The organism is Pedobacter sp. Bi27 (assembly GCF_918698255.1).
In the GTDB taxonomy this organism is placed as follows: Bacteria; Bacteroidota; Bacteroidia; order Sphingobacteriales; family Sphingobacteriaceae; genus Pedobacter.
In genome coordinates, this window is record NZ_CAKKMW010000002.1 from 288,358 (window position 1) to 403,700 (window position 115,343).

A 115,343-nucleotide genomic window follows, 5' to 3' on the forward strand; every position below is an offset into this window, starting at 1 on the left:
AGCTTATGGCAATCAGTTTAAACCAGGTTATCTAGGTAAAGATTTAAGCGGTACCGGCCACGGCTTAAAGTGGGATTTCATCACCATTCACGAGAGCGGCCACGAATGGTTCGGTAATAATATCACCTCAAAAGATATCGCCGATATGTGGATTCACGAAGGTTTTACCAATTATTCGGAGGTATTGTTTACCGAATGTACCGAGAACAAAGCGGCTGCTGATGAATATGTAATCGGATTACAGAAAATTATCCAAAACGATATTCCGGTTATTGGCCCATACGGTGTAAATAAAGAAGGCTCGGGCGATATGTATCCCAAAGGTGCAAATTTGATTAGTACCATTCGTCAGTTAATTAATAACGATGAAAAGTTCAGACAGATTCTTCGCGGGCTAAGCAAAACATTTTACCATCAAACGGTAACTACTGCTCAGATCGAAAATTACATAGCCAAACAAAGTGGGCTTAAACTGGATAAAGTTTTCGATCAGTATTTACGTTTTACCAAAATCCCTGTTTTAGAATATAAAATCGATAATGGGACTTTATCTTATCGTTGGATAACCGACGTTAAAGGTTTTGATATGCCCGTACGCGTAACATTAAAAACAGGTGCTTATACCTTGATTAAACCTACAAACGATTGGAAAACACTTAAAGTGGATGCCAGCATAAATGCAGATAATTTCAAACACGATCCGTTGTTTTATGTTAACCTCAAAAAAGTATAATGCATCCCCCCAGGACAGACTTGCGAAGTTTCAAAGGCCACCAGCACAGGCAACTTCGCAAGTCGCCTCAGCACGAGCATAGCCTGAAGTGAAGGATCGACCAAATAAATTTCATCTTATGCAACTTTTCGACAAAACCATCGTCTTATAAGAAAAAGCTCATTATTTATCTAAAAAAATAAAATCTATATCCATGAAAAAAGTATTTGCAATATTATTGGCATCCTTAACATTAACCTCTAGTATTAATGTAATTGCTAAAAATCAGATCAGCATCAACACTTCAAAAAATAACGGCGATGACAGAGATGTAAAAAACTTCAACGGAGTTGCTGCAGCAGGCCCAATAAACGTAATTGTAACCTTGGGCAATAGCGAAAGCTGTCGTTTAGAAGGCGATGCTGAGGCATTGGCCTCAATTGTTACCGAAGTAAAAGGCAACGTTTTGGTTATCCGCCCGCAAACCAGTATTACCAGCTGGACTAGAAAATACGAAGGCAAAAAAATCACAGCTTACGTAACGGCAAAAGAGTTGGCCAGCTTAACTGTAAGTGGAGATGGCAACTTAAGCGTTAATGGAAAAATCAGCACAGGTAGTCTAACTACAACTGTAAGCGGTTCGGGAAGCATTAAAGCAACCGCCGATGTAGACAATTACAATGGTGTAATTAGCGGTTCTGGTGCAATAAATATTACAGGTAGTGCAGATCATGCAAAAGTAGTAATCAGCAGCTCAGGTACCTTTGCCGGTAAATCTTTTTCTACAAAAACTTTAACCAGTACCATCAGTGGTTCAGGAACCGTAAATATCGCCGTAAGCGAAAGCATTAGAGCAGTAATCAGCGGATCAGGAAGCGTAAATTACTCTGGCAATCCAAGTGTGGATAAAACTATTGTTGGCTCAGGCGGGGTAAGAAAAGTATAAATTAAGCTTTTAATAGAGAAACACCTGCAAGAAATTGTAGGTGTTTTTTTTTGCCAATATTTGAAACTTGCTTTGAAAAACACATAAACTAATTACGCCTTCAAATATTTATATTCGCCTAACAACATCTCATAATCCCCAAAGAATTTTCATATGCTCATCGACACCTTAAAAACACTTTTCAACTGTGATTTAAACAAGCTAAAATCCGAAATCGAGTCGTATAAAAACGAGGCGAACTTGTGGATTATAGATAAAAGCATTGCAAACTCAGCAGGGAACCTTTGCCTGCATTTAATCGGAAACCTCAATACTTATATCGGCGCAACTCTAGGGGGCAGCAATTACATCCGCAACCGCGAACTGGAGTTTTCATTAAGAGATGTTCCTAAACAGGAGCTTACCAACATGATTGAAGCAACTATAATTGTGGTTAACGAAACACTGGGTAAAATAACAGAAGAGCAGCTCAATAGCGAATACCCAATGTTGGTATTTCAGGAGAAAACATCAACCGAATTCTTCCTGGTTCACCTTGCCACACATTTAGCCTATCACTTGGGGCAGATCAATTACCACCGAAGATTATTGGATGACGAACTGTAGTCAGGCGCTATGCGTCCAGCATAAAGTGATCTACGCTAGATCGTCATTGCGAACAGAAGCATAGGGCCATGCGCAAGAGTGAAGCAATCTTTTTATAAAATACATTAATGAAAATAACCAAAGCCGTCATATACCTAACCATCTTGTTATTGATCATTTCTACTTTAGCAACATTAAAACTGGAGGCCGCATCTGATGGTTTAGATCAATACGGTTTCCCTTTTACTTTCTACGATAGTTTTTCTGGAAAGTGCGATAATTGCTATGAGAATTTTGGTTTTAAACCATTCAATCTGCTTTTGGATTTTTTATTTGCCTTTATTTGTGCCTATGTAATAGTTAGGCTTAAAAGTACATTTAGTGAAAACCAGCATTAAAATAGTAGTTAAATTACCCATGACACAACAACGCTTTGCCCAAAACGCAACCAAAATATTAAAAAGCGATGAATCTGTTATTGGTTTAGCTGTGGGTGGCTCCTGGCTCAGCAACGAAATCGACGAATTTTCAGACCTCGATCTGATTTTGGTTACCAAAGAAAAACTATCAACAGATAAATCGAAAATGCTGCAATATGCCAGCCTTCTTGGCGATTTAATTTCTGCATTTACTGGAGAGCATGTTGGTGAACCGCGTGTATTGATCTGCCTTTACGACAAGCCATTGCTCCATGTTGACATTAAGTTTTTAACCCTTGATGAATTTGCTTCAAGAGTAGAAAACCCTATGCTATTAATCGACCGAGACAACCAATTACTGCAAATCCTCGATCAAACCGAAGCTAAATTCCCTTACCCCGATTACCAATGGATTGAAGACCGCTTTTGGACCTGGATGCATTATGCCCTTTTAAAAATTGGCAGAGGTGAGTATCTGGAAGCCTTAGATTTCTTCGGCTTTTTAAGAATGATAGTGTTTGGCCCTTTACTGCACATCAAAAACAACAACCTACCACGAGGTGTGCGTAAAGTAGAATCGCAGCTTCCTCCCGAAGATTTTAGCTTGCTTAAAGATACCGTTGCCGAATACAACAAAACATCTTTAATTACTGCGTTAGAAAATGCGATAGCGCTTTATAAAAACCTGAGAGGTGATCTTTATACTGGAAACATCAAACAGAACCAAAAGGCAGAAGATGCTGTAATGCAGTATTTAGCCAAAATAAAACACAGCCGTTCAGAATGACAAATTAAATAATATAAAATTCTCTGTGCCTTCCGAGTTTCCGTGGCAATTTTAAATCACCCCCAAAACAAAAAAGAAGGCTTAAGCCTCCTTCAATATCTTTTAAAACTGAACCCCGATCAGCCACATATTTTCGATGTAATTAATCTTCTGACTAGCCTTATCATACTCATCCCAGCCAGTGGTATGCACATTGGTTAAATTGGTAGCGCCGAACTTAGTGGTATTTTGTAGGTAAACGTTTTTCCAAACATAAAACTTAAGTCCAACTTTTGCAGAAACACCGTAACCCGAAATACTGAAGTGGTTATTTCTGCCCTGTCCGAACAAACGTACATCTGAACGCGGAACCATCATGCCACCACCTAAACCGGTTTCTAAGGTTAAGGAAGTATTGCCGCCCGGAGCCACCCAAATATCATCATAACGCTCAATTTCGATATTCGCGTAATTAAACCCGTCAGTATGCTCGTAGGTTAACATGCTCTCTTTAACATTAATGTTTTGTCCGTTATAATCACCGGCCAAATTACCTGTAGGCGTATTGGTTGGAGAAATATTTGGCCCGATGTGACCGGTGATCGCCACCGTTTGCGGGATGTCCATTACGTATTTCATGTGGTCCCAACCGATTGAAATACTGTAGTTATCTTTGATAAAATAACCTGCACGGATATTATATTGCGGTACGGTGATAAGTCCAGGGTTTAAATAAGCCCAGCTCAATTTCGATTGTCTGTCATGTGCAACTACATCTTTTAAAGTAAAATCGTAGTTCGGGCCTTGAAACCTGATATCGCTTTTACCATACCACGAACTGTTGTATCCCCAGTGAAAAAAGAAATCGCCTTTACGCGAAAAATTCCTTTTATGCTCAGGATTAAATAAACTTTTTGAGGTTGGGGTATGATCAGTTGAAGACGTCTGAATCTCTTGAGCCTGCATCCGCTTGCCAAACAAGAGTGCTAAAAATAGAATGGTAAATCTTTTCACGCGGCAAATTGAGCAAAAAGCCTAATCAATTACAACAGCTTTAACATTTTGTAAGAGTTGTTGTACAAAAAATGACTTTAAAACATTAAAACCTCGTGTAAACAGCCAGTTGAATAATATTGTTTACCGTATTATTTGAAACGCCATGGGTAGCCTGGTTCATATAACCAGCTTCCAAATCAAACTGTTTCGAAAAACGATAACCTGCAGCGAGATATAACCTATTCTGATCAAAAATACTATTGTTAATTTTATCCTTATTCTGAATATTTAAAAACACCTCGTTCTGTAAAGCCACAAATGGTCCTTTAGTAAACGTTGGTTGTGTTTTTTGCAGCGGTTGGATCAACCTGAAAAAATAACGGAAGCGTTGTGAAAACACATCTTCGCCGGTACGGCCAATAAAGCGTTGCTCAAGCCTCAACCTGTGACTGGCAAAAACTGATTTTATTTTATGACTATAAATGTACTGCTCAAATATGCGGTGCTCATGTAGGGTAAGATCAGCGCTCCCTGCCGATTCTGTATGTGTAGTTTGCCATAAATATCCTAATGCTACGTTGTGCTTATTGTTAATAAAATATTGTAAAGCCGGGCGCACCAAGGTATTTCTCAAATAACCCCAATCATCAGCCGAACGCAGTTGAACATCGAACTGAAGCCCCCATTTATCACTAAATTTGGTGTTATTTAAAAGCATAAACCAACCCGAATTTTGATGTTGGGTTTGCGCATAAAGCTTTCCAGAAGCCATGATAACAAACATCATGACAGACAATAATATTTTTTTCATAAGAAGAGATAAACCGGTTCTATCTGTGTGCCGCTAAATTAAGAGAAATATAGTAAAGTGAAAAAAGAGTTGTTAATTAATTAGAAAGTCAGGGGTCGGAGATCTAAAGTTCAAGTCCAGCGTTTGTAGTCCATTGTACAATTTATTAAAAACTGTGCTCTCTATTCTCTGTGTAAAACTCAATATCCTCTGTGGTAAAAACATAACCACCTTTGCGTTTCTTTGCGGTTAAATACGTTCATTATTTAAATTTCATTTAATGTTAAGCGATTAAAAATTTATCTTCGTTAAAGATTTGGGCATTACGGCATTTTCAATACACTTAAAATTGCCCTTATTTTAACATTACAAAACGTAAAATAGAACAAAAATGATTATCGAACCTAGAATGAGGGGCTTTATCTGTTTAACCGCACACCCTGATGGTTGCGCACAAAACGTAAAGAATCAAATTGAATATGTAAAATCTAAAGGAGCTATAGATGGTCCTAAAAAAGTATTGGTAATTGGGGCATCAACCGGTTTTGGTTTAGCTTCGCGTATTGCTGCTGCCTATGGGTCTGACGCTTCTACAATTGGCGTATTTTTCGAAAAAGCACCTTCTGAAGGCAAAACTGCATCACCAGGCTGGTACAATAGTGCAGCTTTTGAAAAAGAAGCACATGCTGCTGGTTTATATGCAAAAAGTATTAATGGCGATGCTTTCTCAAAAGAAATTAAAGAAAAAACAATTGAATTGATCAAAGCTGATCTTGGCCAGGTTGATTTAGTCATTTATAGCCTGGCATCGCCAGTTAGGAAACATCCTGATACAGAAGTACTTCACCGCTCTACCTTAAAACCTATCGGTGGAACTTATACCAATAAAACCGTCGATTTCCACACTGGTAATGTGACCGAAATTTCTATCGAGCCCGCTACCGAAGAAGATATTGCCAATACCGTTGCCGTAATGGGTGGCGAAGATTGGGCCATGTGGATTGATGCATTAAAAACAGAAAACCTACTTGCCAATGGTGCAACAACAGTAGCTTATTCGTACATCGGCCCTGCTTTAACTGAGCCAGTATACCGTAAAGGAACCATCGGCAGAGCTAAAGATGATTTAGAAGCTACTGCTTTTAAAATCAGCGATAAACTAAAAGATATTGATGGCAAAGCTTATGTATCGGTTAATAAAGCATTGGTAACACAGGCAAGTTCTGCTATTCCGGTAATCCCGTTATATATTTCATTGTTGTACAAAGTAATGAAAGCCGAAGGTGTGCACGAAGGTACAATTGAGCAGATCCAACGTTTATACGCAGAACGCTTATATACCGGAAGCCCTATCCCTGTTGATGAGAAAGGAAGAATCAGAATAGACGATTGGGAAATGCGTGAAGATATCCAGGCTAAAGTTGCAGAACTTTGGAAAGAAGCAACAACCGAAACTTTACCGGCAATAGGTGATTTACCAGGTTACAGATCTGATTTCTTAAGCTTATTCGGTTTCGAAATTGATAAAGTTGATTATCAAAAAGATGCACAGGAAGTGGTAGAAATTGAAGGCTTAGTAAATTAATAAAGGCGTCATTTCGACTGAAGTGCAACGCAATGGAGAAATCTATTACCTTGCCTAAATAATACTATTACAATAAACGGCTGGCCCTATAGCCAGCCGTTTTTATATCCAAACTATATGAATTTCGATTTACAGCCTACATTGGCAAACGATTTAATTACTATAGTTCCCTTAAAAGAAGAGGATTTTGAAGCCCTTTTTGCGGTAGCTTCTGATCCCTTGATTTGGGAGCAGCATCCAAACAAAGACCGGTATAAAAGAGAGGTTTTCGAAAATTTCTTTAAAGGTGCAATAGAATCGAAGGGTGCTTTTATTGTTTATGAAAAAGAAAGCAACAAAATTGTGGGCAGTTCAAGGTACTACGAATTGGATGAAACAGACCATTCAGTTGCCGTTGGTTACACTTTTATTGCCCGCGAGTTTTGGGGAAAGGGGCATAATAAGGCTTTAAAAACTTTAATGTTTGATTATGCTTTTCAATTTGTGGATAAAGTAATCTTACATATCGGCGCTACTAATTTCCGTTCACAAAAAGCGACTGAAAAATTAGGAGCCGTTAAAATCGCCGAATTAGAGGTAGCCTATTATGGTGAGCCCTTAAAATGGAATTTTGTTTATCAGGTGGATAAAGATAAGTGGGTAAATAAAGTTTCTTAAAGTTTAACCACAGATTTTCACAGAAAGAGTCTGCCACGGAAAAGGTATAAACATTCGATCGTCCTCGTTTGTCACAAAGTGATTCCTTTTGAATAAAGAGGAAGACCAAGGGTTTGCATTTGTAATGCAGTAAGTAGCTAATTAATAGCAGGTTTTAACCACAAATTTTCACATATCAACATAGATACGATGTCCTCCTCATCTGTGTTCATCCACTTCACCTGTGGTAAAAAGAAAAAACTACTGGCAGCAAAGACACTTAATTTAGGAAAAAATTAATTCCGTGTAAACCCGTGCTTCCCTGGCAAATACTAATTTTAACTACTGATTTTTTCAAAAAAAAGCCTGCCACGGAAACACTGAATCCACAGAAAATGTATAAACCTCAACCCAACATCTGTGCTCATCCTCTCCATCTGTGGTGAAAAAAAAGACAATCGCCTCAAAAAACACACAAGGTTAAAGAATAGATCTTAATTCCGTGTAAATCTATGCTTCCGTGGCAAACAGATTTATAATCACCTGTGGTTCGCATCCAAATGACAAGAGCATAACCGAATAAAATCGTGTTTATGCTTTAGTATTGTTATCTTTGTATAATTCTCCATTCCACTCACCCTTCAAAACAAAACAATTAAATAAAATATGGCTAAATCTCAGGCAACATACAGTAAAAAAGAGAACGAAAAAAAACGATTAAAAAAACAAAAAGACAAACAAGAGAAAAAAGAAGAGCGCCAAGCTAATGCAAAAAAAGGTTTAGCGCTTGAAGATATGATGGCTTATGTTGATGAAAACGGAAACATCTCTTCTACTCCACCAGATCCGAAGAAAAAGAAAGTAATTAATACAGAAGATATTCAGATCGGTATTTCAAGACAAGAGGACATCATCGATGAAAATCCTGTTAAAAAAGGAACAGTTACTTTCTTTAACGACAGTAAAGGTTACGGTTTTATTAAAAACACTGAAACACAAGACAGTATTTTTGTTCACGCAAACGGTTTAATCACCCAGATTAAAGAAGGTGATAAAGTTACGTTCGAAGTAGAAATGGGTCAAAAAGGGCCAACTGCTGTTAAAGTATCAAAGGTTTAACAACCACAATTCAATTCTTTTTGCAGTTTCTAATTGCAAAACATGATTAAAATTCTGCAGAAAACTCTGCTGCGCTAGGTTTTATAACCATTTATAATTCCGTCTATTTAAGCATAAAACCTTGCGCATAATTTTACTCTCTCTCTATTTATTTTAGAAAATCAGGTTTCAATGTGCATTGGCCAATTCGGTCACGCCGTCGCTATTTTCCTCGTTTCACTGCACTTTCATTCCGGGCTATCTGCCTTGTCGGGTTTAGGTGGCTAGAACAATAGCTTTTTTTAATGGATGAAATATCTGAATGAATATTTGTACGATAAGAGAATAATATTTTTCAGGTTAAAACTTATTCCTGTAACGATCGCTAAAGTTTGATAGATCTTTTTCGATAGTAGCATAATCCGTTGTTAATAAACCCGATAACAACGGCAGCTCCCGATTTTTCTCCGGGGCTAAAGTGTATAGCGGGACAGGTTTTGCCCTGAAATACTGACGCTCATTTCCAAAAAAATAAAAAAAATGATAATCTCGGTGTGGAATTTGTGCACGGCTTACATCATTACAGTACACACAAAGAAAAATTGAATTATGAAAAAGTTAATAGCACTTGCACTGGTTGCATTTTTAGGATTATCATCAGCGATGGCTCAACAAGTAGATTTACGCAGAAAAATTAATGTTAGCGGAACTGCAGAAACAGAAGTAACACCAGATATTATTTATATCGGCATTTCACTTAAAGAATACTTAAACGGAAAGAAAAAAGTAGACATTACAGAATTGGAAAAACAATTGTATGCCGCTGTACAAAAAGCAGGCATTGCAAAAGAAAATTTAACCATCAGCAATTTAAGCAGCTGGAATTATGCTACAGAAAAAAAGAAAAACCCCGATTTCTTAGCCAGCAAACAATACCGCTTAAAAGTTAGTGATCTAAACAAGTTTAATGCAATATTAGAATCAATAGATGCCAAAGGAATCTCCAACACGAATATTGAAAGCTACGATTACTCTAAAATTGAAACCATAAAAAAAGAGCTTAAAATTAAAGCTTTATTGGCAGCAAAAGAGAAAGCAGCTTATATGGTTGAGGCTTTAGGCGATAAATTAGGTGGCGTAATTGAGATACAAGATGGTGGAGACAATGTAATACAACCTGTTTACAGAAATTATGCGATGAAAGCTGAAATGGCCGATGCTGCTGGCGCTCCTGAAATTGATTTCAAAAAAATTAAACTGAATTTCACCGTAAATGCCATTTTCGAGATCAAATAAGACGTTTTACAGCTAAATCAATGCTTTTTAAAACCTACCAGAACATTTTGGTAGGTTTTTTGTTACGTAGAGGTCGAACACTAAAAAATTAAATATTATGAAAAAATTCATCTACACGTTAGCCTTGGTTTTCTCTTTAGGCATTAGTTTTAATTCAGCTCAGGCAGCTGATAAACCTGCGAAAAATCCAACAGAATTAACTGCCGAACAAGCAGTGAAACTGGAAAGAATTAAAACCCGTGTTGAAGAGATCAGAGACATGGACAAATCGAACTTAACAAGAGCAGAACGTAAAGCTTTACGTAGCGAGTTAAGAGAATTAAAAGGCCAGGCCCGCGCAGTTTCTGGAGGTGTTTACCTTTCAGTTGGTGCAATCATTATCATCATTTTATTGTTGATCTTGATTTTATAATCAATACCGCATTACACCTATCTATATAAAAACAAAAAGCTTTGCATTGCTGCAAAGCTTTTTTTATGCCATCTTGCGAAGTTTACTCAGCCTTGCGCGAAAGAGAACTTCGCAAGTCTCCGCGTGGCCTAAGCAAAACTAACGAGATTCACTGCCACAAGTCCATTGAAACTTCATTAGTTTCCCTGACTAATCTATAATATCAAAACCGGTATACTTTACTAAAGCCTCCGGAATTTTAATTCCGTTTTCGGTTTGGTAGTTCTCTAAAATAGAAGCCACAATACGTGGTAATGCCAATGCGCTTCCGTTTAATGAGTGAGCCAGTTGTGCCTTCCCTTCTTTTCCTTTAAAGCGTAATTTTAAACGGTTACTCTGATAAGTTTCGAAATTTGATACAGAAGAAACTTCTAACCAACGCTCTTGTGCGGCACTCCAAACCTCCATATCATAAGTCATGGCAGAAGTAAAGCCCATATCGCCACCGCATAAACGCAATACGCGGTAATGTAATCCCAGCTCCTTTAATAAAGACTGAACATATTGGCTCATATCTTCTAAGGTTTCGTAAGATTTATCAGGATGCGTAATCTGTACTACTTCAACCTTATCAAACTGGTGTAAACGGTTTAAACCACGTACATGTGCACCGTATGAGCCCGCTTCTCTACGGAAACAAGGCGTATAAGCGGTATTTTTAATTGGAAGATCTTCTTCTTTAACAATTACATCACGGTATAAATTGGTTACCGGAACTTCGGCTGTTGGAATTAAATATAAATCATCAACAGTTGAATGATACATCTGTCCTTCTTTATCCGGCAACTGTCCCGTACCAAAACCCGAGGCCGCATTAACCAAATGAGGTACCTGCATTTCTTTATAACCTGCTTCAGTAGCATGATCTAAAAAGAAATTAATCAAGGCACGCTGTAACTTTGCCCCTTTTCCTTTATAAACCGGAAAACCTGCACCTGTAATTTTCACACCCAACTCGAAATCGATAATATCATATTTCGCAGCCAATTCCCAGTGCGGCAAAGCCTTGTTTGGTAATTTAGCAGGCGCTCCATGTGTTAGAACAACCTCGTTTTCTTCTGCCGTAGATCCTTGTTTTACCAAATGGTATGGTAAATTTGGCAACTGAACAATTAAATTATGCTGGGCAGCTTCCAGCTCATTTAATTTATCGCTCAGGTTTTTGATATTTTCTTTATGAGAAGCCGTTTGTGCTTTAATTGCCTCTGCTTCTTCTTTTTTACCTGTACGCATTAAATCGCCAATTTGTTTGGCAGCTGCATTCGCTTCAGCAGAAATATTATCCAGGGAAGTTTGTGTAGAACGGCGGTCTTCATCAATTTTAATGATTTCATCTACCAGTTCTGGCTGTTTAAAATTACGGATACTTAAACGTTCTAAAACTTTCTCTCTATTTTCGCGGATATAGTTAACTTGCAGCATTATTTAATTTTTTAAGCAAAGATAGCAAGAGTTTGGAGTTTGGGGTAAGGAGTTTGGAAAAAACTGCAAACCGTTAACTGTAAACTGCAAACCGAAATATGGATGGCAAACTATTTCTCGTACCAACGCCCATAGGCAATTTGGAGGATATGACCTTTAGGGCAATCCGTATATTAAAAGAATGCGATTTAATCCTAGCGGAAGATACCCGCACAAGTGCCCCGATGCTTAAACACTTTGGCATCGATAAAAGGGTTTTTTCTCACCACCAGCACAACGAACATAAGGCCACTTCAGAAATCATCAAGTTTTTAAATGAAGGGCAAAAAATTGCCTTAATATCTGATGCCGGAACGCCTGCCATTTCCGATCCGGGTTTTTTCCTGGTTCGCGAGGCCATTAAAAATGATATTGCGGTAGAGTGCCTACCTGGTGCAACAGCTTTTGTACCTGCTTTGGTTAACTCAGGCTTACCTGCAGATGCATTCTGTTTCGAAGGTTTTTTACCCGTTAAAAAAGGCAGACAAACAAAGTTTAAAAAATTGGCAGAAGAAGACCGCACCATTATACTTTATGAAAGCCCACACCGTTTATTAAAAACTTTAGAGGAATTTGCACAGTATTTGGGTGCCGATAGGCAAGCTTCGGTAAGTAGAGAACTCACCAAGATGTTCGAAGAAACTGTTCGTGGAACTTTAGTGGAAATAAAATCACATTTTGAAAACAATACTTTAAAAGGAGAATTTGTAATTTGCATAGCGGGGAAACCCAACATTAAAAGCAAAAACAAATATGAAGATGCTGAAGAGTAGCATCAAAAACGTAACCAGTACAACAATTTAAAAATATTATGATTAGCATAGATAGATTTCTGAGTGACGAACAAGACCCAAAAGCGGTTGAAAAAGTTATTGGAAAATTAAACGACCTTTTAACTACGGGCGAAGAACTTTTATATTTAGCTGTACAGAAAAAACCTGCGGTAAACTTGTTACCAGATAGTATTGCAATTTCGAATAAACGTATTTTTTATTGCGAGCCGGGTAATTTAGGCTTAACCATGAACTTTAAAGATATTTCGTGGAAAAGCATTAAAGAGGTTTCGTTTAAGGAAGAATTTTTTGGTTCTAAATTTATCTGTGTACCACAACATGGCGAAAACATCGTAACCGAATTTATTCCGAAAGTACAGGCGCGTAAATTACACCAGGCTGCGAACCAGCAATTGGATGAGTATAAGGAAATGCTCCGTCAGCAAAAACTGGAAGAAAACCGTGCAACTGCCTCTCCCATTAATTTAAATACGCAGCCTCTTGCCGAAATCCCTGCTTACGAACCAACTCCTGAGCCAGTACAACCCGTTATTCAGATCGCTGAAGTTGTAGAAGAGCCAGAAGATGAAACCACATTAAAATTACGTAAGCTTAAAACTTTGTACGATAAACACCTGATTACTCAGGAAGAATACGAAGCTAAAAAAGCAAACATTTTAGATAGTTTGTAAGTAAACCCCTGTCATGCTGAGGCACGAAGCATCTTTAACACAACTGTACTGCACTTACGTTAACAAAAACAAGGTCAGTTTTCTGTCGCATAGAGATCCTTCCTGCGTCAGAATGACAAGTAATCTTATATGAAATCTAAACAAACTTACCTCCTCGCCCTCTTAAGTGCATTTTTACTTTGGCTAGCCTGGCCACCAATGCCTTTTACCACACCTTTGTTGTTGATCGGCCTGGTGCCTTTATTCATTGCGCTCAATTCCATTTCAGGCAATGCTGAAAAAAAACAGGGAAAAAGAATCTTCTTGACTGCAGGCTTAACTTTTCTAGTTTGGAATACGGCATCAATTTATTGGGTGTACAATGCGATAAGTGCTTATAATGGTCCGGCAGTAGCCTTGCCAGTTTCTTTAATTCCTTATGGATTAGGTGCACTTTTAATGACTTTTGCTTTTTGGTTATACTATCGATTGGGTAAATACGTAAATAAAAAGATCGCGTACCTTGGGTTAATTGCCTTTTATATCGCTTTAGAATATTTGCAACAAACCTGGGATTTAGCTTTCCCTTGGATGACTTTAGGTAATGGTTTAGCAGGAATGCATCAACTGGCGCAATGGTATGATTATACTGGTGTTTACGGAGGTTCACTATGGATTTTAGTGAGCAATATCCTAGCTTTTGAAGCTTACAGTAAATTTAAATCGCAAACAGGTTATTTAAGGTTTAAAACCGCAGGAATCTGGGCTTTGGTGGTAATTATTCCAATCGGCATTTCATTAACAAAATACTTTACCGCCGAACAAAAAGGTACACCTAGCAATGTAGTGGTGGTTCAACCGAATATCGATCCCTATCAAAAACTGGAGAATATTCCCCCTGCTGAACAGATCAAGATACTAACTCATTTATCTGATTCGACCGGACAAACCAACACCGAATATTTTATCTGGCCAGAAACGGCCATCCCAAATTATGCAAATGAGGATAGAATCCGGAGCAATCCTGACTTTATTAACCTACAAAGCTTTTTGGCCAAGTATAAAAATGGAACATTAATTACAGGGATAGAAAGTATTAAAATCTATCCTGACAAAAAAACAATAACAGCTAAATTTGACAATCAGAAAGGCCTTTATTTCGACAATTTCAATACAGCCATGCAGGTAGAAAACTCTGCTAATGTTCAGTTTTATCATAAATCTAAGTTGGTTCCTGGCGTAGAGAAAATGCCTTTCCCCAAAGTATTTTCATTTTTAGATGGTGTTTTTGCGCAATTGGGTGGAACAGTGGGTGGTTGGGGTTGGCAAGAAAAGCCAAGTGTACTTTATGCACAAAGTGGCATTGGCGCCGCACCAGTGGTTTGTTACGAAAGTTTATGGGGAGACTGGATTGGCCAACAGGTTAAAGATGGGGCTCAATTTATTGCTATTATCACTAATGATGGCTGGTGGGGCAATACATCAGGCAAAGATCAGCATGAGATGTATGCAAAACTCAGGGCAATTGAAACCCACCGCGATGTGGCCCGTTCTGCAAATACAGGCATATCTTGCTTCATCAATCAGCGTGGCGATATAACACAAAGCACTAAATGGTGGACAAGAACTGCTATCAAGGCCAACATTAACCTAAACGATGAGATTACCTTTTATGTAAAAAGTGGAGACATTATTGCAAAAATATTGAGTGTTTTAGCGGTTATCTTAGCCTTGATTATTCCTTATAGAAAATGGGTAAAGAAATAAAATCCCATTAGTAAATTCTAATTATAAAAACATGCAACAGTTAAAAAGCCTTAGGTGGTCTGTTTTATTATTACTGCTCACATTAAACTTTGGCTGCGATCAGATTTCCAAAAAAATTGTGCGTACCGAGATTAGCGATTACGAACACATCAGCATTATAAAAGACCGTTTTACCTTAACCAAAGTAGAAAACAGTGGTGCGTTTTTAAGTCTTGGCGATAATATGCCTTATATTTTTAGACTCATAATTTTAACAGGCTTGCCATTACTATTTTTGGGCTATGGCTTATATTTCATCTTTGCCAAACGCAATTTACCAATGAGTATGCAAATTGCTTTGTGTTTTCTGATAGGAGGTGGAATTGGCAACCTATATGATCGGATTGTACATGGATCGGTTACCGATTTTATGCATATGGATTTTTACCTCTTCCAAACAGGCGTTTTCAATTTTGCAGATATTTCGATCATGATTGGTGTAGGTATATTGCTTTTCCAGTCAATTAGAAGTAATAGACTAAAGCACGAGGCAGATTAGGATAGCAGGTAAGATTTCATAGCGCTAATTAAGAATACAAAATAAATATGCATCAAAAATACAAATATGTATTTTTTGTATTATATTTATTCATGTAGTACTCAATTGCAGCATATTACGATCTAAACCAAAAACCTAAACTATGAAACACCTATTAACAAAAACTATGCTGATTGCATTGCTCTCAGTAATGGTAATCTCGTGCTCGAAGAAAAATGAGCTACCAGCAGATCAGGAAAACGAAACCGTTCAAAACCAAAAAGTTCTCGCTTACATCAAAAATCTTGGTTTTACAGATGCACAGATTGTAGAAAGTGGAGATAATTACGTTGTAGACGGCGATATCGTATTTAGCAAAAACATGGAAGTTCCTGTCGATAATGGAAAACCAATAACCGAACAATATTATAATGGATATATTGTAACCAATAGCACTAATATACGCGTTAAAGTAGACCCTTCTATAAATGGGATGATAAGTGAAATCAATTCTGCAATCAACCAATGGAATACGGTACCTAATTCTAAAATCAAATTTGTAATTACAACAGGTACTATTTATGATATTCTAATTAAGGTAGACAATACCATTGGAAGTTCTACATGCGGACAGGCCTATTTATCAACTTCAAACGGTAAAGCCGGCAACACAGTTTGGATTAACCAGAACCTGATCCAGAATAATTCTTTTGCACAACGTACGAGAACCATAACACATGAATTTGGGCACACGATTGCGTTTAAACACACCAACCAATCTACAACTATTAATGTCCCTGGAGTTGGGGGAACCGATGCGCTATCATTAATGAACGGCGGGCAATGTGGAAGTGGTGCAACTGTTTTATCAGCAAAAGATAAACAAGCTACCGCAGTATTGTACCCTTTATAATTAAAAATCAGACAAATAACCTAAAAAGATCGTAATGCAATGGAAGCTGTTTCTCTGAAGCAGCTTCTTTTTTGAAACAATATTTGCAAATGATTTTAATAAAGGAATTTCTTAACAAAGAATTGCCACCTTTAAACAAACATATTTTTATCTTTAGGTGTTAAACAATCTAAAAATAAAATCCAATCATGAAAAGAAATGCAACAGCCGTATGGCAAGGTTCTATTAAAGAAGGTAATGGCAACATCACTACACAAAGTACCACTTTAAATAATACTCAATATTCTTTTAATTCTCGCTTTGCTGAAGGTGTTGGCACAAATCCAGAAGAATTAATTGCTGCTGCACACGCAGGCTGTTTTACCATGAAATTATCTGCTAACTTAACTGAAGCAGGATTTACAGCAGATAAATTGGAAACCAAATGTGAAATTAACCTGGATCCATCAAAAGGTGAAATTGTAGAATCGCATTTAACTTTAACAGCAACTGTACCAAATTTAACTCAGGAGAAGTTTGATGAATTGGTAGCAGATGCAGAAAAAAACTGCCCAATCTCTAAATTATTAAACACAACGATTACTGTAGATGCAACCTTAGCATAGCCTATAATCATGCTGAGGCACGAATCATCGTGAGCTGAAATAGACTCTCTTCGTACTTACCATTGACAAGATGCCAATAAAGTGGTCGTCATTCTCGCGCAGGCGGGAATCTTAAAGCTTATTGCATTAGGATTTCCAATCGAGTTGGGAATGACGATTTCATGCAGACTACACTTCCCTAAAAACCATGTTATTTACATTGATTATGAAACATAATTAAACCTTAGCACGACTACTTATTCGTTGTATTACAAGATAAAATTAATTGTATAACTTAGCTTTACAAGCTAAGTTAACATGAAAAAATCTCTCCTATTCTTAAGCACTGTTTTATTCTTAAGCAGTTGTGTCTCTTTTAGCAGTAAAAAGGAAACAACATTTAGTACAGTTGCTGCTACTGAAGGCGTCAATAATGCATCCTCTGAAGAGGATTTATTTCATTTTGCCAGTTTTGACACTGATGTGGCGGTAAGAAAACTCGCTGTTAGTAGGTTAAATAACGAAGCAAATCTATTTCATGTTGCTAGTTTTGATATTGACACCGCAGTAAGGAAGCTTGCCGTTAGCAAATTAAATAATCAAGCATACTTATTTCATATTGCCAGTTTTGATGCTGATGTAGAGGTAAGGAAACTTGCTGTTGGCAACTTAGACAATCAGGCAAACTTATTTCATATTGCCAGTTTTGATACTGATGTAGATGTAAGGAAGCTCGCTATTGGCAACTTAGACAATCAGGCAAACCTATTTCACATTGCCAGTTTTGATGCTGATGTAGACGTAAGGAAGCTAGCTATTGCAAACCTAAATAATCAGGCAAACCTATTTCACATTGCCAGTTTTGACGCTGATGTAGACGTACGAAAACTCGCTGTAGCACACCTAAATAATCAAGCAAACTTATTTCATATTGCCAGTTTTGATGCTGATATAGACGTACGGAAGCTCGCTGTGGCACACCTAAATAATCAGGCAAACCTATTTCACATTGCTAATTTTGATACGAATGTAGCGGTAAGGAAACTTGCAGTTGGTAACTTAAATAATCAAGCAAATTTATTTCACATTGCTTGTTTTGATCAGGACAAAGAAGTAAGAAAACTTGCCGTTGGTAAAATGAGCAATCAGGCACATCTAAACCACATCATCTCTTTTGAGAAGGAGAGCGACATCAGGCAAATTGCATTAAATCAGCTCAACCATAATTAGACCGTTTTCAGTTGGCAATTTGCAGTTCGCAGTTTAAACAGTTAACCTAACTTTACAGCCTTAAAATAACTAAGCCATATATTTTCCAACGATAGGCATTCTTCTGCCCATACCAAATGCTTTTGGCGATACCCTTAAAATAGGTGGAGTTTGATAACGTTTAAATTCTGCAATGTTTACCATTTTGAGAATCCGCAGCACTAATGCCTCATCAAAACCTTGAGCGATAATGGCTTTAGAGCCCTGTTTCTTTTCGATATGCTGATATAATATTTTATCGAGAATTTCATATTCAGGTAACGAATCAGAATCTTTTTGATCGGGCCTCAGCTCTGCAGATGGTGGTTTAACAATGGTATTGACCGGGATAATTTCCCTTTCTTTATTAATGTGCTTTGCCAGCTCAAAGACCTGCATTTTATACACATCGCCAATTACCCCAATAGCACCGCACATATCACCGTATAAAGTACCATAACCAACAGCACACTCGCTTTTGTTTGATGTATTCAATAAAATATAGCCAAACTTATTACTCATGGCCATATTAATAATGCCGCGGATACGGGCCTGCACATTTTCTTCGGCAAGGTTGAAAGGCAGGCCTTTAAAAGCTGGTGCAAGTATATGATCGAAAGCTTCTGCAACTTCTTTAATTGGCACAATTTCGTGCATACAACCAATATTATTAGCCAAATCTAAAGCATCTTGAACAGAATGGTCGGAAGAGAATTTAGAAGGCATTAAAACGGCCATTACATTCTCTGGGCCTAACGCACGACAAGCCAAAGCGCAAACCACAGCGGAGTCGATCCCACCTGATAAGCCCAAAACGGCTTTACTGAAACCAGATTTACTGAAATAATCTTTTATACCTAAAATCAACGCGTCGTGAATCTGCTCAATATCGGTCAATCTTTCCGATTGGGGATATTTATTACGCACATTTTCAACCTCTTCCAGATCAAAAACCTGAATATCCTCTTCAAAATACTTCATCTCTGCTTTCACGGCTCCATCAGCATCAAAAACCAAAGAACCGCCATCAAAAATAATTTCAGTCTGCGCACCAACCTGGTTTACATAAAACACAGGCAGGTTATACTTTTTTGCATTATCGCCTAATACTTTAATGCGTTCATCGTCATGGGTGTAAGAGAAAGGAGATGCCGCAATATTAATCATCACATCTGGCTGCTCCTTAATCAGCTCATCCATTGGATTAGAAACATATAGTGGATTATCGTTGATATTCCACAGATCTTCACAAATGGTTAAGGCAATTTTTTTTCCCTTAAAATCGATACAGTTAAATTGTGTGGCAGGTTCGAAATAACGATATTCATCAAATACATCGTAAGTTGGTAAAAGTGCTTTTTTAACCACGGCTTTAACTTTCCCTTCTTCGATAAAATAGGCAGCATTAAACAGATCTTTTCCCTGTAATACTTCGTTTTTAATAGGTAGGCCCACAATACAGGCAATATCTGTACAATGTTTGGCTATTTCCTGAGCAGCAGTTTCACACAATACGATAAACTCATCAAACTCCAAAAAATCTCTTGGCGGATAGCCACAGATAGCAAGCTCGGCAAAAACAACCAAATCTGCGCCTTTATCTTTCGCCAATTGAATATTTTCAGTTATTTTTTTCGTGTTTGCCTCAAAGTTCCCGATATGGTAATTGAGTTGTGCTAGTGCTATTTTCATATTAATGTATCAAGTAGTGAGTATCAGATATCAAGACAACTATCCAGATTAAAAGAATACACCGAAATTAAGTGCCAAATAATGATTTCTAACATCTCTGGCTTTATCTGTTACAATATTAGTGAAACCGTTATTAAAAGTTAAACCAGCTACGATGCTGGTATTGCCCGAAATGTCGAATTCGCCGCCGCCACCGATGATTAATCCAGCACGGTAAAGTTTAATGTTATCGGATACATTTAAATTATCGCCAACAACCGTTCCGCCTGTTACAGCATCTTGTTTAGCACTGATGTTGATTGAATTAGATAATCCAAACTGACCATACCAACGTTTTCCATCAGCCTTAACTGTTTTTAGTTTAATGGTTAAAGGCAAGTCTACATATTGTAATTTGTATTTTAAATCGTAAGCTTTCGGTGCAGTGCTGCTACTGGCGCTATAATAAGGGAGAACATTCGCCTCTGTACTTTTACCATTTATCGAAGTTATGGTTAGCGCAGTAGAAAAACTATAATTCGGCGCAAAATTAAAATCACCAATTAATCCATAAGAAAAGCCCAAAGCTATTCCGTCTGTTTTTCCTTGTTCAGGCTTAATCCAACCAAAAGTTGGCGTAGCGGTTAAACCTAACCTAAAACCGTAATTGGTTAAAGGAGAATTTTGCGCCCATGCGCCAATACTTAAAAGAGACAAAATTAAAATGGTCGATATTCTTTTCATGCTATAGGTGTTTATATATATTTGTTGTACATGATGTATAACGTAAAACACTGGCAAATTTATCTAATTTTTCTTTTTGCCGTCACATTTATTTCCTGTAGGCAAAGCAACAGGCCCGATGTAAGCAATATACAGGTAAACATTAGAATCGAAAGATTTGATAACGAGCTATTTGACGGGAAAAACAAAAATGTTATTGAGGTAGATAAACAGCTTAGTTCAAAATATGGTGTGTTTTATGACGATTTTATCCACCGGATTCTGGACAGTAAATATTCCAACACCGAATCGTTGACCAACCTGTACCGCGACCAGGCTTATACCGATTTAAGCAAAGAAGTTGATAGTGTTTTTCCAAACTTAAAAGCGCACGAAGAAGGATTGACCGAAACTTTTAAATACATTAAATACTATTACCCGAAAGCGAAGATTCCAAAATTTATTTCTTTTGCTTCAGGTTTCGCTTACCAAATGCCGGTAGGTGATAACTATTTGGGCATTGGCTTGGATATGTTTCTGGGCAAAGACAGCAAATTTTATAAGGCGATTGTGCAAAGTGTGCCCTTATACCTATCAAGAAGGTTTGCACCTGAATATATTGTGCCCCGTGTAGCCGAAACATACGCCCACGAAGAACTTTTTACAGAGCCTGATGACAATAGAACCCTCTTGTCTAAAATGATCTTCCAGGGAAAGATTTTATACTTCTTAGATCAGGTTTTACCTGAAAGCTTAAGCGATTCTACCAAAATCGGATATACTCAACAGCAGTTAGACTGGACACAAAATTTCGAAGGCGATATTTGGGCATATTTTTTGGAGAACAATTACCTGTATGAAACCGACTATCAAAAAATTCAGGTGTTTTTATCTGAAGGACCTTTTACACCAGGTTTAGGTGAAAATAGAGATTCGGCACCAAAATTGGGTGTATGGATGGGTTGGCAAATTGTAAGAAAATATATGAAAGAACACCCTGATGTTACTTTACAACAATTAATGGCAGATAACGATGCACAGAAAATTTTAAATCAATCGAAGTACAAACCGAAACAACAGCGATAGTTTATCAGTTTGCAGTTTTTAGTTATCGGTTTACAGGCCGGAACAATACCACAATTAAGCAATAAAATCGATCAGTTGAACTTTAAAGTAATCATCTAAATTAAACCTATGAAAGTTGGCATTGTATTATCAGGTGGAGGCATTAGGGGAATAGCGCATTTAGGCGTTTTAAAAGCCTTTAGCAATTTGGGCATTACCTTTAGTCACATTAGCGGAACAAGTGCAGGAGCGATAGCCGGGGCCTTTTTTGCTGCTGGCATAGATCCGGAGGAAGGTTTGAATATTTTCCTTAAAACAAAACTCTGGCGCTTCGTTCGTCCGGCGGTGGGTTCTCTGGGTTTAATCAATATCGAAAACACTTCTCTGATTTTAAAGGAATATTTTCCGGAAGATTCAATTGAAAAGCTAAAAATACCCTTAACCATTGCTGCCGTAAATTTTAGCGAAGGCCGATTGGTTTATTTTACAAAAGGACCGCTTATTAGGGCTATTCATGCCTCTAGCTGTATACCTGGTATTTTTAAACCCATTATGATTGATGGCCAGATGTATGTGGATGGCGGCATTTTAAATAATTTCCCGGTCGAACCTTTAATGGATGACTGCGACTTCATTATAGGCTCGTCCTGTAACCACCTTAAACCAGTTGATAAAATTACCGGCATTACCAATTTGATGGGGCGTGCGGGTATCATGTCTATTAACCACGATATGGAAAGAAAGGCAAAATTCTGTAACGTATTAATCGAACCAAAAGGTTTAGGGGCCATTAGCACATTCGATATGAAACGTGCAGAAGATATTTATTGGCTGGCACACGAAGAAGCCTTGATTACGATTAAAAATAGCCCAACAATCTCTGAATTGATAACAAAATAGCAAGTGGCTTCACTTGTGTATTTCTTGATATATGTAATATTTAAACTACAATAAAATAGTTTATATTAAACAAATAAACTAGTGTAAAAAATACACATATGCAATAAAAATATTACAATTCTCTTGGTGTTGATATAATATTCCTTTACTTTAGGATTGTACTTTGCAAATGCAGAGGCAATTAACCTAAATGTCTATCTATGTTTTTCAACCTGATTATTCTTTTTCAAAGAAGAAGAATTCCTGTTTTTACGATCTTCTAACTTGATTTCTAAGTCAAATACAGATCATTAATTTTTACCTAAAAAACCTAAACATGAAATTCTTAAAATTAAATAAAACCCTATTAACTGCCCTGGCGCTAACCACAGTATTATTCGCATGTAAAAAAGAAAAACCTACAGAGACGGCAGATTTACAAAAACCTGAATTATCAGCTGTTAATCCCCTTGGCGACATCCAGATCTGTACAGAAAGATCATTGGATGGAACTACCCCAAGAGGCGCCGTTCTAAAGTCAACAAAATGGATTCCGGGAACTACGATTAAAGTAAGTTTAAACGGAAGCACATCGGCCATCAGAGCTAAAGTAATCCAATATGCGAAAGCGTGGGAACAATATGCCAACATCAAATTCAACTTTGTAACAAACGATAATACAGCCAAAATCAGGGTAAGTTTTGTAAGCGGGGATGGATCTTGGTCGTACATTGGAAAATCAACGCCTAGCACCGGTGCAACCATGAACTATGGTTGGTTAACTGCAACTACCGCAGATTCTGAATATAGCCGCGTGGTCATCCACGAATTCGGCCATGCCTTAGGATTGATCCATGAACACCAACACCCATTAGTGGCTATTCCTTGGGATAAACCTGCTGTTTATGCCTATTATGCTGCTGCACCAAATTACTGGAGCCAGGCAGATGTAGACAATAACTTATTTGCAAAATACAGTACAACACAAACCAATTATAGCGCTTACGATAAATATTCGATCATGCACTATTCGGTTCCAAACGAATTAACCATTGGTGATTTCGAGGTGGGATGGAATACCGTATTATCACCTACTGATAAGTCATTTATCGCTTCAGTATATCCATTTTAGAAAATAAATTTTACACATAGTGGTTTTAAGTAACCACTATGTGTATTTTGCTGTACAAAATAAAAACAGATATGCTGATCGCTTTGCGGATTTCCTTTATCAAACCATTTTTAGCCTGCTTAACGTTCCTTTTAATCTGCCAAACCGCATCTGCACAAAAAAATCCCTATAAATGGGAGGTAAAGCCTTATGCAGGCATTCAACAATCAAGATTTGACTGGTCTATTGCAGGTAATGCGGCCGGAACCAGTCCGAATGTATTATCAGAATTAATCTGGAAAAATCTTAAAGGGCCTGGTTTTGGCTTAGATATTAAATACAATATTACCGAGCAGCTTAGCATTAAAGCCACTAACCAATACAGCAGCATAACCAAAGGCGAGGCAGAAGATACCGATTATGCAGACGATAACCGGCAAAGTGCTTTTTATTTCGATCTGCTCAACGCCAATAAGGGTTATTTATACGATGCCGATTTACAGCTTATTTACCAACTGTTCAAATTTGGCGATTTTAACATCAATCCAATTGTTGGACTTTCATATCATCAGCAAAAATTTCATTTGTTAGAAAGTGCAACTAATCCTGACAGCAAAGGCCTAAACTCTACCTATGTAGCAAGATATAAAGGATTCGATTTTGGAGCAGAACTTGTTCTTAAAAGGCAGAAATTCAGTATAGGTGCCACTGTTTTAGGCGGTTTTTATACTTATTCGGCAAAAGCCAACTGGAATCTAATTCCTGATTTTGCAAAACCTGTAAGCTTTACCCATAAGGCAAATTCTTTTTCGTTAAGTGCCGATATCAATCTGGCTGTACCATTGAACAAAAGTTTACGGATAGAAGTCGACTATAAGATCAATAACATCAACACTTACTCTGGTGTAGATAAAGCTTATTTTAATAGTAGACCAACAGAGGAAACTCAATTTAATGGTGCCAGTTTCAGAAAAAATGCAGTATTGCTGGGGCTAAATTTTAGCTTTTAATTTTTTAAGGCAACCAAACGCTCGCCTTCCAGTACCGGAATTGCTTTGCAAAGATTTAACTGCAAACAGAAAATAACATCTTCCTCTATATTCAACTGAGCCAAACGATGGCTATGTGATGATTTGTGAAGGTATTTCCTCAGATCTGCTTTAGCTAAGGCATACAAATCTTCTGCAGCCACGCTAGAATCATCAAAATGTTCGAAATTTTGACGGAGATTATTTACCACAGCACCCGCAAAAAGAGTATCCTCTAAATTGAACTGATCTTTCCAACCGGCGCAAAGCAAAAGCACATTCTTAGCCTGACTTTTCAAATAACCGCAAAGGGAATCTAAGTTCAAGAAAGACCCAATTACAACCTGATAGGCCCTTTTCTGAGCCAAATGCAGGGCCTTAGTTCCATTGGTAGTAGTTAAGACAACCGTTTTTCCATTCACTTTTTCATGGGTATAAGAGAATGGCGAATTACCGAAATCGTAGCCTGCTACCACCTCTCCATTTCGTTCTGCCGCCAATAAAAATCCGCTATCGCGATAGTTTAAACAATCTTCTACCTGAGCTACAGGAATAATCGCTTCAGCACCATTATCTATCCCGTAGGTAATAGATGAGGTGGCTCTTAAAATATCGATGACCACCACAATGCTTTGTTCGATATCATATAAATCAATCAAGGCTGGTGTTAAACAAACTTCTATTTTTTTTGACATATTCGATATTTTATTCATTTATAATTTCTTTTACCTTTTCTTCTAAGAGTTTTTGATCAGGTAAATAAAGTTGATACTTAGATACGAAGATTTTATTGGATAGCCCACCGGTTGCATATTTAACCAAAAACTCATTTTTATCTGCAGCGATGATGATTCCTATGGGATCATTATCGCCTTCGGCATTTTCTTCCTCTTTGAAATAGTTTAGATAAAAATTCATTTGGCCAATATCCTGATGTTTTACCTTTTTTGTTTTTAAATCAATCAATACAAAACACCTAAGTATACGATGATAAAATACGATATCGACAAACATATGCTCATTATCGACAGTTATTTTAAACTGCCTCGCGACAAATGAAAAGCCCTTACCAAGCTCCAATAGAAATTTCTGGAGATTGTCAATAAGTTTTTTCTCTAGTCCCGATTCTTTAATGATACTGCTTGTAGGGATGTTTAAAAATTCAAAAACATATGGATCTTTGATTAAATCATCAGAGCTATTGACTACCTGACCTTTTTCAGCTAAAGTTAGTACGCCTTCTTTATCTTTGCTTAGCGCTAGTCTCTGAAATAGGGCTGAATCAATTTGGCGTTTCATTTCTCTAAAACTCCAATTTTCTTTTATAGCCTGTGCTTCATAAAAACTTCTAGCAAGGTGGTCAGAAATGGTTAAGAGTTCTGCATAATGGCTCCAGCTAAGAAAAACGCCAGACAGTGTTTGGCTTTTTGAGAATTCGCCAGACACTGTCTGGCGAATTAAATCTTCGTCTGCTAAGGGCTGAAATTTGGGATAATTTATATAAAACGAGCGCATAAGCTGCAAACTTGACCGGCTAAATCCTTTGCCAAATTTTAACTTCAAATCTGCAGAAAGTGTTACCAGCAATTCCTTACCATATCCGGCTCTCTTTTTGCCGTGTTGCTCAAAATCAACAATGTATCTTCCAATTTTCCAATTGGCAATAATCAGCTCAACATTAATTGCTTTTATCGCATTCTGTTTTGCCGTTTGTAAAGTTGACCCAATGTGGTAAAGCAGCTCGCTATATTTATGTTCTTCCAGTTCCATCACTTCAAAAATATGGCTGCCTTAGCTATAAATCTATTTATAAAAAGGAAACTTAACCACTTTGGCTTTAATTGGCGTATTGCGGATTAAAATAAAAACTTCAGTTCCTTCTTTAGTAAAATCTTTTGCAATGTACCCCATACCTATTGCTTTTTGCAAAGAAGGTGCCTGGGTACCAGAAGTTACTTTACCGATAATATTTCCTTCGGCATCAGCAATTTCATAATCATGGCGCGGAATACCACGATCGATCATTTCGAAACCAACCAATTTCTTTTGAATACCAGCTTCTTTTTGTGCCAATAATGCCTCCGAATTGGTGAAAGATTTAGAAAATTTGGTAATCCAACCTAAACCAGCTTCAATAGGCGAGGTAGTATCATCGATATCATTTCCATATAAACAGAAACCCATTTCTAAACGTAAAGTATCGCGGGCACCTAAGCCTATTGGCTGAATGTTGTATGGTGCACCTGCTTTAAAAATAGCATCCCAAATTTGATCGGCATATTGGTTTTCGAAATAAATTTCGAAACCACCAGCGCCGGTATAACCTGTTGCTGAAATGACTACGTTATCAACACCAGCAAAGGTACCTTTAACGAAAGTGTAATACTCCATTGATGCCAAATCAACATCAGTTAATGTTTGTAAAGCGTCTGCTGCTTTTGGTCCTTGAATGGCTAAAAGAGAGGTTTGATCCGAAATATTGTGCATTTCTACACCTTCCGAATTGAATTGTTGAATCCAGTCCCAATCTTTTTCGATGTTAGAAGCGTTTACCACCAACATATAGGTTTTATCATCTATTTTGTAAACCAAAAGATCATCAACAATACCACCATCTTTATTTGGCAAACAAGAGTACTGAACTTTTCCATCGTATAATTTAGACGCATCGTTACTGGTTACACGTTGAATAAGATCCAATGCGTTTTCACCTTTCAGAATAAATTCGCCCATATGGCTTACATCAAAAACACCCACGCCGTTACGAACAGTTGCATGTTCAGCATTAATACCTTCGTAAGTAACAGGCATATTGTAACCTGCAAATGGAACCATTTTAGCGCCTAAAGCGATGTGTTTTTCTGTTAATGCGGTGTTTTTCATCCGTAAATTTTATTTTTTTATGATAATGAAGCCAGTATAGCTGATATTCTGTGAATGATGACGGCTTTATTCGCTATTCTTCTTGGGGTGCAAAAGTACTAAGAAAAAGACAAAATTTTGAGGTTAATTTTAAGGAGATTTTGGATAATTTTGCTATTCTTCCGTCATGCTGAACTTGTTTCAGCATCTATTAAAAAGATAGGCGCTCAGGTAACACAACACCAACTAACTTTCATTAAAACTTAACACTAATATCAAATAAATAGTCATAATTTACGCACCAAATCATTTGGATATCAATAAAACGATATGAAAAAAAGTAATAACTATTTCACCTGGAAAAACTTTGCAGACAACTTCCAAAACGAAGTAACAGGAGCAAGGGATGTACACACAAATATGTTAAAAAGTGGAGTTAAGGAAAACAGCTACACTAAAATGGATTTTACCTTTATTTCTGACAAAAAGGAAAACCTTATCAATCTAGGTGATTTCATAAAATCGCATTACCCATACACCCTATCAGAAATAAACAGTTATGAAGGTTTATGGGAAATTAGCGGAGAAACTAATGAAATCCCAATTACCTCAGAGAATCTTCTTTACTGGGTGATTGATATGTTTAAGAGAGGTTACGAATTCGATGCTAAACTTGATGCTTATGGTGGCTTGTACGACCCTAACGAACAAAGTTTTCCTGATCTATCGGACGAAAAGGAAGGTTTTTATTTTGATAAAGGGTTAGCTTGTTATGAAAGCGGTGATTTAAGCGGCTCGATTATTAATTGGTCGCTAACTTTAGAAATAAACCCAGAAGACGTAAATTCGTACTATTCAAGAGCGATTGTAAAAAACGAATTGTATAGATGGAAAGCGGCATTAAATGATTACAACAGGGCACTTGCAATAACTCCAAAATTTACAGCCGCACTGCTTAACAGAGGTGGTTTAAAGGATGAGAACGGAGATTACCAGGGTGCTATTGCTGATTATGAAAAAATCCTTTCTTTTGATCATATAGATTCAGAAGATAAACAAAGTGCTTACTATAATCTCGGTAACACCATGCTTAACTTAAAAAATAAAGAGCTTGCTTGTCATAACTGGAATAAAGCTTTGGAGTTTGGCGCAGATTATGCTAAGGATAGAATAAACAAACATTGTATTTAAGCCGAAGGTTCTTAGAGATGAAAAGCAAAATCATATTTTTTATTTCCTTGGTCGGAATCTTTATTATTTTCAGACTTTTCTGTGGTGTTTATGTTCACGATGAGTTTGGGGATAAAGAGTTGTTCATCAAACATCGCCCTATATGGAAATGGAAATTTTATTCTCCGATCGGTATGTCTGATATGAAATTTGAAGATTTATCCGCTGAAGAGAAAATTGAACAAAAATATTTTAATGACTTTGTAAGAGAAAGGGGTCTGAGCCGATAAGTTCATGACCTATTATACACTCACCAATTCTTCGTAAATCTTCAGCATTTTGCTAGAGATTAAATGAACACCATGGTCGTTTTCTACTGTTTTGCGGGCGTTCTCTCCTATTTCTACCCAACGTTTAGGGTTAATGATACATTGTAAAATTGACCGATAAAATTCATCTGCAGAATCGGCAATTAAAATATCATGTCCATGCCTGCAATTAATTCCCTCTGCAGCTGTAGTTGTAGCAATAATGCATTTTTTCATGGCCATACCTTCAATAATCTTTACCCGCATGCCGGTGCCAGAGATTAAAGGGACAATCATAATTGCTTTAGAATTCATAAACTCTACCGCATCGAAAACTTCTCCCTCTACAATCAGATTTTCTGAATCGTATTCGAAGAAATGTTTCTGCATGTTTTTCCCTGCGATATAAAAACGAAGGTCTTTATTTAGTTTTTCAATATCGGGCCAGATATCATCCAAAAACCATTCTAGTCCTTCCTGATTTGGCCGCCAATCCATTGCACCTAAATGAAACAGTGTAGGGAAGCTGGTTTTGGTTTTATCTACCTTATACTTTTCTAAATCGATGGCAACTGGAAAAACCGACATCGGAATTTCGCAACCAAACATTAATATGCTTTGGCGGTCGGGCTCGGAAATGGCAAAAATATGGTGGAAACGGTTAATCTGATCGGTTTCATATGCTTTAAGCCGTTGGGCTAAAAAAGCTAAATATTTACGCCTAATGAGAAACTTTTCTGAATGAGAAAGACGTTCCCAAAGGGTAAATTCGATATTGTGTGCCCTATAAATGAGCTTGGCATTACTGTTTGCCTTAACCACATCCAGATAAGGAACAACAAAAAGCCCCTCAAATTGAATAATATCAAACACATTTTCTCGTAAAAGATTTTCCAACTGGCGGGCGGCATCTTCGCTGTAATAACGGGAAACATTATAAGATTCGTTAGTGAAAATGTTAAAAAATGCCGACCATACATTTACTTCAGTATCTAAATCGTAGGTATGGTATTTAATCTGTTCAAAAATAGGATCGTAAATATCTTCGATATCGATTCTTCCTTTTGTGGGGTTGAGGCTAAACAAAGTAATATCAGCGCCAAGTTGCAGCAAACCTTTTATGGTATTATAAACCACGATAGGATAACCACTATTTGGCGGAAAGGGAACCCGCTTAGTAATCAACAGAATTTTCACAATGTTGTGAAAATACGAAATTTTAGGCGTTTTTTGAAAACAGTTCTAACTGAGGGTCGCTCACATTAAAAGTTTTGCGGTGAAAAGGCGATAACCCGATTTCGATTACAGCCTTACGGTGTGCAATAGTTGGGTAGCCTTTATTCTGCTGCCAATTGTAATGCGGAAAATCGACGTGTAGATTAGTCATGTATTCATCGCGGTGGGTTTTCGCCAATATTGAAGCAGCGGCGATATTTAGATATTTACCATCGCCCTTTACAATGCAACTGTGTGGAATTTGCGGATAGGTTTTGAAACGGTTACCATCTATCACCAGGTATTGTGGTTGGGTATGTAATTGTTCAATCGCCCTGTGCATGGCCAAAAACGAAGCATTTAAAATATTGATCCGGTCTATCTCTTCATGATCACAAGAGGCCACCGCCCAAGCCAAAGCTTCCTGTTCTATTATGGGTCTCAGAGCGGCCCTTTGCTCATGTGATAACTGTTTAGAATCATTTAATCCTTCTAACACAAAACCTTTTGGCAATATTACCGCCGCGGCAAAAACAGGACCAGCGAGGCAACCTCTTCCAGCTTCATCACACCCGGCCTCTAATAATTCTTCCTGATAGCAGTTTAACAACATATTGCAAATTTACTGAAATAGAGATAGTAAGGAAATTATTTTGTTCAACATCTTATAAACATTAATTTTAAGGATAATATAACGTGACTGATCTAAGCCCATGAAATATAACGAAACCTTAGCGCTTCGCGTTGCCGAACGTTTAATGCATATACAAGATGTAGAGGAAAAAGAAATGTTCAGTGGGCTTATTTTTATGGTGAATGGCAAAATGTGTATTGGTGTTTCTAAGAACAGCATGATGGTGAGGCTCGACCCTAATACTTTAGAAAATTTATCCGATAAAGATGGCTGGCAGCAGATGGTGATGGGCAGTAGGCCAATGAAGGGTTACGTTTCGGTATCAGAAGATGTTTTAGGCCGGAATGATGAACTGGATTTCTGGGTTAACCTAGCGCTGGCCTTCAATCCTTTTGCCAAAGCATCCAAAAAGAAATAGTCAAATAACCAGCCACTAGCTTAAAAACTAGCAAGAGCCGTATTTTTTGATTAATTTTGTAGTTCTAATCAAATTTTATGAAAAAAGGGGCTGCTATAGCGGTATTTCTGCTATCGATTTCATTTACTGTTCTGGCTCAAGTTAAAAGAACTGCAACATCAACAGAAACCAAAGAAACAAACACGCAACAGTTACGAACACAGGCCCCCGAAGGGCATTACTGCGATTATTGTAAACTAAATTATCCCGAATCACATTTCCCTTGCATTATGAAATCCATCAAAGGCAAATTAGATGTAGCCACTGGCGAAGTAAGTTTCGTGGCCGGGCAGCCTATCAGTGGCATTGTGGTAAAAGGAGGTAAAAATCCGGGAGGCGATGCAATTACCCTCATAACCAACTCAAATGGGGAGATAGAGTTTAATAATGCCAGTGCAGGAAATTATAAATTTACCATTTTGGCACCTTCCACTAATCCCAAATCGCGGGTAGCGGGCACGCCAATCGGGGGAATAATTGTTAAAGGTGGTAAAAATCCCGGGGGCAGTTTAATTACTTTAATTACGAACGAAAACGGAGAAATCGAACTCAACAATCTTCCTGTAGGCACCTATAAATTCACAGCAATGGGCGCTTCTGCAACAGAGAAAAGTAATCCGTTATACAAATCGAGTTATTCGGAAAAGGTAAATCCGCTATATAAAAACTAAAATCGTTAAATTTACGCCACCGTCCATTTTTTGGCACTATTATGGAATCTTTCAAATCTGTGCATCTTTAAATTGTTACACATTTAAAACACACATTATGAAACGTTTAAATTTGATATTGAGCCTTGCCTTTCTTTTGATTGGGGTTCAATTATTTGCCCAAACCAATAAGGAAACTACACTGAAAATTGTAGCAGATAAAAATTATACTTTTGTTGCCAATACCGCCATGCCGATGTCGAACAACGACATTAATAAAGTATTAGCGATGATGCCAGGTAGTCAGGGTGGTGGTTCTATAAACCTAACGGGTTCGCAGTACGATGTTAAGGTTACCAAAGACAGTATTGTTGCTTATCTGCCTTATTTCGGAAGATCTTTTTCTGCTCCGATGGATCCTACTCAAGGTGGTATTAAATTTACCTCTAAAGATTTTACCTACACAGAATCGAAGAATAAAAAAGGATCTTACACCATCCAGATTAATACAAAGGATGTAAAAAGAGAAAACTATCGGTTTACCATTAATATTTCGACCAATGGTTATGCCTCATTAACGGCAAGCAGCATGAATAAACAACCCATTATTTTTAACGGTTATTTAGACGAGCCGAAGAAACAGGATTAAGGGTTTGTCATCCTGAGGGGTAATTAATTGTTTAAAATCAATATGAGTGACGTACAATTGTTTCTTTTCCATACACCATAGGCTTGCCTCGGCTCGCCGCCGCCGAAGGGCTCTTTCTTTTTGGCATCAAAAAGAAACAAAAAATGCCGGCTGAAAATTTTTCTTTTGATGGCAGTTGTGCGGCTAGAACAGTGCAGCCCGAAAAATTTGTTAGGCCGGGTTTAAATAGAACGGAGATACCGTGCTATGGCCTAGCTGAACGGAAATACAAAAGCGATTAAAATACTGATTAATAGTGGTTTGCGAAATAACATCAATGGTAGCCTGTCGAAGGACCTACTTAAATTCATATTAAGGCATTTCGACAGGCTCAATGTGACATATCGATATTAAATTATTTCTTAACCAACTCGATCTGAAAAATATGTGGCCACTTTTTACCGGCTACAAAAAGTCTTTTGGTTGCTTTATCGTAAGCGATACCGTTTAGCACATTATTGGCCTTTGCATCTTCGGTTTTAAAATAATCAGCTGGCAATAGTCCGGACAAATCGATCTTGCTTTCTACAGCACCCGTTTCTGGATTAATAATTAGAATTTCATTAGTGGTATATACGTTCGCATAAATTTTACCGTCGATAATTTCAAGTTCATTCAGGTTTTGAATTGGACCTTTGTTATCAAAAACATCAATCGAACCTATTTTTTGATAGGAATCTTTATTCAGGAAAAAGATAGTATTCGAACCATCCGTATTCAATACTTTCTCGCCATCAAAAGCCAAACCCCATCCTTCTCTACCGGTAGTATACGAAAATTCAGATAGTTTTTTAAAGGTAGCTTTATCATATACAAAGCCAACTTTTTCGCGGTAAGTTAACTGGATAATTTTGCTTCCGATTACAGTTATGCCTTCTCCAAAATACTGTTTATCCAAATCTGCTTTCTGAAGGATTTTACCTGTCGATGGTTCCACTTTACGCAAACTGGAATGACCATAATCGCCAGCACTTTCGTAAAAAAAGCCATCATGATATTCTAAACCTTCTACATAAGAAGAGGTATCGTGAGGCAAGGTTTTAATTACTTTATAGGTGTATTCCATTGGAGCCTGAGCTGCTAAAACATTAATATTTGAGGTTAAATCTTCAGATTTTCCAGCGCCAAATATTTTGGCTGTTACCAAATGGTTACCCAATTTTAACCCTTCAGTTTTAAGTTTGATGGCCGAAGTATCGGCTTTTGAAATCATTTTAACGGTATCGATCAAGTAAACTACGGAGTCTACTTTTTGTTCAGCGCCAAATTGTACTTTAACATCAAATTCGTTTCCCGACGGCACATTAAGACCAGTCATCGGCGAAATAAAACTACGGTAGGTTGTGGTAGAATCGTCTTTACAAGAACTTACAAATGCAAGCACGATTCCGGTAAATATGAAACTTTTAATGGGGTTAATCTTCAGGCCAAAACGCATCTTCAATATGGTTTAAATTATAATTTTTATTTTTTGTAAATGTAATTGCAATAATATCAAAACGGATATCATTTTGATGGTTCATTAATTCAATATAGGCATTAGCAGCCAATTCCATCTGTATTTGCTTGGCTTTGTGTACAAATTCTTCCGGTTCGCCAAAAGCAACCGAACTCCGGGATTTAACTTCTACAAAAACCATAATGCCATTTTTATAAACAATTAAATCAACCTCGGCTTTACCATGGGTCCAGTTTTCATCTAAGATCTCGTATCCCTGATCTTCCAGATATTGCCTTGCAATATTTTCGCCTGCTTTACCTAAATCGTTATGAAAGGCCATAAGACATAATTATTGAATGAGTGAGTTGTTGAATGATTAAATGTTCATTTTCAAATGTATTATAATATGATAATATTGAATGTTTCGAATATATCTATTCTATCTTTCAATCATTTTCTCATTCAGTCACTTTTCATCCTCCCCATTCAATCACTCCATCCTTCAGTCATTCAATCCTTACTTAACAATAACAGAACCCAGGAACTTAGAAATCTCTCGTTCAACTCCTTTAATTACACCGTAACGTTGCATTAAAATCATTTGGTTATCCTCGTTCTTTTCCTCTTTAATTTCTTTCAACAGGTTCATCAATATTTTTTCGACTTTACGCTTTTTGAGGTGAAAAATGCCACCTAAAATAGTCGCTTTTAAATTCATCGTTTCATCTTTAACATAGATAAGGTGTTTATTTAACCAGTTCTCGCTCAAAGCATATTCTGAGGTTGAAAGTGTAATGGCCAGATCGGCAATATCTCTATCCTCATGTTTAACAAAGTGGTTCGACGTGGGTAATCTGCCATTGTCGATTTCTGATTTATAATAATCGATAATTCTTTTGCAAAGTGGATCATCAAATTCTACATCGCTCAGGTTCTGCATGATGAATGAACCGATGTACATATCATCAATTTTATCCCAGTTTACAAATTCGTGCCCGAAAGCCAGTAATAAGCGCACAATTTCTTTTTCCTGATGCTCATTTTCTTCTACAGGTGCTTCATGACCCATTGGGCCTGCACTGTCATCCCATAAATCATCGGGGGGGCCAAGTGGCTCTGGTGCACCTGAAGAATATGGCTTTGGACTTGATGACGGATTTGCCCGCTGGTTGTTATCAAAGCTTTTTTTGAGCTTTGCCGAGCGCATTTTATTTAACTCACTCAGTAAAATATGCTCATCAATTTCGAGTAAACTACTACACTCCCTGATAAAAACGGAGGCCTTAATCGGGTCAGGGATTTTGGCAATACTTTCTACAATATCGCGGATAATGCCTGCTCTTTTAATCGGATCATTGCCCGCATCCTTAAGCAATACATTCGCCTTGTATAAAATAAAGTCTTTTCTGTTCTGCTCGAGATAGGTTTTAAACGCCCCTGCCCCAACATGGTGCATATAAGAATCGGGATCATGTCCATCGGGGAAGGAAACGATTTTTACGTTTAGTCCTTCTTCCAAAATCATATCCAAACCACGGAGGGAGGCTTTAATACCCGCAGCATCGCCATCAAATAAAATGGTAATGTTCTGGGTAAAACGCCCGATCAGTTTAATCTGCTCTACGGTTAACGAAGTACCCGATGAGGCCACTACGTTTTCTATTCCGGCCTGATGTACCGAAAGCACATCGGCATAACCTTCCGCCAGGTAACAGTTATCTAAATCGCGGACAGCTTTTTTGGCATGGAATAAACCGTAAAGTACATTCGATTTGTGGTAAATTTCGCTTTCTGGTGAATTTACATACTTAGGGACATTTTTGTCGGTTTTTAAAGTCCTACCTCCAAAACCGATGATCCGGCCTGTAAAGTTGTGGATCGGAAACATTACCCGCCCGCGAAAGCGATCGTAAATTTTGCCGTTATCGTTTTTGATCGATAATCCGGTGGCTTCTAAAAACTCTAATTTATGTCCGGCGTTGATTGCGCTTTGCGTCATCGCATCCCATACATCCGGAGAATAACCCACCTCAAATTTTTTAAGGATGTCTTCCCTAAACCCACGTTCTTTAAAATAACTTAAGCCAATGCCCTTTCCTTCATCTGTTTCCCAAAGCTGTTTTACAAAAAATGCAGCAGCGTACTGCGAAACTACATAAAGGCTTTCCTTGGCACTTTGTGCTTCGGCATCTTGAGGGCTCAGTTCGGCTTCCTCAACTTCTATATTGTATTTATTGGCTAAAAATTTAAGTGCTTCGGGATATGAATATTTTTCATGATCCATAATAAAGCGCACCGAATCGCCTCCTTTACCACAACCAAAACATTTGTAAATGCCTTTAGTTACGGATACGTGAAAGGAAGGTGTTTTTTCGCCGTGGAATGGGCAATTACCAATTAAACTGGTTCCGCGTTTCTTTAAGTGCACAAAATCCCCAACTACCTCCTCAATACGGGCGGTATCCATTATCTTATCTATCGTTTCGCGGTTTATCATATACGCACAGCTCTTTCCTCTTCTTATTTAACCACAAAGATAACAGAGAAAAAACACAAAGAACACAGAGAAAAATTTCTTTGTGTTCTTTGCGAAATACTTTGCCCACTCTGCGGCTAAAACCTGCTATTTTACCAAAGGCAATAACTGATCGGCAACCAATTTATTACCTGTTTCATTTAAGTGTACTCTATCAACAGTTAAAATGCCTTTTTCTTTATCCTCTGGATTATTTTTTGCCTCGTACTCTGCAAAAATTTTCCTTAAATCGCATACAGGAAGATTATTTTTTGCAGCCAATGTTCTAATCCCTTCAGCATATTTATTCAAATCGGCATCTAGCTCATTCGTACCATCTTTTTTCTCACCAACAACTGATGGAGTAACCAATACCACTTTGCTACCTACACCCTGAATTTTATTGATCAGCGCCTGATAAAACTTTAAATATTTGTCATAATCGGTTCCGGTATGAGAAGATTGTTTATGCCAAACATCGTTAATGCCGACATAAATCACCACTAAATCGGGTTTCTTGTTCAGCACATCATCTTCTAAACGCAGGTATAAATCGTAAACCTTGTTGCCGCCAATTCCGGCCCCAATTATATCATATTTAGTAGAATCGAGCGATTTTTTGATCAGGGTTACATATCCGTTTTTAGAAACACCCTGTTGGGTAATCGAATCGCCAAAGAAGATAATCCGTTTTGGTTTAAATGTCATTGATGTTAATGCAATTAAGCAAAAGCTTAGTAAAATACTTGTTTTTAACAGTGTTTTCATTTTGTATATTTGGTTAGGTTATTTTTTATCGGTCTTTTTAAAATCCAGGTCCTGAAAATCGAAACTAAAATCGGTTAGCGGCGAAATCGCTTCTATTTTAAAACCATCGGCCAAAGCATTGTTATCTAAACTAAAATTAACAAAAGCATCGGCATCTAAACTTCTATCATACCATTTTACAATAAAGGTATTTCCTTTGTAGTAAGTCATGTCGCCTTTCAATTTTGGTGCGTTTTTAGCCTGAAAATGCATTTTACCGTTTACTTCACTAATGGTAACGTCGCCAAACCATGAATCGTGGAAAGTGCCATAATAGTTTTTAACATCAGGTTTTGTGACCGAGAGTTTTTGCTGAGCCGCAATATCGTTCCAAACTTTGCTTACTATCTCGTCAGCCTGCTTTTCGTTTCTGAGCCTGTTATCGTTATAGGTTTTAATCCTGTCCTGTCCTTTAATATCAAGATAACCGTCTTTAATCGAATTGGTGATCGAATTAAAAGCAGCACCAGATTGCTGATTGGTTAATACAATAATACCCAATTTCATCTCTGGAATAATCGTTACCTGTGTTACAATCCCTGACAAACCGCCTGTGTGTGTTGCCTGAAAATTACCATTTACATTACTCAAAAACCAGCCTAGGCCATAACTACTAAAAGCAGCTGGATTACCACCTGCAATAATGGTCTGTGGGGTCCAAAGTTCTCTTGCCACAGCAGGACTGAATAATTTCTTGTCAAGAGTTTCGCCATATTTACCGCCATTGATCATGGCCATTACCCATTTGCTCATATCGGTAACGTTCGAATAAATTCCACCGGCGGCATTTGCGATCTCTCCGAAGCTTAGTCCTACCGGAAGTAGTTTACCTTCATAAGGGGCATGACCATCAATTACATTCGATTTGTCTTTTAAGCGGTACCAGGAAGCTGCCGTTTTGGTCATGCCCAATGGTTTAATGATCCTGCTTTCAATAAAATCTTCGTAAGTAATTCCTGAAACCCTTGCTACCACATCACCAGCAACGATATACATCAGGTTATCGTAATCATATTTGGTACGGAAAGAGGAAACTGGCTTTAAATAACGCAGGTTATGGATCAACTGCTTTTTATCAACCGTTGAAGAATCTGGCCAGATCATTAAATCGCCCGCACCTAAACCCAAACCACTGCGGTGCGTGAGCAGATCGCGGATGGTAAATTCGCTGGTTACGTAGGCATCGTACATTTTAAACTCGGGAATTACATCGGTAACTTTAGTATCCCAGGTAATTTTCTTTTCATCAACCAGCATGCCTAATGCAGCAGCCGTGAATGCTTTTGTATTTGATGCCACACCAAAAAGGGTATGCTCATCAACCTTTTTATTGGTTTTGATGGAACTTACCCCATAACCTTTTAAATGGATTACTTTACCGTCTTTAATTACAGAAACTGCAATTCCGGGAACATTAAAGGTGGTGAGTGTTTTTTCTACAACACTATCGATCTGTTTTGAAGTGAGCACCTGTGCATGCACATGAAGGCCCAAAAACAGTGATAAAGCTAATGATATTTTAAATTTTAACGGGGAAAGGAATTGCATATTTATCAGTTTAAATAATCGTTTAAAGATAATAAATCTTTTAGGCGATAGTCAAATCCTTATTTGCCCTTTTCGAGTTTATAATCTTTGTGTACGATTAAAAAACTTGCTCTTTCTTCCTTTTTGAAAGGATAATCCCAGTTACCCTGGTAGGTAATTTTGGTTGGTAATTTATCATCTCCGAAATAGCCCATTTCTATATTCATCTGCACATCAAAATCGAACAGCATGTTGCTGTATTTCATATCTACATAACGCCCCAGAATATTGAAATTTCTTTTATCGAAAATGGTAACCAGTTCCTTGATCATGATGCCATCTTTTGTCCAGCTGCTTAAATCGGGTTTAACCGAAACCTTAAAACGATAAACAGGAATAGAATCAAGGTAGGTACCGCTGGTGAAACCATAATCGTAATACTGGCGCATATTGGCCGAAAATATTTCGGTTTTACTGCCAATAAAAGGAACTTTTACCGGACGGCCAGGATTAAAGATCAGTATTTTGAGCTTGTCTTTATAACTTTCATTTGTTCCGCCCTTTCCGTCAGGCTTGGGTGCATTGGGTACAAAATCGGTGTTATAAGCATTCATAAAAATGTAATCGAACATCTCTACCGTATAAAGTTGGTATTTGCCATTTTTCTTATAAATTTTCCCGGTATCCTGTTTTACCAGATACTCCATTTTATAAGGACCGCTATTGTTATGTCTTATTTTACGGTAAATTTTTCCATCAACCTTGTTCTTTTTATCGTAACTGTAAATCCTGTTTTCGGCAATGAAAGAATAACGTTTCATATCCCTAAACGATTGATAAAAGGAAGTATCGTACATCACCTTTCTGATAAATGTCTCTACATTCAATTTTTCGGCCTTGATATTTACTGCAGAATCGAGCGTAATGGTTTTAATTGTATCAGGATTAAAGCGGTTGATTTCCTGAGCGAAACCTGTGTAAAAGAGCGACGTTAACAATAATAACAAAAATACTTTTTTCATGGAAGGTAGATGTAAAAGGTAAAATGGATAATGTATCATGAAAGATGTAAAACGGGAGAAAGATTATTTCCGTCCATCTTACATCCTCCACCTTATCATTAATTCCCTAATTGTTTTAAAGCAATATAGGCCATTAATCCTGTTGATATTTTCAAGGCATCTTCATCAACATCAAATCTTGGGGTATGTACCGAATATTGTGTGTCTTTTGCAGCATTCCCAGTACCTAAACGATAAAAACAGGCATCTGTTACCTGCGAGTAGAAAGAAAAATCTTCGGCAGCCATCCAGATATCTAAATCAACCACATTGTCTTTCCCCAAAAATTCTTCGGCAAAAGCCCTTGCATTTGCTGTTAATTTTTCTTCGTTAATTAAAAATGGATAACCTCTATGGATATCAAAATCGCAGCTTCCCCCCATACTTTCGGCAATTCCTTCAGCCATTTTTTTCATGCGTTTATGTGCTTCATCTCTCCAGCCCTCATCTAAGGTTCTAAATGTACCCTCGATTTTTACCTCATTTGGAATAATGTTAGTTGCGCCATTGGCATTTACCTTACCAAAAGACAAAACCGATGGTGTACGTGGATCGGCATTGCGACTAACAATCTGTTGCAAAGCAATAATGATATGCGATGCAATTAAAACCGGATCGATATTCTGGTGAGGCTGAGCGCCATGACCGCCTTTCCCGGTTACAGTAACATATAGTTCATCTGTTGAGGCCATGTAAATACCTGAACGGAAGCCTACTTTACCAGCATCAATTAACGGCATTACATGCTGACCAACAATATAATCAGGTTTTGGATTCTCCAATACACCTTCTTTAATCATTATACTTGCTCCGCCTGGCAACAACTCCTCTGCGGGTTGGAAAATCAGTTTAATTGTTCCACCAAAATCATCTTTCATTTGGTTTAGGATATGAGCTGTTCCTAAAAGTGAAGAAGTATGCACATCGTGTCCGCAGGCATGCATTACGCCATGATTTTTAGAACGATAAGGTTTGTCGTTTGCTTCGTGAATAGGCAAGGCGTCCATATCAGCACGTAAAGCAATTACTTTATCAGATGGCTGATTACCCTTAATTAAACCTACCACACCCGTATTGGCACAATCGGTATATTCAATCCCCCATTTTTTTAATTTATCCTTGATGAACAATGAAGTTTCGAATTCTTTGAAAGATAATTCAGGATTGGCATGGATATGTTGACGATAGCCCACTACATCGTTAAAAATGTTCGCGGCTAGTTCTTGGATTTTATTTTTGATCATTACTTGTTGTGGTATCTAAACTTGGTGCATTAATTTTTTCCCTAAAAATAAACAGTGTCGGGAAGTTTGGTCTGAGTTCGTTTATTAGGCGCTGCGCTTCTAAGCGTGTTCTAAAATCGCCCACCCGAACATAATAGTTAGGTTCTTTATAAACGAGGTAGGTATTATATTTAGGATAAAGTCCTTTAAACCTTGCCTGTTCGTTAAAAACCTCGCGCCGGTCTGACCCATAGAAAATCTGTACGCGGTAACCGTAAGCCGAAACAATGGGTTTACCCGGTTTTACCTCTCCAGAAGTTTTATAAACTGCCAACCGTTTAGCAATTAAACTATCAATTAAGGGATCTTTTATAACCGTAACCTCTCCTTTTTGTGCAAAAGCAGTGGTAAAAAGGAACAAACAGCCTACAAAAGTTAATATTGTTTTCATGTGTAAAAGACCTTGGCATTTAGTGAGCAGATGAATAAAATATCATCTCATTTCTTCTTAACAACAAGAATGCCGAAATCGTTGCAAAAATCGGCATTCTTTATGGGTTAAGCAAATAGTTATTACTTGGGTAGTTTTTTCAGTTCCTCATTTCGAGCGAAACGTAGTGAAGTCGAGAGATCTTTTAAAATAGGTAATCAGCTAATGTTAATTCAAAGATTTCTAAAGTACGATTGAAAATCAGTTTCTCGGAAAAGATTTCTCCATTCCGCTGCCGATGAAAAATCGGCATGCTTCAGTCGAAATGACGATCAATCTATATGATGACATTACAAAAAAAGCCCCAACAAATGTTAGGGCTTAGTAAAGTATTATAGATCTTGATTATAAATTAGCGCCGTGGCAATTTTTGAATTTTTTACCGCTACCGCATGGGCAAGGTTCGTTTCTGCCAACGGTTGCTTCCTTACGGATTGGCTGTTGTGGAACGGGCTCACGCGTATCGCCAAATTCGATACCTGGTTCTTCTCTGCCAAATTCTTGTTTAGTAGTTTGCAACTTCGGTTGTTTTACCGGAGCAGGTGCTTCTCTAACCTGATCTGGCTCTTGCTGAACCGGGATACCGCCTTTATATAAGAAACTTACTACTTCTTTATTTACCGCATTAAGCATGTTTTTAAATAGGTTGAAAGCTTCCATTTTATAAATTACCAATGGATCTTTTTGTTCGTACACTGCGTTTTGTACCGACTGTTTTAAATCGTCCATTTCGCGTAAATGCTCTTTCCAGCTATCATCGATCAAGGCAAGGACAATAGTTTTTTCGAATGAACGAACCACTTCTTTTCCCTTGTTGTCGATTGCTTTCTTCAAATCAACCGCTACCTGAATACCACGGATACCATCAGTAAACGGAACCACAATCTGTTCGATGTGCTCGCCACGTTCCTGATATACCTGGGTTAAAACTGGTAATGATTGTTGAATAATGGCTTCCGATTTACGTGCGTAAAATGCTTCAGCTTCATCGAACAACCTTTCAGTTAATTGAGGGATGTTGGTTGAAGTAAATTCTTTTTCGGTAATGGCCGTATCTAAAGAGAAGTTTTTGATTACTTCCAGTTTAAAACCATCGTAATTTCCTTCTTGTTTATATTCGCTTACGATATCTTCAGCAACATCGAAAACCATATTGTTCATATCTACATCTAAACGCTCGCCAAATAACGCGTTTTTACGTTTAGCGTAAATTACAGTACGTTGCGAGTTCATCACATCATCGTACTCCAATAAACGTTTACGGATACCAAAGTTATTTTCTTCAACTTTTTTCTGTGCACGTTCGATAGATTTGGTAATCATAGAGTGTTGAATCACTTCACCATCTTCGATACCCATACGTACCATAATACCAGAGATACGCTCTGAACCAAATAAACGCATTAAGTTATCTTCTAACGAAACGAAGAACTGAGATGAACCCGGATCGCCCTGACGACCTGCACGACCACGTAACTGTCTATCTACACGACGAGACTCGTGACGCTCGGTACCTACAATGGCTAAACCACCAGCTTCTTTAACACCTGCGCCCAATTTAATATCGGTACCACGACCAGCCATGTTGGTTGCAATGGTTACAGTTCCTGCCTGACCAGCTTCGGCAACAATATCGGCCTCTTTCTGGTGCATTTTCGCATTTAATACATTGTGTTTAATTCCACGAAGTTTAAGCATACGGCTTAATAACTCAGAAATCTCTACCGATGTTGTACCCACTAGTACCGGGCGACCAGCTTTTGGCTCTAGTTGCCCTGTTTCAGGATTAACCGCAGGAATTAATGCACCTTTAGCATCCAATTTAGGTACAGCTCTGCCTGTTTGATCGTATTTAACTACTGGTTTGCCGTCTTTTTGCTTTATGTTACCTTCTTTATCCGTTTCATATTCTGTTTCATAATGAGAATATGGAAAAACAAGGAACTGAATTTCTGAAGCAACAGCGTTATATTTTTCACGAACGGTACGGTAAACGTAATCCTGTTCATCTTTTCTGGAAATATTTCTGTTGGTTGGAATTTCTACCACATCTAGTTTATAGATTGACCAAAACTCGCCAGCTTCTGTTGTCGCAGTACCCGTCATACCACAAAGTTTGTGGTACATACGGAAATAATTTTGTAAGGTTACAGTTGCATATGTTTGGGTAGCATCCTCAACTTTTACATTCTCTTTAGCCTCAATTGCCTGATGTAAACCATCAGAGTAACGACGGCCATCCATAATACGACCTGTTTGCTCATCAACAATTTTAATCTTTCCTTCATCGATGATGTATTCTACATCAATTTCAAATAAAGTATAAGCTTTTAACAATTGGTTAACCGAGTGGATGCGTTCTGCTTTAACAGAATAATCGCGCATTAGGGCATCTTTTTGAACTACTTTTTCTTCTAAAGGCAGATCAGATTTCTCTAAATCTGCTACTGCAGTACCTACATCAGGCAATACAAAGAAATTCGGATCTTCACCTGATTGGGTAATCAGTTCGATACCTTTTTCCGTTAATTCAACCTGGTTATTTTTCTCATCTATATAAAAATACAATTCAGAATCTACCTTAGGCATATTCTTAGATTGATCTGCCATATAGTGGTTTTCGGTTTTCAACAACAAACCACGAACACCGCTTTCACTTAAAAACTTAATTAAAGCTTTGTTTTTTGGCAAACCACGGTATGCACGTAATAAGGCTAAACCACCTTCACCTTCTTCGGTTCCGCTGTTGCCTGCGTTGATTAGTTTCTTCGCTTCGTTTAATGCCTGGGTTACATAAGCTTTTTGTGCATTAACCAAACGTTCGATACGTGGTTTTAATTCATAAAACTCATGCTCATCGCCACGTGGAATCGGACCTGAGATAATTAAAGGGGTACGGGCATCATCAATTAAAACTGAATCGACCTCATCTACCATTGCAAAATGCTGTTTGCGCTGTACTAACTGGTCAGGTGTCTGCGACATATTGTCACGCAGATAATCAAACCCGAACTCGTTATTGGTTCCATAGGTAATATCTGCAGCATAAGCTTTTCTTCTTTCCTCAGAGTTTGGCTCATGTTTATCAATACAATCTACACTTAAACCATGAAATTCGAATAACGGGCCATTCCACTCACTATCACGACGGGCCAAGTAATCATTCACAGTAACAATATGAACACCTTGTCCGGCCAATGCATTTAAATAAGCCGGCAATGTACTTACCAGGGTTTTACCCTCACCGGTAGCCATCTCGGCAATTTTACCGCTGTGCAATACAATACCACCAATTAGCTGTACATCGTAGTGCACCATATTCCAAACTACTTCGGTTCCTGCAGCATCCCACCTATTCGCCCATTGTGCTTTATCGCCAACAATTTTAACATTGTTTTTTCTTGCTGCATAATCTCTATCGAACTGTGTTGCGGTAACCTCTAAATAATCGTTTTCACTTAAACGACGAGAAGTTTCTTTAATTACAGCAAAAGCTTCCGGAAGGATTTCCAAAAGTACTTTCTCCAATTCTGTGTCGCGCTCTTTACCTAAGGCATCAACCTGATCATAAATCGCTGTTTTTTGGTGAAGATCTAAATCTTCGCTCTCTGCATCAGCTTTTAGTGCTGAAATTTTCTCATCAATTCCGGTTAAAAAGGCCGAAATCTTTTCTTTAAATTCTATGGTTTTACCACGTAACTCATCGTTGCTAAGCGCAGACAGTTTACTGTAGTGTTCGTTAATTTTAACAACCAATGGCTGAATAGCCTTTATATCTCTTTCTGATTTACTTCCGAAAACCTTCGCTAAAAATCCTAACATTATAATATTTTAAATCGTATTTATTATTAAAAAATGGTGTGTTACAACAACCAAGCCATTGTCTTTCTTAAGTCAGTTTGGCAGTTGCTGGTATGAATGAGGCTAAAAACCTCTCAAAAAATATTGTGGAGAAGAAAACTAGGGGCTATTGTTCTTCGGTTTTTTTCTGATTGTTAAATCGGCAATTACCTGATTTACGCTCACATATTTTGCAACTTTTAATTGGGCTTGGGTCCCGATTAAAGCCAGCTTGGTGTACGATAACAGATAAGGGTTACGGTCTTCATTAAGTTGAACCGACTCTTTACCCGTTGAATTAACGCTGATGTTATGCTCATTACAATATTCGTTTAATATCCTTAGCCCTTCAACGCGTTCGGCTTTTGCCAAATGTGTTAAGCTAAAAAATACAAGCGATATGGTAACCAGGTGTTTCATTAATAGCGGCAAAGCTAGTTTTAATCTTTTATAAAAAGAAATTACATCATCGCAAAAAGCGTACCTCAATTCTCTGAGCTTTTTTTGCTTTTGTTTTCAACAGGTTTTCGAACTTACATTTAGATTGAACGTAAAAGCATAGCATAATTCTTATAATTGTTTTATTTTCATAAAGACGTTAGGATTTCTTAGCGTCTTTTTTAATTTTATGCCATGTCGAGGAAAGTAATTACGCTATGTTATCGAAAAATAATTGATGCAACCAATACCAGCACATGGGACAAGTTTGTACATGAAGATAGTTTTGCCGAGTTCAAAATGCAGGCCCAATATTATAATCAGGAACAGCAGTATACTACTTTTGCCGAAATGGCACTAAATGTTCCGGAGGCAGAGAAGTTACATTTTCTGGTTAGCGCAGCAATTACCGGCTATTTGCGCCAGTTAAATGGAATTATTCCTGATGTACTTGATAATTTAGGCAGGCGTTTCCTGACTTTTGAAAACTTTAAGTTCGAATTGATCAATTCGGACATTAACAGTCTTGAAAAGCATAAAGTGGCCATCAATTTTTTCTCAAAACCGCTGGTTTGGCACGATACAATAGGTAATTTGCTCTTGGTATCGCAATTTAAAGAAAGTAATGAAGATGAAGTTTTTACTAATCTTTTTCAGATCCAGCCTTTTGTAAGTATTCACGCCATAAAAAATATTGATTAACGATGGAACGCACACCTGGAAAAATATTTTTAGCCGATGAGCGGGGCTTAACAGAAACTTCGGCACTAAGAAGATACAGCACCTTTAATTTTGAGAAATATTACAGTGAACACAGAACACCTTTCGGCAGCTTATTTTTATGTAATGATGAATCGATTGCTGGTGGAAAGGTTACGTTTTTTCTATGCAAGGAAGATTCGCTCCAGATATTTATGCCAATTACTGGCGGAATCGATATTGTTGCCAATGGAAAAGAATTTGTTTTAGAAACCGGGCAAGTACAGGTATTAAATATGGGTAAAGGCGAAGTATTGGAAATCAGCAATCCCTACCAAAACGACGTAATTAACTACATACAGTTTGGGATTAAAACCGATATGTTTTTAATGCGGGCAAGTGAAATGCTTTTCAGTTTCGATTTTGAGAAAAACCGGAACCAGCTGATCGAAATTATTTCCAGCCCGAAATTACCTTTTAAGCTAAGTGCAGGCATTTTTGCTGACCGTGAAGAAGCAGTTTATAAAATGCAAAGTCCAAACCATCAGCTCTATGCTTTTATTATTGATGGAGCTTTCGAAATTGAAGGCCGCTTGATGCATGCAAGAGATGGTTTAGCGCTCTGGGATATTGAACAGGTAGAATTGGAAGCATTGAGTGATAATGCAATTGTAGTGGTTTTGGAGTTTGGATTTTAGTTTTTTTGTCATTCTGAATGCGGTGAAGAATCTTTAATTTACTAAAAGATTCTGAAACAAGTTCAGAATGACGAATCGTATGGGAAAGACTGCAGTGCAATCAGATGTTACCATCTTACACCACAAACAAAAGCCTACTACTTAAAAACTACTTCTGTAGCCCCGTAACCAAACTTTTCTTTTCTGGCATCCATGTATGTTTTTACGTGTGGGTTTTTACTGATCATTTTATGGATTTTATCTCGTAAAGTACCATTTCCTGAACCGTGGATAAAAACGATTTTATCGAAATGATGCACAACCGCAGCATCCATCGCAGTTTGAAAATGATTGATCTGTATCTGCAACATTTCATCAGCTTCCAGAAAATGATGGTCATCTCTCAGTTTTTCGATGTGCAGATCGATTTCTTTTTGAGGGGCTGCAACTGTTTTTTTCTCTTCAGTTGATTTAAAAAAACTTTCTTTTAATTTTTGCGGATCGATGGTTACCGAAACAAGATCATCCAAGCGGATTAGCCAGCCCTTATTTCTCAATTGAGGCAATTCCTTTTGTTCGGTGCTAAAATCTTTTGCCCTAAACTTCTTACGGATTACCAAAGGATCGATAGGTTTCACATCAGCTTTGCTAAATACTAAAACCTGAAAGTTAAATTCTGGCCAAAGATCAAGATCAGCCAAGGAAGCAGAATAAACTAAAGTAGAGCCGTAAGATTCGATTATCCCATGAAAAGCACCTGCATACTTCTCTTTACGCTCGGTAGTTAAGCTTACCAATAAAATATTCGGAGAATGGTTTTGCAAGTTAAAATGCACTACATTACCGGCTTTATCATCGGTTGCAACAGCTATATAAATGCCGTTTTCGATTTTGTTAATGCTGGGGATATTTACCTGAATGGGTTTTGGTGCATCTAACGCTTCGGCTACCACACCATGACCATGTACAGAAGTTAAATTACTCACTGCAACAGGTATCTCGAAACCATCTTCATCGGTAACACCCAAAGTCTGGCTATCGATAATTTTAGTTACATAACCTTCACGTTTTTCATCAACAAAACGCACAAAATCTCCCAGTTTAAATTTCATTTCTATATTTTTTTAACCACCAAGGCACAAAGTACACAAAGATTTTTAAGCAATTTGAATTAAAATGCCCTAGATGAAGCTATTTACCTCCTTTACCTTTAGTCCTTGGTCTTTCAGCTCTTTTAGTGCCTTGTATCGTTTCCGTGGTAAATGCTCAGGTAACTTTCATACCTCGAAACGGCAATTTCGCCCTCGTTTACCGCGGCTAAAACAGCACAGCCGGGCTCGTTAATGTGCCTGCAGTTGTTAAAACGGCAATTGTGCGAGGTTTTAAAGATTTCTCTAAAAAAATGCCCCAATTCTTCTTTTTCAATATCAATCACACCCAGTTCTCTAATTCCGGGAGAATCGACAATGAAACCGCCCTGTGGCAGTTCGAACATTTCGGCAAAAGTAGTGGTATGTTGTCCTTTATCGCTCCAGTCTGAAACCTCCCCTGTTCTTAAATCACGATCGGGCAATAATGCATTAATCAAACTCGATTTCCCAACGCCCGAGTGACCGGATATCAGTGTAATTTTATTGGTAATCAATTCCTGAATAACCGGAATATTAATGCCTTTTAAAGCCGAAACTTCGTAACAGGCATAGCCGATATTCTCGTATATATCTTTAAACTCCTGAAGAATTTCTAAACCTTCTTTACTAAACAGATCGAGTTTATTAAACACCAAAACCGCAGGTACATCGTAAGCCTCGGCTGTAACCAGAAAACGATCGATAAAACCTAGGGATGTACGGGGCGAAGCCAGCGTAACCACCAACATGGCCATATCCAAATTTGCAGCTAATATCTGCGCCTGCTTACTTAGGTTGATCGATTTGCGGATGATGTAGTTTTTACGCGGTAGCATTTCGTGTATCAAACCCTGGTTGCTATCCCGTTCCAGATCAAATTTCACCCTGTCGCCAACCGCAATCGGGTTGGTGGTTTTAAGTCCTTTAATCCTGAATTTACCTACAATCCGGCAATCATAGCGTTCGCCATTATCGGCCAAAACACTATACCAGCTCCCTGTAGATTTAATAACTAATCCCTGCATATTTGCGGTAAAGGTATGAATATGATTTCATTGGTAGAAGCGACTAGCAAGGATAAAAGTTTGTACATTAATGTTGAAGAACAAAAATAAATACAGACATTTCGGCGATATATTTTGTTATCCATTAAATATCTTACATAAATCCAACGCTTTAAAAGGCAAAAAACCTAAATTTGCGACAACAAAAATCAAAAATATAATGAGTTTCAGAATAGAACACGATACCATGGGCGAGGTGCAGGTACCAGCCGACAAATACTGGGGTGCACAAACCGAACGCTCACGCAATAACTTCAAAATCGGACCAGAAGGTTCGATGCCAAAAGAAATTATCCATGCTTTTGGATACCTGAAAAAAGCAGCTGCGCTTGCCAATACCGAACTTGGTGTATTATCAGCAGAAAAAGCCGATTTAATTGCTAAAGCTTGTGATGAAATTATTGCTGGACAGTTAGATGATCAATTTCCTTTGGTAATCTGGCAAACCGGTTCGGGTACACAAAGCAACATGAATGGTAACGAGGTGATTGCAAACCGTGCTCATGTAATTAATGGTGGTTCATTAGCTGATGATAAAAAAGTACTTCACCCTAACGATGATGTAAATAAATCACAGTCATCAAACGATACTTATCCAACTGCAATGCACATTGCAGCCTATAAACTTACGGTTGAAAATACCATTCCGGGTTTAGAAAAATTAAGAAATACTTTAGCCAAAAAAGTAGAAGAATTCAGTTCGATCGTTAAAACCGGGCGTACACACTTTATGGATGCTACACCACTTACGTTAGGACAGGAATTTTCGGGTTATGTACAACAGATCGATAACAGCATCAGGGCCATTAAAAATGCTTTGGTTATGGTTGCCGAACTGGCTTTAGGTGGTACCGCCGTTGGTACTGGCTTAAATACACCAAAAGGATACGATGTTTTAGTGGCTAAAAAAATTGCCGATTTAACAGGTTTACCATTTGTTACGGCTCCAAATAAATTTGAGGCTTTAGCAGCGCATGATGCAATGGTAGAACTTTCTGGCGCTTTAAAACGTACTGCGGTTGCTTTAATGAAAGTAGCAAACGATGTAAGAATGTTAAGTTCCGGTCCACGTTGTGGTATTGGCGAAATTGTAATTCCTGATAACGAGCCGGGATCTTCAATTATGCCAGGCAAAGTTAACCCTACGCAACCAGAAGCTTTAACTATGGTTTGTGCACAGGTAATCGGTAACGATGTTGCCGTTTCGGTGGGCGGGATGAGCGGCCATTTCGAACTTAATGTGTTTAAACCGCTTATTGCGGCTAATGTATTACAGTCGGCCCGCTTAATTGGCGATGCCTGCGTTTCTTTCACCGATAAATGTGCGGAAGGAATTACCGCTAACTTGCCAGAAATTGAGAAACATTTACAAAATTCTTTAATGTTGGTTACGGCTTTAAATCCGCATGTGGGTTACGAAAACGCCGCTAAAATTGCGAAAAAAGCACATAAAGAAAATAAAACTTTAAAAGCTGCAGCGGTAGAGTTGGGCTTGTTGACCAACGAACAGTTTGATGAATGGGTTCGCCCGGAAGACATGGTTGGCAGTTTGAAATAAGCTAATCACATAAACGGTCGTCATCCTGATCCCGATTTATATCGGGATCAGGATCTTTTCAGTACTTAAAGATGTTGAAACGAGTTCAGCATGACGCTCCGACTTTAAAATATTGGTTAATTAAAACATAGGCAAAATGAATTCAGTACTCTCTACATTGCTCAGCTCAGTATCCATCATTTCACCGGTTATCATATTTGGAACCTGCTGTTATTTTTTAGCAAAAAAACCTGCTGTTGAGGCTATTTTAATGACCATTGGTTCAGGAATCGGTTTACTTGCAACCTTGTTTTATAGTATACTAGTGCCCTTTTTAGTAAATGACCGTCATTTAGCATACACTGAAATTTCGCAATATTACACTGTAATAGGCATCATTAGCTTTATAGCCAGTTTATGTTTCGCCGCAGGTTTTTTAATTCTGGTCATCAATACTGTTAAAAAGAATAAGGTCATTTACGATCAGTTTCCTAAAAGCATCGATTAATAATACAATGAACAAGCTGCACCCGGATTTAAAGAATTTCTGCATCATCCTTTTTACATTATCTATCTTACATGTAGCTTGTAGTCCGCGGCCCAATATACAGGGCAAAGGTGAAGATTTTATGCAAGGCGTTTGGAACGAAGATTCCGTCGCTTTTAGCAATAAGCTGAGCAACTACACACAGCACCATTTCAAATTTACCTGCGATTCTGTTTATATTGATATGGTTACCCACAGCAAAGTAAATTTTTATGAAGATTCTTGCTACAACAATGGCATTTGGAAAGAATATGCAAGAGGTGTTTATGTAGTTAAAGGCGATACCCTATTTGTTGGTGCCACCTTTACACACGCTAACCATAAACAAAAAATATCGGGATGTTACCGCATTGGCCGATACGACAAGAACTTCCTGATCAAAAAGAAATCTGCAGATACATTATTGTTAGAAAGTTTAAGCGACCAACGCGAAATCATATTAAACCTCAAAGAAAAAATTACCTGCATACAAAAAGAATTATAAAATGATTTTAACATCAATTAAAAAGAAATTAACCATTGCGATAGTTTTTGGGTTTTTAGCCTATTTACCAATTCAGGCAAATGCCTGGGGAACTATTGGTCACAGGGTAGTTGGCGAAATTGCCGATAGTTACTTAAAAGCTAAAACACGCAAGGCTATTCAGGGCATTTTAGGTTATGAGACTTTGGCCATGAGTGCAAACTGGGGCGATTTTATCAAATCAGACTCTACCTACAATTACATGTATAACTGGCATTTTGTTAATCTTCCGGCGGGGCTGAACAAAGAAGGTGTTTACAACTTTTTAGAAACTGAAAAATCGCCTAATCTTTACAATAAAATACCTGATCTAATTGCTGTATTAAAGAAAGCAAGTAGCACTGCCGCAGAAAAGAAATTGGCTTTACGCATGTTGGTGCACCTGGCGGGCGATTTATGTCAGCCTATGCATGTTGCCCGTAAAGATGATTTGGGTGGTAACCGCATTTCGGTATTGTGGTTCAATGAAAAATCGAACATCCACAGGGTTTGGGATGAACAGCTTATCGAGTATCAGCAGTTGAGCTATACAGAATATGCGAAAGCAATCAATCACCCTTCATCAATTCAGCTGTATAACTGGCAAAACACAGGCCTTAAAGATTGCATTTACGAATCGTACGGCATTTGCAACAAAATTTACGAAAACACCAAACCAGATGCTAAATTAAGTTACCGCTATAATTTTGACTGGGTTGATACCCTTAACGAACAGCTATTAAAAGGTGGTGTTCGATTGGCGAAAATATTGAACGACATCTACGGATAACATTTAAATATTCTCGATGCCCCAACGCTAAAAAGCTTGGGGCATTTTTTTTATCCGTTGTAGCACATCAAGCGCCAGTTTCGTTTATCCGGTATAAACCAAACCAATTATAAACTGATGAAAAAACTACTGCTTATTTTAACCCTATGCCTTGCATTTGCCTGTAAAAAGAAAGAAACTCTTGCAATTGACGATATTACGAGTTACAAATGGCCCTTGCAATCAGCAACTGTTAGTCCTGTGTTAACGGTAGATGGAAAATCGAGCAGCAATTTCATGACGCTTTCAGGACCTAGTTCTTGTTTAAACAACAATTACGCATTAAGTTTTTCATCAAACGGATCTTATGCTTTCACCTCTACAGGTCCATTATGCGACATGTTTTCCTTTCAAAATGCCAAATGGACAAAAAGTGGGAATGAAATTACGCTAAATACTGGTTTCGGCAATACAGAAACTGTAAATTTAAAGGGGACAAATATCATTCAAAAATATACTTTCGAGAAGGAAGGAAAAACCTACACCGTTACTTATATATTTACAGCAAAATCTAAATAATATTGAAAATTTTAATGGTTTGCCTTGGTAACATCTGCCGTTCACCTTTGGCCGAAGGCATTATGCGCCATCTGGCAGATAAACAGAACTTAAATTGGGAAATTGCTTCGGCAGGAACGGGCAATTGGCATATCGGCAAAGCACCCGATCACAGAAGCATTTCGGCAGCGAAAGCGCTAGGTTACGACATCAGCAAACAGCGGGCACAACATTTAACCACTCCATGTTTGCTCAATACGATCTGGTTTTGGTTATGGACAGGAATAATTTAGCGGATGTTAAAAACCTTGCTAAAAGCGAAGAAGAGCAAAAAAAGGTTAAACTTTTTCTTGATAACGACGAAGTTACAGACCCATATTGGGATAATGCCCTGTTTAACCCTGTTTGCAGGCAGGTTGAAGAAAGATGTATAGAAATTATCAAACAACTTTCTTAAATTTAAAGCTCAATATCCATCACTAACCAAGTCAGCAAAAATGAAAAAGTACCTGTCCCTATGTTTATTAATTGCATCCATTTTTTTATTCCAAAGCTATACCACCGCTAAGAAATCGGCAAAAGTTTTAGTTTTTTCCAAAACCAAAGGCTTTAGGCACAATTCCATTGAAACCGGAAAAGAAGTTATCCAAAAATTGGGTGCCGAGCATCACTTTGATGTAGATACCACGGAAAATGCCGATCTGTTTACAGAAGATAACCTTAAAAAATATGCTGCTGTTATTTTTCTAAATACAACAGGTGATGTTTTAGATAATAAACAACAGGTAGCCTTCGAAAGATATATCCAGGCAGGTGGAGGTTATGTGGGCATCCATGCAGCAACCGATACTGAATACGATTGGCCTTGGTACGGCAAATTGGCCGGTGCTTATTTCATCAGTCACCCAGCCGTACAGGAAGCTAAATTTATCATTAAAGACAAAAAACATCCTTCAACCAAATTCTTTACCGATTCAGTTTGGATGAGAAAAGACGAGCTATATAACTTTAAAAATATCAATCCAGATATTAAAGTGCTGATTACCTTAGATGAGAAATCGTATACCGGCGGTAAAAACGGCAATTTTCACCCTTTTAGCTGGTACCATAATTTTGATGGCGGAAGGGCTTTCTATACCTGTATGGGCCATACTAAAGAAGGCTGGACAGAAGATAAATTCCAGAACCATTTATGGGGCGGCATTGAATATGCCATAGGCAGACAAAAGAAACTAGACTACGGTAAAGCGCATTCTAAATTTTAAATCACAAACTGAGCTTGTAGATTCGTCAGCAAGCTCAGTTGTTATCTTGTAAAGATCTTGCCATTGATATTAATAAATTATTGATTTTCTCATATCGACTACTTCTTTATCCTATTAGTGTTAACCAAATAAATATAATTCAGCATACAGAAAGAAGCCACAGCCCCGAAAGTATGCCATAAAAAGTGTGTGCCGATTGTAAACACATCCCATTTATCGGCAATCCGGAATGTTAACGCAAATATGAAAGCAATTAGGGCAAAGCCAACCCATTTTCCGTTTTTCCACTCTGTTTTGATCAAATAGCCAAATACTGGAAATAAAACCAGTGCAGCCATAAAAGCATAATTGATATTGATGAAGATCTGGAAATCGCCATTGCTAAAGAGCCGTCGCACGTAAAACTGAAAGAAAGCATAAACAGCTACAATTAAAACGGCAAAATACCACTTGGTTAATTTGGAAAGAAAGTAAACCCCGGCTGAAAGGCATAAGAGCATAATCGGCATCCAATCCATCATAATAAAAATTGACCAACGCCTCAATCCATGATAAGTGGTGCCTCCAATTCCACCTATATAAAGTAAAACCAGGGCAATGGTCAGAAAAGTATGCTGTTTAAAATTCCCCCAAATTTTTATTGTCCAATACACTGCAATAGCTAAAAAAAAGCAACTTGTTATAGTATTAAATGGCTCAGGAAAAAGCTGGCTAAGATTCGTTTCAGTATACATTGTACCTCCATCGGGAGGATTCTGGATAAAAGCGCTCATAATTAATTAACGTAAACTGAAATTAAATGTTTGGTGAATCCGTGTAACGATCAAGATGTAAAAATAATTTCGTGTTTACATTTTCAAGAGGTTAAATATTGGTTAACTCTTTTCCTTCAGCTGGTATTTTTTTGTACTTTAGGTGGATCTAAGCTATAATGATGATGAAATACATATTAATTCTTTTTCTATTCTTAACAACGGCAATTTACGCCCAAACACCTCCTAAACCTTACGGTGCACTACCATCAAAAAGGCAACTGGCCTGGCATGATATTGAAGTTTACGGCCTAATCCATTTTACGCCAACTACATTCGAAAACAAAGAATGGGGCTTTGGTGATGCTGACCCGAAAACATTTAACCCAACAGATTTCAACGCCGATCAAATTATTAAAGCAGCCAAGGCCGGTGGATTAAAAGGCATCATCTTAGTTGCAAAACATCATGATGGTTTTGCTTTGTGGCCAACCAAAACGACCGATTATAACATAAGTAAAAGTCCTTTCAGAGCAGGCAAAGGAAATTTAGTTAAAGAAGTGGAGCAGGCTGTGCGCAAAAATGGTTTAAAGTTTGGGGTATACTGCTCACCATGGGACAGGAACAACGCGCTTTATGGTACCGATAAATATTTAGCCATTTATCAGGCCCAGTTAAAAGAACTTTACAGCAATTTTGGCGAACTTTTTATGAGCTGGCACGATGGTGCTAATGGTGGTGATGGCTATTATGGTGGTGCAAAAGAAAAACGCTCGATAGATAACACTACCTATTACGATTGGAAAAATACTTGGGCCATTACCCGTAAAATGCAGCCCATGGCAAATATTTTTAGCGATATAGGTTTAGATATCCGCTGGGTAGGCAATGAAGATGGTCACGCAGCGCCAACCTCTTGGGCTACTTTTACTCCGATGGCACCTGATGGAAAAAATGAAGCCGTTCCCGGCCAGGCAAATTATCCACAAAGTCCCGAAGGAATACGAAACGGTAAATTCTGGATGCCAGCAGAATGCGATGTTCCTTTAAGAAAAGGATGGTTTTACCATGCCAACGAAAAACCTAAAACCCCAGAAAAACTGTTCGATCTATACTTAAAAAGTGTTGGCCGTGGTGCAGGTTTAGATCTTGGTTTAGCACCCGATACCCGTGGACAACTTCACAAGGATGATGTTGCTGCACTGAAAACTTTTGGCGACATGGTTAAACATACTTTCGAGAATAACCTGGCCAAAAATGCCCAAATTAAAGCGAGCAATAGCAGAGGCAAAAAGTATGATGGTACTTCCCTGCTTGATGGTAAAAGGGAAAGTTACTGGGCCACACAGGATGATATTCATCAGGCAAGTTTAGAAGTAGATTTAAAAACAGTTAAAACCTTTGATATCATTAGCCTGCAAGAGTATATTCCCCTGGGTCAGCGAATAGAAGCTTACACTATCGAGGTATTTGAAAACAATGCCTGGAAAAAAGTTTACGATGGCACAAGCATTGGTGCAAAACGATTGATTAAACTGAACAGTCCGGTTACAACTAATAAAGTAAAAATAACCATTACTAAATCTCCGGTTTGTATTACGCTAAGTGAGATTGGGATATATAAATTCAGAAACTAATTTTGATTTGCCCTACTTAAGCTATCACTAAGTTTGAAAGTGAGTTCTGCAACATTGGATATTTCTTTGGATGTTTGTTTACTGTACTTCAATACGCTATCAGCTTGAATATCCCTTAACATCAAAGCAGCAGCAAGAGACATTTTTTTGGCAATTTCTGCTTTCTTCGAACGATCGTAAGCCTCTAAATCTTTAAGCTTAAGAGGCTTCATCTGTTTGATAATTTGCAGGTTATTCTGGCTGGGAATAATGCCATAATCGTTCACCTCTTTAAGTTTTTCCTCTTTTGACAAGGATGCTTTCAAATATAAAAGCTGATTAAAGGAAATCAGGTTATCGCTAAAGCTATCCCTTAGCTTCTTGTATTGTTGCGTTTGATAATTCGGCGTAAGAAAGGCTACTCCAAACGAAAAAGCAATAAATAAAATAAACACGCCTGCATAACGCAATTGAGTATTCTGCCGGGGCTGCTTTTGTAATTTAAAGCTAAAAATATAGCAGATTATAAAACCAGCTATCATGCCTGCAATATGTGTTGCATTATCAGTTGATTTAGATAATGATCCATTTAAAATAATTATCGCAGCTACAAAAACTGTACTGATCAACAATGCCCGGCTTGCATTTTTCTCAAAATATTTATTGAGCAAAAGTGCTATAAGTGCACCCATTACTCCCATAACCGCACCAGAAGCGCCAAAAATATAACCCACTTCGTGAAAAAGCAAGCTGATAAATCCGCCACAAATGCCACTTAACAAATAAATAGTTAAGAATTTTTTCCAACCTAATTTATTTTCTGCCATTAACCCTAAATAGATTAATGCGTACATATTAAAAAACAGATGAGAAAACGACCCATGGATAAACAAGCTCGAAATTAGTCTCCAATATTGCCCATCAAGCACCAGGAATTTATTGCTCACACCAAAATAAACCAATAAAGCTTGTATTTTTTCAACAAAACTTTCTTTAGAACCTGTTTGGTAGGCTTGTGTTAGTAAGTATTGTCTGTAAACAAATGTTACAAACGTTATTAAAACCCAATACAGAACATTCAATGCAACCAGGATTGGGGTAACGATATAACCCTTTTGAGGAAAAAACAGGAAGAAAACATTTTTGATCTTATTCTTAATGGCTAATGGGGCCTTTTCAAAATAAGTCGCATCGGAAGTGGCAACTAATTCATGGAATTTGGCTCTAATTTCATCCCACGAATCCTTTAGGTGATACTCCACGTATTCAAATTCATGAAAGAACTTTTCGAGGTTTGAATCATTCTTCCCATAGTCATTTAAAAGCAGTTGAATACCTACACATTCGCTTTTTACTACGGCGAAATTGCGGATAATACGGATAGAGATCTCCTCACTATAGGATTGAAATGATAATGGTGTATAGGCAATAATCCCGTTTTCTGATAAGTGACTTAACTTCCAGCCCAGATTTTCGATTGCCTGTCTGGCAATGATTAGGTATTTATCTGCCGGAAAATCGGCCAAAGGAATATATTTTTCAATTTTAGGCGAGTAACCCCAACTGATTGACATAGCGCGTTATATTTTTTTCGCTACTAAGATAATATAAGGTGATAGATTTTTGCTTTCGAACGGAATAATCTTTGTAAATACTTTTCCGGTCAGCCAAACTACTTTCTTAAATAGACGAACGCCTGCAGATTTCTGGCTTTCATTTTCAAGCCATACACTAAAACGGCCAAAATAACCAGATTTTACTTCTTTAAGTCCGGCATGCTCGCAGATAGATTTCAATAACGCGGGATCCATGCTATCGATATTGTGCTTATCATAATTTTCTTTATCGAAATTCTTTTGAAACCAGCCGTTAACTGCTTTAAAATTTGGTAAGGTGATAAACAAAGTGCCTCCTGGTTTTACAAAAGTGATATGACGGTTAATAATATCGGCAGTATCGTTAAAGTGTTCGATTAAACCGCAGCTTAGTACAAGATCATACTGCTTTTCGGGCGTGTAATTAAAAAGATCGGTTTCAATGATATGGATATCCTTTTCGGTTAATCCGTTCTTTTCTAAAAGCTCATTTACAACCGGTGGATGAACAAAATAATCGAGAAGGGTAACATCAAGTTGAAAATATTTTTTCAGGAATACGGCATAATAACCGGGAAAACCGCCCAATTCGATGGCCGTTTTAACATTATCTTTCTGAATAACATCAGCTAGTTGTTGATGAAATAAATAATTTGAAGGTAACTGAACCGCTAGTCCTTTTTTACTTTCCCAATAATTTACCCAAAAAGCCCTGTCGGTTAATAAATTTGCCATGTTTTAAATAATTCCAACCCCAAAGAAACGGAAAAAATCGAGAAGTTATTTATAAATGTTAGGTTGAGCCTCTCAGTTTTATAATAATGATCGTCATTGCGAGGCACGAAGCAATCCTACAACTATGGTTGACATTTCTATAGCATTAAGATTGCTTCGTGCCTCGCAATGACGACTATACGGCTCGATTAGCCGTTTCAAACTTTAACCGATTAACCCTATTTAAGGTCCTTCAAAATCTCAGCCACTGCTTTTTCGAGCTGAGGATCTTTATCTGCCAGGCGGTCTTCGAAAGTATTTTTCACAAAAATATCGGGTTTAACGCCATCCTTTTCGATGTTTTTGCCATCCATGGTATAACAGCCCCACGATGGTAAACGGTAAGAAGAACCATCAACCAAACCTTTAGCAGAAGTAAAAATGATCCAACGGTAGGTTTCTGTACCGATAATCTTACCCAATTTTAATTGTTTAAACCCTGCCGCTGTCATTTCAGCATCACTTAAAGATTGTTCGTTAATTAGCAACACGATTGGCTTCGCTGCCGGGCCAAAATTACTTTGTGGCGCCATTTTACCGCCGCGGTATTTCCATTGTAAATAAGGGCGCTGAGAAAGGAATTTTAACACATCATCATGTACGTTGCCTCCGGTATTGTAGCGCAGATCGAGGATAATGGCATCCTTATTTTCTTCTTGTGCAACCATATCCAATAAGAAAGTTTCCAATTCGCCACCACCCATGTTTTTCATATAAGAATAAGCAATCCTGTTATTGCTCCATTTATCAACATTTTTATGGTTTTGAGCGATCCACTCATCATAAAGATTTCCCCGCAGGGTACCCGAGCTTTCTGGATGTACGTTTACAAAAACATCTTTTCCGTTACGCTTAAAGGTCAAAGTAATTTCTCTATCCAATGATGGTTTACTAAAATAATAATCGCGGTCTATTTTTTCATCTACCTTAACGCCGTTTACTTCTGTAAGAATATCTCCTGCCAAAATATTGGTTCCGGTGCGGGCTGCATTACTTTTAGCGGCAATGCGTTCAACTTTTAAAGGATTTTCATTATCGAAGATGATTCCTGTTTCGTTAGTGATGTAAGTAAGGTTTTTGCGTTCCTCTGCCCCCGAGCTGTTAAAGCCCATGTGCGAAGAATTCAGCTCGCCTAACATGTCGTTCAATAAAATTCTCAGGTCGCTACGGTTGTTCACATACGGCAAATAAGCTGCATAACGCGTCCTCATCTTATCCCAGTCTACGCCATGAAATTTTTCGTCATAAAAATTCTCATCTAAACCTACCCAGGTTTCATAAAACATCTGGTTAAACTCGGCATTCAGGTTTCTGGTAAATTTATAACCGTGGTCTACGCGGTCAAGCTTGTTCCCTTCCAAGGTATATTTATTGATCGCTCCTCTTGATAAAACGAAAAATTTATCACCAGTTGATACAATCGAGTAATCGCCTCCATCGGCAACTTTTTCTGTTTTATTGGCTTCAAAAGGTTCAATAGTAGTACGGTAAAGGCCTGGTGCGCCTCCCTCATGGTTTGACGAGTAAAACACGTATGTTTTGTCGCCTTTGGCAAAAGCATCCGTTCCAAATTGGCCACCAAATGCAGGGCCAACCAGTTCTATGCGATCTAAAATATCCTGCGTATTAATGGTAATTACATTTGCTGGTTTTGGCGTAGGTTTTAACTCAGTCTTCTTTTTAGCTGTATCTGTTTTTGCTTTTTTATCATTTTTATTAGCAGTTATTGCAGGCTTAACTTCAGTTGGTGCAGGCTTGGTTTCTTTAAACAGGTCATCAAACTTATCAGAACGGTAAGGTTCGTCATAGTTATTCAATGCCATACGGTAAATGTGTGCATTCTGCATTCCCGTTGGGTAAGACGGCTTGGTACGGGCACTGGTAAAGAATATATATTTGCCATCGGGCGACCACGCAGGCCCTGTTTCGGTAACACCTGTATTGGTTAAATTAATGGTTTTATTACCCTTGATGTGATGCACCATAATATCCTGCTCGAAATTCCGGTACACCGTAAAAAGCACATACTCATCATTTGGCGAAAAGCTTGGCGCTGCACTTTGTAAGGCCCAAAACTCGTCGGTTACTAAAGTCTTGGCTTCAAAAGTTTTAAGATCCATCAGCTTGAGCTCGTTTCTGCCACTCAGGTATACGGCCATGGTTTTGGTTTTGTTTAAAGTGATATCGCGTACATTTGCTTTATCCTTTGTAAGCTGTTTTACCGATCCTTTTCCGTCGCCGGTAATGGTAAACCAGTTCTGATAGCCGTTTGCCGTTTGGCTGAACAGGATTGTTTTGTTATCAGCCAGCCATTTGCATTCTAAAGCACGTTCACCACTGTTGGTAATCTTACGGATAAATTTTCCGTCTGCATCGCTTACAAATACATCACCACGTGAAATAAAAGCCATCTTTTTGCCATCGGTAGAAACATCGAATGCTGAGATATTTCCACGCACATCGTACTCTTGCTCTTTACTCAACACCTGGTTACGTGAAGTACTGATATTGATTTTCTCGGTTTTCTTCGAAGTTACATCGTAGGTGTACAATTGATAATCTTTCTCAAACACAACCGTAGTTCCATTGGCCGAAACAAAAGGACGTTTAATGGAAGTATCAAAATTGGTCAAACTTGTTTTCTTGTCACCGATAAAAGTGTAAAGATTATATTCCTCATTGCCTTCATCTGATACAAAAAAGACATTCCCTTTTTGATCAACACTGGTCCAGAAATCTTTCCCCATATAATCGGTATAACGTTTATAACTTTTTGATTTTGGGTTATACGATTGGATATCTGGATTGTAGGCTCCTTTGTAGTGTTTGCGGTTTGCAAATCGGTAACTCTCCCATGTATCGTTAAAAAACAGTTCACCACTTGGCGATTCGGCAATGTGGTGCGTGGTATTGAAATAATTATCGAATAAACGGACAGCCGTGCCACCGTTTACACTTACTTTATAGCTTGAAAAAGAATTATAGCGACCAGATGTGAAATAAATTGTTTTCGAATCCCAGCTCCAGTTGTCTACTTCATCCGCAGCATCGTTAAAAGTTAATTGTTTAATATCACCACCTGTTAAAGCCATAAGATACACGTCGTAATTACCAAACTGGTTTGATGAAAAAGCCATCCATTTCCCATCAGGAGATATTTTCGGATTAATTTCTTCGCCCTGCATGGCGGTAACCCTCGAAGCCACACCTCCTTTTACGGGTACTTTCCAAATATCACCATCATAACTGAATACTATTGTCTGCGCATCGGGCGTTAAAGCAGGGTATGCAGCAAAATAGGTTTGACCTTGAGCAAATGAATGGATAGACAACAAAAATGCTAGTGTCGCTAGCGATTTTAACAGGGATTTAATCATAATTATTTTGTTTGGCTTTGATGCATAAACCCGGCTTGTTTAAAATAATCATTAAATTCAGACATGATTATTTTAAACATCAAAAGGCTCCATCCTACAATTAAAAAGCAATAAAAAATATTAGGATGAAATTACACAACAGATTTTATATTCGTAAACAATAAAATGTATTTTTGATTGATTTGAAAGTAGTACACCTAAATACCTACGATGGAAATGGCGGAGCAGGGCGTGCCTGTTTGCGTTTAAGTGATGCCTTAATGGCCAGTGGAATCGATTCAAAAGTATTGGTTTACTATAAATTTGGTCAAAACCCGAAGATCGATACCTTTAGCAAGTCGCCTTTTCAAAAAGCCAAAGCCATTTACAATATCCTATCTGAAAGATATTTTGCCAAATGGTTGAGTAAATCGGTAAAAACCCCTTTCAGTTTGCAATGGTTTGGCCGTTCAGTAATTAATCACCCCGATGTTAAAAATGCCGATATTATCCATTTACATTGGGTAAACCATGGCTTCCTCAACCCTAAGTTTTTAGCGCAGCTTGATGAGCTTGAAAAACCGATTGTATGGACTTTTCATGATAGCAATGCTTTTACAGGTGGATGCCATGTGCGTTATGGATGCGAAAATTTTCACCAGCAGTGCGGTAATTGCCCCATTTTAAAAATCAGTGGTAAAAATGATATTTCGCACAAAACCTGGGTGCGGAAACAAAAAGCTTATACCGAATTGAACTTCCATATCGTAGCACCAAGCAAATGGATGGCTGCATCGGTAAAGTTTAGCAGTTTGTTGGGCACGAGGAAGGCTACGGTTATCCCAAATACGATTGAAACAAAAATTTTCAAACCTTATGTTAAATCGGAGGCGAAAAAAATCTTAAAGATCAATCCTGATAAGTTTGTACTGATGAGCGGGTTTATGCCCTCAAAAAACGACAAACATAAAGGAACTCCCTATTTAATCGAAGCATTAGAAATTTTATCGCGTAGGCCTGGAATACAAAAAGAAAACATTGAATTGGTTATTTTCGGAAACAAGGAAAATGCCGAAATGCCCGAATTTCCTTTCAAAACAACTTTTTTAGGCACAATTAATAAAGATGATCATTTAGCGAAATGTTATTCTGCTGCAGATGCCTTTATTACGCCTTCTCTCGAAGATAACCTCCCCAATACCGTGATGGAAAGTTTATCGTGCGCTACACCCGTTGTTGCTTTTACTACTGGTGGCATACCTGATATGGTGAAACACATGCAGAATGGCTATCTCGCAGCGTATCAAAATGCGGAAGACTTAGCAAACGGCATTGAGTGGCTGTACCACCGTCCAAATAAAGAAGAAATCCAAAAAGCGGCAAGATTGAGTATTTTAACAGATTTTTCGGAAGAAGTAATCGCTGCCGAGCATATCCACCTTTACGAAACACTAATTGATCTGCAACCGAAATAAAATCTGAACAAAAAAGAGTGTTACTTTAATTAGTCAATCAACAACAACACGCCTACGACAAGTTGATTTACAGTGCATTGCATTTATCCTGAAAATAGTTGACTAATTAAAAATATTTGGCAGATTCATTTTCAATTCGGGTAGAAAAAATCAAGCAATCTTTATTAAATTTACTCCAATCCAAAAAAGCCATTCCTTGCCAAAGCTAACTGTCATCACCATTGTATACAATAACGTTCGCGATATCGAACGTACCATTCAATCTATCCTTAAACAGACCTATAAAAAAATCGAATATATTGTAATAGATGGCGCATCAACTGATGGCACTTTACAGGTTGTTGAGCGTTATAAAGATCAGATTACAAAAATTGTATCAGAACCCGACAAAGGCATTTATGATGCCATGAACAAAGGTTTAGCACTAGCAACAGGCGATTACGTTTTATTTATGAACTCGGGTGATGAGATTTATGATGAACAAACAGTAGAAGATGTTTTTGCCTCTGCCCCCGGTGCAGATATTTATTACGGGGAAACAGAAATGTACAACGATAACTGGGAAAATTTAGGCCGCAGAAGGCACGAAGCACCCGAAGAATTTGATTGGACCAGCTTTAAATACGGCATGAACATTAGCCATCAGGCTATTTACATCCGCCGCAGCATTATTACACCGTACGATTTAACCTATAAGTATAGCTCAGATATTGATTGGATTATCAAAGCGGCAAAAAAGGCCTCTAATATTGTTAATGTTCACCGTTATGTAGCCAAATACCTGGTTGGTGGCATGAGCAAGAAAAAACACCGCGAAAGCTTAAAAGAGCGGTTTAAAATATTCACCAAATATTATGGTTTAGTACCGAATATCTTTAATCATATTATCATTGCAGGTAATTTGGCCTTGTATTTTGTTAAGCACCGTAGAACAAACGATTAGCTTATGAATGAAGAAATTAACGAGCTACTCTCCATCTACGAACAAGAAAAGGAATTAATCGAGTCTATAATTGAAGAAGATCGGATTGATAGTGATTATAAAGCAATCTATATAAATTCTAAAAATCTCAACAGGATACAGCGCCAGATTGCACTGATTAAATCATTAATAGATCCATATGCACAAGAAAAAGAACGATTAAAAAGAAAAATCGATTTTTTCGTTAAAAAAAGTGAGCTTGAAGAATCTGATGAGTACAGAACCCAGATGCTTGCTCAGATTGATCGTAAGTTAGACCAACTAAACAGTTATAAACCAGGTTATTTTAACGATGGGCAAGAGTTTGATGATGCTATATTTGATTTGGTAGAACAGAAGATTAAAGGATTTATTTTCAACTTGAAAAAAGAAAATAAATTGGCCATACTGTTTAAACGCACGGATAAAGAAATTTTATTAGCAGTTACCAATATCAAAAAGCTTAAAAAACAGCACATCCTAGACAAAAACGCTAAGGCTGTACTTAAATCAATCGGTTTTAAAGAGGAAAAACACGTTGATTCACTAGTTTTCACTTACGGTTTGGATAATTTTAAAGATGCTATTTTTATCAAAACTATTGTAAGCAGAGTGATTTTTGATGCGTTCTATTTTCAAGGACTCGATACGAAAGCGACAATTGAGATTTTTTAATAATCTCAAATTTCTAAAAACAATAATTTTCCCGAACTGTCTTTAATACATTACCTATTAAAAATTTAAAGATTATGGGACAATTAAGTAACCGCACTATTGCTGTACTTACAGAAAGCGGATTTGAAGAAGTAGAATTAACCGAGCCAGTTAAAAGGTTAAAAGAAGAGGGCGCAACCGTTCACATTATCTCCTCAAAAAGCGGAAAAATAAAAGCTTGGAACCATGATCATTGGTCGATAGAAGTTGATGTAGACAAAACCATTTCTGAAGCAAATGCCGAAGATTATAATGGTTTGCTGCTACCAGGCGGTGTTATTAATCCTGATCAGCTTCGTGTTAACGAAGATGCGATAGCCTTTGTAAAATCGTTCTTTGCCGATGGAAAACCAGTTGCGGCAATCTGTCATGGGCCTCAAACCTTAATTAATGCAGATGTGGTTCAAGGCAGAAAAATGACCTCGGTAAAAAATATTTCACAGGATTTGATCAATGCAGGCGCACTTTGGTCAGACGAGGAAGTGGTTGTAGACCAAGGTTTGGTTACGAGCCGTACACCAGAAGATTTACCTGCTTTTAACGATAAAATTGTAGAGGAATTTGCCGAAGGTGTTCACGAAGGGCAGCATGCCTAAAAACTTTGGACGCTCTTTCTAGATTCACTCAAAAACGGTTGGCAAATTTGTCAGCCGTTTTTATTTTGTCTTTTCCGAGTGCCGTCAGATGTTACCATCTGACAGCACTTATAAATTTATAACTTAACCTGCCTGATGATATTTTTAATGTTCAATTCGATAATATCAGTCATGGTTTTACAGCGCAAATAATTTGTATCCTTAAAATAATCGCTCATACTCTGTTTTAGCAGCGCGATGTTCTCAGGTGTGGTTAATTCTTCCTTATTAGAAACATCACGGAGATCGGTTAATCGGTGGCGTTCGCTCCTAACCCTGTGCACAATAGACGAGCGTTCTTCCTGTTGGTATTGTAGTACGGTTTTCTCCGTCAGCTGCTCCATACTCATTTTCACATAAGGCAAATTCTCTTTAAAAAACTGGGGCAAATAAACCTTTAAATTCCCTTCGTAAAACTGTTGGTCGAAATCTATTGCACGAATACGAAACTGAATATCATCAAAATCGGGTGTAATCTGTACCACAAAATTATAGGCTCGCATATCACCTAAAAGCATAATCAAACAACGTTCGTTAAACTTTACGAACTCTTTTGCAATCCTGGTCGGATTAAACTCAGGGGTATATAATTGTCCTTTTGTAAAAACATCCCCTGGAATTCCCGCAATATGTTCTTCCACTAAGGTATTACCATCAACAAGATAATTTACCTGATTGGGCGAAAGGATTTCTTCCATTTCCAGGCCATAAATCCGCGAAGCATCAGCTTTTTTGATGTAAAAATAATCGTAAACATCATTTAAGCGATTAACAATACGGATGCGGAAGGGATGTGTATTTCCGAAGGTACAATATTCAATTTTATCGATGTACTTGTGTTCAACGATTCGCAAATTTCCAGATGCCTTTAAGTTGGCATAAATTTCCTTTAAGCCATCATGCAAAGTTTCAATTAAATCCTGTGCATAAATCGGTCCTTCCCAGAGTGAGTCTTTACCAAACTTATCCATTAAAGGAAAAGCTTCGTTAAACTGCATTAAATCGTTATAACCGATAGGCAATTTCGCTTCGCGCTGGTAAGTACGTAAATATTTCTGCAAAGCAGGTGTTACCGGAAAAATCGGCTTCTTTTTCGAAATTCTTACATCGTTATTTTCCATGTAGAGGCAATGTACTATTTTATGGAAATATGTATAAATTTTTTACCACAAAGTTCACGAAGAAATATCACAGAGGAACAGAGCATAGTTGAAATGCGAAATAATATATTGCGAAGGAAACACGGAACACATGGGAATATTATCTATTCCTGAGTCCGTAGCAGACGAAACAGTCAGCTTAACTCGCTTTTCTCTGTGAAAACCCGGTGTTCTCAGTGGTTGTTAACCCTTCGGATAACTGAATGGCAATCCACTCAGATACCTGCTGATTTTTCGATAGGGATAATTCCCTGTGCCGTGATCGGCAAACTGAACAATAATGGTATTCGTTTTCGGATCGATATACAGCCTTTGGCCGAGCATGCCTTCTGCAGCATAATCGCCATTATCACCTTCCTGTGGAACCCACCAAAGATAGTGATGGGCTGATTTTTGCCAGCCTTTTGCCGATGCAGGTTTTTCGGTACCGATATTTATAGATTGATTTACCCAGCTTTCCGGAACGATCTGTTTCCCCTTGTATTTGCCTTTATTTAAATATAATCGACCAATTTTGGCGAAATCGATAGCCGTAACCTGAAAGCGACTTGCAGTGTTTGTTAAACCGTTAACCTGATCTAATCCCCAGGTGGCATTATATTGCGTACCGATCTGTTTCCACACATTCGCTTCAAAATATTGCGCTACCGATTTACCGGTTGCCCTTTGCAAAACCCAACCCAACACAATCGGATCGATGCTTTTGTACTTCCAAACCGTGCCGGGTTTATTCACCAGTTTAACTTTCAACAATTGGGCTTCCATATCATCCGTATAATAATATTTGGCTTCATCAGAAAAAAATGCCTTAACAATGCCCCCTAGTGCATCCTGAAATTCGAGCCCCGACTTCATATCCAAGAGGTTTTTCAATGTAATATCCTTAAATGCAGGATTTGATTTTAACTCGGGAATATACTCGGTTACTTTATCGTTTAAACTTTTAATGCTATGATCATTTAATGCTTGCCCGATCATAATAGAAATCATGCTTTTGGCACCAGAAAAAATGGTAGTTAAGGTGCTATCACGATAACCTTTATCATATTTTTCGTATAAAACACTATCATTTCTTATTACGATAAAAACATTGATCTGCCCATTTTTTAAATATTCTTTCAATGGAACAGATTGATTATTTCCATCCAGGACATGAAGGGTATCTAAATCGTTGCGTTGCCTGGCCGACCTGATAAAATGAAAGGAAGAATCACTTTTATGTGAAATTTCCTGAGGGAAAATTTTATACGTTTCAGCACCAGGCGTTCTATATTTTAATACATTTAACAGATAAGGCTTCCAGAGAAACAGTGCGAACAGCGATAAAAAAAATGCATAGATCAGGAACAGTAATAGTTTTTTGAAAGTTTTCATGGGTAGGCGTTATACCAACAAATATAAAATATTTAGGAAATTATGCCTGCTTTAGCAATTCATTTGTGGTAAAAAGAAGTTGATGTTTAGGTTTGTATTTCCACCTTTTATGGCTCCACAACCAATACTCGGGCTTTGCTCTGATAATTTCTTCCAAAAAGCGGGTGTGCATTTCAGTAATTTCGAACTCAGCGGTCCCAGCCGGATTTAAACAAAGGGGCACACAATCTACTGTATAAAAACCACGTTTAAGCACATTAATTCTGAAATAAAAGATAGGTTGATTAGTACGTTTTGCAATTTTTTCTATCCCTAACTGAACAGAGCTGGGCTGATGCATAAAACTTGTCCAATAATGCGACTCGTCTTTTGAGGGTGCCTGGTCATTTCCGAAACTAAATATACTCGGTTTACCCTTACTCGCCTGCAAAGCCCTCATGGTTTGTCGCATGGCAATTAATTTATTGCCAAATTTACTACGTACTTTTTTAAACCAATGATCAAATGTGGAATTTGTTAAGGGTTTGTAAATTGGATAATGATCTGCAGAAAAGTTAAGCCCTATACCCAAAGTTCCCCACTCCCAGTTACCATAGTGTGCTGCACAGATCAACACACTTTCTCCCCGGTCTAAATATTCCTGAACCTGCGCTTTGTTTTTAAATATGAAACGCCTTTCGATTTCTTTTTTTGAGATACTGCTCATTTTAATGATCTCGAAGACCAGCGAAGCGAGGTACCGGTAAAAGCGTTTTTCGATAACCAAAATCTCTTGTAACGTTTTATCAGGAAGCGCATTTAATAAATTTTCCCGAACAACTTTACGTCGGTAGCCAAAAACAAAATACAGTAGTAAATAAGCTCCATCGGCCAAAATGTATAAAACAGATAATGGGAGCAGAGATAATACGCCTAAAAAAAATACTCCCAAATGGGAAATCCCCTTTTTAATCATACCAGAAATTTTAAAGTGCTAATTTAAAAAGCACCTTAAAAAATTATGCCACGAAAATGTTAGATTTCATATTTAGACAATTGGACTAGCTAAGCCATTGCATCCATTATATTCTGATCTTTTTTGATGATTTCTGAAATCTTTTGCTCAGGTTTATATTTCCATCTGCGGTGGCTCCATAACCAGTAAGCTGGTGCTTCTGTGATCATATCCTCTAAAAAGTGCGTATGCATTTCGGTGATTTCGAATTCAGCAGTTTCTGCTGGGTTTAAACAGATCGGCACACAATCTACTTCGTAATACCCTCTTTTTAAGTAATTTATTTTGAGGTAAAACACCGGGCGGTTTGTTTTTCTGGCTATTTTCTCAACCCCTAACTGGATGGAAGATTCCTGATTTAAAAAAGTTGTCCAGTAATTCGATTCATCTTTTGAAGGCGCCTGATCGCTGCCAAAAGTAAACATGGTTGGTTCATTTTTACTCGATTGAATAGCCCTTAAAGTTTGACGCATAGACACCATATGGTTGCCAAATTTGCTTCTCATGGTCAAAAACCAATTATCAAAAGCTTCGCTGCTCAACGGTTTATAAATTGGGTAATGTTTGCCAGAAAAGTTTAAGCCAATAGCCATGCACACCCATTCATAATTGCCATAATGTGATGAACAGAAAAGCACACTTTCGTTATTTTTAAGATAGGCTTCTACCAGATCGGTATTTTTAAATTTTACCCTTTTATTTAATTCCTTTTCAGAAATGCTTTTCATTTTAATCACTTCAATAAAAAGTGAGGAGAAAAATTTATAAAAACGTTTTTCTATGGCATTGATTTCAGCAATATTTTTCTCGGGGAATGCATTAACCAGATTTTCTTTAACCACTTTACGGCGGTAACCAAAAACATAAAATATTAACACATAAAAAGCATCCGCCAATCTGTATAAAATAAATAGCGGTAACAGCGAGAGCATATTTAATAAAAATATACCCATTTTGGATAACCCTTTATTAATCATGATATGGGATGATTAGTTTGCTTGCAAAACACAAAATTAAAGCTGAACGCAAAATTAATTGCCATGCAATTGTTAGTTTTTTATTCCAAAAGGTTTTATGAAAAAATGCTGACAAAAAACAGCGCATCTGATTAACAATTTAACTGACCAGCAACGGCTTACCTAATTTACTCTGCATTTGTCACTAAAATCACAACTCTGGCAAATTAGACGCATTACTAATCCAACCTATGAGCACAGCCCCAACGGTTCTAAACCTTATTATAGCGGTATCCCCCCGATTCTTCATCGGGGATTTAGCGAAAAGAAGGACTAACAATAAAAAAAACCTCGCAATTGCTTTCCATATCATTTTCGACCACCTAAGCCACTTTAGTTCAACTTAGAATAATAAAACATAAATTATGCGCTCAGCTCAGATGTTCTTAGATGACTCAGGTGGTAAAACAGACGGCAATTTGTTATGCGCTATTATTAATACAAATTGGTAAAACGCAAAAAAGCCCCGATTTACATCGAGGCTTTAGTAATCTATATTTTAAGTCCCCTTTAGGGGATTTATGCCAAAGGCATCCCTTTGGGAGGGGTTTAAGCGAATTGCTTTCCTTTAACTTTACGTTCTTGTTCTGTTAAGAAGATTTTACGTAAACGCATGCTTTGCGGTGTAACCTCGATATACTCATCAGCCTGGATATATTCCATAGCTTCTTCCAAAGAGAATTTAATTGCAGGTGCAATACGGGTATTATCATCAGTACCAGAAGCACGCATGTTGGTTAATGCTTTACCTTTTACTACGTTTACTACTAAATCGTTATCACGGATGTGCTCACCCATAATCTGACCTTCGTAAACATCAGTTCCCGGATCGATGAAGAAACGACCTCTATCTTGTAACTTATCGATTGAATAAGCAGTAGTTTGCCCTTTTTCCATTGAAACCAACACACCGTTCAAACGGCCAGGAATTGTACCTTTCCAAGGTTCGTAAGCTTTGAAACGGTGAGCCATAATCGCCTCTCCTGCTGTAGCAGTTAAAACGTTGTTACGTAAACCAATGATACCACGTGCCGGGATTTCGAATTCTAAGTGTTGTAAATCGCCTTTTGGCTCCATAATTAATAACTCGCCTTTACGTTGAGTTACCAATTCGATTACTTTACCAGAAACTTCACCGGGAACATCAACGATTAAAGTTTCAATCGGTTCATGTTTTTTACCATCAATTTCTTTAACGATAACCTGAGGCTGACCTACCTGAATCTCATAACCTTCGCGACGCATCGTTTCGATTAATACAGATAAATGGAGAATACCACGACCATAAACCAACCATGCATCAGGGGAAGCTGTTTCAACAACTTTTAAAGCTAAGTTTTTCTCAGTCTCTTTGATTAAACGTTCTTTAATACGTTGAGAAGTTACTAATTTACCTTCTTTACCAAAAAATGGAGAGTTGTTAATGGTAAACAACATGTTCATTGTTGGCTCATCAATGCTGATAACAGGTAATTGTTCTGGTGCTTCAAAATCAGCGATTGTATCACCAATATCAAAACCATCAATACCTACAACTGCACAAATATCACCTGAACTTACCTCTGTAGTACGGATTTTACCTAAACCCTCGAAAGTATAAAGTTCTTTTACTCTTGATTTTACGATTTTACCATCGCGTTTGATTAAAGTAACCGGTTGGTTTTCTTTAATTGTACCACGGTGTACACGACCAATTGCGATACGACCAACGAAAGATGAATAATCTAACGAAGTGATCTGCATCTGTAAAGTACCCTCGTTAATTGGTGCAGGTGGAATGTTTGCCACAACTGCATCTAACAAAGCGAAAATATCGGTAGTTGGTACTTTCCAGTCTGTACTCATCCATCCTTGTTTAGATGAACCGTAAATTACTGGGAAATCCAATTGATCTTCAGTTGCTTCAAGGTTAAAGAACAATTCGAAAATCTGCTCATAAACCTCTTCCGGGCGACAGTTTTCTTTATCCACTTTGTTTACTACCACAATCGGTTTTAAACCAAGGGCTAGAGCTTTTTGCGTTACGAAACGCGTTTGAGGCATTGCACCTTCAAAAGCATCGCAAAGTAAAAGTACACCATCTGCCATTTTCAGAACACGCTCTACCTCACCGCCGAAATCCGCGTGACCAGGAGTGTCAATAATGTTAATTTTTACGTCTTTGTACTGAACCGATACGTTTTTAGATACAATCGTGATACCACGCTCGCGCTCTAAATCGTTGTTATCCAATATCAAATCTCCTGTTTGTTCGTTGTCACGAAAAATAGAACAAGAATGTAAAATCTTATCAACCAAAGTAGTTTTGCCGTGGTCAACGTGTGCTATAATAGCTATATTTCTAATCTTTTGCATAAAATGCGCCTCAAATTTGGCGCAAAGATAGTGTTTTGAAATGGATTTTCTACTATATCTCTCACTATTTAATATGATGATAATGTTGTAATTATCTCATTTTAAACAGAACAGCGAGTGCCATATTTTTCACCTTTATTATCTTCCGTTGTATTGTTAGAAAATCCTGAACAAGTTTAAAACTAAATTTAGTTTTCGATTCAGTTATAGAACAGGCTTAAACCAGATCCTCCTATTAAAAGCATAATTTTTATATTAGCAGCAAGGAAATGAATATCATTACCTTTACCTGCCTATTAAAATCAACAGATGAAAATTGAATCGCACACCATAAACAATACCAATATTGCCGAAATTCTTTCGAAAGAAATAATTATTAATAACGCAGAAGACGGGCTAGACTTATTGGGAAACTTATACTACCAGGGTTTTGATAAAATTATTATACACGAACAGAACATTACACCTGCTTTCTTCGACCTGAAAAACGGAATAGCAGGAGAAATTCTCCAAAAGTTTTCAAATTACCGGGTAAACCTGGCCATTATTGGCGATTTTAGCCCATATCAAAGCAAAAGCATTAAAGATTTTATTTATGAAAGCAATAAAGGCAAACACATTAACTTTTTAGGTTCGGCAGCTGAAGCCCTAACAAAACTAGCAGGATAAAATTTATATGCTTAACCAATCTTCATAAGAAATCACACCCAGTTCTGGTTTAGCCTCTCCTTCCAAAATGGCAATAAACTCCAGTGCATGCCCGTCAGGATCATTAAAGTAAATAGCCAAAGCGGGCATCCAGGCGAAAACCATTGGTTCGTGATTTCCATTGTTTAGAAAATTATAGGGCTTTAGGTTTTTAGATTTGAGAAAGTTAACCGATTTATTCAGTACATCTTCAACATCGCAACGAAAGGCAAAATGTCTGATATCAATCTCATTTTTTGGCTTTTCCCAGATGCCAAGCATGGCTTCTTTTGGCTTGCCGATCCAGAAAAAGGCAATTTTGCGTTCTTCTTCGTAGTGGCACTGTGTTAAGCCCAAAGTATTACTGTAAAAATTGATAGATCTTGCTAGATCTTCAACATAAATATGTGTTTCAAACAGTCCCTTTATCATATAGTGAAGGTAGAGATAAGTTATAGCCACAAAAAATCGTGTTTTTCGATAGCACCATCAATAAAATCGATATCTGGAGCTTAACGGGTTACCAAAAACTAAAATGCTGTATTAAGAATAAATAACCCCGTCGAAATGAACAAAAGACTTTTAAGATATGCAGGCAGGTGCAGCATTGCTTTTATCGCATTGATTGGGCTTTATTTTATAACCGCATTTTGTTGCTCACGCATTACCATAAACGCCAATCCTTCAAACGCTAAAGAAATTGCCATCTACATCATGACGAACGGCGTGCATACTGACATTGTGGTTCCTGCTGTTAATGCAGAAATGAACTGGGCAAAAGAAATCCGTTACCAAAATACGCTTGAAGCCGATAGCACTTATCAATACCTGGCTATGGGCTGGGGCGATAAAAAATTCTACCTCGAAACGCCAGAATTTTCTGACCTTAAACTAAGTAACGGCTTACGGGCAATCTCCGGACTGAGTACATCTGCTATGCACACCACCTATTACAAAAACATACGGAAAGATGCGAGCTGCAAGAAAATTATCATCAGCAAAGCGCAATATCGACAACTGATCGAGTATATTTTAAATAGTTTCAAAAAAGACGAAACGGGACATTTGATCAACGTTAAATCGAACATCCATTATGATATTGGTGATGCCTTTTATGAAGCAAAGGGAAGTTACAGCATTTTTAAAACCTGCAATACCTGGGCAAATGCAGCACTAAAAGCTTGCGGACAAAAAAGCTGTTTGTGGACCATTTTCGACACCGGTATTTTTTTAAAATACCAGTGATAAAAATACCGTGAAATAACTATACAGGTATTTTACACCTTTAAGCAATTCTGCGTACAAATTTATCCGTCGCATTAATCGGACAGCACAAAGCGTTAATTTTATTCTTAAACGAAGTATTAAACTTAACGCTATGCTGTTCAACTCTTTTAGCTTTGCTGCTTTTCTGCCCATAATTTTTATCCTGTATTGGGTTCTGGGGAAAGAACGTTTAAGAGCTCAAAATATATTATTGCTGGTTGCCAGCTATTTCTTTTATGCCTGTTGGGATTGGCGGTTTATGTTCCTACTCATTTTTTCCACATTATTGGATTATTTCACTGGGTTAAAAATGATGGGAAGCAAAAATAACAGGACTAAAAAATTTTGGTTCTGGCTGAGTATTTCCATTAATCTCGGTTTTTTAGGCGTATTTAAATACTATAATTTCTTCGCCGATTCTTTCGCTGATGCTATTGCAAATTTTGGGCTTCAGGTAAACCCATGGACATTAAAAGTCATTTTACCTGTTGGTATATCATTTTACACCTTTCACGGCCTGTCGTACGTAATCGATATTTATAAGAACCGTATACCGGCAGAAAAGAACTTTATCGATTATTCTTTATTTGTGAGTTTTTTTCCACTACTGGTTGCCGGGCCAATAGAACGGGCAACACACTTGCTTCCTCAGATCAAAAAAGAAAGATCTTTTGATTACAGCAGGGCGATTGATGGCTTACGACAAATTTTATGGGGCTTGTTTAAAAAAATCGTCATTGCCGATCAATGTGCCAATTATGCCAATATGATTTTTAACCATTCTGGTGAATACTCAGGAAGTACATTATTGCTCGGCGCTATCCTTTTTGCTTTTCAGATTTATGGCGATTTTTCTGGCTATTCAGATATCGCTTTAGGTACAGCACGTTTATTTGGGATAGAGTTGTTAAGAAACTTTTCCTACCCCTATTTCTCCAGGGATATTGCCGAATTCTGGCGTAGATGGCATATCTCGCTATCCACCTGGTTCAGAGATTATCTTTACATCCCCTTAGGCGGAAGCAAAGGCGGAACCTGGGCAAAAGTGAGGAACACGTTTATCATCTTCCTTGTGAGCGGTTTTTGGCATGGCGCCAACTGGACCTTCATCATCTGGGGCTTATTAAATGCGCTGTACATCATGCCCTCCATTGTTTTCAATACCAACCGTTCGAATTTAGATACCGTTGCGCAAGGAAGAACTTTTCCAAGCCTAAAAGAATTCGCCGCGATTATATTAACTTTTGGTTTAACCGTTTTCGCCTGGATATTCTTTAGGGCAAATTCTGTTCAGCATGCTTTTAATATGATATCAACCATTGGTTCCGAATCATTTTTCAGTATTCCTCAAATAGTGCCGGTTAAACTATTTCTATTGCTCGCCTTGTTTATTTTAATCGAATGGAATGGCAGGATGGAGCAATATGCCATTGCCAAATTTGCCTTATCGTGGCCAAAACCAATAAGATGGGGTATTTATTATGGCCTTGTTCTGGTGATATTCTTTTTTGCAGGGGCGGAACAGCAATTCATTTACTTTCAATTTTAACTATGAAAAAATTCACTAAATATATCGCCGTTTTTATATTGCCAATTATGCTTTTGGCTGTTCTTTTTGAAGTTCTGATCAGAAGGATCCCAAACGATTATGGGTATAAAAAAAGCTATCTCGATCATCACGCTAAAGAAGTAAACATTTTATTTCTGGGCAGCTCACATGTATATTATGGTATTAACCCAAAGTATATTAAATCGAGTTTTAATGCGAGTTACATTTCACAATCTTTCGACTATGATCTGGAGATTTTAAAAAAATATAATAACCAATGGACCCATTTAAAATATATCGTTATTCCTGTTGATTACTTTTCGTTTTATGGCCGCCTTGAGAACAGCCCTGAAGCATGGCGGGCAAAAAATTATCGCATTTATTACGATATCAATACCGATCATAAAATTTTCAATAGTACTGAAATGTTAAGCAATAAACTCGACATCAATTTAAGCCGGCTTTTAAACCATTATGTTAGAGGCGAAAATGATATTAGTTGTAGCAACCTGGGCTGGGGATCAAACTACAAGGCTATTAACCACAAAGATTTAGTGAAAAGTGGTACAACTGCCGCCGCACGGCATACTGCGAAAGATAATCTGCAATACCCAACTAACCTGCATTTATTGGATAAAATTATTGCCTTTGCAGAGCACAAACATATTAAGGTTATATTGTTTACCAGTCCGGCCTATAAATCTTATGTATCACATTTAAGCAAAAAACAGTTGAATACTACACTTTCGACCATCAAGAAATTGAATACTTCGCATAGCACAATCAAGTATTTTAACCTTTTACAGGATAGCTCATTCCATGCGCAGGATTTTTACGATGCCGATCATCTTAACGAAATTGGTGCAAAGAAATTAAGCTTAAAAATGAATGTGCTTTTGAGTAAGATATAAGCGATTAAACCTCAAATGCCCAATCCAAAAAGGCAGGCATTACACTTTCCCAGGTTGGAACATCGTGTTTGCCACCAACTTTTTCGTAGTAAAAAACATTTTCAGGTCGTTTATAACCTTTATTCAAGAGTATTTTAACAACATCAATCGTATCATCTATAGAATCGATGATCATATTTTTATTCCGATCAGCCTTTTCATCTTCCGTTCCTGTCATTAACCAGAATTTCATATCAGGCCTGGTAGAGGTACTTTCCAGCTTTGCATGCATAATGCGATCTGCATCAGTATATCCTTCTGCCAGATCTTTTTTTCTCCACCAAAATGCTCCTGAAAAAACACCAATGGCATCAAAAGCAGCAGGATTATTCCAGGCAATATCAAAAGCAGACAAACCGCCCAAAGAAAATCCCGCAAAACCTACTTTACCAGTTATCGGCATCGCAATTTTCTTTTTAACAAAAGGCAAAAGCTCTTTGATCACGAAATCAGTATATAAATCGGCTTTCGCTCCACGCCCTTTAAAATCGGGCACACCCGCAACACCATATTCCATTAACCGGTCTTCTGATGCTTTAATGGCCACAACAATTAACCTGTGGTTTCTTTTGCCATGATGGGCTTCTTCCAAAATCCGGCTAAAATCCATTTTGGCCACATCCTGCCCATCATTTAACAAAAGAAGTTCTATTTTTTCATTTCCTAAAATACCTTCGGGTGTATAAATATCTATTTCTACCTCATGCTTTAAATAAGCTGAGGGTATTTTAAAGTTGCTGGTATTAACTTTTACCGATAAAATTGTGGTGTACATCATAATCAAAATCCCCTATCACATGGCTATCGCCTCAGAATTAGGGTGCAAAGGTACAAATCTCCGTAAACTATTAATTATCATGGGTTAATTTTTACAATACGTCTTTAATTTGCTTCATTTTACTGCCTAAACAATTCTTTTTGTAGATTTTAATTTATACCTTAAATCATTCAATTTTTATTATGGTTAAAGAAGAACATAAGAAATGGTACAGCCCGAATTTAAGTGGCGAAATCGACATGCTCATCTTTGGTCACGGTGGTATCCCTATCCTACTGTTCCCGACAAGCATGGGTCGATATTTTGAAACCAAGGATTTCAAACTGATAGATTCTGTTGAGGGATTTATCAATGAAGGAAAAATTAAGATCTATTGCCCCGATGGCGTCGACAAATTAAGCTGGTACAACAAAAGTATTCACCCTGCCGACAGGGTTAAAAACCACATCTGGTACGACAAATATTTATTGGAAGAAGTGGCCCCTCTGGCAAGGCACGAAACCGGGCACAGCAAAATTATTACCGCCGGCTGTAGTTTCGGAGGCTATCATGCTGCTAATTTCGCTTTTCGGCATCCCTGGTTGGTTAGCCATATGTTTAGTATGAGCGGGGCTTTCGATATTTCCGGCCAGTTGGATGGTTTTTATAATGATGATGTTTATTTTAACAATCCGGTTGATTATCTGCTGAATAATAGTAACCCCGAACTGCATTATATGAAAATTGTTTTGGGCACAACAGACCGCGATATGTGCAGGCCTGACAATGAGCGTTTATCTGATATTTTAAACAAAAAGGGCATCGACCACTGGCTTGATATCAGGCAGAATGCGGATCACGATTGGCCTATCTGGAGAGAAATGTTTCCAGATTATATTGCACAGCTTTAGTTTAGTCCAAAGTCGGCAGTCTTAAGTCCCGAGTCGATTTAGGATATAATTATCAAACAATTAACCGATTAACCAGTTAAACATTTAAACTAAAATTTACCAATGAAGAAAATAGGGATTTTATTTGGACAGGAACGCTCTTTTCCTGAAGCCGTAATCGAAAGAATTAACCAAAAAGCTGAAAAAGGTATTACCGCCGAAGCTGTTAAAATCGACAAAATATTTCAGAATGTACCATTAGGTTATTCGGTAATTATCGATCGCATTTCGCAAGATGTACCATTCTACCGCGCATCGTTAAAAAATGCTGCCATTACCGGAACTGCTGTAATTAACAACCCATTTTGGTGGAGTGCCGACGAGAAATTTTTTAATAACGCGCTGGCCGAACAGATTGGCGTACCCGTACCCAAAACGGCCTTAATCCCTTCAAGGGAGCACCCTACAGGAACCACCGGAGAATCTTTCTCTAATTTAACCATGCCCTTAGATTGGGATGCCATTTTTGAATACACTGGTTTTCCGGCCTACATGAAACCTTATGATGGTGGTGGTTGGAGAGATGTTTATAAACTTCATGACAAAGAAGATTTTTTTGATAAACACAGCGGTACACAACAGCTGGTAATGCTTTTGCAGGAAGAAATCATTTTTGAAGAGTATTTCAGGTGTTATTGCATTGGCGGCAAATATGTCCGTATTATGCAGTACGACCCACGGAATCCGCATCACTTACGTTATGCCACTGAAGGTAAAGCGCCAGATGCAAAGCTGCTTAAAACCGTAGAAGAGTACACCCTAAAACTATGCAAGTATTTAGGATACGATTTCAATACAGTAGAATTCGCGGTGCGCGATGGAGTGCCTATTGCGATCGATTTCTGTAACCCTGCTCCTGATGCTGACATTAAAAGCGTTGGTCAGGAAAATTTTGACTGGGTAGTAGAAACCACAGCAAATTATGCCATTGAAAGGGCTAAAGCGCAAAAAGACGGGCAAGATAATTTAACCTGGGGCGAATACATTAAATCGTCGGTTGGTGGTAAACCATTAATTGCCAAAGGTACCCCGAATGTGGCTAAAGCGGCCGCTCCAAAGAAAGTTACCGCTGCAGAAAAGGCTAAGGCTACACCAAAGAAATCGGCAACAACAGAAAAAACACCTGCAAAACCTAAAAAAGCTGCAGCAAAAAAATAATTGGGATTTAATTTTTAATCAATACAAGGATGAACGAGTTTACGCTGGGCATAGAAGAAGAATACATGGTAATTGATCCCGTTACCAGAGAGCTTACTTCTCACGACCAAAAAATTGTGGAAGCCGCACAAAAAATCCACAAAGACCAGGTTAAGGCAGAAATGCACCAGGCCGTGGTAGAAGTTGGAACGGGCATTTGTAAAACGACCACAGAAGCACGTAAAGAAATTTCCCAACTGCGTTATACCGTTTCACAACTCGCCGGAGAGCAAGGCTTAAGGATTGGAGCTGCTGGTACCCACCCCTTTTCGCATTGGGAAAAACAGTTAATTACAGAACATCCCCGCTATAATGAAATTGTGAACGAACTACAGGAAGCCGCACGTTCTAACCTCATTTTTGGCCTGCACGTACACGTAGGTTTCCAATCGCGTGAGCTGGCCATTCATATTGCCAACCAGGTGAGGTATTTCCTGCCACATGTTTTTGCTTTATCTACCAATTCTCCATTCTGGGAATCGCGGAACACGGGTTACAAATCTTTCCGCACAAAAATTTTCGACAAATTTCCGCGTACGGGCATTCCCGATATTTTTAATAGCATTGAGGATTACGATAATTATGTAAAACTGCTCATCAAAACCAATTGCATGGATAATGCGAAGAAAATTTGGTGGGATATCCGTGTGCATCCGTTTTTCGACACCGTTGAGTTCCGCATTTGCGATTGCCCGATGCTGATTGATGAAACGATGGCTTTTACCGCATTATTTCAGGCTTTGTGCGCCAAGCTGTACAAACTGCGTTTGCAGAACATGGAGTTTATCAGCTATTCGAGAGCACTAATTAACGAAAATAAATGGCGTGCTGCCCGTTATGGAATTGATGGAAATTTAATCGATTTCGGGAAAGAAATGGAAGTAAACTGCCGCAACCTTATTTTAGAATTATTGGATTTTGTAGATGATGTGGTGGATGATTTAGGTTGCCGTGATGACATTAATTATGTGCATAAAATATTGGAGCATGGTACAGGCGCAGACCGGCAGTTGGCAGTTTACCAACAAACTGGTAACTTTGAGGCGGTGGTAGATTACATTACTACTCAAACACTTATAGGCGCAAAGTAATTTTATAATGGATAAAAGTAGCTTAAAGGTGGCCGTTATTGACATGAATAACGGTGCACCTAATCAGGGTATGCGGGGAATTCAGGAAATTTTATCCCGTTTTAAAAACGATAACAATATCGATTTAACCTTTGATAGATTTGATTTAAGGCAAAAAGGAGAAATACCGGGCATCGGTTATGATGCTTATATTTCTAGTGGTGGTCCAGGGAGTCCGATTGAAAGTAAGGGCGAACAATGGGAAAATGATTTCTTTAATCTCTTAGATCAGATAGAAGCTTTTAACCTTAAAAACGACGAACGAAAAAAGTACGCTTTTTTGATCTGCCATTCCTTCCAATTGGCTTGTAGAAAATATGAATTGGGCAATGTAACCGAAAGACGATCGAATGCTTTTGGTATTTTCCCGATAACCTTAACGGAAGATGGAGAAAAAGACGAAATTTTTAATGGCATTACCAACCCTTTCTTTTCAGTCGACAGCAGAGATTGGCAAGTGATCGAGCCGGATTTTGCTGCTTTCGAGAAAAAAGGTGCTAAATTATTGGCCATCGAAAAAGAACGGAAACATGTCGATTTAGAACGCTGTATGATGTCGATCCGCTTTTCCGATGAAATCATCGGCACACAGTTTCACCCCGAGGCAGATCCGGTAGGCATGAAAATGTACTTACTTCAGGAAGAAAGGAAAAAAGCAATTGTAGATATGCACGGGGAACAAAAATACCTGGATATGTTAAACAGTTTAGACGATCCTGCAAGGATTGTGCTTACGCAAAGTATTATTTTACCTAATTTCTTACAAAAAGCAATTGGGAATTTGCAGGAAGTGTAGCACAATGGCCGTTATTGCGATCGTGCATCATTTCGACCGCAGTGTTCCAAAGGAACTTCTTCGGAGGAGAAATCTTTCACAAAACAATTCAGAGATTTCTCCATTCTGCGATGCTCCAGTCGAAATGGCGATTCCTCTTTAGTAGTGACGAAAACTATATAAACTTATGATACCTGCTCAACGCCAAAAATACAATCAGCAATTTACAGAAGAAAAATACAAAACCTTCATTGCTAAACTGCAAAATGGCTATCCGGAAATCCCTTTCAGGGTTGCAGAAACGCCAGTATTTATTCCGAAAGCATTGAAAGAAAAATTGATCGCAGCAGGAGAAGAAATTATAAACCTGATTAAGCAACCTAATTTTAAAGCGCTTACTCAAAAGGCAATCCCCGCCGACTGGAATGTACCTAATGAAAATGAACAGCCCCACTTTTTAACCTTCGACTTTGGTATTTGTAAAAATCAAGCCGGAGAACTTACACCCATGCTAATCGAAATGCAGGGTTTTCCTTCCTTATATGGCTTTCAGCATCACTTGGCTAAAACTTTCCAGACAAGTTTTGAGATTGACGGTGCTGTGAATCATTTCTTAAACGGCTTTAACGAAGAAGCGTATATCAAGCTACTTAAAGAAGTCATTATTGGCTCCCACCAACCAGACGAAGTGGCCCTGATGGATGTAGATGCGCCTAACCAAAAAACGGCTATCGATTTTTTTGTGACCCAAAAAATGTTGGGCATTAAAATTTTAGCACTGGAAGACATTAAAAAAGTAGGTAAACAGCTTTTTTATGAAGAAGATGGCGAAAAGATCCAGTTAAAAAGAATTTATAACCGCCTGATATTTGATGAGGTAGCCAATAACACCGAAATTTTCAAAAACAGTTTCGACCCACGCGAAGAACTGGATGTAGAATGGGTAACTCACCCAAACTGGTTTTACCGCATCAGCAAGTACACCATGCCTTTCTTGAAAAGCGAATTTGTGCCCGAAACACGTTTCTTAAATGAATTAAATACAATCCCTAAAGACTTAGAAAACTATGTACTTAAGCCTTTATTCTCTTTCGCAGGAATGGGCGTAATTATAGATGTAAGCGAAACGGACATCACCAATATAAAAGATCCCGAAAACTGGATTTTACAAAGAAAAGTAAATTACGAGCCAGCTGTACAGGCACCAGATGGTGGCGTAAAGGCTGAAATCAGGATGATGTATTTATGGCCCGATGGTGGTAAGCCTCAGCTTTGCATTAATCTGGCCAGGTTAAGCAAAGGAAAAATGATTGGCGTACGCTACAACGCCGATTTCGACTGGGTTGGCGGTACCGTAGGTTTTATGGAAGAATAACTTTTTTAACCGCAAAGCTCGCGAAGAAAAGGGGCAGAGAACACAAATAGGTATCCTTGTCAGCCTGAGCGAAGTCGAAGACTAACCACCGAGCTCACGAAGAAAAAGGCACAGAGGTACACAGAGAAATAATTTTTCCGTATTTCTGTGAATCCGTGGCAAAAAATGCATTAAAAACCCTCTCGGTGTCCTCTGTGTAAAATGCTATTCTCTCTGTGGTAAAACAAGATTTGTGCTCAATATATTTACATTCAACTGAACACCTTCCTCCTAAAACCCTTTATATTTGTATTATGGATATTCAAACGATTTTAGTCTTTTTACTTTTTGCGGTAGCATTGGTATATGTTGGCCGTTTGGTTTTTAAATCTTTACAGGTAAAAAAAGATGGATGTGGTGGTAATTGTAAATGTGGCGTAGATTTTTCCGATATTAAGCCCGTAAAAAAATAACATTCCGCCTTTATGATTCATCAGTTCCAGAAATACTTACAGGAAAAAATAGAAATAACTGATGAACAGTTCGAAAGCATATCATCTGTTTTAAAGGTTAAAAAATTCGAGAAAAACGAAATAGTTCAATATACCGGCGATAATTTTAAACATGGATATTTTGTAGGCAAAGGTTTATTACGCGCGTACTCCATTGATGCGAAAGGCAAAGAACACATCCTTCAGTTCGCCCCCGAAAACTGGCTGGTGTCTGATCGTAACAACATGAATAATGAGCCATCAATCTTTTTTATCGATGCCATCGAAGCAACCGAAGCCGTGTTAATGCCCAACAATTTCATGGAAGAAGCTGCCAGGCAAGTACCATGTTTGCAACCCATGCAAATTAAACTACTCAACAACTCGATCCGTTTTATGCAAAAAAGGATCAATATGTTATTAAGTGCAACTGCTGAAGAAAGATACCTCGATTTTATAAAACTCTATCCTAATCTTACCCTCCGCGTACCACAATGGATGATTGCCTCTTACCTGGGCATTACTCCTGAATCGTTAAGCCGGGTAAGAAAGGAACTGGCCAATAAACATTTCAGGCCTTAGACTGAATTTTGAATGAGTGAGTTTTGAATGAGTAAATGATTTCTTTAAATCCTAACATTCAGTCCTTCTTTCAATCTCTCATTCAATAACTCTGTCATTCAATCATTACTTACCATACATCAATCTGTAGTAAAAACCTGCGCTGTACTTTTGTGTTGTAAATATTAAACATCTCAAAAAACAAAAGATATGGCAACTACAAAATGGACATTAGATCCAACCCACAGCGAATTACAATTTAAAGTAAAACACTTAATGATTACTACTGTAACTGGTAGTTTAAAATCTTTCTCAGCAGAATTATCATCTGAAGGTGATCAATTTGAAAATGCAGAAATTTCTTTCAAAGGTGATATCGGTTCAATCGATACAGGAAATACAGATCGCGACAATCACTTAAAGAGCGGAGATTTCTTCGATGCAGAAAAATTTGCACACATCGAATTTAAATCTAATTCAGTAGAAAAAGATGGCAGCGATTATATCGTTAAAGGTGATTTAACCATTAAAGGTGAAACCAAACCTGTAAAATTAACTGCAGAATTTGGTGGTATTGCTACCGATCCATGGGGAAATACCAAAGCAGGATTTACTTTAAGTGGAAAAATTAACCGCTCAGAATTCGGTTTAACCTGGAACGCTGCATTAGAAACCGGTGGTGTAATGGTAAGTGAAGAAGTTCGCATATTAGGCGAATTACAGTTTGTGAAACAAGCATAGTGCGTAGAGCTAAGCGTATGGCGGCACTATGCGCTTAGCCCCATGCCTTATCTAACTATAAAAGGTAATGGAAACAAAACAAATAGAAAAAGTACTAAAAGCGCCAGCACCACATATGGTTGGCGATGGCTTTAGAGTACACAATTTTTTCCCAAGTGGATATAAAATCAATATGAGTCCGTTTTTCTTAATGGATTATGGTTCAAAGATCGAATTTTCTGCCAGGAAAGAACCTAGGGGCGTTGGTGTTCACCCACATCGAGGCTTCGAAACGGTAACTATTGCCTATCATGGTGCGGTTGCCCATCACGATAGCTCTGGAAACAGCGGTGTGATTTACCCTGGCGATGTACAATGGATGACCGCTGCAAGTGGTATATTACATAAAGAATATCACGAAGCGAACTACAGCTTAGCTGGTGGTCCTTTTCAAATGGTTCAGCTTTGGATTAACCTGCCTGCTAAAGATAAAATGGGTAAACCAAGATATCAGGCAGTTAAGCAGGCTGATATGGCTCATTTTGATCTTCCCGAAAATGGAGGAAAAATCGAAATCATTGCTGGTAATTATCGGGGTATAAAAGGCAATGCGAATACCTTTACCCCCATAGAACTCTATAATGCCAGGCTAAATAAAGGTGGTGGAGCTACTTTTAACTTTCCTGAGCATTTTAACACCGGATTTATAGTGATTGAAGGTTCGATCAAAATTAATGGGTCCGAAACCGCATCCGTAGATGATTTTATCCACTTCAAAAACAAAGGTGAAGAGATTAAGATCGAAGCGCTGGAAAATAGCGTGGTTTTGATTTTAAGTGGAGAACCTATAGATGAGCCAATTGTTCAGTATGGTCCGTTTTTAATGAATACTGAAGCCGAAATCCATCAGGCAATTGAAGATTACAACCAAGGTAGGTTCGGTTATTTAGAGGAGTAAAGAAGTTTAAATAAATTATATTTTGAGCCGGCATTTTTTATAAAATTTGTCGGCTTTTTTTGTACCCGCATATACAGGACAACCCAGCCGAAAACATCCTCTTGCTAAATAAACAAAACTAAAAGATCCAGAAACAAGTTCAGGAGGACGAAGCGCATCTTAATTTACGCAAGAAAACCTTAACTTCTTAATGATGAAAAGATCCGGGAACACCACTTATGCACCTGATAAACAGTAAGTAAATCAGCATCTTAAAACTGGAATAGCGATCCATCAGCTCAACCACTCTCCCATTAATCATTCATCCAATCTTCATATTCGTTAGTGACATTTGATTAATAAATCAGAACAGAAAAATGTCCGGAAAACAAATATTTCAAACTGAGACCAAAAGACGCTGGCATACATTTACATGGGTAAGCCGCACGTTTTTTTTAGTCTTCATTATCGCAATCATCTGCGTGGTGTACACACTGTCTTCAGTACAGGCACCTAATTTGCCTTTTATCAATACAAATACACCGTTAACACAAAAACAGTTAGAGAAGTTAAAAAAATCGCAACAGTATAAGGATTTCACCATCGAAAAATCTAAGTTGCAAAAGATCAAAAAAGATCGTGAATACCGCATTTTAAGCCATCGAGGTAACAGCAAGCGCATCAACATGGCATTTTACGTAAGCTGGGCAGCCAGTAAAGAATCATCAATATCAGATTTAAAACGCAACATTAGCCATTTGGATATGGTGGCTACAGAGTCGTTCTTTTTAAATGGTGATTCTATTGTAGATAAAGCAGATACTGCGGCCTTAAAAGTAATACATGCCGGCAAAAAATCGGCTATTGCGGTGGTTTCAAATTACAATAAAGATCATTGGGATGGTGCAGCAGTAAGAAGATTATTAAACGATCAATCTGCCCAGCAAAAATTGATCTACGATCTTATAGCAATTACCAAAAAATACGGCTATAGTGGAATTAATATAGATTTCGAAGAGCTCAACCTCCAAAATAGCGATAGTTTTAACGCTTTTATGAAAAATCTATATACTCAGTTTCACACCGAGAAACTGATTGTTTCTCAGGATATTTCACCCGAAAATGACGATTATAAGCCAGAAATTCTTCAAAAATATAATGATTACCTCGTATTAATGGCTTATGATCAGCATACTGAACAAAGTAACGCAGGCGATATTTCCCATCAGGAATGGGTGGAGGAAAAGCTTGATGATATCTGCAGTAAAGTGGATGCCAGCAAAGTAATCCTTGCCTTGGCTTGCTACGGTTACGATTGGCCAAAAAATAGCATTGGGCAACCGGTTACTTACGAGCAGGCGATGACAATGGCCGTTAATTATAAAAGCAAAATAAACTATAATCCTGCTTCTGCCAATTTAAACTACACTTACAACGATGGCAGTGGGATTAAACATGAAGTTTACTTTACTGATGCGGCAACCTATTTTAATTTAATCCGCAAGGCTGATGATTGGGATATTGCTGGTGTAGCCTTATGGCGCTTAGGTTCAGAAGACAAACGCTTATGGTCGTTTATTTCCAATGACCTTAGTTTGGATACATTAAAGAAAAAACCCTTCGATTTACGCAAAATTGCTTCATTAAATATGGGTGGAATCTCCTACTTAGGCGATGGCGAAATTCTGGACCTGATTTCTACCCCTACACCTGGTAGTGTAAAGTTCACTTTAAACAAAGACAACTTTTCCATTGCCGATCAAAAGTATATCAGACTTCCAGAGCAATATGTAATTAAAAGGTTTGGAGAGGCCGATAAGAAAATCGCCTTAACCTTTGATGATGGGCCAGACCCGGTTTATACACCACAGGTATTAAATATTTTGAAACGAGAAAAAGTACCAGGCTGTTTCTTTGTGGTTGGCATTATGGCTGAACAGAACATGGAATTGTTAAGACAGGAATATAATGATGGTTATGAAATTGGAAACCATACTTTCTTCCATCCTGATATGTCGGCCATTGGACCACGAAGGGTAAAGTTCGAACTAAATGCCACCCGTAGATTAATTGAAGCGGTTACCGGTCACAGCACAATCCTGTTCCGTGCACCATTTAATGCTGATGCCGAACCCCAAAATATTTCAGAAATTCTGCCTGTTGCACAGAGCCGTAAAGAAAATTACATCAATATCGGGGAATATATAGATCCTGAAGATTGGCAACCAGGCAAAACTGCCGATCAGATTTTTAACGAAGTAGTGAAACAACAGGACAACGGTAATATCCTTTTATTACACGATGCTGGTGGAAACCGCGAAGCTACTGTTGCAGCCCTACCCCGGATTATAAAATTCTTTAAGGCCAAGGGGTATACCTTTACTACGGTTGGCGATTTAATGGGCAAAAAAAGATCGGAATTAATGCCTGCGGTAAAATCTATGGCAAATAGTGGTTTTTCTGGTTCTGGTGATTACTTTTTCATCAATTTCTTTTACTATGGAAACATGATTTTAAACATCGTATTTTCTGTAGCGATTGTACTTGCTATCTTAAGGACGATATTTATCGCCTATTTAGCCATCAGACAGCGAAAAAGAGCGAAACAGAATGTCAGCAAATTGGTAGTAAATCCTTCAGAAAAAGTGAGTATTATCATTCCGGCTTACAATGAAGAAGTTACTGCTGTGCAAACCATTAATAGTCTTTTAAAAACCACCTACCCCGATTTTGAACTGATTTTTGTGGATGATGGTTCGAAAGATAAAACCTTCGAAATTATTAATGAACACTTTGGCAACCACCCTCAGGTAAAGGTTTTCCGCAAAGCAAATGGAGGTAAAGCATCTGCATTAAATTATGGTATATCAAAAGCAACTTCCGAATTTGTGGTCTGTATAGATGCCGATACACAGCTAAAAGATGATGCCGTTACCGAACTGATGCGTTATTTTTATAGTGACCAAATTGCGGCAGTAGCTGGTACTGTGAAAGTTGGGAATGCCAACAATATCATTACCAAATGGCAGTCTATTGAATATATCACCGCACAGAATATGGATAGGCGTGCTTTCGACTTATTAAATACAATTACTGTTGTTCCTGGAGCAATAGGTGCTTTCAGAAAAAATGTAATTTTAGAAATCGGCGGATTTACCATTGATACACTTGCCGAAGACTGCGATTTAACCATGCGTATTTTGAAAGCAGGTTACCGCGTAAAAAATTGTGATACTGCAATTGCTTATACCGAAGCACCAGAAACGGTGAATATGTTGCTTAAGCAACGTTTCCGCTGGAGTTTTGGCGTAATGCAAAGTTTCTGGAAAAACAGAAAAACACTGCTAAACAAGAAATATGGTTACTTTGGGATGGTAGGAATGCCAAATATTTTGATCTATCAGATCATTTTGCCGCTATTTTCTCCACTTGCCGATCTTTTTATGTTCATCTCGTTAATTAGTGGTCTATTTTCGTTAAGTGCTATAAATAATTTAACCCTAACCGGATTTTCAGGAATTTTAAGCCTGCATAACGGTTTTGGCCAGGTACTTTTCTATTATATCATCTTTATTGTTGTAGATATGATTTTTGCTGCAATCGCCTTCCGCATGGAAAAAGAAAAATACACGAATTTACTTTACATATTCCCACAGCGGTTTTTCTGGCGACAATTAATGTATATTGTACTATTCCGTTCGTTCAGAAAAGCCATAAAAGGGGAACTGGAAACCTGGGGAACGTTAAAGCGGACAGGAAACGTTAAGGAGCAATTGGCGTAATGCTTCTCATCAAGATATCGTCATTGCGAGAAGGCTTTTTCAGCCGACGAAGCAATCTTACAACTATCGCTAGTAGCGAGCGCATTAAGATTGCTTCGTGCCTCGCAATGACGACCATTCTATTAGGATCTGTCAATGGTAGCCTGTCGAAGGGCTGGCTAAAATGCAATGTAAAGCATTTCGACAAACTCTATATGAACGCTCCGAATCAAAATTTAATATTATTGCACACAACCCAAAGAAAAACATAAACAATTCATAACAAGCTATTTAAAAAAACATTATTATTGTTTATGGAAAAATCTAACCAAACTATATTTTCCTTTAAACAGGTTTTATTGATTGCGCTTGTTGCTGGAACATTAGATGGATTGGCAGCAGTTATATTTTTAGGAAAGATGAATTTTATGGGGGTATTTCAGTATATCTCCAGCGCTATTATGGGGCCAAATGCTTTTGCTGGAGGGACTAAAACAGCCCTAATAGGTTTAGCATTCCACTACTTTATTGCTTTTTGCTTCACCCTGATTTTTACTATTGCATCAATAAAAACACCTGTTTTACGAAAGAATATCATCCTATCAGGAGTAATTTACGGGATTATCGTTTGGACGATCATGACCCTCTTGATTGTTCCATTAACCAAAATACCTGCAGCACCGTTTCATTATGAACGGGCGATTTTAAATGCGGTAATACTGATTTTTTGCATAGGCTTACCGATTTCTTACTTAACCGCCCGAAAATTCTAGTACGAATTAAGGTTTTTCTATCAGGCAAACGGCATAAGAAACAACACCTTCTTCCCTGCCGATAAATCCCATTTGCTCATTGGTAGTGGCTTTTATCGAAATATCTTCGGTAGAAATTCCAATCGCTTCAGCAATATTTTGCTGCATAGCAGGAATATGAGGGTTAATTTTTGGCGCTTCTAAACAAAGCATCGCATCTATATTCCCAATTTGCCATCCTTTTTCGGTCAACAATTTAACCGTTTCCTTCAATAAAACGAGGCTACTGATGCCTTTCCACCTATCATCTGTATTCTTAAAATGGAAACCAATATCGCGAAGGTTGGCTGCCCCTAAAAGCGCATCGCAGATGGCGTGAAGCAAAACATCGGCATCCGAATGCCCAAAAGCACCTTTATGATGATCTAATGTAACTCCACCAACAACAAAAGGATGCTGATCTTTTAACTGATGTACATCGAATCCGAAACCTACTCTAATTTTCATGGGTATTTAGGTTAATTGTTTAAATACGTTAATCTGTTAATTATAAACTGATCGCTTAAAATTACTTTTTAACAATTTTTTTGTCGCCAAAGTTAAACAATAGACCAAAACGTAAGGTATTTGCAAGTGGACTTGTTTGTGCATTTGCAATCAAATAAGAGAAATCTATATTAAAAACGTTGTATTTTAATCCAAGGCCCAAAGTAAAGTAGCGGCTATCGCCTTTCATTGGGCTCTGATAGTTGTAACCTGCTCTCACTGCAAACTGTTGGTTATACCAGTACTCTAAGCCCGTTGAAATTCCTACTTCCTTTAATTCTTCACTAAAACCACCTGGGGCATCACTAAACGAACCAAAAATTCCGGCAGGTACTGAACGGTTAGGGTTTTTTCCGCTCACAATGTTATTGTTCGAATCGTATATCGGCTGCGTTGGCACCAGCAACTTATTAAAATCAAGGGCAAAAGTTAAGGTGCTGAAATCGTCTACAGTAATTGTAGACGCGCCTCCTATTTTAAAATTCGTAGGTAAAAAGAAATTTTCTCCACCATCAGAATAGCTCATTTTTGTTCCAATGTTGGAAATATTAGCACCTGCAGAAAGAACAGTCTGCCTGCCAAACATTGTAGTGGTTGTTTTGTATAGACCCGACACATCTACAGCTACCGCATTTCCGCTATGAACCTGCCCCGATGATGAAAATTGACCTGAAGCTAAATTTGAATAAATATACCTTAATGATGTTCCCAATGAAAATTCCTCACCAAAATTACGGGCAAAAGAAACATCAAAAGCCAATTCATTCGGATTGGAAATTCCCAGGTCTTGTTGGTTGATGTCGGTAAGCTGAATAGAGCCCAAAGAAAAATACCTTAATGAGGCACCAATGGTATTACGATCATCCAATTTATAAAAGCCACTTAAATAGGCAAGATTAATATCAGGCACTAAACTTTTTAACCACGGGCTATAAGAAACAGAAAATCCGTAAGGTTTATCTAAAAATGCAAGTTTAGAAGCATTGATGCTCGCTGAATTAACATCACCAGCAACGGCCACGCCAGCATCACCCATTGCACCAGCACGGGCATCGGGCGTAATGAGCAGAAATGGAACTGCTGTTACAATATTGTTTGCCTCGCTACCATTTGTTTGTGTATTGCCTATGGTTACCTGAGCATTTGTTTTACCAAACACCAAGGCCATTGAGAGTGCAGAAAAAGCAAGTTTACTGATGTACTTGAAATTCATCCTTTAAAGGTACGTAATTTTAGATTTTGGTATTTAGCAACAACTGGAGAATATATTCTGTAACGTAAAACCAAAACTTATATTTCACCAAATTACGAATTCTATGATTATTTACTAATTAAACATACGATTTTTACATACAGGTGTGACTGCAAAAAACCTAAACCCATAACTAATAACCATTTAACATCATAATTGAGCTATTTTCTTTTTTCTATAAAAATTATTAATTCGATTTGTCAACTTAATAATCTTTAAATCAAATATGGTTAATTTATTGCAGTCTCAATAAACTTATAACAATACTCTTTTTTATATATGCACGTTTAAGCTGTCACTAAAAACATAAAAAAAATTAATATTGAGATGACCTGAGCTGTAATATAAGTAATTCCACCTATTGCGCTAATGGCTTGCCAACAGCACTTCTCAATCACCTCCCTCTCTTTTTATCTTGCTTATTTATAATTATTTAACCTAAATTTAACTGAAAAATTAAGTAGACACAATACGACAGAAAATAATACGTTATCACTCAAAAATATAATCGATATTTTATTACCACATTATTTATATATTCATTTAAAATTGTTTAATTTTATCGGTTGAATCCCTATAGGGACGATTTTCCCAACGAACTATATGAAAAAACTGTTACTATATTCTTTTACTTGTTTGTCATTAGCTGCCCTACTTACGAGCTGTAGCTCAAAAGGAGGGAACAGTTCTAGCAAAACAGGTATTCCCTATGCTGATAGGAAAAGCAAAAACAACCAATCTGGTGCTTTTGCTGTAGCTACTCAATACAAGAGAGCTCCAGGACCAGGCTTGATTCCAATTGAAGGTGGAGTTTTAGTTGTTGGTGGTAGTGCCATCGAAGTACCGGGTGTTGAGCCAAATATTTACAATTACAAAAGACAGGTTACTGTTCCATCTTTTTACATGGATGAAACTGAAGTATCGAATACCGATTGGTTAGAATACTTACATTGGATCAGATACAACTACCCTGAAGATCGTGAGTTTTATTATAATGAGCTTCCTGATACTTTAGTGTGGCGCCGCGCATTATCATACAACGAACCTTATGTAGATAACTACTTAAGACACCCAGCTTACCGTGACTACCCTGTTGTAGGTGTTTCATGGGAGCAGGCATCACGTTATTGCGAATGGAGAACTTCGAGAGCTAACGAATTTATTCTACGCGAAAAAGGAATTTTAACTGATTATAAAACTTTAGCCGGTAATGGGAAAAGCAATACTGCTACTACAGCAGCGGCGACTCCAAAACCAGACAAACCTTTTAATACTGATGCCTATTTAAATGGCCAGTATGATGATAAGGGGAAAAATGCGCCAATCGATTACAATACAAAATCAGGTGCAGCTACATCAACCGCTGGAGGAACAGCAGCCCCAGCATCTGGAGGCAAAAACAATCAGCCTAGAAGAACTGCGACACTAGAGGATGGTGTAATTATGCAGCCTTATCGTTTACCAACAGAAGCTGAATGGGAATACGCTGCTTTAGGTTTAATTGGCAATACAGAATACGAAAACATCAATCAGAATAAAATCTACCCGTGGAATGGCTTAGGTGTGAGCTCTGCCAAAAAGAAAACCAGAGGTATGATTCAGGCCAACTTTAAAAGGGCACCTGGCGATTATATGGGTGTTGGTGGTTCATTAAATGATAAAGGAGATTTAACCGTTCCCGTTATTCAATATGCACCAAACGACTTCGGCTTATATAATATGGCTGGAAACGTGAATGAATGGGTTAATGATGTTTACAGAACAGGTACATTTACCGATGCAGATGCATTTAACCCATATCGTGGTAACTATTTCACCAATAAAAAATTAGAGGATTCGCAAAGCGGGAAAATCGCATTGGATAAATATGGCAATCCGATCAAGGAAAATGCTTACGCCGGAAGAAAACAAACATGGGCAGAAAAACAGGCACAGGCGAAACGTTCCGATTCAATTTCAAAATCGACTGATCCACAATCTCCAGTAGCATCAACCAGTTATCAGGCCGATCAAAGAGGTTACCGTGATAGACAAAATATTTTATTAAATGAAGAAGGTGTAACGCTTGTAAACGATAAATCCAGAGTTTATAAAGGTGGTTCTTGGAATGACATGGCTTACTGGTTAAACCCCGCAACACGCCGTTTTATGCAACAAGATGAATCATCTGCAGAAGTTGGTTTCCGTTGCGCCATGACTATGCTTGGCGCTCCAGAAATTAGTACTGCAGGTAAAAGAAATTTTAAAAACCCTCCTCAAAAACCTTATAGGGTAAGTAGAGGTAAATAAAAAAGAAAAGTCCCGACATTAAATCGGGACTTTTTTATGTGTTATACTTTTTTAAATTTTTATTTGGTGGCTTTCTTAGTGAATAGTACCATTAAGAAGTTAAGATCCTGTGTAAACTTAGACGACCTCAGGTGACCTAGGTGGTCAAAGGCTCACATATTTTACTCAACATTAAGGAGTTAAGAGCATTAAGAAATGATCTCATTAAAAATTGGCAGCTTAACCTTAATGCCCTTAATACCTTAATAGCAAAAGCTATCTACTTAAACTGAATCAAGATCTGGTTCTTCTCTACCTTATCGCCCTGCTTAATCAAAACTTTCTTTATCACACCATCGGCTGATGATTTTAGGATATTTTCCATTTTCATCGCTTCCAGCACCAATAGGTTATCACCTTTCTTTACCTCAGCATTCTCTTCAACCAAAACCTTTAGTACTAAACCAGGCATCGGTGCTTTAATTTCTGAAACTTTATTAGCAGTTAAATTATCCAACCCCAGCTGTTTTAACAAAACGTCAAACTGATCTTCGATGCTAATCTGATAAATATTACCGTTAACCTTTATTTTACAGGTTTTATCTGCTTTGTTCAGCTCAACCAGCTCTGTATTAAAAGATTTATTCTGGTATAAAACGTGCGTAATATTATTCCCAATTGAACTCAAATCGAATTGAATAGGTTCTCCGTTTACCAAAAAAGATGACTCCTTATTTTCAACCTCGAATAAAAACTGATCGTTTACTTTTACTTTATACATTTGTTATTGGGTTAAAGCATACTGAACCAAATTTGCGCCCATTTTAAGCGCTTTAGTCCTCGTTTCTTGTCTATCTTCAGGATAGGTACCAAAATCTTCCCAGCCATTCCCTAAATCGCACTCAAAGGTGTAATAGCATACAATTCTACCTTTATAAATCAATGCAAATCCCTGAGGTCTTTTATTATCGTGCTCATGGATTTTTGGCAAGCCTCCCGGAAACTTAAATTTCTGGTTATATAATGCATGGTTGGCCGGCAATTCGACAAAACTAAGTTCCGGGAATACTTTTTTCATCTGCGGGCGGATAAATTTATCCAATCCATAATTATCATCAATATGAAGAAAACCACCACCTGTAAGGTATTGCCTTAAATTTTTAATTTCCTGCTCGTTAAAAACTACGTTTCCGTGGCCAGTCATGTAAACAAATGGATAATTGAATATTTCTTTCGAGCCTACTTCTACAATACTTTCTTCAGCATAAAAATTAGTCTTCAAATTGGCATTGCAGTAGGCGATTAAATTGGGTAAAGCTGTCCTATCCGCATACCAATCGCCACCACCATTGTATTTAAGTTTGGCCATACGGTAGGTTGGCGGAATAAAAGCAAAAAACATTAAGCTAAAAGCTAAAAGACCAAAGCTGAAAGACCAAAGCTGAAAACTGAAAACTGAAAACTTCAAATTGATTATCGGTTAAGGTAATTGATTTCAAAACAAACAGATAATGCAGCCGTTTCTGTGCGCAATCTGTTATCACCTAAAGTTAATGCTTTAAAGCCTTTGTTCAAAGCTAAATTAACTTCATCAGGTGTGAAATCTCCTTCAGGACCAATAAGAACTAAGTATTTTTGATGTGGAGCTACAAGTTTGGATATATATTGTTTCTCCCCGTTATCGATACAATGTGCGATTAGTTTATCACCATCAAATGATTTTTTTAAAAAAGCATCCAACGAAATGGCATCATTCAATTTTGGATGATAGGCTTTTATCGATTGCTTAACAGCAGAAGTAATCACTTTGTTGAGCCGATCCTCTTTAACTATCCTACGCTCCGATCGATCGGTAATAACTGGTGTAATTTCATCAATACCCAACTCTGTAGCTTTTTCTAAAAACCATTCGATCCGGTCGATATTTTTAGTTGGCGCAACAGCAATATGCAGGTAATGATTCCTTTTATGAAACTCCGTTTCTACTTTTAAAATGGATAAGGAGACTTTTTTAGGATTATCAGAAGTGATTTCAGCAGTGTAAAAGCCACCTTTCCCATCAACCAGGTTAACGATTGAGCCTATGGCAAGGCGAAGCACCCTAACGCAATGTTTGCTCTCTTCTTCGTTAAGCGTATAAGTATTTTGGGTTATATCTGGTGTGTAAAAAATATGCATAGTTGAAATTAATGATTATCAACCATATCTGCTTTATTGATCACCAATTCTAACTTGATTGTTTCGATATTCTGCTCTGTTTTTTTAAGGATGGTAAACAGATATCCGTATGATTCGTTGCTTTCGCCTACCTCAGGGATACGTTCAAAAACATGAGAAACCAAACCACCAATGGTATCGAAATCTTCATCCTCGGGTAAATCGTGAGGCAGATGTTCATTTACATCATATACAGTAGCGAATGCATTTACGATAAACTCATTGTCAGAAACTTTTTCTACCAGTGGCTTTTCTTCATCGTATTCATCCTGGATTTCTCCAACAAGCTCTTCAACAATATCTTCTAACGTAACCATGCCCGCTGTACCGCCAAACTCATCTAATACAATAGCAATCTGTATGCGGTTACTTTGCAGTTCACTCATCAGATCGTTGATTTTCTTGGTTTCTGTAACGAAATATGGTTTTCTGATGATATCGTTTAATGTCCAGTGCTGATTACCCGCTGCAACCAATGGTAAAATATCTTTTGCATGGATAATCCCTACAATTTTATCCATGATCTCATCATAAACTGGTAAACGCGAATACCCTTCCTTAATAATCGTATCAATCACTTCTTCTTTTGGAGAAGTTAGTTCAATACCCGAAATCTTGGTGCGGGGTACCATGATATTCTTCACCACTCGCTCATTAAAATCGAATACATTTTTAATCAGCTCATGTTCGTTATTATCTAAGGCTCCGCTTTCTTTACCCTGGTCTAATAAATACTGAAGTTCTTCGGTACTATGAAGCGATTCATGTCCGCTTGAAGTGTCGATTCCGAATGGCTTAAGGATTATGGCAGCGAGACTGTTTAATGTCCAGATGAATGGTTTAAATACCACATAAAATATCTGCAATGGTACAGAAACAAATAAAGTTGTTGCTACCGGCCGTTGGATAGCAAAAGATTTAGGTGCTAATTCACCAAATACAATGTGCATAATCGTAATCAACGAGAAGGCAACAATTGTAGATGCGGTATGGATAGAAGCATCGCTCAATCCCCACTTCAAACTATCGAACAGATTTTTGAAAATGGTATGCATAACGCCTTCACCTACCCAACCTAAGCCAAGTGATGCAAGCGTTATACCTAGCTGTGTGGCGGCCAGATATCCATCAAGGTTATGAATAATCCCTTTGGCCATTTTGCCAACACGACTGCCTGTTTTTGCTTTAATTTCAATCTGTGATGCCCGGACTTTTACAATTGCAAACTCTGCTGCAACAAAAAATCCGTTTAATAACACCAAAAATAACGCAAAGAATAATCGCCAGCCTACAGAAGTGGTATCGGGTTCTTGTAAAGCAACCAAAACTACGTTTGTGGGCAGGATTGCACTTAGCTCAAAATTTAAAAACAAACATACCGTGGGTAAATCCATTAAGCCAATTCTCTAAATGTTGTGTTATAAAGTTCTATGCTTTCTTTAATTACTTTATGCGCATAACGAACACCAAGTAAATGTTCGATGGTTACATTTTTATCTTCTAATGCTTTATAATCCTGAAAGAAACGAACAATCTCTTTCATTTGATGTGGAGGCAATTCATCTAAATCGTTGATGTAGTTCACCGACATATCGTGAGCAGCAACCGCGATAATTTTATCATCTTGCTCTCCATTATCTACCATGTGCATTACACCTACAACTTTCGCTTCAATCAATGTCATTGGATAAACATCTACCGAGCAAAGCACCAGAATATCTAATGGATCTTTATCATCGCAATAAGTTTGCGGAATAAAGCCATAATTTGCTGGGTACATTACTGATGAAAAAAGAACCCTATCTAACTTGATCAGACCTGATTCTTTATCTATTTCGTATTTTGCTTTTGATCCTTTTGGAATTTCAATAATTGCGTTAACAATTTCTGGAACATTGTGTCCAGGAGATACGCTATGCCATGCGTGATGATCGTCTTTTGCCATTTTTAATTTAAATCTGTTTTATCCTCTTCAGGGCCACTCACTACTTTACTTTTTACAAAGGTAATTAATAATGGTATAGTTGTAATAAGGATAAAGCCAATAATAATATATAATAAATAATCGTTAATTTCTTTTTCAAACCTTCTGCCCAAAAAATAACCGAGCAAAGTTAAGGAGCAGATCCAAAGTACGCCACCAACAACATTGTATAACGCAAACTTTTTAAACTCTAATTTTACAACCCCCGCAAAAATCGGTGCAAAAGTTCTAACTATTGGCACAAACCTGCCCATAATTAATGCAAAGGCACCTTGTTTGTGATAATAATCCTCTGCAGCTTTTAAATATCTCTTCTTAAAAAAGAAACTGTCTTTTCTGGTGTACAATACGGGGCCAGTTTTACGCCCGAACCAATAACCGGTAAAATTTCCAGAAATGGCTGCGAAACACAAGCCCGCCAAGAGCACCGCGATGTTCACATCAAGCTTGCCTGTTGCTACAAACATTCCCGCTAAAAACAATAAATAATCACCGGGAAGAAAAAAACCAAAAAACAGGCCCGTTTCTGCATAGATAACGAATACGACGAGATAGAAACCACCCTCCCTCAATAATTTCTCGGGATCAAGTAGCTGATGCAGGTTATTCCAAAAATCGTGCATATTCAATTATTCGTAAAACTACAAATAATTATCAAACAACAGCATACCTATATCAGGTTTAAAATAATTGCAGGATAAATACCTAAAATTATTGTAATTGCTACAGAAACCAGTAACACAACCTTGTACTGTGCCGGAGCTGAAAGCTCTGTTTCTGCGCCATCTTTAAACCACATGGCTGCAATTACCCTAAAATAATAGTAAAAGCCAACCAGCGCATTTAAAATCGCAAATGCAACAAGTAAGGTTTTATATTCGGTCATTACATTCAGGAACATTAAATATTTCCCGATAAAGCCAGCTGTTAGCGGAATACCTGCTAACGAAAGCATAGCTACTGTTAAACATAATGCTATTAGTGGATTTCGTTTAGCTAAACCATTGAAACTTTCGAAGCTATCGCTACCCGTCTTTTGTTTTACTAAAATTAATACCGCAAAAGCGATAATTGATGCGAAGGTGTAAGCCGCGGCATAAACCAATACGTTGTTTTCAGAGTTTTTGGTTAACACAATAAGCGAAAACAATAGGTAACCCGCGTGCGAAATACTCGAATATGCCAACATGCGTTTGAAGTTCTTTTGGAACAGTGCAGTTACGTTTCCAATGAATAACGTTAAACAAACAATTACCATAAGTGGTGCAACCCAAAAATCGTGAAGTGGAGCAAGTGCACCAGCAAATAATCTTAAAAAAGCAGCAAAGCCTGCAGTTTTAACTACAGTACTCATGAAAGTGGTAATTAATGAAGGAGCGCCTTCGTATACATCTGGAGTCCAGAAGTGAAAAGGAGCCGCACCAACCTTAAAACTCAAACCAATCATCATTAGGATAACACCCGGATAAAATATTGGAGAAATTGCCTGACTATTTACCAGATAAGCTTGTATCTTATCTAAATCAAATGAGCCCGTAGCGCCATAAATTAAGGTGATACCAAATAAGAGGAAGCCTGTTGAAAAAGCACCCATTAGGAAATACTTTAATGAAGCTTCATTAGAGGCAAAATCCTTTTTACGGATACCCGCTAAAATGTATAAACTCACCGACATGATTTCTAAGCCTACAAATAACATGGCCATATTTTTATACGATACCATCATGATCATTCCCGCCAGTGCGAAAAGAATTAAGGTATAATATTCGGCTATGTTATCGCTTTTAGCGTGGAAATAGTTCTGTGTTAATAAAAAGATTAAAAGTGTACCGATAATACATATCCCTGAAAATGCCAGAGCGAAGTTATCTGTCTGCATCATCCCGAAATGAACAGCATTGCCGTTCCATGCACAAAAAGTAAATCCCAGTGCAGTAAGTAAGCCAACAACGGTAAGTGGTAGTAATGCTTTATTTGCCTTAAACAAACCTGCATAAAGCACTATAAAAGCTGTTATACTAATGGTTATAATAATATTCATTGCTTAATTTACTGTGTTTAATTTTTGATTTACCTGTTCTAATAAATGTTGTACAGATGCCTCTGTTAAGTGCAAAATTGGTTTTGGATAAACACCCAAAACAATAATCAGTGCACAAATTGTATAAAGAACCAATTTTTCGGTCCCTTTAATATCGGTAAAAGTGATGGTTAAGCTGTTGGTTTCGCCCAACATTACATTTTGGTACATGCGTAACATGTAAACAGCACCAAAGATAATGGTTAATCCTGCAATAGCTGCAGCCCAAATGCCGTAGTTGTAAACGCCCATTAGCAGTAAAAACTCACCAATAAATCCGTTAGTTCCCGGCAAAGCTACAGTGCCTAAAACAATGATCAGAAAAGTAAGCGCCAACTGTGGTGCTACTTTCGCAATTCCACCTAATTCTTCAATTTTATTGGTTTTAACACGAGAGAAGATGATATCTAAAACAAAGAATAAACCTACTACATTAATACCATGACTCAACATCTGTACCATTGCACCTTGCATACCTTGCTGGTTAAAAGCAAAGATACCTGCTGATATTAATCCAACGTGAGCAATAGATGAATAAGCTACTAAACGTTTAGCATCCTTTTGTGTAAAAGCAATCAGCGAAGCATAAACAATACCGATGATTGATAAAACAATAGCCACTTGGCCCCAATCGTGAACGCCTGCCGGAACAATTGGCAATAACCACCTAATTACGCCATAAATACCCATTTTTAACATGATACCCGATAACAGCATTGTTCCTTGTGTAGGTGCTGCGGTATAAGTATCAGGCTGCCAGGTGTGGAAAGGGAAAATCGGCATCTTAATGGCAAAAGCGATAAAGAAAGCCCAGAAAATCCATCCTTGTTGTGCACTATCTAAGTTTAAAGCGTAAAAGGCTTGAATGTCAAAATTGTGTGCTGGGTTTTGAAGATATAAGTAAATAATACCCATCAACATAAATAATGAACCTGCAATGGTATACACGAAAAATTTCATGTTGATACGGATGCGGTCTTTTCCTCCCCAGATGGCGCAGATAAAGTAGATTGGAATTAATGCTGCTTCCCATCCAATATAGAACAAGAACGCATCTAATGCCGTAAATACCAATAACAGGCCACATTGCATAAATAAAATCAACGCATAAAATGCAGCAGGATTTTTATACTGGTGGTTGTAGCTCGATAAAATAATGATCGGCACCAATAAATTGGTTAGCAATACCACAAGCATGCTAATGCCATCGATACCAGCGTGGAAATTGATGCCTAAATCTGCAATCCATGGCAAATTAACCTCAAACTGGGTACTTGCATTTGGAATGAAATTACCGGCGATAACCAAAGTCAAAACCAAAGAAACAACCGAAAATACGGTCGAAACTATTTTAGCCGACTTACCAGCAAATGCAGTAATAATTGCACCTACAAGCGGAAGAAATATAAGTAGTAAAAGTTGTTCCATTATTTAATTTTGAACCCTTTTTATATGTAATAAAATGTATATGCAAGTAATGCGATGATACCAAATACCATCATAAAAATATAGAAACCTACGTTTCCACTTTGTAGCAAACGAATACCTTTACTGGCTTCGTTTGTACTCCATCCCAGTCCGTTCACAATTCCATCGATAAATTTGTTATCGATAATCCTATAAAAGAATTTCGAAAGTGCATCTAATGGTTTAGTGATCAGGAAATCATAAATTTCATCGAGGTAGAATTTATTATAGGATAACTTTGCCAGAGCAGAACGCGGTGCTTCATCAGCAACAGGAACGCGTGCTCCCCTTACATACCTGCTATGCGCATAAAATAAAGCTGCTATAGCGGCGGTTACTGATATTGCCATTAAACCTATTTCAGTTGAATGGCTTAAATCCAATTCGTGTTGCGCAACGCCTGCTCCAGTTAACCAATGTGCCAACCATTCGTTTCCACCAAAAATATGCGGGAAGTTGATTGCTCCACCAATCGCAGCAAGGATAGCTAAAATGATTAAAGGCAAGGTCATTGCTGTTGGCGATTCGTGCACATGGCTTTCTTCGTGATGTGTTCCACGGTATTTACCAAAGAAAGTCAAGAACATCATTCGGAACATATAGAATGCCGTTAAGAATGCGGTTAAAACCCCAATTCCCCAAAGTACTGGACTAGCCTGGAAAGCATGTGCTAAAATTTCATCCTTTGAGAAAAAACCAGAGAACGGTGGTAAACCCGCAATGGCAATGGTACCGATCAGCATAGTTAAGAAAGTAACCGGAAGTTTCTTTCTCAATCCACCCATATGGCGCATATCTTGTTCATGGTGCATGGCATGGATAACCGAACCTGCGCCCAAGAATAATAGTGCTTTAAAGAATGCGTGGGTTAAAACATGGAAGAATGAACCTGTATAAGCGCCAACACCCAGGCCTAAAAACATATATCCCAATTGCGACACGGTTGAATAAGCCAACACTTTTTTAATATCAGTCTGTGTTAAAGCAATAATTGCTGCAACTAAAGCTGTAGCCGCTCCAACAATGGCAATGATGTGCTGTGTAAGCGGAGCAAGATCGAACAATACGCTCGAACGTGCAATCATGTAAATACCAGCTGTAACCATTGTAGCTGCGTGGATCAAAGCCGAAACTGGTGTTGGCCCGGCCATTGCATCTGGTAACCAGGTAAACAAAGGCAATTGAGCCGATTTACCGCAGGCACCGATAAACAACAAGATGGTAATTAAAACCAGCGTATCATTACCGGGCAACATATTAGCTGCTTGAGGGAAAACTTTAGCAAATTCTACACTACCAAAAGTGGTGAAGATTAAGAATACGCCTAACAAAAAGCCTAAATCGCCAATACGGTTCATTACGAAAGCTTTTTTAGCTGCTGAAGCATAAGCACTGTTCGTATACCAGAAACCGATTAACAGGTAAGAGCATAAACCTACGCCTTCCCAACCGATAAACATAACGATGTAGTTTGATCCCAATACCAATAAAAGCATGAAGAATACAAACAGGTTCAGATAAGCAAAAAACTTACCGAATCCTGCATCATCGTGCATATAGCTGGTAGAATATAAATGGATCAGGAAACCAATTCCAGTGATGATCAAAAGCATGATCGAGCTTAAAGGATCAACCAGGAAAGATAATGGAATGTGTAATGTACCTGCGCTGATCCAATCGAATAAAAATACTTCGTGAGATTTTTGTGTGTCGCCTTGTAAACTAAAGAAAATAACTACGCTGATAATAAAGGAGGCTAAGATTACCCCGCTTCCGATGATACCAACAAGTCCTTTAGATAAAGAGTTTCTGCCTAGTCCATTAATTACAAACCCTAAAAAAGGAAGTAACGGAACCAACCAAATCAATTGTTCTATTGTCATTCTTATTATATATTTACCACTTAAGGCGATTTAAAACATTAATATCTACTGATTTCGTATTTCTGTAAACCATTACGATAATTGCCAGGCCTACTGCAACCTCTGCAGCTGCCAAAGCCATAATGAAGAATACGAAAACCTGCCCTGATGGGTCATTGTTATGAACCGAGAATGCTGTTAAAAGTAAATTAACCGCATTTAGCATCAGCTCAACCGACATAAAAATTACAATGGCATTTCTGCGGGTAAGTACGCCTATTACGCCAATAGAAAAAATAATGGCACTTAAATAGATGTAGTGGTTTAGCGGAACGCCTGCTGCTTGTGTGAATAAATTTTCCATTATGCTTCTACCTCATCTCTTTTAGATAATAAAACGGCTCCAACCATTGCTGCCAATAGTAACAGAGATGACAATTCGAAAGGCAATAAGAATGGGCCAAAAAGCTCCTTACCTAGATTTTCTACCAACCCTAATCCTGGATTTTTCAAAATCAATGGACTGGTAATACTTGCTGATTTTAAAGAACCGATTAAGGTTACAACCAAACAACCGCCAGCAATTACACCTACGATTTTGATCAGTGGCGATTTACTCGGTTCAGTTTCTTTGTTCAGGTTAAGTAGCATCAGTACAAAAAGAAACAATACCATTATGGCCCCCATGTAAACGATAAAGTTTACCACCGCTAAAAACTGTGCGTTTAATAGCACATAGTGTACAGTGAAGGTAAAAAAGGTAAGGATTAAGTACAATACACTGTGGATCGGATTTTTTGCAAAAATCACCATCAGCGAAAAGATGATACTTAATGTGGCTACGAAATAGAATACTTGTGTACTCATTAATTAATTGTTTATTTATGTTCCATGGTTTGTGTCTCCACAAACCATTATTTATATTTCGTTTCGTGAAGACACGAACCAGGGCTTAAGATTATTTACCATAGTTCGTGTCTTCACGAACCATAATTTTATTTTTTCATTTCCAATGGAGCCTCTACCAACTTATCTTTTCCGTAAATGAAATCCTTACGTAAATAATCAGCAGGTACAATCGGTCCATCTAAGTAAATTGCCTCTTTTGGACAAGCTTCTTCACATAATCCACAGAAAATGCAACGCAACATATTGATTTCGTAAGTTGCTGCATATTTTTCTTCGCGGTATAAATCTTTCTCCTCAGGTTTGCGTTCAGCGGCAATCATGGTAATGGCTTCAGCAGGACAAGATAAAGCGCATAAACCACATGCGGTACAACGTTCTTTACCATTCTCATCGCGTTTTAGCGAGTGCATCCCTCTAAAGTTGGTGGAGAATTCGCGCTCTACTTCAGGATATCTTATAGTAGCCTCTTTTTTAAATAAGTGACTGATGGTAATGCCCATACCTTTAGCAATTGCCGGCAGGTACATCCGCTCCATAAAGCTCAATGGCTTTTGTTCCAGTACTTTTTTCTTATTACTTAATGATTCCATAATTAAAACTTCTCAATAATCGCAATCACAACACCTGTTATTATAATATTGGCAATAGCCAAAGGTATTAAACCTTTCCAACCTAAATTCATCAATTGATCGTAACGGAAACGAGGGATTGTCCAACGTACCCACATGAAGAAAAAGATGAAAGCACATATTTTGCCGAAGAAAACTGCTGTACCAAAAAGTGGTGCCCAGGTTGGGCCTAACCACACCGCCATCGAATCCATGCCAGGGTAATTATAACCACCCCAATATAAAGCCGCCATTACTGCTGATGATACGAACATATTGATATATTCAGCAAATAGGTAAAAACCTAATTTCATTGAAGAATATTCGGTATGGTAACCACCGATTAATTCCGTTTCGCATTCAGGTAAATCGAATGGCGCACGGTTGGTTTCGGCAAATGAACAGACCATAAAGATTAGGAATCCAAGTGGCTGATATAAAACATTCCATCTCCAGCCATGTTGCTGATCAACAATTTCTTTTAAGCTTAAGGTATTCGTCATTAAAAGCAAAGCGATGATCGATAATCCCATTGCAATTTCATAACTGATGTTCTGCGAAGCTGCACGGATCGCACTTAACAAAGAGTATTTGTTGTTTGAGGCCCATCCCCCAATCATTACGCCATAAACACCCAGAGAAACGACTCCAAAAATATATAGAACTCCAACATTGATATCCGAAACCTGTAAAGGAATAGTTTTGCCTGCAATTAAAACAGGACTGCCCCACGGGATAACCGCCGTACCTATACAGGCACAAAGCAATGCCAAACCCGGGCCAGCGATAAATAAAAATCTGTTTGATGAGGTAGGAATAATTTCCTCTTTCATAAACATTTTTAATCCATCGGCCAATGGTTGTAAAATACCAAAGGGGCCAGCTCTATCAGGGCCTAAACGATCTTGTAAATATGCGGCAACTTTACGTTCTGCATAAGTAGAATACATGGCAATAACTAAACTGATGCCGAAAATTACAGCTACCAGGATAAATTTTTCTATAACAAAAGCGCTATCCATTAGTATTTAACTGTTTTATGTAATTCAATTTCATTTGCAGCTTGTAATGCCTCATTTGGCTGAATAACATGCAAAGGTTTTAATGTTTCGTAGTGATTAGATGCAATTACCGAAGTATCATCAATGTGTGTTGGATGTTCAATTACCCAATCAGCAGTTGCTTTTTTATCAAAGCGGCAAGTATTGCAAATAAATTCTTCTACTTCTCCAAACTGATCTTTACGTGCAGTAACACGTAAAACATCTGCTCCTTTATACCAAAGTGTTACTTTACCGTTGCATTTTTCGTGATCGCAATCGCGGTGTGCATCAACTGGTTTGGTAAACCAAACACGGTTTTTGAAACGGAAAGTTTTATCTGTTAAAGCACCTACTGGGCAAACATCGATTACGTTTCCAGAGAAATCGTTATCAACAGCCTGGGTGATGTAAGTAGAAATTTCGGAGTGGTCGCCACGGTTCAAGATACCATGAACACGTTTGTTTGTAATCTGATCAGCCGTGAAAACACAACGGTAGCACAAAATACAACGATTCATGTGCAACTGGATTTTATCACCTATATCAATACGCTCAAAAGTACGGCGTTCAAACTCATAACGTGTTTTTTGCAAACCGTGTTCATAACCTAAGTTCTGAAGATCACATTCCCCTGCCTGATCGCAAACAGGGCAATCTAAGGGGTGATTAATCAATAAGATCTCTACAACACCTGCACGTGCTTCCAAAACTTCTGGTGAAGTAATGTTAAGCACTTCCATCCCATCCATTACGGTTGTGCGGCAAGAAGCCACCAATTTAGGCATTGGGCGAGGATCTTTCTCCGAACCTTTAGTCACTTTTACAATACAGGTACGGCATTTACCGCCACTGCCTTGTAATTTAGAATAATAGCACATTGCTGGCGGAACAATATCCCCTCCTATCTGCCTTGCAGCATTCAGAATGGTTGTTCCGTTATCCACCTCTACTGTTATCCCATCTATCGTAACCTTAACTTTTTCACTCATGGTTAATGATATTCTTTTTATTTTTTATACTTCTACCGTCATTGCGAGGTACGAAGCAATCTTTTTTACAATTTATTATTTCTCTTTCGAGATTTTATAACCAATTTCTTTTCTTGGCTTTTCTTTCTGTTCCAGTAGCTCATCAAAATACCTGAATATGACTTCAATATTTTTATCCTGATTATCTACTTTCTTTTTAATCTTTTCTACTTCTAGTCTTATTTCTGTATTACTTAAAACCATCGTTCTAAGCTGTACAAACACATCAATAATTTTAATACTTACTTCTACCGCCTGTTTACTTTTTAAAACGTTTGATAGTTGTAAAATACCATGTTCGCTAAATGCAAACGGAAGATACTTTGAATATTTTCCTTGTTCTAAGGTCACAAATTGCGACCTTAGAACTTCATTTTCTTCTTTCGTCAGTTCAAACATAAAGTGCTCTGGAAAACGCTCTATATTTCTTCTAACTTGTTCTTTTAATCTTTTAGTATCAACGCCAAAGAGCGCTGCCAAATCAGAATCTAACATCACCTTCACTCCTCTAAAAAGATATATTTTATTAACTATTACTTCGTTGGGGATGATTACGGGTGATATTTCTTCTTTCATTTACATATTCATTGTGTTAAGTTCTTTTCCTAAGGTCGCAAAATGCGACCTTAGGATTTTAGTATCACAAACCGTAATACTAAATATTTATTTCTCTTCCGTTACCGGAGCTTTTTCAATCGGTGTTGCATAATTTGCAATACCATAATTTTGGCTCTGACTCTTAACAGGTTCTTTAATGTGCCATTCAAATTCATCTCTAAAGTGACGGATTGCGCTGGCTACAGGCCAAGCCGCTGCATCACCCAGCGGACAGATTGTATTCCCTTCAATTTTACGTTGAATGTCCCACAATAAATCAACATCTTCCATTTTACCATGGCCGTGCTCGATTTTGTGTAACACTTTTTCCATCCATCCCGTACCTTCGCGGCAAGGTGAACACTGTCCACAGCTTTCGTGGTGATAAAAACGGGCAAAATTCCAGGTATTTCTAACAATGCACTGATCTTCATCAAAAGCGATAAAACCACCTGAACCCATCATGGTTCCTGTAGCAAACCCACCTTCTGATAACGATTCGTAACTCATTAAACGAGGTTCGCCGTTAGCGTATTTCAGGGTTAAATTAGCAGGTAAAATAGGCACCGATGATCCGCCTGCAACCGTTGCCTTTAAACGTTTACCATTGGCAATACCGCCACAATACTCGTCAGAATAAATAAATTCTTCTACTGGCAAACCCAATTCGATTTCGTAAACACCTGGTTTTACTAAATTACCTGACGCAGATATCAATTTTGTACCTGTACTTCTACCGATACCAATCTTCGCATATTCATCACCCCCATCGTTGATAATCGGTACCACTGCAGCAATAGATTCAACATTGTTAACCACTGTAGGGCAACCATATAACCCTGCAATTGCCGGGAATGGTGGTTTAATCCGTGGATTACCCCTTTTACCTTCAAGCGATTCTAACAAAGCAGTTTCTTCACCACAAATGTAAGCGCCACCGCCCGGCTGAACATATAATTCTAAATCGTAACCTGTTCCTAAAATGTTTTTACCCAACCATCCTGCAGCTTTAGCTTCCGCAATTGCTTTTTCTAAAATGCGGATCTGAGGCATCATCTCGCCACGTACATAGATATAAGAAACCTTGGCACCCAATGCGAAACTCGATACAATCATTCCCTCAATTAATGCATGGGGAATATAAGTCATCAAATAACGGTCTTTAAAAGTTCCCGGCTCTGATTCATCAGCATTACACACCAAATAACGTGCAACACCCTCTGGTTTAGCCAAAAAGCTCCATTTCATCCCTGTAGGGAAACCCGCGCCTCCGCGACCGCGTAAGCCCGATTTCTTAACTTCTTCAACAATCTCTTCAGGTGTTAAAGTTTTAAGGGCTTTTTCCACAGCACGGTACCCGCCTTTTTGGCGATAGACTTCAAGTGTATTGATGCCCGGTACGTTTATATGCTCAAGTAACAGTTTTCGAGACATTTTAATTAGTCTAGCGTCTGTAGTCCATAGTCCATAGTCATGAGTCAAAACGACTCTCGACTTAAGACTTTCGACTTAGGACTTATTTTTCAAATCTTCAATCAATTTATCTACACTTGCTTCGGTAAGGTTTTCGTAGAAAGTATATTCCGGGCTAATTTGCAATACCGGACCGAAACCACAGGCGGCTAAACATTCAACTCCTCTAAAGCTGAATAAACCATCGGCAGTAACTTCACCTTCTTTAACACCTAACTTGTTTTCCAAGTGGCTTAATATTTTTTCGGCACCAACCAGGCAACAAGGGCCGGTACGGCAAACCTCTAAAGCATACTTACCTTGTGGTTTTAAAAAGTACATGGTATAAAATGTTGCCACCTCATATACTTCAATTGGCTGAATATTTAAATATTCAGCTACTTTATCCATCGCTGGTGTACTTACCCAAAGGTATTCGGCCTGTACCAAGTGCAATAATGGCAACAAAGCTGATTTGTGCTTACCTTCAGGATAACGGCTTTTTACATCATCAAATTTGGCCAGCAATTCTGATGAAAACACTACAGGTGTTTGTTCTTCTACTTTAAGCATCTAATTCTCCTGCAATAATATTCATACTACTCATGTTGATAATGGCATCAGACAATAACATGCCCTCGCTCATTGGTGCAAACATCTGGTAGTTTACAAAACTTGGTCTGCGGAAGTGTAAACGGTACGGTGTACGGCCTCCATCATTAATCAGATAGAATCCTAACTCGCCATTTCCGCCTTCCACAGCGTGATAAACTTCTGCTTTTGGCGCATCAATTTCACCCATCACAATTTTGAAGTGATAAATCAATGCTTCCATATTGTTGTAAACTTCTTGTTTTGGAGGGAGGTAAAATTCAGGAACATCGGCATGAAAAATACCTTTTGGCTCTGTTTTTAACTTCACAAGCGCCTGTTCGATAATGCGGACACTTTGCCACATCTCTTCATTACGCACTAAATACCTGTCGTAAATATCGCCACTTGTACCTACCGGAACTTCAAAGTCGAAATCCTGATATGAAGAATATGGATCGCTTACACGCACATCGTAATCTACACCGGTAGCACGCAAAAGCGGTCCAGTCCAGCTATATTCTAAAGCAGCTTCTTTAGTTACTTCTGCAACACCAGCCGTTCTATCAATAAAAATACGGTTACGTGTTAACAGATTTTCGAACTCTTTTAACGCTTTAGGGAATTCTTTTAAAAACTTATCGATTTTAGCAAAGGCGATATCATTGAAATCCCTTTCAAACCCACCAATACGGCCAATATTTGTGGTTAAACGTGCACCACAAACTTCTTCGAAGATCTCGTAAATATGCTCACGGAACTGAAATAGGTATAAGAAAGTGGTGGTCGCTCCTGTATCCTGGCCAATAATCGTGTTACAGATAATGTGATCGGAAATACGCGAAAGTTCCATAATGATTACTCGAAGATAATCTACACGTTTCGGCATCTGAATATTTAACAACTTCTCAACCGTCATGTGCCATCCCATATTGTTAATAGGCGACGAGCAATAGTTTAAACGGTCGGTAAGTGGTGTAATTTGATAAAATGGGCGATGCTCGGCAATCTTTTCGAAAGCACGGTGGATATACCCAATGGTAGAAACGCCGCTTACAATACGTTCGCCATCTAATTGCAAAACGTTTTGAAAAACGCCGTGGGTTGCAGGGTGCGTTGGGCCTAAGTTTAAGGTTACCAGCTCACTTTGCGGGTCGTTATCTGTAAATACCGGATGGTTATGATTCATAGTTTACCTTCCAAAAAATTCGTCTTTTTTATCTACTCTGTTCGGATCTTCCAATGGATATTGTTTCAACATTGGGTGAACACCTAAATCATCCATATTTAAAATACGGCGTAAATCAGGGTGGCCTTCAAATTTAACCCCGAATAGATCGTAAGTTTCGCGTTCCATCCAGTTGGCACCTTTCCAAACAGTTGTTGCTGTAAGGATAGTTGGATTTTGTTCTGAAATGAAAACCTTAATCCTTATCCTAACTTTCTCGACCATGTTGTGCAAATGGTAAACCACTGCAATACCATGATCTTTACCAGGATAATGAACTGCAGTAATGTCAGTAAGGAAATTGAATTTTAATTCTTCTTTAAGATGTGAAAGCACATTGATGATCACATCTTTATAAGTTACAAAGGTTAGTAAACCATAAGGCTCAGAAACGGCGGTAACTTTTTCGCCAAACTTTTCAGTCAGCTTAACGGTGATATCGTTATTTATTGTCGTTTCTTCCATTATTTAATGCCGTATTGACCTAAAAGTTCTTTGTAATAATCAGAATTTCTTCTTCTGCCCGACTCGTTTTTCACTAAATCCTGAATACGTTGAAAACCATCTAAAATGGCTTCAGGTCTTGGCGGACAACCCGGAACGTAAACATCCACCGGAATAACCTCATCAATACCTTGCAATACGGAATAAGTATCGAAAATACCACCACTACTTGCACAGGCACCAACAGCCATTACCCAACGTGGCTCTGCCATTTGGATATAAACCTGTTTTAATACCGGGGCCATCTTTTTAGCGATAGTTCCCATAACCATTAAAACATCAGCCTGACGGGGAGAAAAACTTAAACGTTCGGCACCGAAACGACCAAGATCGTAGTGAGAACCCATGGTTGCCATAAACTCGATTCCACAACAAGAAGTTGCGAAAGGTAAAGGCCATAATGAATTTGAGCGGGCCAAACCAATCACTTTATCAAAAGAAGTGGCGAAAAAGCCAGATCCTTCTATTCCTGGAGGCGCATCAACTATATTAATTTCACTCATGTTTATAAACAAAAAATGCTCATCCCTTTGCAGAATGAGCAACAAATTTACAATATTTTAAAGGCAAACAAACTAGCTTTACTCGATTTAGAACCTTTCTAAATAACTAAAACAGCTATAAGTTAGTGTAAGTGATACACATTCGGTTTGCAGTTGGCAATTTTCTGCTTACAGTTCTTAAACCGAGAACTATTAACTGCCGATTGTGAGCTGAGAACTGTCAATACACTAGTTCCAGTCTAAAACTTTTTTCTTGATTACGTAGATGAAACCTAACAATAATGTACCCATGAAAATGAACATTTCAATCATTCCATCCATCCGTAATGTACGGAAATTAACTGCCCAGGGATACATAAAGATAACCTCTACATCGAACAGTACAAATAAGATGGCTACTACGAAATATTTGATAGAGAAAGGCTGACGTGCATTACCTACTGATTTAATACCGGCCTCAAAAGTTTCTAATTTATCACTTGTTTTGCGTTTTGGCCCTAAAAAGTGGGTAGCAACCAATGTGGTTACCACAAAACCTAAAGCAACAATTACTTGAAATATAATTGGTAAAAAATCTATAGCCGAACTCTGCGCTTGCATATTATTTATTTTATGTTGCAAAAGTAAAAGAAAAAGGCAGAGTAACCAAACTCTGCCTTTTCTAAATTATTTAACTTTCGAATTATTTGCCTTTACCTTTTGGAGCTGGAGCCGCTAATTCTTTTAGTTTAGCTGCAGCAAAAGTTCCGGTAGGATAAACAGCTACACTTTTGTTAAAATATTCTTTAGCTTTTTCTTTGTCTTTGTAGTAATAATAACCACCAATAGTATCATAAGCTTCAGAAAGTTTTTTAGCATTTGCTGTAGCCAATTCTGGTTTTTCAGTTATCTTTTTGATATACTCCTCATAAAAAGGAAGCATCAAACCTTTAGGTTCTTTTTCATCATCCAGTAAACTGTTAATACGAGCTCTTGTTAAATATGCATCATAAGTTTCAGGAGCAAGTTGTGTCACTTTAGCAATTGATGAGTCAGCCCTTACTAAGATATCTTTTGAAGGATTTTGTTTTGCAGTTAATTTGCCTGCGTAATCAAAATAATTCGCCATTGCATTATAGTAATAGTTATATAATGCTCCTTTTCCGTTAGGGTTAGCTTTTATAGCTTTCTCATAAATCTCAGCCGATTTAGCATATTTTTTTGCATCGTAGAAACTTTTAGCCACTTCAGCCAATGCATCAGCATTTGTCGAATCCTTTTCTACAGCTTTAGTAATATTAATTAATGCTAAACTATCTTGACCAGCTTTTAATTGAGCTTTACCTAAATATAAATAATCGAAAGCAAGAATTTTATTTGGATCTTTCTCTTTAGAGAAAAAATCATTCATGCTCGTAAGCGCAGCAGGATAGTTTTTATTCTCATAAGCTGCCCAACCTTTCATCCTGGATACAATTGCACTTTTAGGATCATTAGCAGGGGCCTGTATAGTTGTTGCTACCTGCTCCAAGGTAGGAAAATCTTTTGCATAGAATAAGAATTGAGCATAACGCAATTGAGATTCTAAAGATTTATCCGTTAAATCCATGTATTTTTTGTAGTTCTCAATCGCTTTTTTTGCTTTTTCTTTATCTGTACCAAAGCTACTCCACTGTAAATATAACTCACCTAACTCGCGGTAAGCGGGGCCATAGTTTGCATCAGCAGCAATTACATCTTGTAATTCTTTTTCACCTTCTGGAAAAGCCCTAGACTCTTTGTACATTTTACCAATCTGTGTTTTGGCTCTTCTGTTGTTTGGATCTACATCACCAACACGCATATA

At 37.9% G+C, this 115,343-nt stretch carries 112 protein-coding genes and 1 pseudogene (2 of these 113 only partly in view); 56 read left to right on the forward strand and 57 right to left on the reverse strand.

What is annotated here, in order from left to right:
• The 5 genes from LQ227_RS06535 to LQ227_RS06555 form a co-directional block, all read left to right on the forward strand.
• Nucleotides 1-733, forward strand: partial view of a M1 family metallopeptidase gene (locus LQ227_RS06535; protein ID WP_230148777.1) — the 3' portion only. Its footprint begins 920 nt before the window's first position; only the last 733 of its 1,653 coding nucleotides appear in the window; its start codon lies off the left edge, out of view; it ends in the stop codon at nt 731-733.
• Between the two features lie 193 nt (nt 734-926).
• A complete protein-coding gene (locus LQ227_RS06540) occupies nt 927-1,658 on the forward strand; it encodes a head GIN domain-containing protein (protein ID WP_230148779.1) in 732 nt (243 codons plus the stop codon).
• Nucleotides 1,659-1,811: 153 nt separating this feature from the next.
• Nucleotides 1,812-2,264: a DUF1572 family protein gene (locus LQ227_RS06545; RefSeq protein WP_230148781.1), complete on the forward strand. Its 453-nt coding sequence runs from the start codon at nt 1,812-1,814 to the stop codon at nt 2,262-2,264.
• A gap of 107 nt (nt 2,265-2,371) precedes the next feature.
• Nucleotides 2,372-2,641 carry a hypothetical protein gene (locus LQ227_RS06550; RefSeq protein ID WP_230148783.1) on the forward strand — a complete coding sequence of 90 codons (270 nt, stop codon included), beginning with the start codon at nt 2,372-2,374 and terminating at the stop codon, nt 2,639-2,641.
• A complete protein-coding gene (locus LQ227_RS06555) occupies nt 2,625-3,449 on the forward strand; it encodes an aminoglycoside 6-adenylyltransferase (protein ID WP_230148785.1) in 825 nt (274 codons plus the stop codon). Before LQ227_RS06550 ends, LQ227_RS06555 begins: the two co-directional genes overlap by 17 nt.
• 102 nt (nt 3,450-3,551) lie before the next feature.
• Here LQ227_RS06555 and LQ227_RS06560 read toward each other — a convergent pair whose 3' ends face one another.
• Nucleotides 3,552-4,442 (reverse strand): hypothetical protein, encoded by an 891-nt coding sequence (locus LQ227_RS06560; protein WP_230142081.1) that lies wholly within the window; start codon nt 4,440-4,442, stop codon nt 3,552-3,554.
• 85 nt (nt 4,443-4,527) lie between these two features.
• The gene (locus LQ227_RS06565) at nt 4,528-5,235 is read right to left on the reverse strand and encodes a DUF2490 domain-containing protein (protein WP_230148787.1); all 708 of its coding nucleotides are present in this window, start codon (nt 5,233-5,235) and stop codon (nt 4,528-4,530) included.
• 370 nt (nt 5,236-5,605) lie between these two features.
• On the opposite strand from LQ227_RS06565, the gene fabV reads away from it, so the two are divergent.
• From fabV to LQ227_RS06590, 5 genes are all read left to right on the forward strand, one after another.
• Nucleotides 5,606-6,799 (forward strand): enoyl-ACP reductase FabV, encoded by a 1,194-nt coding sequence (fabV, locus tag LQ227_RS06570; RefSeq protein ID WP_230148789.1) that lies wholly within the window; start codon nt 5,606-5,608, stop codon nt 6,797-6,799.
• A 117-nt stretch (nt 6,800-6,916) separates the two neighbouring features.
• Nucleotides 6,917-7,456, forward strand: a complete 540-nt coding sequence (locus LQ227_RS06575) for a GNAT family N-acetyltransferase (RefSeq protein ID WP_230148791.1) — start codon at nt 6,917-6,919, stop codon at nt 7,454-7,456.
• Between the two features lie 645 nt (nt 7,457-8,101).
• Nucleotides 8,102-8,554 carry a cold-shock protein gene (locus tag LQ227_RS06580; protein WP_029277369.1) on the forward strand — a complete coding sequence of 151 codons (453 nt, stop codon included), beginning with the start codon at nt 8,102-8,104 and terminating at the stop codon, nt 8,552-8,554.
• Between the two features lie 588 nt (nt 8,555-9,142).
• The gene (locus LQ227_RS06585) at nt 9,143-9,829 is read left to right on the forward strand and encodes an SIMPL domain-containing protein (protein WP_230142090.1); all 687 of its coding nucleotides are present in this window, start codon (nt 9,143-9,145) and stop codon (nt 9,827-9,829) included.
• A 97-nt stretch (nt 9,830-9,926) separates the two neighbouring features.
• On the forward strand, nt 9,927-10,241 hold the full coding sequence (locus LQ227_RS06590) for a seryl-tRNA synthetase (RefSeq protein WP_029277363.1): 315 nt from the start codon (nt 9,927-9,929) through the stop codon (nt 10,239-10,241).
• Between the two features lie 189 nt (nt 10,242-10,430).
• On the opposite strand, the gene serS is transcribed toward LQ227_RS06590, so the two are convergent.
• On the reverse strand, nt 10,431-11,702 hold the full coding sequence (gene serS / locus LQ227_RS06595) for a serine--tRNA ligase (RefSeq protein ID WP_230148793.1): 1,272 nt from the start codon (nt 11,700-11,702) through the stop codon (nt 10,431-10,433).
• A 98-nt stretch (nt 11,703-11,800) separates the two neighbouring features.
• On the opposite strand from serS, the gene rsmI reads away from it, so the two are divergent.
• From rsmI to LQ227_RS06630, 7 genes are all read left to right on the forward strand, one after another.
• Nucleotides 11,801-12,514, forward strand: a complete 714-nt coding sequence (gene rsmI / locus LQ227_RS06600; RefSeq protein ID WP_029277358.1) for a 16S rRNA (cytidine(1402)-2'-O)-methyltransferase — start codon at nt 11,801-11,803, stop codon at nt 12,512-12,514.
• Between the two features lie 38 nt (nt 12,515-12,552).
• On the forward strand, nt 12,553-13,206 hold the full coding sequence (locus LQ227_RS06605) for a PH domain-containing protein (protein WP_230148795.1): 654 nt from the start codon (nt 12,553-12,555) through the stop codon (nt 13,204-13,206).
• 129 nt (nt 13,207-13,335) lie between these two features.
• Complete coding sequence (lnt, locus tag LQ227_RS06610; RefSeq protein WP_230148797.1) at nt 13,336-14,952, forward strand: apolipoprotein N-acyltransferase; 1,617 nt, start codon at nt 13,336-13,338, stop codon at nt 14,950-14,952.
• 31 nt (nt 14,953-14,983) lie between these two features.
• Nucleotides 14,984-15,490, forward strand: a complete 507-nt coding sequence (lspA, locus tag LQ227_RS06615; protein ID WP_230148799.1) for a signal peptidase II — start codon at nt 14,984-14,986, stop codon at nt 15,488-15,490.
• Between the two features lie 142 nt (nt 15,491-15,632).
• Nucleotides 15,633-16,382, forward strand: coding sequence for a M57 family metalloprotease (locus LQ227_RS06620; RefSeq protein WP_230148801.1), 750 nt, complete (start codon nt 15,633-15,635; stop codon nt 16,380-16,382).
• A 188-nt stretch (nt 16,383-16,570) separates the two neighbouring features.
• Nucleotides 16,571-16,987, forward strand: a complete 417-nt coding sequence (locus LQ227_RS06625) for an OsmC family protein (protein ID WP_230142108.1) — start codon at nt 16,571-16,573, stop codon at nt 16,985-16,987.
• A 297-nt stretch (nt 16,988-17,284) separates the two neighbouring features.
• The gene (locus LQ227_RS06630) at nt 17,285-18,196 is read left to right on the forward strand and encodes a hypothetical protein (protein ID WP_230142111.1); all 912 of its coding nucleotides are present in this window, start codon (nt 17,285-17,287) and stop codon (nt 18,194-18,196) included.
• 69 nt (nt 18,197-18,265) lie between these two features.
• On the opposite strand, the gene LQ227_RS06635 is transcribed toward LQ227_RS06630, so the two are convergent.
• Together LQ227_RS06635 and LQ227_RS06640 are read right to left on the reverse strand one after the other, a co-directional pair.
• Nucleotides 18,266-19,906: an NAD+ synthase gene (locus LQ227_RS06635; protein ID WP_230142113.1), complete on the reverse strand. Its 1,641-nt coding sequence runs from the start codon at nt 19,904-19,906 to the stop codon at nt 18,266-18,268.
• A 48-nt stretch (nt 19,907-19,954) separates the two neighbouring features.
• The gene (locus tag LQ227_RS06640; RefSeq protein WP_057931342.1) at nt 19,955-20,629 is read right to left on the reverse strand and encodes a porin family protein; all 675 of its coding nucleotides are present in this window, start codon (nt 20,627-20,629) and stop codon (nt 19,955-19,957) included.
• A 30-nt stretch (nt 20,630-20,659) separates the two neighbouring features.
• On the opposite strand from LQ227_RS06640, the gene gldB reads away from it, so the two are divergent.
• The 4 genes from gldB to LQ227_RS06660 all read left to right on the forward strand — a co-directional run bounded on the left by gldB (nt 20,660) and on the right by LQ227_RS06660 (nt 24,673).
• Complete coding sequence (gldB, locus tag LQ227_RS06645) at nt 20,660-21,694, forward strand: gliding motility lipoprotein GldB (RefSeq protein ID WP_230148803.1); 1,035 nt, start codon at nt 20,660-20,662, stop codon at nt 21,692-21,694.
• 108 nt (nt 21,695-21,802) lie between these two features.
• Nucleotides 21,803-22,573 carry a patatin-like phospholipase family protein gene (locus tag LQ227_RS06650; protein WP_057931344.1) on the forward strand — a complete coding sequence of 257 codons (771 nt, stop codon included), beginning with the start codon at nt 21,803-21,805 and terminating at the stop codon, nt 22,571-22,573.
• Between the two features lie 316 nt (nt 22,574-22,889).
• The gene (locus LQ227_RS06655) at nt 22,890-23,684 is read left to right on the forward strand and encodes a M12 family metallopeptidase (protein ID WP_230142118.1); all 795 of its coding nucleotides are present in this window, start codon (nt 22,890-22,892) and stop codon (nt 23,682-23,684) included.
• Between the two features lie 71 nt (nt 23,685-23,755).
• The gene (locus LQ227_RS06660) at nt 23,756-24,673 is read left to right on the forward strand and encodes an omptin family outer membrane protease (protein ID WP_230148805.1); all 918 of its coding nucleotides are present in this window, start codon (nt 23,756-23,758) and stop codon (nt 24,671-24,673) included.
• Here the strand turns inward: LQ227_RS06660 and LQ227_RS06665 are convergent.
• The 3 genes from LQ227_RS06665 to gcvT are packed head-to-tail and all read right to left on the reverse strand — an operon-like array spanning nt 24,670 to nt 27,574.
• Nucleotides 24,670-25,386, reverse strand: a complete 717-nt coding sequence (locus LQ227_RS06665; protein ID WP_230148808.1) for a 2-phosphosulfolactate phosphatase — start codon at nt 25,384-25,386, stop codon at nt 24,670-24,672. The genes LQ227_RS06660 and LQ227_RS06665 overlap by 4 nt on opposite strands.
• Before the next feature lie 10 nt (nt 25,387-25,396).
• Nucleotides 25,397-26,461, reverse strand: a complete 1,065-nt coding sequence (locus LQ227_RS06670) for a YhcG family protein (protein WP_230148810.1) — start codon at nt 26,459-26,461, stop codon at nt 25,397-25,399.
• Between the two features lie 33 nt (nt 26,462-26,494).
• The gene (gene gcvT, locus LQ227_RS06675) at nt 26,495-27,574 is read right to left on the reverse strand and encodes a glycine cleavage system aminomethyltransferase GcvT (protein WP_230142125.1); all 1,080 of its coding nucleotides are present in this window, start codon (nt 27,572-27,574) and stop codon (nt 26,495-26,497) included.
• A 309-nt stretch (nt 27,575-27,883) separates the two neighbouring features.
• Between gcvT and LQ227_RS06680 the strand changes: the two genes are divergently transcribed.
• On the forward strand, nt 27,884-28,744 hold the full coding sequence (locus LQ227_RS06680) for a tetratricopeptide repeat protein (RefSeq protein ID WP_230142126.1): 861 nt from the start codon (nt 27,884-27,886) through the stop codon (nt 28,742-28,744).
• Nucleotides 28,745-28,761: 17 nt separating this feature from the next.
• Nucleotides 28,762-29,013 (forward strand): hypothetical protein, encoded by a 252-nt coding sequence (locus tag LQ227_RS06685; protein ID WP_230142127.1) that lies wholly within the window; start codon nt 28,762-28,764, stop codon nt 29,011-29,013.
• Between the two features lie 12 nt (nt 29,014-29,025).
• Here LQ227_RS06685 and LQ227_RS06690 read toward each other — a convergent pair whose 3' ends face one another.
• Both LQ227_RS06690 and LQ227_RS06695 read right to left on the reverse strand, forming a co-directional pair.
• Nucleotides 29,026-30,228, reverse strand: coding sequence for a glycosyltransferase family 4 protein (locus LQ227_RS06690; RefSeq protein WP_230142128.1), 1,203 nt, complete (start codon nt 30,226-30,228; stop codon nt 29,026-29,028).
• 22 nt (nt 30,229-30,250) lie between these two features.
• A complete protein-coding gene (locus LQ227_RS06695) occupies nt 30,251-30,859 on the reverse strand; it encodes a ribonuclease HII (RefSeq protein WP_230142129.1) in 609 nt (202 codons plus the stop codon).
• A 100-nt stretch (nt 30,860-30,959) separates the two neighbouring features.
• Between LQ227_RS06695 and LQ227_RS06700 the strand changes: the two genes are divergently transcribed.
• The 3 genes from LQ227_RS06700 (at nt 30,960) to LQ227_RS06710 (ending at nt 32,636) form a co-directional block, all read left to right on the forward strand.
• Nucleotides 30,960-31,298 (forward strand): TfoX/Sxy family protein, encoded by a 339-nt coding sequence (locus LQ227_RS06700; RefSeq protein WP_230142132.1) that lies wholly within the window; start codon nt 30,960-30,962, stop codon nt 31,296-31,298.
• A gap of 77 nt (nt 31,299-31,375) precedes the next feature.
• Entirely contained in the window at nt 31,376-32,008 is a 633-nt protein-coding gene (locus LQ227_RS06705; RefSeq protein ID WP_230142134.1) for a hypothetical protein, read from the forward strand.
• A 97-nt stretch (nt 32,009-32,105) separates the two neighbouring features.
• Nucleotides 32,106-32,636, forward strand: a complete 531-nt coding sequence (locus tag LQ227_RS06710) for a DUF4251 domain-containing protein (RefSeq protein ID WP_215130124.1) — start codon at nt 32,106-32,108, stop codon at nt 32,634-32,636.
• A 394-nt stretch (nt 32,637-33,030) separates the two neighbouring features.
• On the opposite strand, the gene LQ227_RS06715 is transcribed toward LQ227_RS06710, so the two are convergent.
• From LQ227_RS06715 to LQ227_RS06760, 10 genes are all read right to left on the reverse strand, one after another.
• Nucleotides 33,031-34,113, reverse strand: a complete 1,083-nt coding sequence (locus LQ227_RS06715) for a glutaminyl-peptide cyclotransferase (protein WP_230142135.1) — start codon at nt 34,111-34,113, stop codon at nt 33,031-33,033.
• Entirely contained in the window at nt 34,091-34,456 is a 366-nt protein-coding gene (locus tag LQ227_RS06720) for a YraN family protein (protein ID WP_230142137.1), read from the reverse strand. Before LQ227_RS06720 ends, LQ227_RS06715 begins: the two co-directional genes overlap by 23 nt.
• 177 nt (nt 34,457-34,633) lie before the next feature.
• Entirely contained in the window at nt 34,634-36,613 is a 1,980-nt protein-coding gene (gene dnaG / locus LQ227_RS06725; protein ID WP_230142139.1) for a DNA primase, read from the reverse strand.
• 126 nt (nt 36,614-36,739) lie between these two features.
• A complete protein-coding gene (locus LQ227_RS06730) occupies nt 36,740-37,399 on the reverse strand; it encodes an SGNH/GDSL hydrolase family protein (protein WP_230148812.1) in 660 nt (219 codons plus the stop codon).
• Nucleotides 37,400-37,417: 18 nt separating this feature from the next.
• A complete protein-coding gene (locus LQ227_RS06735; protein WP_230148814.1) occupies nt 37,418-38,986 on the reverse strand; it encodes a serine hydrolase in 1,569 nt (522 codons plus the stop codon).
• Nucleotides 38,987-39,045: 59 nt separating this feature from the next.
• Entirely contained in the window at nt 39,046-39,987 is a 942-nt protein-coding gene (locus LQ227_RS06740; RefSeq protein WP_230142143.1) for a hypothetical protein, read from the reverse strand.
• Nucleotides 39,988-40,085: 98 nt separating this feature from the next.
• Complete coding sequence (locus LQ227_RS06745; protein WP_230142144.1) at nt 40,086-41,270, reverse strand: M20 family metallopeptidase; 1,185 nt, start codon at nt 41,268-41,270, stop codon at nt 40,086-40,088.
• A complete protein-coding gene (locus LQ227_RS06750) occupies nt 41,257-41,700 on the reverse strand; it encodes an SPOR domain-containing protein (protein ID WP_230142146.1) in 444 nt (147 codons plus the stop codon). Before LQ227_RS06750 ends, LQ227_RS06745 begins: the two co-directional genes overlap by 14 nt.
• A 384-nt stretch (nt 41,701-42,084) precedes the next feature.
• A complete protein-coding gene (locus LQ227_RS06755) occupies nt 42,085-45,561 on the reverse strand; it encodes a preprotein translocase subunit SecA (RefSeq protein ID WP_230142147.1) in 3,477 nt (1,158 codons plus the stop codon).
• Between the two features lie 138 nt (nt 45,562-45,699).
• Nucleotides 45,700-46,068 (reverse strand): hypothetical protein, encoded by a 369-nt coding sequence (locus tag LQ227_RS06760; protein ID WP_230148816.1) that lies wholly within the window; start codon nt 46,066-46,068, stop codon nt 45,700-45,702.
• Nucleotides 46,069-46,212: 144 nt separating this feature from the next.
• Between LQ227_RS06760 and LQ227_RS06765 the strand changes: the two genes are divergently transcribed.
• Nucleotides 46,213-46,719: a hypothetical protein gene (locus LQ227_RS06765; RefSeq protein ID WP_230148818.1), complete on the forward strand. Its 507-nt coding sequence runs from the start codon at nt 46,213-46,215 to the stop codon at nt 46,717-46,719.
• Nucleotides 46,720-46,721: 2 nt separating this feature from the next.
• Entirely contained in the window at nt 46,722-47,414 is a 693-nt protein-coding gene (locus tag LQ227_RS06770) for a hypothetical protein (RefSeq protein WP_230148821.1), read from the forward strand.
• Nucleotides 47,415-47,551: 137 nt separating this feature from the next.
• On the opposite strand, the gene LQ227_RS06775 is transcribed toward LQ227_RS06770, so the two are convergent.
• On the reverse strand, nt 47,552-48,505 hold the full coding sequence (locus tag LQ227_RS06775) for a Smr/MutS family protein (RefSeq protein ID WP_230142158.1): 954 nt from the start codon (nt 48,503-48,505) through the stop codon (nt 47,552-47,554).
• A 122-nt stretch (nt 48,506-48,627) separates the two neighbouring features.
• Nucleotides 48,628-49,548, reverse strand: a complete 921-nt coding sequence (gene rsgA / locus LQ227_RS06780) for a ribosome small subunit-dependent GTPase A (RefSeq protein ID WP_230142160.1) — start codon at nt 49,546-49,548, stop codon at nt 48,628-48,630.
• 199 nt (nt 49,549-49,747) lie between these two features.
• Here rsgA and fumC point away from each other — a divergent pair, with 199 nt between their 5' ends.
• The 7 genes and pseudogenes from fumC (at nt 49,748) to LQ227_RS06815 (ending at nt 54,765) form a co-directional block, all read left to right on the forward strand.
• Nucleotides 49,748-51,145: a class II fumarate hydratase gene (fumC, locus tag LQ227_RS06785; RefSeq protein ID WP_215130068.1), complete on the forward strand. Its 1,398-nt coding sequence runs from the start codon at nt 49,748-49,750 to the stop codon at nt 51,143-51,145.
• Between the two features lie 136 nt (nt 51,146-51,281).
• Complete coding sequence (locus tag LQ227_RS06790; RefSeq protein WP_230148823.1) at nt 51,282-51,632, forward strand: hypothetical protein; 351 nt, start codon at nt 51,282-51,284, stop codon at nt 51,630-51,632.
• Nucleotides 51,633-51,639: 7 nt separating this feature from the next.
• Nucleotides 51,640-52,155: a fumarate hydratase gene (locus tag LQ227_RS06795; protein WP_230142164.1), complete on the forward strand. Its 516-nt coding sequence runs from the start codon at nt 51,640-51,642 to the stop codon at nt 52,153-52,155.
• 1 nt (nt 52,156) lies between these two features.
• Nucleotides 52,157-52,963 (forward strand): S1/P1 nuclease, encoded by an 807-nt coding sequence (locus LQ227_RS06800; RefSeq protein ID WP_230142166.1) that lies wholly within the window; start codon nt 52,157-52,159, stop codon nt 52,961-52,963.
• A 117-nt stretch (nt 52,964-53,080) separates the two neighbouring features.
• Entirely contained in the window at nt 53,081-53,521 is a 441-nt protein-coding gene (locus tag LQ227_RS06805) for a hypothetical protein (protein ID WP_230142167.1), read from the forward strand.
• A gap of 62 nt (nt 53,522-53,583) precedes the next feature.
• A pseudogene (locus tag LQ227_RS06810) lies at nt 53,584-53,957 on the forward strand (low molecular weight phosphotyrosine protein phosphatase).
• 40 nt (nt 53,958-53,997) lie between these two features.
• Nucleotides 53,998-54,765, forward strand: a complete 768-nt coding sequence (locus LQ227_RS06815) for a ThuA domain-containing protein (RefSeq protein ID WP_230142169.1) — start codon at nt 53,998-54,000, stop codon at nt 54,763-54,765.
• 98 nt (nt 54,766-54,863) lie between these two features.
• Here the strand turns inward: LQ227_RS06815 and LQ227_RS06820 are convergent, their stop codons facing one another.
• A complete protein-coding gene (locus LQ227_RS06820) occupies nt 54,864-55,538 on the reverse strand; it encodes a hypothetical protein (protein ID WP_230142171.1) in 675 nt (224 codons plus the stop codon).
• A gap of 164 nt (nt 55,539-55,702) precedes the next feature.
• On the opposite strand from LQ227_RS06820, the gene LQ227_RS06825 reads away from it, so the two are divergent.
• Nucleotides 55,703-57,154, forward strand: coding sequence for an alpha-L-fucosidase (locus LQ227_RS06825; protein WP_230148825.1), 1,452 nt, complete (start codon nt 55,703-55,705; stop codon nt 57,152-57,154).
• On the opposite strand, the gene LQ227_RS06830 is transcribed toward LQ227_RS06825, so the two are convergent.
• From LQ227_RS06830 to LQ227_RS06840, 3 genes are all read right to left on the reverse strand, one after another.
• On the reverse strand, nt 57,151-58,707 hold the full coding sequence (locus tag LQ227_RS06830; protein WP_230142173.1) for a rhomboid family intramembrane serine protease: 1,557 nt from the start codon (nt 58,705-58,707) through the stop codon (nt 57,151-57,153). The two genes, LQ227_RS06825 and LQ227_RS06830, sit on opposite strands and share 4 nt — an antisense overlap.
• A 6-nt stretch (nt 58,708-58,713) precedes the next feature.
• The gene (locus LQ227_RS06835; protein WP_230142174.1) at nt 58,714-59,463 is read right to left on the reverse strand and encodes a bifunctional 2-polyprenyl-6-hydroxyphenol methylase/3-demethylubiquinol 3-O-methyltransferase UbiG; all 750 of its coding nucleotides are present in this window, start codon (nt 59,461-59,463) and stop codon (nt 58,714-58,716) included.
• A 218-nt stretch (nt 59,464-59,681) separates the two neighbouring features.
• Nucleotides 59,682-62,879: a S41 family peptidase gene (locus tag LQ227_RS06840; protein ID WP_230148827.1), complete on the reverse strand. Its 3,198-nt coding sequence runs from the start codon at nt 62,877-62,879 to the stop codon at nt 59,682-59,684.
• Nucleotides 62,880-63,052: 173 nt separating this feature from the next.
• On the opposite strand from LQ227_RS06840, the gene LQ227_RS06845 reads away from it, so the two are divergent.
• The 4 genes from LQ227_RS06845 (at nt 63,053) to LQ227_RS06860 (ending at nt 66,604) form a co-directional block, all read left to right on the forward strand.
• Nucleotides 63,053-64,333, forward strand: a complete 1,281-nt coding sequence (locus tag LQ227_RS06845; RefSeq protein ID WP_230148829.1) for a glycosyltransferase family 4 protein — start codon at nt 63,053-63,055, stop codon at nt 64,331-64,333.
• A gap of 196 nt (nt 64,334-64,529) precedes the next feature.
• Nucleotides 64,530-65,276: a glycosyltransferase family 2 protein gene (locus tag LQ227_RS06850; RefSeq protein ID WP_230142181.1), complete on the forward strand. Its 747-nt coding sequence runs from the start codon at nt 64,530-64,532 to the stop codon at nt 65,274-65,276.
• A 3-nt stretch (nt 65,277-65,279) separates the two neighbouring features.
• Nucleotides 65,280-65,969: a hypothetical protein gene (locus tag LQ227_RS06855; protein WP_230142183.1), complete on the forward strand. Its 690-nt coding sequence runs from the start codon at nt 65,280-65,282 to the stop codon at nt 65,967-65,969.
• A 74-nt stretch (nt 65,970-66,043) separates the two neighbouring features.
• A complete protein-coding gene (locus tag LQ227_RS06860; protein ID WP_230142185.1) occupies nt 66,044-66,604 on the forward strand; it encodes a type 1 glutamine amidotransferase domain-containing protein in 561 nt (186 codons plus the stop codon).
• A 116-nt stretch (nt 66,605-66,720) separates the two neighbouring features.
• Here LQ227_RS06860 and LQ227_RS06865 read toward each other — a convergent pair whose 3' ends face one another.
• The 5 genes from LQ227_RS06865 to typA form a co-directional block, all read right to left on the reverse strand.
• On the reverse strand, nt 66,721-67,764 hold the full coding sequence (locus LQ227_RS06865; protein ID WP_215130037.1) for a hypothetical protein: 1,044 nt from the start codon (nt 67,762-67,764) through the stop codon (nt 66,721-66,723).
• A 222-nt stretch (nt 67,765-67,986) separates the two neighbouring features.
• Nucleotides 67,987-69,177 (reverse strand): serine hydrolase, encoded by a 1,191-nt coding sequence (locus LQ227_RS06870; RefSeq protein ID WP_230142186.1) that lies wholly within the window; start codon nt 69,175-69,177, stop codon nt 67,987-67,989.
• Nucleotides 69,178-69,217: 40 nt separating this feature from the next.
• Nucleotides 69,218-70,132, reverse strand: coding sequence for a lysophospholipid acyltransferase family protein (locus LQ227_RS06875; RefSeq protein WP_230142190.1), 915 nt, complete (start codon nt 70,130-70,132; stop codon nt 69,218-69,220).
• Between the two features lie 89 nt (nt 70,133-70,221).
• Nucleotides 70,222-71,148: a lysophospholipid acyltransferase family protein gene (locus LQ227_RS06880; protein ID WP_230142192.1), complete on the reverse strand. Its 927-nt coding sequence runs from the start codon at nt 71,146-71,148 to the stop codon at nt 70,222-70,224.
• A gap of 588 nt (nt 71,149-71,736) precedes the next feature.
• The gene (gene typA, locus LQ227_RS06885; protein WP_230142195.1) at nt 71,737-73,542 is read right to left on the reverse strand and encodes a translational GTPase TypA; all 1,806 of its coding nucleotides are present in this window, start codon (nt 73,540-73,542) and stop codon (nt 71,737-71,739) included.
• Between the two features lie 309 nt (nt 73,543-73,851).
• Here typA and LQ227_RS06890 point away from each other — a divergent pair, with 309 nt between their 5' ends.
• The gene (locus tag LQ227_RS06890) at nt 73,852-74,211 is read left to right on the forward strand and encodes a DUF4180 domain-containing protein (RefSeq protein WP_230142198.1); all 360 of its coding nucleotides are present in this window, start codon (nt 73,852-73,854) and stop codon (nt 74,209-74,211) included.
• 3 nt (nt 74,212-74,214) lie between these two features.
• Here LQ227_RS06890 and LQ227_RS06895 read toward each other — a convergent pair whose 3' ends face one another.
• Entirely contained in the window at nt 74,215-74,661 is a 447-nt protein-coding gene (locus LQ227_RS06895; protein ID WP_230142199.1) for a VOC family protein, read from the reverse strand.
• A gap of 135 nt (nt 74,662-74,796) precedes the next feature.
• Between LQ227_RS06895 and LQ227_RS06900 the strand changes: the two genes are divergently transcribed.
• The 3 genes from LQ227_RS06900 to LQ227_RS06910 all read left to right on the forward strand — a co-directional run bounded on the left by LQ227_RS06900 (nt 74,797) and on the right by LQ227_RS06910 (nt 77,955).
• Entirely contained in the window at nt 74,797-75,474 is a 678-nt protein-coding gene (locus tag LQ227_RS06900; protein ID WP_230142201.1) for a TIGR02117 family protein, read from the forward strand.
• Nucleotides 75,475-75,607: 133 nt separating this feature from the next.
• Nucleotides 75,608-77,044 (forward strand): MBOAT family protein, encoded by a 1,437-nt coding sequence (locus tag LQ227_RS06905; RefSeq protein WP_230142204.1) that lies wholly within the window; start codon nt 75,608-75,610, stop codon nt 77,042-77,044.
• 2 nt (nt 77,045-77,046) lie between these two features.
• Complete coding sequence (locus tag LQ227_RS06910) at nt 77,047-77,955, forward strand: DUF1574 domain-containing protein (protein ID WP_230142207.1); 909 nt, start codon at nt 77,047-77,049, stop codon at nt 77,953-77,955.
• Between the two features lie 4 nt (nt 77,956-77,959).
• Here the strand turns inward: LQ227_RS06910 and LQ227_RS06915 are convergent, their stop codons facing one another.
• A complete protein-coding gene (locus LQ227_RS06915) occupies nt 77,960-78,772 on the reverse strand; it encodes an esterase family protein (RefSeq protein ID WP_230142210.1) in 813 nt (270 codons plus the stop codon).
• A gap of 182 nt (nt 78,773-78,954) precedes the next feature.
• Between LQ227_RS06915 and LQ227_RS06920 the strand changes: the two genes are divergently transcribed.
• From LQ227_RS06920 to LQ227_RS06970, 11 genes are all read left to right on the forward strand, one after another.
• Nucleotides 78,955-79,662, forward strand: a complete 708-nt coding sequence (locus tag LQ227_RS06920; RefSeq protein ID WP_230142212.1) for an esterase family protein — start codon at nt 78,955-78,957, stop codon at nt 79,660-79,662.
• Between the two features lie 102 nt (nt 79,663-79,764).
• On the forward strand, nt 79,765-80,859 hold the full coding sequence (locus LQ227_RS06925) for a RimK family alpha-L-glutamate ligase (RefSeq protein ID WP_230142214.1): 1,095 nt from the start codon (nt 79,765-79,767) through the stop codon (nt 80,857-80,859).
• A 29-nt stretch (nt 80,860-80,888) separates the two neighbouring features.
• A complete protein-coding gene (locus tag LQ227_RS06930) occupies nt 80,889-81,989 on the forward strand; it encodes a carboxylate-amine ligase (RefSeq protein ID WP_029274724.1) in 1,101 nt (366 codons plus the stop codon).
• Between the two features lie 7 nt (nt 81,990-81,996).
• Nucleotides 81,997-82,824 carry a type 1 glutamine amidotransferase gene (locus LQ227_RS06935; protein WP_230148831.1) on the forward strand — a complete coding sequence of 276 codons (828 nt, stop codon included), beginning with the start codon at nt 81,997-81,999 and terminating at the stop codon, nt 82,822-82,824.
• A 166-nt stretch (nt 82,825-82,990) separates the two neighbouring features.
• Complete coding sequence (locus LQ227_RS06940) at nt 82,991-84,178, forward strand: hypothetical protein (protein ID WP_230148833.1); 1,188 nt, start codon at nt 82,991-82,993, stop codon at nt 84,176-84,178.
• Nucleotides 84,179-84,471: 293 nt separating this feature from the next.
• Complete coding sequence (locus LQ227_RS06945; protein ID WP_082458743.1) at nt 84,472-84,630, forward strand: FeoB-associated Cys-rich membrane protein; 159 nt, start codon at nt 84,472-84,474, stop codon at nt 84,628-84,630.
• A gap of 12 nt (nt 84,631-84,642) precedes the next feature.
• Nucleotides 84,643-85,230, forward strand: coding sequence for a Crp/Fnr family transcriptional regulator (locus tag LQ227_RS06950; RefSeq protein ID WP_029274727.1), 588 nt, complete (start codon nt 84,643-84,645; stop codon nt 85,228-85,230).
• Nucleotides 85,231-85,419: 189 nt separating this feature from the next.
• Complete coding sequence (locus LQ227_RS06955) at nt 85,420-85,950, forward strand: YceI family protein (RefSeq protein WP_230148835.1); 531 nt, start codon at nt 85,420-85,422, stop codon at nt 85,948-85,950.
• 67 nt (nt 85,951-86,017) lie between these two features.
• Nucleotides 86,018-86,887 carry a pirin family protein gene (locus LQ227_RS06960; protein ID WP_230148837.1) on the forward strand — a complete coding sequence of 290 codons (870 nt, stop codon included), beginning with the start codon at nt 86,018-86,020 and terminating at the stop codon, nt 86,885-86,887.
• A 356-nt stretch (nt 86,888-87,243) separates the two neighbouring features.
• Entirely contained in the window at nt 87,244-90,648 is a 3,405-nt protein-coding gene (locus LQ227_RS06965; RefSeq protein ID WP_230142229.1) for a glycosyltransferase, read from the forward strand.
• Between the two features lie 293 nt (nt 90,649-90,941).
• Entirely contained in the window at nt 90,942-91,400 is a 459-nt protein-coding gene (locus LQ227_RS06970; protein WP_230148839.1) for a hypothetical protein, read from the forward strand.
• A 6-nt stretch (nt 91,401-91,406) separates the two neighbouring features.
• Here the strand turns inward: LQ227_RS06970 and ispF are convergent, their stop codons facing one another.
• Together ispF and porV are read right to left on the reverse strand one after the other, a co-directional pair.
• Nucleotides 91,407-91,886, reverse strand: a complete 480-nt coding sequence (gene ispF, locus LQ227_RS06975) for a 2-C-methyl-D-erythritol 2,4-cyclodiphosphate synthase (protein ID WP_215129999.1) — start codon at nt 91,884-91,886, stop codon at nt 91,407-91,409.
• Nucleotides 91,887-91,947: 61 nt separating this feature from the next.
• A complete protein-coding gene (gene porV / locus LQ227_RS06980; protein ID WP_057931413.1) occupies nt 91,948-93,138 on the reverse strand; it encodes a type IX secretion system outer membrane channel protein PorV in 1,191 nt (396 codons plus the stop codon).
• A 642-nt stretch (nt 93,139-93,780) separates the two neighbouring features.
• On the opposite strand from porV, the gene LQ227_RS06985 reads away from it, so the two are divergent.
• Nucleotides 93,781-95,466 carry an SUMF1/EgtB/PvdO family nonheme iron enzyme gene (locus tag LQ227_RS06985; protein ID WP_230148841.1) on the forward strand — a complete coding sequence of 562 codons (1,686 nt, stop codon included), beginning with the start codon at nt 93,781-93,783 and terminating at the stop codon, nt 95,464-95,466.
• A gap of 259 nt (nt 95,467-95,725) precedes the next feature.
• Here the strand turns inward: LQ227_RS06985 and LQ227_RS06990 are convergent, their stop codons facing one another.
• The 22 genes from LQ227_RS06990 to LQ227_RS07095 all read right to left on the reverse strand — a co-directional run.
• Nucleotides 95,726-96,226, reverse strand: coding sequence for an acetyl-CoA carboxylase biotin carboxyl carrier protein subunit (locus tag LQ227_RS06990; protein ID WP_230148843.1), 501 nt, complete (start codon nt 96,224-96,226; stop codon nt 95,726-95,728).
• 3 nt (nt 96,227-96,229) lie between these two features.
• Nucleotides 96,230-96,847 (reverse strand): DUF4159 domain-containing protein, encoded by a 618-nt coding sequence (locus LQ227_RS06995; protein WP_230149236.1) that lies wholly within the window; start codon nt 96,845-96,847, stop codon nt 96,230-96,232.
• A 71-nt stretch (nt 96,848-96,918) separates the two neighbouring features.
• Nucleotides 96,919-97,623 (reverse strand): 16S rRNA (uracil(1498)-N(3))-methyltransferase, encoded by a 705-nt coding sequence (locus tag LQ227_RS07000; RefSeq protein ID WP_230148845.1) that lies wholly within the window; start codon nt 97,621-97,623, stop codon nt 96,919-96,921.
• 8 nt (nt 97,624-97,631) lie between these two features.
• Nucleotides 97,632-99,056 (reverse strand): hemolysin family protein, encoded by a 1,425-nt coding sequence (locus tag LQ227_RS07005; RefSeq protein ID WP_230148847.1) that lies wholly within the window; start codon nt 99,054-99,056, stop codon nt 97,632-97,634.
• Complete coding sequence (locus LQ227_RS07010) at nt 99,056-99,607, reverse strand: inorganic diphosphatase (RefSeq protein WP_025146339.1); 552 nt, start codon at nt 99,605-99,607, stop codon at nt 99,056-99,058. Before LQ227_RS07010 ends, LQ227_RS07005 begins: the two co-directional genes overlap by 1 nt.
• A gap of 2 nt (nt 99,608-99,609) precedes the next feature.
• On the reverse strand, nt 99,610-100,269 hold the full coding sequence (locus LQ227_RS07015) for a DedA family protein (RefSeq protein ID WP_029274742.1): 660 nt from the start codon (nt 100,267-100,269) through the stop codon (nt 99,610-99,612).
• Between the two features lie 47 nt (nt 100,270-100,316).
• The gene (locus tag LQ227_RS07020) at nt 100,317-101,687 is read right to left on the reverse strand and encodes an NADH-quinone oxidoreductase subunit N (protein WP_230148849.1); all 1,371 of its coding nucleotides are present in this window, start codon (nt 101,685-101,687) and stop codon (nt 100,317-100,319) included.
• A 3-nt stretch (nt 101,688-101,690) separates the two neighbouring features.
• On the reverse strand, nt 101,691-103,154 hold the full coding sequence (locus LQ227_RS07025; protein ID WP_230148851.1) for a NuoM family protein: 1,464 nt from the start codon (nt 103,152-103,154) through the stop codon (nt 101,691-101,693).
• A gap of 20 nt (nt 103,155-103,174) precedes the next feature.
• Nucleotides 103,175-105,076, reverse strand: coding sequence for an NADH-quinone oxidoreductase subunit L (nuoL, locus tag LQ227_RS07030; protein ID WP_371824740.1), 1,902 nt, complete (start codon nt 105,074-105,076; stop codon nt 103,175-103,177).
• A gap of 13 nt (nt 105,077-105,089) precedes the next feature.
• The gene (nuoK, locus tag LQ227_RS07035) at nt 105,090-105,419 is read right to left on the reverse strand and encodes an NADH-quinone oxidoreductase subunit NuoK (RefSeq protein WP_029274746.1); all 330 of its coding nucleotides are present in this window, start codon (nt 105,417-105,419) and stop codon (nt 105,090-105,092) included.
• Nucleotides 105,419-105,922, reverse strand: a complete 504-nt coding sequence (locus tag LQ227_RS07040; RefSeq protein ID WP_029274747.1) for an NADH-quinone oxidoreductase subunit J — start codon at nt 105,920-105,922, stop codon at nt 105,419-105,421. The genes nuoK and LQ227_RS07040 overlap by 1 nt, the downstream gene beginning before the upstream one ends.
• Before the next feature lie 128 nt (nt 105,923-106,050).
• Nucleotides 106,051-106,554, reverse strand: coding sequence for an NADH-quinone oxidoreductase subunit I (locus LQ227_RS07045; RefSeq protein ID WP_025146332.1), 504 nt, complete (start codon nt 106,552-106,554; stop codon nt 106,051-106,053).
• A gap of 2 nt (nt 106,555-106,556) precedes the next feature.
• On the reverse strand, nt 106,557-107,594 hold the full coding sequence (nuoH, locus tag LQ227_RS07050) for an NADH-quinone oxidoreductase subunit NuoH (protein WP_029274749.1): 1,038 nt from the start codon (nt 107,592-107,594) through the stop codon (nt 106,557-106,559).
• Nucleotides 107,594-108,604: a 2Fe-2S iron-sulfur cluster-binding protein gene (locus LQ227_RS07055; RefSeq protein ID WP_029274750.1), complete on the reverse strand. Its 1,011-nt coding sequence runs from the start codon at nt 108,602-108,604 to the stop codon at nt 107,594-107,596. The genes nuoH and LQ227_RS07055 overlap by 1 nt, the downstream gene beginning before the upstream one ends.
• A gap of 75 nt (nt 108,605-108,679) precedes the next feature.
• On the reverse strand, nt 108,680-109,219 hold the full coding sequence (locus tag LQ227_RS07060) for an ORF6N domain-containing protein (protein ID WP_230148854.1): 540 nt from the start codon (nt 109,217-109,219) through the stop codon (nt 108,680-108,682).
• Between the two features lie 87 nt (nt 109,220-109,306).
• Nucleotides 109,307-110,674: an NADH-quinone oxidoreductase subunit NuoF gene (gene nuoF / locus LQ227_RS07065; RefSeq protein WP_057931423.1), complete on the reverse strand. Its 1,368-nt coding sequence runs from the start codon at nt 110,672-110,674 to the stop codon at nt 109,307-109,309.
• A gap of 75 nt (nt 110,675-110,749) precedes the next feature.
• On the reverse strand, nt 110,750-111,265 hold the full coding sequence (nuoE, locus tag LQ227_RS07070; RefSeq protein ID WP_057931424.1) for an NAD(P)H-dependent oxidoreductase subunit E: 516 nt from the start codon (nt 111,263-111,265) through the stop codon (nt 110,750-110,752).
• The gene (locus LQ227_RS07075) at nt 111,258-112,472 is read right to left on the reverse strand and encodes an NADH-quinone oxidoreductase subunit D (protein ID WP_230142247.1); all 1,215 of its coding nucleotides are present in this window, start codon (nt 112,470-112,472) and stop codon (nt 111,258-111,260) included. The genes nuoE and LQ227_RS07075 overlap by 8 nt, the downstream gene beginning before the upstream one ends.
• 3 nt (nt 112,473-112,475) lie before the next feature.
• Complete coding sequence (locus tag LQ227_RS07080) at nt 112,476-112,976, reverse strand: NADH-quinone oxidoreductase subunit C (protein ID WP_230148856.1); 501 nt, start codon at nt 112,974-112,976, stop codon at nt 112,476-112,478.
• Nucleotides 112,976-113,518, reverse strand: coding sequence for an NADH-quinone oxidoreductase subunit B (locus LQ227_RS07085; RefSeq protein ID WP_029274757.1), 543 nt, complete (start codon nt 113,516-113,518; stop codon nt 112,976-112,978). Before LQ227_RS07085 ends, LQ227_RS07080 begins: the two co-directional genes overlap by 1 nt.
• Nucleotides 113,519-113,746: 228 nt before the next feature.
• The gene (locus LQ227_RS07090; RefSeq protein WP_029274758.1) at nt 113,747-114,118 is read right to left on the reverse strand and encodes an NADH-quinone oxidoreductase subunit A; all 372 of its coding nucleotides are present in this window, start codon (nt 114,116-114,118) and stop codon (nt 113,747-113,749) included.
• Between the two features lie 82 nt (nt 114,119-114,200).
• Nucleotides 114,201-115,343: the 3' portion of a tetratricopeptide repeat protein gene (locus LQ227_RS07095; protein ID WP_230148858.1), read on the reverse strand. 573 nt of this gene lie beyond the right edge of the window; the window shows 1,143 of its 1,716 coding nt (coding positions 574-1,716); the start codon falls outside the window, past its right edge; its stop codon occupies nt 114,201-114,203.

What these genes read in the sequence shown, in the direction of transcription:
- LQ227_RS06540 (WP_230148779.1), top strand. Translation starts at nt 927, where the DNA reads ATGAAAAAAGTATTTGCAATATTATTGGCATCCTTAACATTAACCTCT.
- LQ227_RS06545 (WP_230148781.1), top strand. Translation starts at nt 1,812, where the DNA reads ATGCTCATCGACACCTTAAAAACACTTTTCAACTGTGATTTAAACAAG.
- LQ227_RS06550 (WP_230148783.1), top strand. Translation starts at nt 2,372, where the DNA reads ATGAAAATAACCAAAGCCGTCATATACCTAACCATCTTGTTATTGATC.
- LQ227_RS06565 (WP_230148787.1), bottom strand. Translation starts at nt 5,235, where the DNA reads ATGAAAAAAATATTATTGTCTGTCATGATGTTTGTTATCATGGCTTCT.
- fabV (WP_230148789.1), top strand. Translation starts at nt 5,606, where the DNA reads ATGATTATCGAACCTAGAATGAGGGGCTTTATCTGTTTAACCGCACAC.
- LQ227_RS06575 (WP_230148791.1), top strand. Translation starts at nt 6,917, where the DNA reads ATGAATTTCGATTTACAGCCTACATTGGCAAACGATTTAATTACTATA.
- LQ227_RS06580 (WP_029277369.1), top strand. Translation starts at nt 8,102, where the DNA reads ATGGCTAAATCTCAGGCAACATACAGTAAAAAAGAGAACGAAAAAAAA.
- LQ227_RS06585 (WP_230142090.1), top strand. Translation starts at nt 9,143, where the DNA reads ATGAAAAAGTTAATAGCACTTGCACTGGTTGCATTTTTAGGATTATCA.
- LQ227_RS06590 (WP_029277363.1), top strand. Translation starts at nt 9,927, where the DNA reads ATGAAAAAATTCATCTACACGTTAGCCTTGGTTTTCTCTTTAGGCATT.
- serS (WP_230148793.1), bottom strand. Translation starts at nt 11,702, where the DNA reads ATGCTGCAAGTTAACTATATCCGCGAAAATAGAGAGAAAGTTTTAGAA.
- rsmI (WP_029277358.1), top strand. Translation starts at nt 11,801, where the DNA reads ATGGATGGCAAACTATTTCTCGTACCAACGCCCATAGGCAATTTGGAG.
- LQ227_RS06605 (WP_230148795.1), top strand. Translation starts at nt 12,553, where the DNA reads ATGATTAGCATAGATAGATTTCTGAGTGACGAACAAGACCCAAAAGCG.
- lnt (WP_230148797.1), top strand. Translation starts at nt 13,336, where the DNA reads ATGAAATCTAAACAAACTTACCTCCTCGCCCTCTTAAGTGCATTTTTA.
- lspA (WP_230148799.1), top strand. Translation starts at nt 14,984, where the DNA reads ATGCAACAGTTAAAAAGCCTTAGGTGGTCTGTTTTATTATTACTGCTC.
- LQ227_RS06620 (WP_230148801.1), top strand. Translation starts at nt 15,633, where the DNA reads ATGAAACACCTATTAACAAAAACTATGCTGATTGCATTGCTCTCAGTA.
- LQ227_RS06625 (WP_230142108.1), top strand. Translation starts at nt 16,571, where the DNA reads ATGAAAAGAAATGCAACAGCCGTATGGCAAGGTTCTATTAAAGAAGGT.
- LQ227_RS06630 (WP_230142111.1), top strand. Translation starts at nt 17,285, where the DNA reads ATGAAAAAATCTCTCCTATTCTTAAGCACTGTTTTATTCTTAAGCAGT.
- LQ227_RS06635 (WP_230142113.1), bottom strand. Translation starts at nt 19,906, where the DNA reads ATGAAAATAGCACTAGCACAACTCAATTACCATATCGGGAACTTTGAG.
- LQ227_RS06640 (WP_057931342.1), bottom strand. Translation starts at nt 20,629, where the DNA reads ATGAAAAGAATATCGACCATTTTAATTTTGTCTCTTTTAAGTATTGGC.
- gldB (WP_230148803.1), top strand. Translation starts at nt 20,660, where the DNA reads ATGATGTATAACGTAAAACACTGGCAAATTTATCTAATTTTTCTTTTT.
- LQ227_RS06650 (WP_057931344.1), top strand. Translation starts at nt 21,803, where the DNA reads ATGAAAGTTGGCATTGTATTATCAGGTGGAGGCATTAGGGGAATAGCG.
- LQ227_RS06655 (WP_230142118.1), top strand. Translation starts at nt 22,890, where the DNA reads ATGAAATTCTTAAAATTAAATAAAACCCTATTAACTGCCCTGGCGCTA.
- LQ227_RS06660 (WP_230148805.1), top strand. Translation starts at nt 23,756, where the DNA reads ATGCTGATCGCTTTGCGGATTTCCTTTATCAAACCATTTTTAGCCTGC.
- LQ227_RS06665 (WP_230148808.1), bottom strand. Translation starts at nt 25,386, where the DNA reads ATGTCAAAAAAAATAGAAGTTTGTTTAACACCAGCCTTGATTGATTTA.
- LQ227_RS06670 (WP_230148810.1), bottom strand. Translation starts at nt 26,461, where the DNA reads ATGGAACTGGAAGAACATAAATATAGCGAGCTGCTTTACCACATTGGG.
- gcvT (WP_230142125.1), bottom strand. Translation starts at nt 27,574, where the DNA reads ATGAAAAACACCGCATTAACAGAAAAACACATCGCTTTAGGCGCTAAA.
- LQ227_RS06680 (WP_230142126.1), top strand. Translation starts at nt 27,884, where the DNA reads ATGAAAAAAAGTAATAACTATTTCACCTGGAAAAACTTTGCAGACAAC.
- LQ227_RS06685 (WP_230142127.1), top strand. Translation starts at nt 28,762, where the DNA reads ATGAAAAGCAAAATCATATTTTTTATTTCCTTGGTCGGAATCTTTATT.
- LQ227_RS06695 (WP_230142129.1), bottom strand. Translation starts at nt 30,859, where the DNA reads ATGTTGTTAAACTGCTATCAGGAAGAATTATTAGAGGCCGGGTGTGAT.
- LQ227_RS06700 (WP_230142132.1), top strand. Translation starts at nt 30,960, where the DNA reads ATGAAATATAACGAAACCTTAGCGCTTCGCGTTGCCGAACGTTTAATG.
- LQ227_RS06705 (WP_230142134.1), top strand. Translation starts at nt 31,376, where the DNA reads ATGAAAAAAGGGGCTGCTATAGCGGTATTTCTGCTATCGATTTCATTT.
- LQ227_RS06710 (WP_215130124.1), top strand. Translation starts at nt 32,106, where the DNA reads ATGAAACGTTTAAATTTGATATTGAGCCTTGCCTTTCTTTTGATTGGG.
- LQ227_RS06715 (WP_230142135.1), bottom strand. Translation starts at nt 34,113, where the DNA reads ATGCGTTTTGGCCTGAAGATTAACCCCATTAAAAGTTTCATATTTACC.
- LQ227_RS06720 (WP_230142137.1), bottom strand. Translation starts at nt 34,456, where the DNA reads ATGGCCTTTCATAACGATTTAGGTAAAGCAGGCGAAAATATTGCAAGG.
- dnaG (WP_230142139.1), bottom strand. Translation starts at nt 36,613, where the DNA reads ATGATAAACCGCGAAACGATAGATAAGATAATGGATACCGCCCGTATT.
- LQ227_RS06730 (WP_230148812.1), bottom strand. Translation starts at nt 37,399, where the DNA reads ATGAAAACACTGTTAAAAACAAGTATTTTACTAAGCTTTTGCTTAATT.
- LQ227_RS06735 (WP_230148814.1), bottom strand. Translation starts at nt 38,986, where the DNA reads ATGCAATTCCTTTCCCCGTTAAAATTTAAAATATCATTAGCTTTATCA.
- LQ227_RS06740 (WP_230142143.1), bottom strand. Translation starts at nt 39,987, where the DNA reads ATGAAAAAAGTATTTTTGTTATTATTGTTAACGTCGCTCTTTTACACA.
- LQ227_RS06745 (WP_230142144.1), bottom strand. Translation starts at nt 41,270, where the DNA reads ATGATCAAAAATAAAATCCAAGAACTAGCCGCGAACATTTTTAACGAT.
- LQ227_RS06750 (WP_230142146.1), bottom strand. Translation starts at nt 41,700, where the DNA reads ATGAAAACAATATTAACTTTTGTAGGCTGTTTGTTCCTTTTTACCACT.
- LQ227_RS06755 (WP_230142147.1), bottom strand. Translation starts at nt 45,561, where the DNA reads ATGTTAGGATTTTTAGCGAAGGTTTTCGGAAGTAAATCAGAAAGAGAT.
- LQ227_RS06765 (WP_230148818.1), top strand. Translation starts at nt 46,213, where the DNA reads ATGTCGAGGAAAGTAATTACGCTATGTTATCGAAAAATAATTGATGCA.
- LQ227_RS06770 (WP_230148821.1), top strand. Translation starts at nt 46,722, where the DNA reads ATGGAACGCACACCTGGAAAAATATTTTTAGCCGATGAGCGGGGCTTA.
- LQ227_RS06775 (WP_230142158.1), bottom strand. Translation starts at nt 48,505, where the DNA reads ATGAAATTTAAACTGGGAGATTTTGTGCGTTTTGTTGATGAAAAACGT.
- rsgA (WP_230142160.1), bottom strand. Translation starts at nt 49,548, where the DNA reads ATGCAGGGATTAGTTATTAAATCTACAGGGAGCTGGTATAGTGTTTTG.
- fumC (WP_215130068.1), top strand. Translation starts at nt 49,748, where the DNA reads ATGAGTTTCAGAATAGAACACGATACCATGGGCGAGGTGCAGGTACCA.
- LQ227_RS06790 (WP_230148823.1), top strand. Translation starts at nt 51,282, where the DNA reads ATGAATTCAGTACTCTCTACATTGCTCAGCTCAGTATCCATCATTTCA.
- LQ227_RS06795 (WP_230142164.1), top strand. Translation starts at nt 51,640, where the DNA reads ATGAACAAGCTGCACCCGGATTTAAAGAATTTCTGCATCATCCTTTTT.
- LQ227_RS06800 (WP_230142166.1), top strand. Translation starts at nt 52,157, where the DNA reads ATGATTTTAACATCAATTAAAAAGAAATTAACCATTGCGATAGTTTTT.
- LQ227_RS06805 (WP_230142167.1), top strand. Translation starts at nt 53,081, where the DNA reads ATGAAAAAACTACTGCTTATTTTAACCCTATGCCTTGCATTTGCCTGT.
- LQ227_RS06815 (WP_230142169.1), top strand. Translation starts at nt 53,998, where the DNA reads ATGAAAAAGTACCTGTCCCTATGTTTATTAATTGCATCCATTTTTTTA.
- LQ227_RS06820 (WP_230142171.1), bottom strand. Translation starts at nt 55,538, where the DNA reads ATGAGCGCTTTTATCCAGAATCCTCCCGATGGAGGTACAATGTATACT.
- LQ227_RS06825 (WP_230148825.1), top strand. Translation starts at nt 55,703, where the DNA reads ATGAAATACATATTAATTCTTTTTCTATTCTTAACAACGGCAATTTAC.
- LQ227_RS06830 (WP_230142173.1), bottom strand. Translation starts at nt 58,707, where the DNA reads ATGTCAATCAGTTGGGGTTACTCGCCTAAAATTGAAAAATATATTCCT.
- LQ227_RS06835 (WP_230142174.1), bottom strand. Translation starts at nt 59,463, where the DNA reads ATGGCAAATTTATTAACCGACAGGGCTTTTTGGGTAAATTATTGGGAA.
- LQ227_RS06840 (WP_230148827.1), bottom strand. Translation starts at nt 62,879, where the DNA reads ATGATTAAATCCCTGTTAAAATCGCTAGCGACACTAGCATTTTTGTTG.
- LQ227_RS06855 (WP_230142183.1), top strand. Translation starts at nt 65,280, where the DNA reads ATGAATGAAGAAATTAACGAGCTACTCTCCATCTACGAACAAGAAAAG.
- LQ227_RS06860 (WP_230142185.1), top strand. Translation starts at nt 66,044, where the DNA reads ATGGGACAATTAAGTAACCGCACTATTGCTGTACTTACAGAAAGCGGA.
- LQ227_RS06865 (WP_215130037.1), bottom strand. Translation starts at nt 67,764, where the DNA reads ATGGAAAATAACGATGTAAGAATTTCGAAAAAGAAGCCGATTTTTCCG.
- LQ227_RS06870 (WP_230142186.1), bottom strand. Translation starts at nt 69,177, where the DNA reads ATGAAAACTTTCAAAAAACTATTACTGTTCCTGATCTATGCATTTTTT.
- LQ227_RS06875 (WP_230142190.1), bottom strand. Translation starts at nt 70,132, where the DNA reads ATGATTAAAAAGGGGATTTCCCATTTGGGAGTATTTTTTTTAGGCGTA.
- LQ227_RS06880 (WP_230142192.1), bottom strand. Translation starts at nt 71,148, where the DNA reads ATGATTAATAAAGGGTTATCCAAAATGGGTATATTTTTATTAAATATG.
- typA (WP_230142195.1), bottom strand. Translation starts at nt 73,542, where the DNA reads ATGCAAAAGATTAGAAATATAGCTATTATAGCACACGTTGACCACGGC.
- LQ227_RS06890 (WP_230142198.1), top strand. Translation starts at nt 73,852, where the DNA reads ATGAAAATTGAATCGCACACCATAAACAATACCAATATTGCCGAAATT.
- LQ227_RS06895 (WP_230142199.1), bottom strand. Translation starts at nt 74,661, where the DNA reads ATGATAAAGGGACTGTTTGAAACACATATTTATGTTGAAGATCTAGCA.
- LQ227_RS06900 (WP_230142201.1), top strand. Translation starts at nt 74,797, where the DNA reads ATGAACAAAAGACTTTTAAGATATGCAGGCAGGTGCAGCATTGCTTTT.
- LQ227_RS06905 (WP_230142204.1), top strand. Translation starts at nt 75,608, where the DNA reads ATGCTGTTCAACTCTTTTAGCTTTGCTGCTTTTCTGCCCATAATTTTT.
- LQ227_RS06910 (WP_230142207.1), top strand. Translation starts at nt 77,047, where the DNA reads ATGAAAAAATTCACTAAATATATCGCCGTTTTTATATTGCCAATTATG.
- LQ227_RS06915 (WP_230142210.1), bottom strand. Translation starts at nt 78,772, where the DNA reads ATGATGTACACCACAATTTTATCGGTAAAAGTTAATACCAGCAACTTT.
- LQ227_RS06920 (WP_230142212.1), top strand. Translation starts at nt 78,955, where the DNA reads ATGGTTAAAGAAGAACATAAGAAATGGTACAGCCCGAATTTAAGTGGC.
- LQ227_RS06925 (WP_230142214.1), top strand. Translation starts at nt 79,765, where the DNA reads ATGAAGAAAATAGGGATTTTATTTGGACAGGAACGCTCTTTTCCTGAA.
- LQ227_RS06930 (WP_029274724.1), top strand. Translation starts at nt 80,889, where the DNA reads ATGAACGAGTTTACGCTGGGCATAGAAGAAGAATACATGGTAATTGAT.
- LQ227_RS06935 (WP_230148831.1), top strand. Translation starts at nt 81,997, where the DNA reads ATGGATAAAAGTAGCTTAAAGGTGGCCGTTATTGACATGAATAACGGT.
- LQ227_RS06940 (WP_230148833.1), top strand. Translation starts at nt 82,991, where the DNA reads ATGATACCTGCTCAACGCCAAAAATACAATCAGCAATTTACAGAAGAA.
- LQ227_RS06945 (WP_082458743.1), top strand. Translation starts at nt 84,472, where the DNA reads ATGGATATTCAAACGATTTTAGTCTTTTTACTTTTTGCGGTAGCATTG.
- LQ227_RS06950 (WP_029274727.1), top strand. Translation starts at nt 84,643, where the DNA reads ATGATTCATCAGTTCCAGAAATACTTACAGGAAAAAATAGAAATAACT.
- LQ227_RS06955 (WP_230148835.1), top strand. Translation starts at nt 85,420, where the DNA reads ATGGCAACTACAAAATGGACATTAGATCCAACCCACAGCGAATTACAA.
- LQ227_RS06960 (WP_230148837.1), top strand. Translation starts at nt 86,018, where the DNA reads ATGGAAACAAAACAAATAGAAAAAGTACTAAAAGCGCCAGCACCACAT.
- LQ227_RS06965 (WP_230142229.1), top strand. Translation starts at nt 87,244, where the DNA reads ATGTCCGGAAAACAAATATTTCAAACTGAGACCAAAAGACGCTGGCAT.
- LQ227_RS06970 (WP_230148839.1), top strand. Translation starts at nt 90,942, where the DNA reads ATGGAAAAATCTAACCAAACTATATTTTCCTTTAAACAGGTTTTATTG.
- ispF (WP_215129999.1), bottom strand. Translation starts at nt 91,886, where the DNA reads ATGAAAATTAGAGTAGGTTTCGGATTCGATGTACATCAGTTAAAAGAT.
- porV (WP_057931413.1), bottom strand. Translation starts at nt 93,138, where the DNA reads ATGAATTTCAAGTACATCAGTAAACTTGCTTTTTCTGCACTCTCAATG.
- LQ227_RS06985 (WP_230148841.1), top strand. Translation starts at nt 93,781, where the DNA reads ATGAAAAAACTGTTACTATATTCTTTTACTTGTTTGTCATTAGCTGCC.
- LQ227_RS06990 (WP_230148843.1), bottom strand. Translation starts at nt 96,226, where the DNA reads ATGTATAAAGTAAAAGTAAACGATCAGTTTTTATTCGAGGTTGAAAAT.
- LQ227_RS06995 (WP_230149236.1), bottom strand. Translation starts at nt 96,847, where the DNA reads ATGTTTTTTGCTTTTATTCCGCCAACCTACCGTATGGCCAAACTTAAA.
- LQ227_RS07000 (WP_230148845.1), bottom strand. Translation starts at nt 97,623, where the DNA reads ATGCATATTTTTTACACACCAGATATAACCCAAAATACTTATACGCTT.
- LQ227_RS07005 (WP_230148847.1), bottom strand. Translation starts at nt 99,056, where the DNA reads ATGGATTTACCCACGGTATGTTTGTTTTTAAATTTTGAGCTAAGTGCA.
- LQ227_RS07010 (WP_025146339.1), bottom strand. Translation starts at nt 99,607, where the DNA reads ATGGCAAAAGACGATCATCACGCATGGCATAGCGTATCTCCTGGACAC.
- LQ227_RS07015 (WP_029274742.1), bottom strand. Translation starts at nt 100,269, where the DNA reads ATGCACGATTTTTGGAATAACCTGCATCAGCTACTTGATCCCGAGAAA.
- LQ227_RS07020 (WP_230148849.1), bottom strand. Translation starts at nt 101,687, where the DNA reads ATGAATATTATTATAACCATTAGTATAACAGCTTTTATAGTGCTTTAT.
- LQ227_RS07025 (WP_230148851.1), bottom strand. Translation starts at nt 103,154, where the DNA reads ATGGAACAACTTTTACTACTTATATTTCTTCCGCTTGTAGGTGCAATT.
- nuoL (WP_371824740.1), bottom strand. Translation starts at nt 105,076, where the DNA reads ATGACAATAGAACAATTGATTTGGTTGGTTCCGTTACTTCCTTTTTTA.
- nuoK (WP_029274746.1), bottom strand. Translation starts at nt 105,419, where the DNA reads ATGGAAAATTTATTCACACAAGCAGCAGGCGTTCCGCTAAACCACTAC.
- LQ227_RS07040 (WP_029274747.1), bottom strand. Translation starts at nt 105,922, where the DNA reads ATGAGTACACAAGTATTCTATTTCGTAGCCACATTAAGTATCATCTTT.
- LQ227_RS07045 (WP_025146332.1), bottom strand. Translation starts at nt 106,554, where the DNA reads ATGGAATCATTAAGTAATAAGAAAAAAGTACTGGAACAAAAGCCATTG.
- nuoH (WP_029274749.1), bottom strand. Translation starts at nt 107,594, where the DNA reads ATGGATAGCGCTTTTGTTATAGAAAAATTTATCCTGGTAGCTGTAATT.
- LQ227_RS07055 (WP_029274750.1), bottom strand. Translation starts at nt 108,604, where the DNA reads ATGAGTGAAAAAGTTAAGGTTACGATAGATGGGATAACAGTAGAGGTG.
- LQ227_RS07060 (WP_230148854.1), bottom strand. Translation starts at nt 109,219, where the DNA reads ATGAAAGAAGAAATATCACCCGTAATCATCCCCAACGAAGTAATAGTT.
- nuoF (WP_057931423.1), bottom strand. Translation starts at nt 110,674, where the DNA reads ATGTCTCGAAAACTGTTACTTGAGCATATAAACGTACCGGGCATCAAT.
- nuoE (WP_057931424.1), bottom strand. Translation starts at nt 111,265, where the DNA reads ATGCTTAAAGTAGAAGAACAAACACCTGTAGTGTTTTCATCAGAATTG.
- LQ227_RS07075 (WP_230142247.1), bottom strand. Translation starts at nt 112,472, where the DNA reads ATGAATCATAACCATCCGGTATTTACAGATAACGACCCGCAAAGTGAG.
- LQ227_RS07080 (WP_230148856.1), bottom strand. Translation starts at nt 112,976, where the DNA reads ATGGAAGAAACGACAATAAATAACGATATCACCGTTAAGCTGACTGAA.
- LQ227_RS07085 (WP_029274757.1), bottom strand. Translation starts at nt 113,518, where the DNA reads ATGAGTGAAATTAATATAGTTGATGCGCCTCCAGGAATAGAAGGATCT.
- LQ227_RS07090 (WP_029274758.1), bottom strand. Translation starts at nt 114,118, where the DNA reads ATGCAAGCGCAGAGTTCGGCTATAGATTTTTTACCAATTATATTTCAA.